The sequence below is a fragment of the Mesorhizobium sp. CA16 genome (genome assembly GCF_020165175.1).
Taxonomy (GTDB): Bacteria; Pseudomonadota; Alphaproteobacteria; order Rhizobiales; family Rhizobiaceae; genus Mesorhizobium.
In genome coordinates this window covers 114343-229685 of the sequence record NZ_JAIUHP010000007.1, presented here as the reverse complement: position 1 = coordinate 229685, position 115343 = coordinate 114343, and the positions used below count along the sequence as shown (strand labels likewise).

At 64.6% G+C, this 115343-nt stretch carries 99 protein-coding genes (2 of these 99 only partly in view); 53 read left to right on the top strand and 46 right to left on the bottom strand.

Going from position 1 to position 115343, the window contains the following annotated elements; all coding sequences use genetic code 11:
* The 7 genes from LB525_RS13175 to otsB form a co-directional block, all read left to right on the top strand.
* Nucleotides 1-173 carry the 3' portion of an ABC transporter substrate-binding protein gene (locus LB525_RS13175; RefSeq protein WP_224544942.1) on the top strand. The gene continues 880 nt to the left of window position 1, outside the view, so the window shows 173 of its 1053 coding nt (coding positions 881-1053); its start codon lies off the left edge, out of view; the stop codon is at nt 171-173.
* A 9-nt stretch (nt 174-182) separates the two neighbouring features.
* Nucleotides 183-1463, top strand: a complete 1281-nt coding sequence (locus LB525_RS13170; protein WP_224544941.1) for an ABC transporter permease — start codon at nt 183-185, stop codon at nt 1461-1463.
* 3 nt (nt 1464-1466) lie between these two features.
* The gene (locus LB525_RS13165) at nt 1467-2279 is read left to right on the top strand and encodes an ABC transporter permease (RefSeq protein WP_140838984.1); all 813 of its coding nucleotides are present in this window, start codon (nt 1467-1469) and stop codon (nt 2277-2279) included.
* A gap of 78 nt (nt 2280-2357) precedes the next feature.
* On the top strand, nt 2358-3416 hold the full coding sequence (locus tag LB525_RS13160) for a glycosyltransferase family 4 protein (protein ID WP_224544940.1): 1059 nt from the start codon (nt 2358-2360) through the stop codon (nt 3414-3416).
* 153 nt (nt 3417-3569) lie between these two features.
* Nucleotides 3570-5732, top strand: a complete 2163-nt coding sequence (locus tag LB525_RS13155; protein WP_095769803.1) for an amylo-alpha-1,6-glucosidase — start codon at nt 3570-3572, stop codon at nt 5730-5732.
* A gap of 148 nt (nt 5733-5880) precedes the next feature.
* Entirely contained in the window at nt 5881-7671 is a 1791-nt protein-coding gene (locus LB525_RS13150; protein WP_224544939.1) for a trehalose-6-phosphate synthase, read from the top strand.
* Nucleotides 7668-8450, top strand: a complete 783-nt coding sequence (gene otsB, locus LB525_RS13145) for a trehalose-phosphatase (RefSeq protein ID WP_224544938.1) — start codon at nt 7668-7670, stop codon at nt 8448-8450. The genes LB525_RS13150 and otsB overlap by 4 nt, the downstream gene beginning before the upstream one ends.
* Before the next feature lie 106 nt (nt 8451-8556).
* On the opposite strand, the gene LB525_RS13140 is transcribed toward otsB, so the two are convergent.
* The 8 genes from LB525_RS13140 to LB525_RS13105 form a co-directional block, all read right to left on the bottom strand.
* On the bottom strand, nt 8557-9663 hold the full coding sequence (locus LB525_RS13140; protein WP_224544937.1) for an ABC transporter ATP-binding protein: 1107 nt from the start codon (nt 9661-9663) through the stop codon (nt 8557-8559).
* Nucleotides 9660-10460 carry an ABC transporter permease gene (locus tag LB525_RS13135; RefSeq protein ID WP_224544936.1) on the bottom strand — a complete coding sequence of 267 codons (801 nt, stop codon included), beginning with the start codon at nt 10458-10460 and terminating at the stop codon, nt 9660-9662. The genes LB525_RS13140 and LB525_RS13135 overlap by 4 nt, the downstream gene beginning before the upstream one ends.
* Before the next feature lies 1 nt (nt 10461).
* Nucleotides 10462-11322, bottom strand: a complete 861-nt coding sequence (locus LB525_RS13130) for an ABC transporter permease (RefSeq protein WP_224544935.1) — start codon at nt 11320-11322, stop codon at nt 10462-10464.
* A 65-nt stretch (nt 11323-11387) separates the two neighbouring features.
* Entirely contained in the window at nt 11388-12392 is a 1005-nt protein-coding gene (locus tag LB525_RS13125; protein ID WP_224544934.1) for an ABC transporter substrate-binding protein, read from the bottom strand.
* Between the two features lie 61 nt (nt 12393-12453).
* A complete protein-coding gene (locus tag LB525_RS13120) occupies nt 12454-13929 on the bottom strand; it encodes an aldehyde dehydrogenase (RefSeq protein WP_224544933.1) in 1476 nt (491 codons plus the stop codon).
* A complete protein-coding gene (locus tag LB525_RS13115; RefSeq protein WP_224544932.1) occupies nt 13926-14978 on the bottom strand; it encodes an LLM class flavin-dependent oxidoreductase in 1053 nt (350 codons plus the stop codon). Before LB525_RS13115 ends, LB525_RS13120 begins: the two co-directional genes overlap by 4 nt.
* A gap of 5 nt (nt 14979-14983) precedes the next feature.
* Nucleotides 14984-16795, bottom strand: a complete 1812-nt coding sequence (locus LB525_RS13110; RefSeq protein WP_224544931.1) for an alpha/beta fold hydrolase — start codon at nt 16793-16795, stop codon at nt 14984-14986.
* A complete protein-coding gene (locus tag LB525_RS13105; RefSeq protein ID WP_224544930.1) occupies nt 16788-17375 on the bottom strand; it encodes an amino acid synthesis family protein in 588 nt (195 codons plus the stop codon). The genes LB525_RS13110 and LB525_RS13105 overlap by 8 nt, the downstream gene beginning before the upstream one ends.
* A 139-nt stretch (nt 17376-17514) precedes the next feature.
* On the opposite strand from LB525_RS13105, the gene LB525_RS13100 reads away from it, so the two are divergent.
* A complete protein-coding gene (locus tag LB525_RS13100) occupies nt 17515-18189 on the top strand; it encodes a GntR family transcriptional regulator (protein WP_140838959.1) in 675 nt (224 codons plus the stop codon).
* A 15-nt stretch (nt 18190-18204) separates the two neighbouring features.
* On the opposite strand, the gene LB525_RS13095 is transcribed toward LB525_RS13100, so the two are convergent.
* Nucleotides 18205-19236, bottom strand: coding sequence for a hydroxyacid dehydrogenase (locus LB525_RS13095; RefSeq protein WP_224544929.1), 1032 nt, complete (start codon nt 19234-19236; stop codon nt 18205-18207).
* A gap of 146 nt (nt 19237-19382) precedes the next feature.
* On the opposite strand from LB525_RS13095, the gene LB525_RS13090 reads away from it, so the two are divergent.
* The 5 genes from LB525_RS13090 to LB525_RS13070 all read left to right on the top strand — a co-directional run bounded on the left by LB525_RS13090 (nt 19383) and on the right by LB525_RS13070 (nt 24240).
* Complete coding sequence (locus LB525_RS13090) at nt 19383-20459, top strand: LacI family DNA-binding transcriptional regulator (protein WP_224544928.1); 1077 nt, start codon at nt 19383-19385, stop codon at nt 20457-20459.
* A 60-nt stretch (nt 20460-20519) separates the two neighbouring features.
* Nucleotides 20520-21509, top strand: coding sequence for a substrate-binding domain-containing protein (locus LB525_RS13085; protein WP_224544927.1), 990 nt, complete (start codon nt 20520-20522; stop codon nt 21507-21509).
* Between the two features lie 115 nt (nt 21510-21624).
* Nucleotides 21625-22611, top strand: coding sequence for an ABC transporter permease (locus LB525_RS13080; protein ID WP_095769797.1), 987 nt, complete (start codon nt 21625-21627; stop codon nt 22609-22611).
* Nucleotides 22608-23384 (top strand): ATP-binding cassette domain-containing protein, encoded by a 777-nt coding sequence (locus LB525_RS13075; protein WP_140546490.1) that lies wholly within the window; start codon nt 22608-22610, stop codon nt 23382-23384. Before LB525_RS13080 ends, LB525_RS13075 begins: the two co-directional genes overlap by 4 nt.
* 1 nt (nt 23385) lies before the next feature.
* The gene (locus LB525_RS13070) at nt 23386-24240 is read left to right on the top strand and encodes a sugar phosphate isomerase/epimerase family protein (protein ID WP_224544926.1); all 855 of its coding nucleotides are present in this window, start codon (nt 23386-23388) and stop codon (nt 24238-24240) included.
* Nucleotides 24241-24410: 170 nt separating this feature from the next.
* Here LB525_RS13070 and LB525_RS13065 read toward each other — a convergent pair whose 3' ends face one another.
* From LB525_RS13065 to pcaQ, 8 genes are all read right to left on the bottom strand, one after another.
* Nucleotides 24411-25856 carry an aldehyde dehydrogenase gene (locus LB525_RS13065; protein ID WP_224522930.1) on the bottom strand — a complete coding sequence of 482 codons (1446 nt, stop codon included), beginning with the start codon at nt 25854-25856 and terminating at the stop codon, nt 24411-24413.
* Nucleotides 25857-25892: 36 nt separating this feature from the next.
* The gene (locus LB525_RS13060; protein ID WP_224523338.1) at nt 25893-26678 is read right to left on the bottom strand and encodes a coniferyl-alcohol dehydrogenase; all 786 of its coding nucleotides are present in this window, start codon (nt 26676-26678) and stop codon (nt 25893-25895) included.
* A gap of 2 nt (nt 26679-26680) precedes the next feature.
* Nucleotides 26681-27742: a branched-chain amino acid ABC transporter permease gene (locus LB525_RS13055; protein WP_224544925.1), complete on the bottom strand. Its 1062-nt coding sequence runs from the start codon at nt 27740-27742 to the stop codon at nt 26681-26683.
* The gene (locus tag LB525_RS13050; RefSeq protein ID WP_224544924.1) at nt 27739-28635 is read right to left on the bottom strand and encodes a branched-chain amino acid ABC transporter permease; all 897 of its coding nucleotides are present in this window, start codon (nt 28633-28635) and stop codon (nt 27739-27741) included. Before LB525_RS13050 ends, LB525_RS13055 begins: the two co-directional genes overlap by 4 nt.
* Nucleotides 28632-29360 (bottom strand): ABC transporter ATP-binding protein, encoded by a 729-nt coding sequence (locus LB525_RS13045; RefSeq protein WP_224544923.1) that lies wholly within the window; start codon nt 29358-29360, stop codon nt 28632-28634. The genes LB525_RS13050 and LB525_RS13045 overlap by 4 nt, the downstream gene beginning before the upstream one ends.
* Nucleotides 29357-30031, bottom strand: a complete 675-nt coding sequence (locus tag LB525_RS13040) for an ABC transporter ATP-binding protein (RefSeq protein WP_224544960.1) — start codon at nt 30029-30031, stop codon at nt 29357-29359. The genes LB525_RS13045 and LB525_RS13040 overlap by 4 nt, the downstream gene beginning before the upstream one ends.
* Nucleotides 30032-30116: 85 nt before the next feature.
* The gene (locus LB525_RS13035; RefSeq protein ID WP_224522926.1) at nt 30117-31433 is read right to left on the bottom strand and encodes an ABC transporter substrate-binding protein; all 1317 of its coding nucleotides are present in this window, start codon (nt 31431-31433) and stop codon (nt 30117-30119) included.
* Nucleotides 31434-31614: 181 nt separating this feature from the next.
* On the bottom strand, nt 31615-32532 hold the full coding sequence (gene pcaQ, locus LB525_RS13030; protein ID WP_224522925.1) for a pca operon transcription factor PcaQ: 918 nt from the start codon (nt 32530-32532) through the stop codon (nt 31615-31617).
* A gap of 92 nt (nt 32533-32624) precedes the next feature.
* Between pcaQ and pcaD the strand changes: the two genes are divergently transcribed.
* The 6 genes from pcaD to pobA are packed head-to-tail and all read left to right on the top strand — an operon-like array spanning nt 32625 to nt 37423.
* Nucleotides 32625-33437: a 3-oxoadipate enol-lactonase gene (gene pcaD / locus LB525_RS13025; RefSeq protein WP_224544922.1), complete on the top strand. Its 813-nt coding sequence runs from the start codon at nt 32625-32627 to the stop codon at nt 33435-33437.
* Nucleotides 33430-33828, top strand: coding sequence for a 4-carboxymuconolactone decarboxylase (gene pcaC / locus LB525_RS13020; RefSeq protein WP_224544921.1), 399 nt, complete (start codon nt 33430-33432; stop codon nt 33826-33828). The genes pcaD and pcaC overlap by 8 nt, the downstream gene beginning before the upstream one ends.
* Complete coding sequence (gene pcaH, locus LB525_RS13015; protein ID WP_140838937.1) at nt 33821-34573, top strand: protocatechuate 3,4-dioxygenase subunit beta; 753 nt, start codon at nt 33821-33823, stop codon at nt 34571-34573. The genes pcaC and pcaH overlap by 8 nt, the downstream gene beginning before the upstream one ends.
* Nucleotides 34573-35187, top strand: a complete 615-nt coding sequence (pcaG, locus tag LB525_RS13010) for a protocatechuate 3,4-dioxygenase subunit alpha (RefSeq protein WP_140838935.1) — start codon at nt 34573-34575, stop codon at nt 35185-35187. Before pcaH ends, pcaG begins: the two co-directional genes overlap by 1 nt.
* Before the next feature lie 11 nt (nt 35188-35198).
* The gene (locus tag LB525_RS13005; RefSeq protein WP_224544920.1) at nt 35199-36251 is read left to right on the top strand and encodes a 3-carboxy-cis,cis-muconate cycloisomerase; all 1053 of its coding nucleotides are present in this window, start codon (nt 35199-35201) and stop codon (nt 36249-36251) included.
* Nucleotides 36251-37423, top strand: a complete 1173-nt coding sequence (pobA, locus tag LB525_RS13000; protein ID WP_224544919.1) for a 4-hydroxybenzoate 3-monooxygenase — start codon at nt 36251-36253, stop codon at nt 37421-37423. Before LB525_RS13005 ends, pobA begins: the two co-directional genes overlap by 1 nt.
* Nucleotides 37424-37436: 13 nt before the next feature.
* Here the strand turns inward: pobA and pcaF are convergent, their stop codons facing one another.
* Genes pcaF through LB525_RS12985 form a run of 3 tightly spaced genes read right to left on the bottom strand, consistent with a single transcriptional unit; the run spans nt 37437 to nt 40300 of the window.
* Entirely contained in the window at nt 37437-38642 is a 1206-nt protein-coding gene (gene pcaF / locus LB525_RS12995; RefSeq protein WP_224544918.1) for a 3-oxoadipyl-CoA thiolase, read from the bottom strand.
* Nucleotides 38643-39446, bottom strand: a complete 804-nt coding sequence (locus LB525_RS12990) for a CoA-transferase subunit beta (protein ID WP_224544917.1) — start codon at nt 39444-39446, stop codon at nt 38643-38645.
* Complete coding sequence (locus LB525_RS12985) at nt 39443-40300, bottom strand: CoA transferase subunit A (RefSeq protein WP_224544916.1); 858 nt, start codon at nt 40298-40300, stop codon at nt 39443-39445. Before LB525_RS12985 ends, LB525_RS12990 begins: the two co-directional genes overlap by 4 nt.
* A 102-nt stretch (nt 40301-40402) precedes the next feature.
* Here LB525_RS12985 and LB525_RS12980 point away from each other — a divergent pair, with 102 nt between their 5' ends.
* From LB525_RS12980 to LB525_RS12920, 13 genes are all read left to right on the top strand, one after another.
* Nucleotides 40403-41173: an IclR family transcriptional regulator C-terminal domain-containing protein gene (locus LB525_RS12980; RefSeq protein ID WP_140838925.1), complete on the top strand. Its 771-nt coding sequence runs from the start codon at nt 40403-40405 to the stop codon at nt 41171-41173.
* Between the two features lie 143 nt (nt 41174-41316).
* Entirely contained in the window at nt 41317-42042 is a 726-nt protein-coding gene (locus LB525_RS12975; protein WP_140838923.1) for a GntR family transcriptional regulator, read from the top strand.
* Between the two features lie 2 nt (nt 42043-42044).
* Complete coding sequence (locus tag LB525_RS12970) at nt 42045-43073, top strand: ADP-ribosylglycohydrolase family protein (RefSeq protein WP_224544915.1); 1029 nt, start codon at nt 42045-42047, stop codon at nt 43071-43073.
* A complete protein-coding gene (locus LB525_RS12965) occupies nt 43073-44047 on the top strand; it encodes a PfkB family carbohydrate kinase (RefSeq protein ID WP_224544914.1) in 975 nt (324 codons plus the stop codon). The genes LB525_RS12970 and LB525_RS12965 overlap by 1 nt, the downstream gene beginning before the upstream one ends.
* A gap of 39 nt (nt 44048-44086) precedes the next feature.
* The gene (locus LB525_RS12960; RefSeq protein WP_224544913.1) at nt 44087-45151 is read left to right on the top strand and encodes an ABC transporter substrate-binding protein; all 1065 of its coding nucleotides are present in this window, start codon (nt 44087-44089) and stop codon (nt 45149-45151) included.
* 26 nt (nt 45152-45177) lie between these two features.
* Entirely contained in the window at nt 45178-46047 is an 870-nt protein-coding gene (locus LB525_RS12955; protein WP_140838915.1) for an ABC transporter permease, read from the top strand.
* A complete protein-coding gene (locus tag LB525_RS12950; protein WP_224544912.1) occupies nt 46047-46835 on the top strand; it encodes an ABC transporter permease in 789 nt (262 codons plus the stop codon). Before LB525_RS12955 ends, LB525_RS12950 begins: the two co-directional genes overlap by 1 nt.
* A complete protein-coding gene (locus tag LB525_RS12945) occupies nt 46835-47899 on the top strand; it encodes an ABC transporter ATP-binding protein (RefSeq protein ID WP_224544911.1) in 1065 nt (354 codons plus the stop codon). Before LB525_RS12950 ends, LB525_RS12945 begins: the two co-directional genes overlap by 1 nt.
* Before the next feature lie 77 nt (nt 47900-47976).
* Nucleotides 47977-49065, top strand: coding sequence for a Gfo/Idh/MocA family protein (locus tag LB525_RS12940; protein WP_224522908.1), 1089 nt, complete (start codon nt 47977-47979; stop codon nt 49063-49065).
* 50 nt (nt 49066-49115) lie between these two features.
* Nucleotides 49116-50030: a sugar phosphate isomerase/epimerase family protein gene (locus LB525_RS12935; protein ID WP_224544910.1), complete on the top strand. Its 915-nt coding sequence runs from the start codon at nt 49116-49118 to the stop codon at nt 50028-50030.
* Nucleotides 50031-50054: 24 nt separating this feature from the next.
* Entirely contained in the window at nt 50055-51146 is a 1092-nt protein-coding gene (locus tag LB525_RS12930) for a fatty acid desaturase family protein (RefSeq protein WP_224544959.1), read from the top strand.
* A 29-nt stretch (nt 51147-51175) separates the two neighbouring features.
* Nucleotides 51176-51490, top strand: a complete 315-nt coding sequence (locus LB525_RS12925; RefSeq protein WP_224544909.1) for a MocE family 2Fe-2S type ferredoxin — start codon at nt 51176-51178, stop codon at nt 51488-51490.
* A 29-nt stretch (nt 51491-51519) separates the two neighbouring features.
* Nucleotides 51520-52323, top strand: coding sequence for a 3-methyl-2-oxobutanoate hydroxymethyltransferase (locus tag LB525_RS12920; RefSeq protein WP_224544908.1), 804 nt, complete (start codon nt 51520-51522; stop codon nt 52321-52323).
* 18 nt (nt 52324-52341) lie between these two features.
* Here LB525_RS12920 and hutH read toward each other — a convergent pair whose 3' ends face one another.
* On the bottom strand, nt 52342-53838 hold the full coding sequence (hutH, locus tag LB525_RS12915) for a histidine ammonia-lyase (protein WP_224544907.1): 1497 nt from the start codon (nt 53836-53838) through the stop codon (nt 52342-52344).
* Nucleotides 53835-54836: an ornithine cyclodeaminase family protein gene (locus tag LB525_RS12910; protein WP_224544906.1), complete on the bottom strand. Its 1002-nt coding sequence runs from the start codon at nt 54834-54836 to the stop codon at nt 53835-53837. Before LB525_RS12910 ends, hutH begins: the two co-directional genes overlap by 4 nt.
* Nucleotides 54837-55277: 441 nt before the next feature.
* On the opposite strand from LB525_RS12910, the gene LB525_RS12905 reads away from it, so the two are divergent.
* From LB525_RS12905 to LB525_RS12880, 6 genes are all read left to right on the top strand, one after another.
* Nucleotides 55278-56264: an ABC transporter permease gene (locus LB525_RS12905; RefSeq protein WP_224544905.1), complete on the top strand. Its 987-nt coding sequence runs from the start codon at nt 55278-55280 to the stop codon at nt 56262-56264.
* An 86-nt stretch (nt 56265-56350) separates the two neighbouring features.
* Nucleotides 56351-57376, top strand: coding sequence for a sugar ABC transporter substrate-binding protein (locus LB525_RS12900; protein WP_224544904.1), 1026 nt, complete (start codon nt 56351-56353; stop codon nt 57374-57376).
* A gap of 82 nt (nt 57377-57458) precedes the next feature.
* Nucleotides 57459-59582, top strand: a complete 2124-nt coding sequence (locus LB525_RS12895; RefSeq protein WP_224544903.1) for an ABC transporter permease — start codon at nt 57459-57461, stop codon at nt 59580-59582.
* The gene (locus tag LB525_RS12890) at nt 59579-60631 is read left to right on the top strand and encodes a hypothetical protein (RefSeq protein ID WP_224544902.1); all 1053 of its coding nucleotides are present in this window, start codon (nt 59579-59581) and stop codon (nt 60629-60631) included. Before LB525_RS12895 ends, LB525_RS12890 begins: the two co-directional genes overlap by 4 nt.
* The gene (locus LB525_RS12885) at nt 60631-62127 is read left to right on the top strand and encodes a sugar ABC transporter ATP-binding protein (protein ID WP_224544901.1); all 1497 of its coding nucleotides are present in this window, start codon (nt 60631-60633) and stop codon (nt 62125-62127) included. The genes LB525_RS12890 and LB525_RS12885 overlap by 1 nt, the downstream gene beginning before the upstream one ends.
* A 366-nt stretch (nt 62128-62493) precedes the next feature.
* Entirely contained in the window at nt 62494-62901 is a 408-nt protein-coding gene (locus LB525_RS12880; protein ID WP_224544900.1) for a carboxymuconolactone decarboxylase family protein, read from the top strand.
* 169 nt (nt 62902-63070) lie between these two features.
* Here the strand turns inward: LB525_RS12880 and LB525_RS12875 are convergent, their stop codons facing one another.
* From LB525_RS12875 to LB525_RS12825, 12 genes are all read right to left on the bottom strand, one after another.
* Nucleotides 63071-64387, bottom strand: a complete 1317-nt coding sequence (locus LB525_RS12875) for an IS5 family transposase (protein ID WP_224544899.1) — start codon at nt 64385-64387, stop codon at nt 63071-63073.
* Nucleotides 64270-65157, bottom strand: coding sequence for an amidohydrolase family protein (locus LB525_RS12870; RefSeq protein WP_224532774.1), 888 nt, complete (start codon nt 65155-65157; stop codon nt 64270-64272). The genes LB525_RS12875 and LB525_RS12870 overlap by 118 nt, the downstream gene beginning before the upstream one ends.
* The gene (locus tag LB525_RS12865) at nt 65157-66152 is read right to left on the bottom strand and encodes a vWA domain-containing protein (protein WP_224544958.1); all 996 of its coding nucleotides are present in this window, start codon (nt 66150-66152) and stop codon (nt 65157-65159) included. The genes LB525_RS12870 and LB525_RS12865 overlap by 1 nt, the downstream gene beginning before the upstream one ends.
* A gap of 272 nt (nt 66153-66424) precedes the next feature.
* A complete protein-coding gene (locus LB525_RS12860; RefSeq protein ID WP_224544898.1) occupies nt 66425-67306 on the bottom strand; it encodes an AAA family ATPase in 882 nt (293 codons plus the stop codon).
* A gap of 7 nt (nt 67307-67313) precedes the next feature.
* Nucleotides 67314-68318 (bottom strand): xanthine dehydrogenase family protein molybdopterin-binding subunit, encoded by a 1005-nt coding sequence (locus LB525_RS28550; RefSeq protein ID WP_263492771.1) that lies wholly within the window; start codon nt 68316-68318, stop codon nt 67314-67316.
* Nucleotide 68319: 1 nt separating this feature from the next.
* Nucleotides 68320-69687 carry a xanthine dehydrogenase family protein molybdopterin-binding subunit gene (locus LB525_RS28545; protein WP_263492770.1) on the bottom strand — a complete coding sequence of 456 codons (1368 nt, stop codon included), beginning with the start codon at nt 69685-69687 and terminating at the stop codon, nt 68320-68322.
* A gap of 11 nt (nt 69688-69698) precedes the next feature.
* Entirely contained in the window at nt 69699-70181 is a 483-nt protein-coding gene (locus tag LB525_RS12850; RefSeq protein ID WP_224544897.1) for a (2Fe-2S)-binding protein, read from the bottom strand.
* Nucleotides 70182-70238: 57 nt separating this feature from the next.
* Entirely contained in the window at nt 70239-71033 is a 795-nt protein-coding gene (locus LB525_RS12845; protein ID WP_224544896.1) for an FAD binding domain-containing protein, read from the bottom strand.
* Between the two features lie 12 nt (nt 71034-71045).
* A complete protein-coding gene (locus tag LB525_RS12840; RefSeq protein WP_224544895.1) occupies nt 71046-71489 on the bottom strand; it encodes an SRPBCC family protein in 444 nt (147 codons plus the stop codon).
* 125 nt (nt 71490-71614) lie between these two features.
* The gene (locus LB525_RS12835; RefSeq protein ID WP_224544894.1) at nt 71615-72442 is read right to left on the bottom strand and encodes an AraC family transcriptional regulator; all 828 of its coding nucleotides are present in this window, start codon (nt 72440-72442) and stop codon (nt 71615-71617) included.
* A 313-nt stretch (nt 72443-72755) separates the two neighbouring features.
* Nucleotides 72756-73754: an ABC transporter permease gene (locus LB525_RS12830; RefSeq protein ID WP_224531877.1), complete on the bottom strand. Its 999-nt coding sequence runs from the start codon at nt 73752-73754 to the stop codon at nt 72756-72758.
* A gap of 40 nt (nt 73755-73794) precedes the next feature.
* Nucleotides 73795-74538 carry an ATP-binding cassette domain-containing protein gene (locus tag LB525_RS12825; protein WP_095768909.1) on the bottom strand — a complete coding sequence of 248 codons (744 nt, stop codon included), beginning with the start codon at nt 74536-74538 and terminating at the stop codon, nt 73795-73797.
* A gap of 451 nt (nt 74539-74989) precedes the next feature.
* Here LB525_RS12825 and LB525_RS12820 point away from each other — a divergent pair, with 451 nt between their 5' ends.
* Entirely contained in the window at nt 74990-75979 is a 990-nt protein-coding gene (locus tag LB525_RS12820; RefSeq protein ID WP_140838867.1) for a sugar-binding protein, read from the top strand.
* A gap of 84 nt (nt 75980-76063) precedes the next feature.
* Here the strand turns inward: LB525_RS12820 and LB525_RS12815 are convergent, their stop codons facing one another.
* On the bottom strand, nt 76064-77125 hold the full coding sequence (locus LB525_RS12815; protein ID WP_263492769.1) for an NAD(P)-dependent oxidoreductase: 1062 nt from the start codon (nt 77123-77125) through the stop codon (nt 76064-76066).
* A 26-nt stretch (nt 77126-77151) separates the two neighbouring features.
* Between LB525_RS12815 and LB525_RS12810 the strand changes: the two genes are divergently transcribed.
* Together LB525_RS12810 and LB525_RS12805 are read left to right on the top strand one after the other, a co-directional pair.
* Complete coding sequence (locus tag LB525_RS12810) at nt 77152-78048, top strand: NAD-dependent epimerase/dehydratase family protein (RefSeq protein ID WP_224544892.1); 897 nt, start codon at nt 77152-77154, stop codon at nt 78046-78048.
* A 101-nt stretch (nt 78049-78149) separates the two neighbouring features.
* A complete protein-coding gene (locus LB525_RS12805) occupies nt 78150-78926 on the top strand; it encodes a FadR/GntR family transcriptional regulator (protein WP_224544891.1) in 777 nt (258 codons plus the stop codon).
* Between the two features lie 292 nt (nt 78927-79218).
* On the opposite strand, the gene LB525_RS12800 is transcribed toward LB525_RS12805, so the two are convergent.
* Nucleotides 79219-79506, bottom strand: coding sequence for a DUF3175 domain-containing protein (locus tag LB525_RS12800; protein ID WP_140544432.1), 288 nt, complete (start codon nt 79504-79506; stop codon nt 79219-79221).
* Nucleotides 79507-79661: 155 nt separating this feature from the next.
* Between LB525_RS12800 and LB525_RS12795 the strand changes: the two genes are divergently transcribed.
* From LB525_RS12795 to LB525_RS12765, 7 genes are all read left to right on the top strand, one after another.
* Nucleotides 79662-80891, top strand: coding sequence for an MFS transporter (locus tag LB525_RS12795; RefSeq protein ID WP_224544890.1), 1230 nt, complete (start codon nt 79662-79664; stop codon nt 80889-80891).
* Between the two features lie 165 nt (nt 80892-81056).
* Complete coding sequence (locus LB525_RS12790) at nt 81057-82085, top strand: LacI family DNA-binding transcriptional regulator (RefSeq protein ID WP_224544889.1); 1029 nt, start codon at nt 81057-81059, stop codon at nt 82083-82085.
* 294 nt (nt 82086-82379) lie between these two features.
* On the top strand, nt 82380-83504 hold the full coding sequence (locus LB525_RS12785) for a sugar ABC transporter substrate-binding protein (protein ID WP_224531863.1): 1125 nt from the start codon (nt 82380-82382) through the stop codon (nt 83502-83504).
* Nucleotides 83505-83573: 69 nt separating this feature from the next.
* Nucleotides 83574-85118, top strand: coding sequence for a sugar ABC transporter ATP-binding protein (locus tag LB525_RS12780; protein WP_224544888.1), 1545 nt, complete (start codon nt 83574-83576; stop codon nt 85116-85118).
* Entirely contained in the window at nt 85115-86095 is a 981-nt protein-coding gene (locus tag LB525_RS12775; protein WP_224544887.1) for an ABC transporter permease, read from the top strand. Before LB525_RS12780 ends, LB525_RS12775 begins: the two co-directional genes overlap by 4 nt.
* 23 nt (nt 86096-86118) lie before the next feature.
* Nucleotides 86119-87090, top strand: coding sequence for an ABC transporter permease (locus tag LB525_RS12770; RefSeq protein ID WP_263492781.1), 972 nt, complete (start codon nt 86119-86121; stop codon nt 87088-87090).
* A gap of 44 nt (nt 87091-87134) precedes the next feature.
* On the top strand, nt 87135-87638 hold the full coding sequence (locus LB525_RS12765; protein ID WP_224544885.1) for a gluconokinase: 504 nt from the start codon (nt 87135-87137) through the stop codon (nt 87636-87638).
* 12 nt (nt 87639-87650) lie between these two features.
* On the opposite strand, the gene LB525_RS12760 is transcribed toward LB525_RS12765, so the two are convergent.
* From LB525_RS12760 to LB525_RS12715, 10 genes are all read right to left on the bottom strand, one after another.
* Nucleotides 87651-88790: a hypothetical protein gene (locus LB525_RS12760; protein ID WP_224544884.1), complete on the bottom strand. Its 1140-nt coding sequence runs from the start codon at nt 88788-88790 to the stop codon at nt 87651-87653.
* Between the two features lie 89 nt (nt 88791-88879).
* On the bottom strand, nt 88880-89329 hold the full coding sequence (locus LB525_RS12755; RefSeq protein ID WP_040984137.1) for an RrF2 family transcriptional regulator: 450 nt from the start codon (nt 89327-89329) through the stop codon (nt 88880-88882).
* A gap of 248 nt (nt 89330-89577) precedes the next feature.
* Complete coding sequence (locus LB525_RS12750) at nt 89578-90564, bottom strand: sulfate ABC transporter substrate-binding protein (protein ID WP_224544883.1); 987 nt, start codon at nt 90562-90564, stop codon at nt 89578-89580.
* A 201-nt stretch (nt 90565-90765) separates the two neighbouring features.
* Complete coding sequence (locus tag LB525_RS12745) at nt 90766-91806, bottom strand: sulfate/molybdate ABC transporter ATP-binding protein (RefSeq protein WP_140839568.1); 1041 nt, start codon at nt 91804-91806, stop codon at nt 90766-90768.
* A 71-nt stretch (nt 91807-91877) separates the two neighbouring features.
* Nucleotides 91878-92762, bottom strand: coding sequence for a sulfate ABC transporter permease subunit CysW (gene cysW / locus LB525_RS12740; protein ID WP_224544882.1), 885 nt, complete (start codon nt 92760-92762; stop codon nt 91878-91880).
* A complete protein-coding gene (gene cysT, locus LB525_RS12735; RefSeq protein ID WP_224544881.1) occupies nt 92755-93606 on the bottom strand; it encodes a sulfate ABC transporter permease subunit CysT in 852 nt (283 codons plus the stop codon). The genes cysW and cysT overlap by 8 nt, the downstream gene beginning before the upstream one ends.
* 90 nt (nt 93607-93696) lie before the next feature.
* The gene (locus LB525_RS12730) at nt 93697-94725 is read right to left on the bottom strand and encodes a sulfate ABC transporter substrate-binding protein (RefSeq protein WP_224544880.1); all 1029 of its coding nucleotides are present in this window, start codon (nt 94723-94725) and stop codon (nt 93697-93699) included.
* A 200-nt stretch (nt 94726-94925) separates the two neighbouring features.
* A complete protein-coding gene (locus LB525_RS12725; protein ID WP_224544957.1) occupies nt 94926-95615 on the bottom strand; it encodes a M15 family metallopeptidase in 690 nt (229 codons plus the stop codon).
* A gap of 253 nt (nt 95616-95868) precedes the next feature.
* Nucleotides 95869-97974: a penicillin-binding protein 1C gene (gene pbpC, locus LB525_RS12720; protein ID WP_224544956.1), complete on the bottom strand. Its 2106-nt coding sequence runs from the start codon at nt 97972-97974 to the stop codon at nt 95869-95871.
* Nucleotides 97975-98170: 196 nt separating this feature from the next.
* Nucleotides 98171-103651 carry an alpha-2-macroglobulin family protein gene (locus tag LB525_RS12715; RefSeq protein ID WP_224544879.1) on the bottom strand — a complete coding sequence of 1827 codons (5481 nt, stop codon included), beginning with the start codon at nt 103649-103651 and terminating at the stop codon, nt 98171-98173.
* A gap of 277 nt (nt 103652-103928) precedes the next feature.
* Between LB525_RS12715 and LB525_RS12710 the strand changes: the two genes are divergently transcribed.
* From LB525_RS12710 to LB525_RS12690, 5 genes are all read left to right on the top strand, one after another.
* A complete protein-coding gene (locus LB525_RS12710; protein ID WP_224544878.1) occupies nt 103929-105857 on the top strand; it encodes an autotransporter assembly complex protein TamA in 1929 nt (642 codons plus the stop codon).
* A gap of 2 nt (nt 105858-105859) precedes the next feature.
* Nucleotides 105860-111913 carry a translocation/assembly module TamB domain-containing protein gene (locus LB525_RS12705; protein WP_224544877.1) on the top strand — a complete coding sequence of 2018 codons (6054 nt, stop codon included), beginning with the start codon at nt 105860-105862 and terminating at the stop codon, nt 111911-111913.
* A gap of 276 nt (nt 111914-112189) precedes the next feature.
* A complete protein-coding gene (locus LB525_RS12700) occupies nt 112190-113848 on the top strand; it encodes an ABC transporter substrate-binding protein (RefSeq protein WP_224544876.1) in 1659 nt (552 codons plus the stop codon).
* Between the two features lie 148 nt (nt 113849-113996).
* A complete protein-coding gene (locus LB525_RS12695; protein ID WP_140699362.1) occupies nt 113997-115031 on the top strand; it encodes an ABC transporter permease in 1035 nt (344 codons plus the stop codon).
* Between the two features lie 12 nt (nt 115032-115043).
* A protein-coding gene (locus LB525_RS12690; RefSeq protein WP_140839587.1) for an ABC transporter permease crosses the window boundary here: on the top strand, nt 115044-115343 show its 5' end (the start). 858 nt of this gene lie beyond the right edge of the window; 300 of the gene's 1158 nt are visible here — the first part of the coding sequence; it begins with the start codon at nt 115044-115046; its stop codon lies beyond the right edge, outside the window.

Here is a 115343-nt window from a genome sequence, read left to right as displayed (position 1 = left end):
CCTATGGGCCGGTGCGCACCGACGCGGCTTCCTTCGTCGCACCCGACGCGCTGCCGAAGCTACCCAATGCTCCCGATCATCTCGCCGGCGCCTATCTCGTCGCCGACACCGAGTTCTGGGGCGACTATGGCGAGGACCTTGTCAAGCGCTTCAACGCCTGGCTTGCTCAGTAGGAAGGCGGGATGTCGGCGTTCCAGCCCAGCGAAATCGACCGGCCGACGCTGGCCCGCGACCGGTCAGCCGCCGACGCGGATCTGAAATCCGTGTCGGCAGCGCTCCGCCGCGCCGAACTCGGCGACCGGATGCGCTCGTTGCTTCTGGCAGCGCCGCTGCTCGTCCTTCTGGCCTTAAGTTTCGGTATTCCGATCGTGCTGCTTTTGTCCCGCGCCGTCTATGACCCGACCATCGCGGACGCACTGCCCAAGACGACCGCGGCCCTGGCCGGCTGGAACGGCCAGGGCCTTCCCGGCGACGACGCCTTCGCCGCGTTGGCGGCGGACCTCAAGAAAAACCAGGCCAAGGGCACGGCCTATGAACTGGCCAAGAGCCTGAACGCGCGGCTGCCTGGGGCCCGTAGCCAGGTGTTGAAGACGGTGCGCAAGCTCGAAAGCGCCGATGGCCAGGCCGCGCTCGACGCCATGAAATCGGTGCCGTTCTGGTCGGCGCCATCGACCTGGCCGGCGATCCGGAGCGGCACAAGCAGCCTCACCTCGTTCTACCTGCTCAGCGCGCTCGACCTGCGCTGGAACGCCGATGGCGGCATCGAGCGGGAGCCGCCCGAGCAGGCGATCTTCATCCAGGTGTTCCTGCGCACCTTCTTCGTCGCGGCGTCGGTGACGTTAGCAACGTTGATCCTCGGCTTTCCGCTCGCCTATCTCATCGCCAACGTGCCGAAGGGGCTAGCCGCCATCCTGATCGTCGCGGTGCTGTTGCCGTTCTGGACATCGATCCTGGTGCGTACCGCGGCCTGGACGGTGCTTTTGCAGAAGTTCGGCCTGGTTAATGATTTCCTGCTCCTGATCGGCGTCACCAGCGACCGGCTAGACCTGATGTACAGCCGCGTCGGCCTGATCATCGCCATGACGCATATCCAGCTGCCGTTCACGTTGCTGCCGATCTACAGCGTCATGCGCACCATTCCGGCCTCGCAGATGAAGGCCGCCTACTCGCTGGGCGCCAGGCCTTTCACCGCCTTCCGTCGCGTCTATATCCCACAGGTGTTCCCTGGCGTAATGGCCGGTTGCATGCTCACCTTCATCCTGTGCCTGGGCTACTACATCACGCCGGCGCTGATAGGCGGGGCAAGCGACCAGTTGATCAGCAATTTCATTGCCAACTACGTCAATGTCGAACTGAACTGGGAGATGGCGGCGGCGCTGTCCTTCATCCTGCTCGTCTTCACCTTGGCGCTGTTCGGCATTTTTGCCCGCGTCCTCGGCCTCGACCGCCTGAAGCTGGTGTAGCCCATGCTGCTCTCTCCCTATCCCACAACAGGCGAACGCATCCGCATCACGCTGCTGTGGATTTGGTGCGGGCTGGTCATCCTGTTCCTGTTGGTGCCGATCCTCATCCCGGTGCCGCTCTCCTTCAACAGCGGCGCCTTCTTCATCTTCCCGCTGGAGGGCATCTCGACGCGCTGGTACGAGGTCGTGCTCGGCACCCAGCGCTGGCAGTCGGCGATCGGCAATAGCCTGATCATCGCCCTCGGGACGACGGTGATCGCGACGACGCTCGGGACACTGACGGCGATCGCACTTTCCGACGAGAAGTTTCCGGGTCGGCGCATTATCATGCCGCTGCTTCTTTCGCCGCTGATCGTGCCGGTGGTGATCACAGCCGTCGGTTCCTATCTATTCTACGCCCGCGTTGGGCTCGCCAGCACTTATGCCGGCATCATCCTGGCGCATACCGCCTTGGCCAGCCCCTTCGTGGTGGTGACGGTAGGCGCTAGCCTGACCGGCTTCGACCGCAACCTGATGCGAGCCGCGGCGATCTCCGGCGCCAAACCCCTGACGTCGTTCTTTCGCGTCATGCTGCCGCTGATTCTGCCCGGCGTGCTTTCGGGCGCGGCCTTCGCCTTCGTCACCTCCTTCGACGAAGTGGTCGTCGTGCAGTTCCTGGCCAGCGCCAGCCAGCGCACCATGCCGCTCGAAATGTTCATCGGCCTGCGCGAAAAACTCTCGCCCGCCATCACTGCCGCGGCGACCCTAATGATGGCGCTATCCATCCTGCTTTTGCTGGTGGCGAACATTTTGGCACGGCGCAGCCGTAAGTCCTGAGGCTAACCCGCGACCAATTGGGCAGGAACGATCTCGCGGCTGACGCATTTTGCCTCGCGTCAACAGCTGAGGGACCAGATGCGCATAGCCCATGTCGCGCCGCTTTATGAAGCCGTGCCGCCGAAACTTTACGGCGGCACGGAGCGGATCGTCTTCTACATCACCGAGGCACTCGTCGAGCTCGGGCATGACGTCACGCTGTTCGCGAGCGGTGACAGCGAGACATCGGCGCGACTGGTGCCAGGCCGCGACCAGGCGATACGCCTCGATCCGCGGCCGAAGAAATCGGAAATCGCCGCGCATCTGGCGATGCTCGCCGATGTGCGCGAACGCGCCGGCGAATTCGACGTCATTCATTTCCATCTCAGCCATTTCCTGCATTTTCCGTTCTTCGAGCAGATCGCGGGTCGCACGGTGACGACGCCGCATGGCAGGCTCGACTATGTCGACCTGGCGCCGGCCTACAAACGTTTCCCGCGTTTCCCGATGATCTCGATCTCGCACAGCCAGAAGCGCGGCTTGCCGGATGCGAACTGGCTGGCGACGATCCATCACGGACTGCCGCTCGATGCCTACCGGCCGACCTATGAACCACATGGGGAAGAGCCGTATCTCGCTTTCCTCGGCCGCCTGTCGCGCGACAAGCGACCGGACCGCGCCATCGAGATCGCGCGCCGGTCCGGGTTGAAGCTGAAGCTGGCGGCCAAGATCGGCGACGACGACCGCACCTATTTCCGCGACAACATCGAGGCGCTCATCGATGGCGACCACATCGACTATGTCGGCGAGATCACGGAAGACGAGAAGGCCGAATTCCTGGGCAACGCGGCAGGCCTGCTGTTCCCGATCGACTGGCCGGAACCGTTCGGTCTCGTCGCGATCGAGGCCATGGCCTGCGGCACACCGGTGATCGCCTGGAACAACGGCGCCCTGCCGGAGATCGTCGACAATGGCGTCACCGGCTTCGTCGTGGACAATGTCGACGATGCGGTCGCATCGATGCCCGCGCTTCTCGAACTCGACCGGCGGCAGGTGAGGGCAGTCTTCGAGAAAAGGTTCTCGGCGACAAGAATGGCGCGCGACTACCTTTCTGCCTATATGCGTCTGACCGGCATGCCGGAGGCCAGGGCCTCCTGACCTTGACTGCCTAGAGCCGGATGATTTCAGGTCTGTTCGACCTGAAATCTGAATCCGGCTCCAAATCAAAGAGATAGAGCATGATGTCGTCCGAAACCCGCCTCACACTTTTCGGCATCATGCTCTAGGGTGGGGCAACCGAAGAGGTGACGAATGACGGAGCTCGACGAGCGCAAGCTCGATCCTGCCGTGGCCCTTTCCTCGCTCGACGAGACGGCGCCGCGAGAACCGCACCGGCTTTTTGCCCTCAAGCAGGGCGACTGCTTCGCCGTCGCCGACGCCTATGGCGACATCAGGGGTTCGGGCGACGGGTTCTTCCGCGACGACACGCGCGTGCTGTCCGAATTCCGGCTGACCATCGGCGGCAGGCCGATGTCGCTGCTCGGTGCATCGCTCAGCCAGGACAATGTGCTGTTCACGTCCAACCTGACCAACCTGCCTATTCAAAGCGCTGCCGGCCGCGATATGCCGCAGGGCGCGATCCATATCGAGCGCGTCAGGCTGATCTGGCAGGACAGGCTGTTCGAGCGCATCACGCTTTCCAACTACAGCCGCGAGCATTCCACCATAACCGCGTCGCTGCATTTCGCCGCCGACTTTCGCGACATGTTCGAGGTGCGCGGCTCGACCCGGGTGAAGCGGGGCACCACGCATATCGCCAAGACCGACAAGACCACGGTCCTGCTCGGCTATGACGGCCTGGACGGCTTGCCGCGACTTTCGGCAATCTCCTTTTCGCAGGCGCCAGACCAGTTGAGCGACAATCGCGCCGATTTCCTCATCGCCGTAACCAAGCGCAGCCGAAAGGTGCTTTATGTCGAGGTCGGCCCCGCGATCGCCGACCCGCCCGATCGCGACCGCTTCCGCGCCGCGGCGGCGCGCGCGCGGTTCGGCATGCGCGCCAAGCGCAGGCACGGCGCCACGGTGCACAGCTCGGGGCGCGTGTTCAACGATTGGGTCGAGCGCGCCCGCGCCGACGTGGCGCTGCTTACCACCGAGCTTCCGACCGGCCCCTATCCCTATGCCGGCATCCCATGGTTTTCGACCGCATTCGGGCGCGACGGCGTGATCTCAAGCCTGCAGATGCTTTGGCTCAATCCCGGCCTGGCGCGCGGGGTGCTTGCTTTTCTGGCCGAGCACCAAGCGACCGAAACGTCGCCCTTTTCGGATTCGCAGCCCGGCAAGATCATGCATGAGACGCGCAAGGGCGAGATGGCGGCGCTGCGCGAGCTTCCTTTCGGCCGCTATTACGGAGGCGTCGACACCACGCCGCTTTATATCCATCTGGCTTCCGCCTATGCCGACCGCACCGGCGACATGGCCTTCATCGACAAGCTTTGGCCTTCGCTGAAAGCCGCTGCCGACTGGACGGAGGAGGCGAGCCGCGCCACCGGTTTCGTCACCTACCAGCGCGCCGCCGAGTCCGGCCTCGCCAACCAGGGGTGGAAGGACAGCTTCGATTCGGTCTTCCACGCCGATGGGCGCATCCCAAAGGGGCCGATCGCGCTGGTCGAGGTGCAGGGCTATGTCTTTGCCGCCTTCCGCGGCATGGCGGCGCTCGCACGCCGCCGCGGCGAATTCGCCGACGCCGAGCACTGGGAGGGCCGCGCCGAGGAAATGCGGATCGCCGTGGAACGCGATTTCTGGCTGGACGACCTGAATTTCTACGCCTTGGCCATCGATGGCGAGGGCCAGCCCTGCAAGGTTCGAACGACAAATGCCGGGCACCTGCTTTTTGTCGGGCTGCCGCAGCCCGACCGCGCCAAGCTGGTCGCCGAGCAGCTGCTGTCGGCTGCCTTCCATTCCGGCTGGGGGCTGCGGACGCTCGCCGACGATGCGGTGTTCTTCAACCCGATGTCCTACCACAACGGCTCGATTTGGCCGCACGACACTGCGCTTTGCGGCGTGGGCCTCGCCCGCTATGGCGAACGCGACAGCGTTGTGCGGCTGATGAGCGGCACTTTCGAATCGGCCGTTCATTTCAATATGCGGCTGCCCGAATTGTTCTGCGGTTTCGCCCGGGCGCCGGGCGAAGCGCCGATCGCCTATCCGGTGGCCTGCCTGCCGCAAGCCTGGTCGGCAGGCTCAACCTTCATGCTGATGCAGGCCTGTCTGGGCCTGGAAATCGATGGCTGGAAAGGCGAATTGCATGTCACGCGCCCGAGGCTGCCGATCGGTATCGACACCCTGATGCTCCGGCATCTGAGTGTCGGGGACAAGGTCGTCGATGTGACCTTCCAGCGGGTCGGCGACCGTGTCGCCGCCTTCCTTTCCGATCGTCATGAAGGCCAGGTGCCGCTTATCGTGCGGACTTAGAAGAAGGCGTCGCAAGCCCGCGTTCAACAATCGAAAAATGTCGGAACCCATGGCCGGCTTGTGCGTTGCACAGGTGGACCGGTCTGCCGTCCGCAGCCGGCAAGAACGAAAATAATGAGCGGACAGCCGGAGGCAGCCTGGCATTTCAATGACACAATACAGCGTTCTGTTACTGGTCCTTATTCTCGCAAGCCTTGGACTTTCCGCATTCGCCATTTTCATTTCGATATCCCGGTACCGTCGCAATCACCCGAGGATTTCGGCTGTGGCAGGCCCCGGCGACGACTTCGCCACAGAGGCCGCGCGCAAGGTGCTGCGCGAATTCGAAAAGAACGGGCAGTCGGTCGACGCGGCCCTGGTCACATGGTCGCCGGAGACGTTGCGCAAGATCCTCGCTGACGAGTTGCCGGATGCGCAGGTCATCATCGTCTCCAATCGCGAGCCCTATATCCACAACGAAACCAGGAACGGCGACGTCGAGCTTGTCGTGCCGGCGAGCGGACTGGTCTCGGCGCTGGAACCGATCACGCGCGCTTGCGCCGGCACCTGGATCGCCTATGGCGGCGGCACTGCCGACCGGACGGTGGTGGACAGGAACGACCGGGTGCAGGTGCCGCCCGGCAATCCTTCCTACACGCTGCGCCGCGTCTGGCTGAGCGACGACGAATATCAGGGCTACTATCTTGGCTTCGCCAATGAGGGCCTGTGGCCGCTCTGCCATATCGCGTTCACGCGCCCGATCTTCCGCGAATCCGACTGGGAGGCTTATGAGGCCGTCAACCGCAAATTCGCGGAGACGGTGGTTGCCGAGGCGCGCAACGAGCGGCCGATCGTGCTGGTCCAGGACTACCACTTCGCGCTTCTGCCGCGCATGATCCGCGAGCGCCTGCCGGAGGCGATCGTCATCACCTTCTGGCACATACCGTGGCCGAACTCGGAAGTGTTCAGCATCTGCCCGTGGCGCGAGCGTATCCTCGACGGCCTGCTCGGCAGCTCGATCGTGGGCTTCCACACCCAGTTCCACGCCAACAACTTCACCGAAAGCGTCGACCGTTTCATGGAAAGCCGGATCGAGCGAGCCGACGCGGCCATTTCCTATGGCGGCCAGGTGACGCTGGTGCATTCCTATCCGATCTCGATCGAGTGGCCGGTTGAGCTGCTGAAAACTCTTCCGAGCGTCGAGGAGTGCCGGGCGCGCGTGCGCAAGCGGTTCAGAATTCCAGCTGGCGCCAAGCTTTGCGTCGGCGTCGAACGCCTCGACTACACCAAAGGCATCCTCGATCGCTTCCATGCGCTTGAGGAACTGTTCATCCGTCATCCAGAAACGATCGGCAACGTCGTATTTCTGCAGATCGCTGCACCAAGCCGGGGCACGCTGCCTGCCTACAAGCAGCTGCACGATGAATGCCTGCGCTATGCCGACGAGCTCAACCAGCGCTACGGCAGCAAATCCTATCAGCCGGTCGTCATGGTGGCCGAGCACCATTCACAAGCCGCGGTCTATGAGCTTTATCGCGCCGCCGACATCTGCCTCGTCACCAGCCTGCATGACGGCATGAATCTCGTCGCCAAGGAGTTCGTGGCGTCGCGCGACGACGAGCAGGGCGTGCTGCTGCTCAGCACCTTCGCGGGCGCCTCGCGCGAATTGCTGGAGGCGCTGATCGTCAATCCGTACGACGCGGCGATGATGAGCGAGGCGATGCTGCAGGCGATGACCATGGGGCCGGACGAGCAGCACGAGCGCATGCGGCGCATGCGCGACATCGTGCGCGACAACAATGTCTATCGCTGGGCCGGCAGCATGCTGCTCGACGCGGCGCGGCTCAGGAAGCGCGGCGACCTCGACCGGGTCACGGCCCTATACGACCGGCCGGCAAGCCCCACCGGCGACAATGTCGTTTCCATGTTCGAACGCAAGCAGGCAGTCGGATTCCGATGAATAGTCAGGCAGACCTTACCCCGCCGCTTCCCGAAGGCCGGTGGGCGCTTTTCCTCGACATCGACGGCACCTTGCTGGAGCACGCGGCGCATCCCGACAGCGTGTCGGTCAGCGCCGAGTTGCGGCAATTGCTGCAGACGATCGAACGGCGGCTGGACGGAGCGCTCGCCTTCATCACCGGCCGCTCGATCGCGGCCGTGGACCATCTGTTCGATCCCTTGAAGCTCAGGATCGCCGGCCTCTACGGGCTGGAGCACAGGCTTGCGCCGGATGGCCGGATCGAGGCCGCCGACGAGCCGGCGGACATGGCGGCGCTCGCCGACGAGATCGAACTGGAGCTGGCAAGCAAGGCCGTCTATGTCGAGCGCAAGGGACCTGTGCTCGCCATCCATACGAGGGCAGCGCCCCAGCTTCTGGCACGGGCGACGGAACTGGTCGAGGCAGCGCTTGAGCGCCTGCCGAAAGGTTACCGTGTCATCGCCGGCAATGCCGGCGTCGAGCTGATGCCGCTCGAGGCCGCCAAGGGCGCCGCGATCCGGCGCTTCATGCAGACGGGTCCGTTCAGCGGCAGGCGTCCTGTGTTCCTTGGCGACGATACGTCCGACGAGAACGGCTTCGAAACGGTCAATGCCGCCGGGGGAATTTCGATCCGGGTCAAGCCGCAGGGCGAGACCACCGCGCGCTTCGCCATCGAGGATGTTGCGAGCGCCATTGCCTGGCTCGAGGCCAATTTCGGAGGGCCGGCCACGCAAACGCCAAGGAGTGATCTAGTCGCTTAGGCAGGCGCTGCAGGCCCGTGATCATGGCGATAATCTCGTTCTTATCCGCCTTCTTCGTCTCGCACACGCCGATCTGCTTGCCGAGCGCTCAAGCTTGGTCGGATCGTTAATACGTCAGCTCCTTACCGGTTTTACTCGAGGCGGGAAACAGGAAGGCACCGCCGGGATCGAAGAATATCTGCCGCCTACCCAGCGTGGCATCATGCTTTGCCGCTGCCGAAGATGTCGGCCGGATGTCGATTTCCTGTCCGGCGCTCGTGCGCGCCACAATACGCCGGCGCTCGCCGTAGAAGGCGACATCGACGATCTCGACCGCAAGCTCCGCATTGTTGGGCGAGCGCTCCAGGCGAAACGCTTCCGGCCTGATCATCAGCCTGGTTTTCTGTCCGGGCGCGAAGCTGCCATTGGAATTGATGCCGGAGACAAGCGCGCCGTCCGCGAGGCGGATGGTCGAGGCGCCGCCCACCGTTTCCAGATGCTCGGCTGCGAGGAAATTCGAGTTGCCGATGAACCCGGCAACAAAATCGGTTGCGGGCCTAAGGTAGAGGTCCTCGCCGGTCCCAATCTGTTCGATGCGGCCGTCCCTGAAGAGGGCGATGCGGTCCGACAGATGCAGCGCTTCTTCCTGATCGTGGGTGACGTAAAGGATGGTGACGCCGGTTTCGCGATGGATGCGGCGGATCTCGGCCTGGATCTCCTCGCGCAGCTTCTTGTCCAGCGCCGAGAGCGGCTCGTCCATCAGCAGGATGGGCGGATCGTAGGCCAGCGCGCGGGCGAGCGCGACGCGCTGCTGCTGGCCGCCCGAGAGCGCGGCGGGCAGACGCTCGGCGAAGCTTTCCAGCCGCACCAGGGAGAGCATGTCGGCGACCTTGCGCCTGACGTCGGCCTCGGGCCGGCGGCGGACGCGGAGCGGGAAGGCGACGTTTTCGGCGACGCTCAGATGCGGAAACAGCGTGTAGCGCTGAAAGACCATGCCAATGTTGCGCTTGTGCGAAGGCACCGACAGCAACGACTTGCCTTGCAGCAGCACGTTCCCGGCGGTCGGGTCCTGGAAGCCGGCGATGGCGTAGAGCGTGGTCGACTTGCCCGAGCCCGACGGCCCGAGGAAGGTCAGGAATTCGCCCTTCGGAATATCCAGCGTCACATCATGAACGGCGGTGAAGGCACCGAATGCCTTGCGCAATTTGCGGATCGAGAGAAAGGGTTGGGTCATGTCTGCAGCTTTCGGCGCAAGAGTGCCGTCACGATCATCAGGGCGAGCGTGAGCGCGACCAGCAGGCTCGATGCGGCGGCGATGACGGGGGTGAGGTCGGAGCGGAGACTGCCCCAGATCTTGACAGGCAAGGTTTGCAGGGTGGGGCTCGCCATGAAGATAGCGACCACGACCTCATCCCACGACGCCAGGAAGGAAAAGATCGCGGCGGAGAAGATGCCGATGCGGATCGAGGGCAGGGTGATCCTGAGCTTAGCCTGCAGCGGGCTGGCGCCGCAGACGATGGCCGCATCCTCGATCGACTTGTCGAAGCCTTCCAGAGCGGTCGCGATCGGGATGATGGCGAAGGGCAGCGCCAGCACGGTGTGGGCGACGACGAAGCCGATCGTGGTGCCGCCGAGACCCATGCGCAGCAAGAAGGCGTAGATGGCGATAGCGAAAACGACAACCGGCAGGACCATCGGCGTGAGCAGCAGCCCGCGCAGGACGTCGCGGCCGCGGAACTGGCCGCGAATCAGCGCGAAGGAGGCGAGCAGGCCGATGGCGACGGCGAGGATCGCCGTCATCGTGGCGATACGCGCGCTAGTGAGGGCCGCTTCGATCCAGGACGGGTCGGCGAACAGCTCCTGATACCATTTCAGCGTCCAGCCGGGGGGCGGAAAGGCCAGCCAGCGCGAGGAGCCGAAGGAGAGAAGCACGATGAAGACCACAGGCAGCAGCAGGAAGGCTGCGACCAATGCCGTGAAGGCAAGGAGCGCGACCTTCAACCAGCCGAGGCGGTCATAATCGAGCAGCATCTCAGGCGCCTCCCGCCGGGCGTTTTGACCCGACCAGGCGCAACTGCAACGCATAAAGCGCCATGGTGACGACGAGCAAGATGAAAGCGGCAGCACTCCCCAGGCCCCAGTTGAGCAGCGACTGGATCATCTGCGCGATCATTTCGGCGAGCATCATGTTCGACGTGCCGCCAAGCAGAGCCGGCGTGACGAAATAGCCGAGCGACATGACGAAGACCATCAGGCCGCCGGCGGCTATGCCGGGCAGTGACAGCGGCAACAGGATGCGCCTGAAGGCGGCGAGCGGGCTGGCACCACAAAGAGCGGCGGCGCGCAAAGTCATCGGATCGATGGCGCGCAAGGTGCCGACCAGCGGCAGGATCATGAAGGGCAGCATGATGTAGACCATGCCGATGGTGACGCCGGTGAGATTGTTGATCAGCGGCAGCGGCTGGTTGATGATGCCGGCGCCCATCAGCGCCCGGTTGATGACCCCGGTGCGCTGCAACAGCACCATCCAGGCATAGGTGCGGGTCAAGAGGTTCGTCCACATCGAAAGGATGATGATGCCGAACAGGATCGAGGCGAGCGCCGGCGGCATGATCGCCAGCATCCAGGCAACTGGGAAGGCGACGAGCACGGTGACCATGGTGACGACGAAGGCGACGAGGAAAGTGTTGAAGAAGACGCGCGCGTATGTGCCGTCGCCCAGCAGCGCCGCATAGTTCTGCAGGCCCGGAGCGGGGTCGGTGACGCTGCGGAGCAAAAGCGCCAGCACCGGCACGACGAAAAACAGTCCGATCAGGATCAACGCCGGAAGCAGGCCGCCAAGGCCTGCCGGTATTCGAAGGCTTGCGATCCCTTGCTGTGCTTCCACCGACATGGCGGTAATCCCGGATTGCTGGTCGGGACGGCCGGTGCCGCCCCGATCCTGTCAAAGGACGGTCCTTACTTCGCCTGCCAGGCGTACCAGCGCGTGGCGATCTCGTCGCGATGCTCGGCCCAGTAGTTCATGTCGAGGTTGATCTGTCCGTCGACATGGGCGTCCGGCAGGCCCTTGACCACGTCGGGGGGCATTTCCGCCTTGGCCCTGGTGTTGATCGGCGCGTAGCCGCTCGCCTCGGCGAATTTCGCCTGGCCGGTCGGGCTGGTCGCGGCGGCGAGGAATTTCATAGCGCCGTCCTTGTTCTTGGCGCCCTTCGGCACCACCAAGACGTCGGCGGCGGTGAGGTTCTGGTTCCAGGACACGCCGACATCGGCGCCGTCCTTCTCGAGCGCAAAGACGCGGCCGTTCCAGAGCTGGCCGAAGGCGGCCTCGCCAGAGGCGATCAGCTGCTGCGATTCGGCGCCGCCACCCCACCAGACGATGTCCGACTTGATGGTGTCGAGCTTCTTGAAGGCGCGGTCGAGGTCGAGCGGATAGAGCTTGTCGGCCGGCACGCCGTCGGCGAGCAGCGCGATCTCGATCACGCCCGGCGCCGACCATTTGTAGAAGGTTCGCTTGCCCGGAAACTTTTTGGTGTCGAACATGTCCGCCCAGCTTGCCGGCTCGCCGGAGACGGCGCCCTTGTTCCAGGCGAGCACGAAGGAATAGTAAAAGCTGCCGACGGCGTTCTCATTGCTGAAGCGCGGATCGAGATCGGCCTTCGGCACGACGGCGAAGTCGATTGGCTCGAGCAGGCCGTCCTTGGCCGCCTTGATGGCGAAATCCATCTCGACGTCGACGACGTCCCAGGTGACGTTCTTGGCGTCGACCATCGCCTTCAGCTTGCCGTAGTCGGTCGGTCCGTCCTGCAGCACCTTGATGCCCGAAGAGGCGGTAAAAGGCTCGGCCCAGGATTTGGTCTGGGCTTCCTGCGTCGTCCCGCCCCAGCTGGTAAACACCATTTCATCGGCCTTTGCGGCCGTGGTCGCTATCAACCCGGCAAAGACGCCGGCGAAAATCAGTTTCATGTCGTTCTCCTCTGATTGGTTGTTCCGTTCTTGTTCTTGTCGGCACCCTCGCCATGCCGTCTCAGCGCATGACGAAGGGATCGGGAATCGGGTCGTCGGAGGTGCGGATCCACACCGATTTCGAGCGCGTGTAGTCGCGGATGGCGTCGAGGCCGCCTTCGCGGCCGAGGCCGGAAAGGCCGTAGCCGCCGAAGGGGACCAGCGGCGAGACGGCGCGGTAGGTATTGACCCAGACGACGCCGGCATGGATGCCGCAGGCCATGCGATGCGCCTTGGCGAGATTTGAGGTGAAGACGCCGGAGGCGAGCCCGAATTGCGTGTCGTTGGCCAAAGCCAGCGCTTCAGCCTCGCTGTCGAAGGCAAGCACACTCAGCACCGGACCGAACAGCTCTTCGCGCACGCAGGCGAGAGCCTGGTCCTGCGCCTCTATGATGGTCGGCGCGTAGTAGTATCCGTCGGCCTTGCCCTTCGGCCGCGCGCCGCCGGTGACCAGTCGGCCGCCTGCAGCCACGCTCTCCGCCACGATTGCCTCGATCCTTTCGCGCTGGCGCGCGGTCGCCAGCGGACCCATCTCGGTTGCGGGATCCTGCGGGTCGCCGATGACGATGGCTTCCGCCTTGCGCTTCAACCGCGCGAGGAATTCGTCCTTGACCGAGCGCTCAACCAGCAGCCGCGAGCCCGCGACGCAGCTCTGGCCCGTGGCGGCGAAAATACCGGCCACTACTGCATTGGCGGCGCTGTCGAGATCGGCGTCGGCGAAGACGACGACCGGGCTTTTGCCACCGAGCTCGAGCGTGGTGTAAGCGAGATTCTCGGCGGTGTTGGCGACGATCCGCCGGGCGGTCGAAGGGCCGCCGGTGAAGGCGACACGGGCGACGAGCGGATGGCTGGTCAGGCGGTGCCCGCAATCATAGCCGAAGCCGGTGAGGATGTTGACCGCGCCGGCTGGAAAGCCGGCTTCGCTAACCAACTCGGCGAAAGCGAGCAGCGGCGCCGGCCCATCCTCGGAGGCCTTGAGCACGACGGTGCAGCCGGCGGCCAGCGCCGGGCCGAGCTTGACCGCCGACAAGAAGAGCTGCGAGTTCCACGGCACGACGGCGGCGACGACGCCGATCGGCTCCGGCCGCACCGTCACTTCCATGTCGGCCTTGTCGATCGGGATGAAGGCGCCTTCGTGCTTGTCGGCCAGCCCGCCATAATAGCGGTAGTAGTCACCGACATAGGCGATCTGGGCGCGGGTCTCGCGGATGATCTTGCCGGTGTCGCGCGTTTCCAGCTCGGCCAGGCGGCCGGCATTGGCGGCGACGAGATCGCCAAGCCTGACCAGCAGTTTTCCACGCGCGGTTGCGTTCATTGCCGCCCATGGGCCGGAGCGCAACGCCCGGTGGGCGGCTTCCACGGCGCAGTCGACATCGGCAACGGAAGCGGCGGGCATCGTCGCCCAGGGCAGGCCCGTCGACGGATCGATGCTGTCGAAAGTGGAGGACGCCTCGGCGAACTGGCCGTCTATGTAGTTCCTGAAGGCGGTGCTGCTCATCGCGACCCCATCTCCTGGAAGGCCGGCATCACCTTGTCGATGAACAGCCGCAGCGACTTCTTCTTGCGCTCATGCGAGAGGCCGCTGTCGATCCAGATCGAGTACTGGTCATAGCCTTGCGCCTCGTAGCTCTTCAGCCTCGCGATCACGTCGTCGGCCTCGCCGATGACGAGGTTCTGCCGGATCTTGTCGGGCGCGTATTGGGGCATCGCCGCGATCTCATCCTCGGTCAGCGGCTCGAGAACGCCCTGGCGGACGGGTTTCTTGTTCTGGAACCAGGCGCCGAACTGGCAGTAGAACTGCGAGAGGTCCTGGGTCAGGCGGTCGGCGTCGGCGGCGTCCTCGGCGACGAAAGTGTGCAACAGGAGCATGATCTGTGGCCGCGCTATGTCCGGATGCGCCTGGCAGGCGGCATTGAAGCGTTCCATCAGGCTTGCGACCTCGCCGTCGCCGGAGGCCAGCGGCGTCACCTGGACTTGGCATTGGTTGGCCACTGCGAAGTCGTGCGAGTTCGGATCGCGCGCGGCCACCCAGATCGGCGGGTAGGGTTTTTGCAAAGGCTTGGGCGAGGAGGTCGTCGGCGGGAACTGCCAGAACTCGCCGGAATGCTCGTAATCGCCGTCCCAGAGGCCGCGGATCGTCGGTATGATCTCGCGCATGCGCTGGCCGGCGCCCCAGGCATCCAGCCCCGGGAAGACGCGCTGATACTCGTAGCTGTAGGCGCCGCGGGCGATGCCCAGATCCAGCCGGCCGCGGGTGATGACATCGGCCATCGCCGCTTCGCCGGCGAGTTTGATCGGGTGCCAGAAGGGGGCGATGATCGTGCCAGTGCCGAGACGGATAGTATTCGTCTTTGCGGCGAGATAGGCGATGTTGATGAACGGGTTCGGCGAGATAGTAAATTCCATCCCGTGATGCTCGCCGATCCAGGCGGTCTCGAAGCCGGCCTGCTCCGCCAACAGAACCAGTTCTTCCAGTTCAGCCAGCAATTCGGAATGCGGCTTGGCGAGATCCGAGCGCTCCATATGGACGAAAAGCGAAAACTTCATCGATCTCACCGCTGGCCGGAATGGATTGGGCCGGAATGGATTGGCGCCGACGGCGCCGGCTTGGCAAGCGGCCGGACTTCGCCTTCGACCTCGTTTCCGACATAGACGCCGAAAGTGTCCTCGGCGCGCTCGCGCGCATAGCGGGCGAGCATCGAGCTGACAGCCGGGTCGGCGATCTTCAATTCGGAGATGCGTTCGATTTCGACAAACCGGATCTGGCCGTCGCCGTAGACGGGGGCGTCCACAGTCCCGCGATAATAGACGTGCGTGCGTGCGGCGTCCGCCGCGTCATCCCACACTGCGTAGAGGAAGCCGAGCTCGGCATCGATCGCCTTGGCGGCAAGTTTTCCCCTGAGGCTGCGAGCATCGTTCGCGGCACCGAGGCCGCGGCCGGCCGGCAATTGGTAGGATCCCTCGGCGGTCTCGAAAAAGAGGACGCGGCCTTCGTTCTCGAGGATCGCGCCGACCTCGGTTCCGGGCGGAGCGGCGGCAGCCAACGCCTCCTGACTCAGGCCCGGCGTGACATAGGCGCCGCGGCAATAGCCGAGCGGCTGGGCGCCATTGTGGCTGAAGTCATGGACGCGGCCGATGAGGATCGAATGGTCGCCGGCATCGACCAATTGCTCCATACCGCAATCGAACACCGCGACCGATCCCCCGATCAGCGGATTGCCGGTCTGTCCGGACTGCCATGCCACGGAGGCGAATTTATCCGCGGCCTTCGAGGCGAAGATGCCGGATGCGGATTTCTGGGCTTCCGACAGGATGTTGACGGCAAAGCCCCTGGAGGTCGAGAAGACCTGATGCCCCAGAGCCTTCTTGGCGATGCAGACCAGCACCAGCGGTGGCTCGAGCGAGACGGAGGTGAAGGAGTTGGCGGTGAAGCCGCGCGGATCGCCAGACTCGTCGATCGTGGTGACGATGGTGACGCCGGTCAGGAAGGAGCCAAGCGCGCGTCGGAACTCCATGGCGTCGAATGCGGTGCCGTCTTCCACCGCCGGTCCGCCAACAGCCGCGACCTGGTCGAGGAAACCTATGATGCGCTGATTCACTTTTTGCGGGGAAGCGATTGTCATCATGTGCTTTTCGTCGTTCAGCACCACACATCGCCCAGCTGGCGCCAGTCGTGCCATCGCGGCCGACATGGCGGCTGTCGAGTTGCGATCTTCCGAGCCGGTCATGAACAGCGCGGGTACTGTGAGATCGGGCAGACGATCGGCGTGCGCGGTATCGGCGCTGGCAAAGAGGCGGTAGGTGCGGGCATAGCCTTGCCGATCGACGCCTTCGAGCGCCGCGCGGGCCGTCGCGGCCGCGTCCGAAAGAGCCGGCGGGATCGGATCGCCGAACCAGCGGGCGATCGTGGCGGCGATGGCCGATGGGTCGCCGGGTCCGCCAAGCGCTGCCGCCCGTTCGCGCACCGCCTGCGCGAGCTCGGGCGGGCGCCGGAAAACGGCGTTGAGGCAGATGAGGGCGCTGATGCGCGACGGGGCGCGAAGCGCGATTTCCTGTGCGACAAGCGCGCCCATCGAGTGGCCGATGACAGCGACGCGGGCAAGGCCGAGATGATCCAACAGACGGATCGCCTGATCGGCGAAGTCCGACAGGCGGGCGTTCTCCGGCGGCAGGGGCGAAGAACCGTGGCCGAGCATGTCGATGGCGATCACGTCGAAGCGGTCCTGCATAGCGGCGATCTGGGGCTGCCAGATCGCGGCATCCATGCCGACGCCGTGGATGAGCAGGACCGGCGCGCCCGAACCGGCGCGGATGAAGCCGGTGCCGTCGGGCGCCTTGCTGCGGATCGTCGCGGCGTCAGCCATGCAGATCTCCGAGCTCCTTCAGATCCTGGTAGCGGTCGCCGATCCGGTGATGCGGGCGGCCGCCGATGGACGCGCCGAGCGCCACCACCAGCTCGTCCGGCGCGGGCGCGTCGCCGATCTGGAAATGCACGGTCAGGTAATGCGAGCGGCGGCCTTCGTCGTTCTTGTCCATCAGCGGGATCATGATCGGCGTGTTCGGACCGCCACGCAGATTGGTGAAGGCGAGATAGGTCTTGGCGCCGACGGCCCGGCGATAGTGATTGCCGAAATGCAGCGTGTGGATCAGCGCCGACGCATGCTCGACCTCACCCGACGTGCCGCAAATGGCGGCCTTGCCGTAGCCTTCGATGACCTCGCCCGAGCCTGCCGCGCCGATAATCTCATTGGTCAGCGTTTCGCCGAGCACCGGCGCGAAAGCGCGGATCTCGGGGGAGAGGTCCTCGATGAAGCCGCGGCCTGCCCATGGGTTGGTGAGCACCGCGGCGACGCCGATCAGACGCAGCGGCCGCCGGGCCGTCTTGCCGCCCTCGATCAGGGTGTTCTCGGTATAGGTGACGATCTTGCGGATGGCCGGCTGCATGAAATTCCTCAGGATGGGAGCCGCTCGGGGCCCATCGATTTCTGTATCGTCTTATGGTATACCATGCTATGGAGTGCCATGCGTCTTGTCAATCGGTCATGGAATCGGTTTTTGTGACGAGGCTAAGGATTCAGGAAAAATGGCTGACACGCTTCGCATAGACCGCTCCGCCAAAACGTTGAGGACGCTGGCGCTGGAGCGCATGCGCGAGGCGATCATGGATTTCCATTTCCAGCCCGGCGAAAGGCTGGTCGAGCGGCCGCTATGCGACCAGCTCGGGGTCAGCCGTTCGGTCGTGCGCGAGGTGCTGCGGCAGTTGGAGGCCGAAGGCCTGGTGCAGATGATACCTGGACATGGGCCGGCCGTGGCGAAGCCTGATCTTGGCCGGACCGACGAGATCTACGAGTTGCGCGCGCTGCTGGAGGGCATTGCGGCGAAGGCCTGCGCCACATCGGCCACCGACGGTCAGATCGCGCTGCTCGATGCGGCGCTGGCAAAGCTGCTCGAGGCGTGGGCGTCGGGCGTGCCGGCCGAGGTGATGCGGGCGACGGCGAGCTTCTATGAGGTGCTCTTTGAAGCCGCCGACAAGCGCATAGCTTGGGAGATCGTCACCGGTCTCAACGTCCGCATCAACCAGCTGCGTTCGATGACAATCCTGTCGCAGAACCGCCGCGAGCCGGCGATCGCCGAAATGCAGGCGATCATGGATGCGATCCGTTCGCGCAAGCCAGAAGCGGCGGAGGCGGCGGCGCGGCGGCATGTGGAGACGGCCTGGCAAATCGCGCGCGACGCGCTTCGGCTCGGGACGCTTTAGGCAGCCTGCTCGAAACTAATTCCTGTCGACCGGCTTGGAGCGCATGCGCGAAACCGTCTCGCGCTCGGCGCGCTTGGAACGCAGGGGCGGCAGGCCGCGGTCGATAAGGTCCATGTCCTCCAGCACCATGTCGCCCATGCGCTTAAAGGCGACGTCGAGCGCGCCGGCGCGATGCGCCGAACGCAGGAAGCCGGGGAGGGTGCGGACGGGATGGTCCTTGGCCAGCGGCTCCTCGGGGAAGACGTCGCTTGCAGCGACGATGTGGCCGCTCTTCACCGCTTGCATCAACGCCGGGAAATCGACGACGCCGGCGCGGCTGAGCAGGATGAAGGCCGCGCCCTTGCGCATCCTGGCAAAGGCGTCGGCGCCCAGGAAACCCTCATTCTCGCTGGTGACGGAAGCGACGACGAAGACGAAATCGCTTTGCGACAGCACCTCGTCCAGCGAGGCCGGCTCGACGCCGTTGTCGATCAGGATCGATGGCGGCAGCCATGGATCGAAAACTTTCGTGCGGGTGCGGAAGCCGGTCAGCAGGCGGTTGAGCGCGCGGCCGAGATCGCCGAAGCCGATGATGCCCACATCCGCGCCGGAGAGAAGCCGCGCAGTCTGGTTGCCGTCGCCGCCCCACAGTTCCTTGCCCTGCCGGAAGGCGAGGTCGGCGTCGACGATGTCGCGCGCGAGGTTCAGCGCCATGGCGAGGCCAAGCTCCGCCACCGGTTCGGCAAAAACCAGCCCGGTGGTGACGATATGGATGCCGCGCGCGAACAGCGTCTCATAGGGCATGTTGTTGAGGAGGTTGGTCTCGACGTTGAAGACGCAGCGCAGCGCCTTCAGCTTTTCCAGCGTTTCGGATGAAATCGGTGGCTGACCGATGATATAGCGCGCCTCGGCCAAAGTTTCGGCGGGTAGGGCGGAAACGTCTTCCGGCGTGGTCTCGACAATGCGATAGTGGCTGCGCAGGCGCGCCAGTTGCGGCGGCGTGAAGATCAGGTCGAGCGTGCGCGGTTCGGGTGCGCTGATCACCAGCGGCAAGGTGTTGTCTGACATGTTTTCCTCCCGGGACACGATTGGATCGCATCAATCACTTCTTTCCAGTCTTACTCCCGGTGAAACGATTTACAAGAACGAAAAATCGATTTATCGATTGGAATGGCGAGGTGGCTGATTGGCTGCCTGCCCTCGGGAGGAAGTCAATGGCGCAACAGGAAGCCCGGCAGCGGCGTCCGTCGATCCATGACGTGGCAAGCCATGCCGGCGTGTCCGCGGCCACCGTCTCCAAGGTGCTGGCCGGCGTCACCACGGTGAAGCCTGAAAACGCGCAGCGCGTCTTCGATGCCGTCGAACGCCTGGGCTACCGCGTCGATCCATTGGCGTCCGACATGCGCAGGGCCAAGCGCCGCATCATCGGCGCCATCATGCCGGAATTCGAAAGCGAGTTCTTCGGTTCGATGGTCACCGAGCTGGAAGGCCTTGCCGAGCAGCGGGGTTACACGCTGGTCGCGGCATCGAGCCGTGAATCGGAGGCGCGCGAGAAGGAGATCCTCGCCCGCATGCATGACTGGCGCGTTGCCGGCGTGGTGCTGGCGCCGGTGCGCAATGAGCACGGGCCGGCGGCTGCCTTCATGAAAGCCCACGGCATGACCGGCGTGCTGATCGACCGTGTCTTGTCCGACGACGCTTTCGACACGGTCTCGGCCGATAGTTTCGCCGCCAGCGCCGAAGTGGCGCGGATGCTGATCGGCAATGGGCACAGCCATATTCTGGTCATCGGCCTTGCCGAGCAGGCGGCGACGGTGCGGGCGCGCCTGGAAGGTTTTCGCAGCCAGGCGCTGGCGCTCAACCCGTCGGTGCGCATCGACGTCATCACCTCGGAAGTCAGCGTCGAGCCGCTGCGATCTTCGCTGCGCGACTATTTCGGGAGAGGCGAGAGGCCGACCGCCGTCTATTCGCTGCTTTTGAAGGGCACGCTTGTTGCGCTGTCCGAATTCCGCCGCCGCGGCTGGCATTGCCCGAACGATATCTCGCTGGTCGGCTTCGACGACGCCGAATGGATGCAGGTGACATGGCCGGCGATCGCGGCCGTGGTGCAGCCGGTGCACCGGATCGCCAGCGAGGCGATGAACCTTTTGTTTCGCAGGGTCGAGGGTGATGCGGGACCACCCGCGGCGCGGCTCGAGCCCTGCCAGGTGTTGATGCGGGAATCCGTTGGCTCGCCAGGCAACGGCCCGCATTCCGGGGGAGGAGACCGACAACAGCCCCCATTGTCGTGAGCGGAAGCATGCGCCGGCCCTGGCCGTGGCATCCGGCGCCAAGGATCAACGGAGGATAGAATGATATCGCATTTCCCAAGGATAAATCGATTTACCCTTGCCGTGGGCGTCGCGCTTGCGTTTTCCGCCGTCGGCGTTGCCAAGGCCGAGGACGGCGAATATGGCGTGCTGATGAAGACACTGGCCAACCCGTTCTGGGGCGCGATGGCGCAGGGCGTCGCGGACGGCGCCAAGGAAGCCGGGGTTAAGTACTTCCAGCAGGCGGCCGAGAGCGACCAGGCGGCCGAGCCGCAGTTGAACCTCTGCAACACCATGCTCGAGCGCAAGCCGGTGGCGATGATCACCGCGGCCATCAACTCGACCAACCTTTTGCCTTGCCTGAAGTCGGCGCAGGACGCCGGCATCAAGATCGTCGACCTCGACAACAATCTCGACCAGGCGGTGCTCGACAAGGAAGGCGTCAAGGTCACCTTCCATATCGGCTCCGACAACATCGCCGCCGGCGCGCAGGGCGCGGAGTATCTCGCCAACAAGCTCGGCAAGGACGCCAAGGGTCCGGTGCTGGTGATTGAAGGCCTGTCCGGCAACATCACCGGCGAGAAGCGTGCCAAGGGTTTTGCCGACAAGCTGAAGGAGCTGGCGCCCGGCCTCGAAATCGTCGCTTCGCTGCCGGGCGACTGGGACCGCGGCAAGGCCGCTTCGATCGCCACCGACACGCTGACCGCGCATCCTGATCTCGTCGCCATCTTCTGCGCCAATGACGGCATGGCGCTTGGTGCAGTCGAGTCTGTCTATGCGGCGGGCAAGGGTTCGCAGGTGACGCTCATCGGCGTCGACGGCAATGTCGATGCGGTGAAGTCGATCAAGGAGGGCCGCCTCAATGCCTCGGTGGCGCAGCTTCCCTATCTCGTGGGCAAGCAGGCGGTGGAGAACGTCAAGAAAGCACTCGGCGGCGAGAAGGTCCCGGAAAGCATTGCCGTGCCGACTTTGGTGCTGACCAAGGACGTGCTCGACGCCGGCAAGGAGCCGATGCTGCAATATGTGAAGTGAGGAAGGAAGGGAGTAGGGGAGTAAGGCAGTAGGGGAGCAGGGGAGCGCGGTTTGTGCTTCGCCCATCTTTCCCACTCCCCTACTAACCTACTCCCTTACCCGAAGGGTAGAAAAAATGGCTTCTGAACAGCCCGGCTTCTGGGCTCGGGTGCAGCGCGCATCCGTCGAAAGGCTCCACATCAGGCTGGAGTCCCTGGTGGTGCTTCTGGCGCTGAGCACGGCGATGGCGCTCTTGTCGCCCTATTTCCTGTCGCTCAGCAATTTCCTCAACATCCTGCTCGCGACCTCGACGATCGGCGTGCTGGCGATTGCCGCCACCTTCGTCATCGGTTCGGGCGGGCTCGACCTGTCGCTCGGCTCGGTCATGGGGCTTGCGGGCGTCGCAGGCGCTTTCGTGGCGGTCAATCTCGGCTGGCCGTCGGTCTTCGCAGTGATCGCCTGCATTCTGGCCGGCGGGATCGCCGGCTACATCAACGGCCAGCTGGTCACCCGCGCCTTCGTGCCGGCCTTCATCGTCACGCTCGGCATGCTAGGCCTGGCGCGCGGTTTGGCGCTGGTCATCTCGAAGGGCAGGGCGATCTACGGCCTGCCGCCCGAGATCGTCTATATCGGGCAGGGGCGGCCGTTCGGCGTCCCGATGCCGGTGATCATCCTGGTGCTGACGGCCATCGTCGCGCATGCGGTGCTTGCCTATACGCGTTTCGGCCGCCACACGCTGGCGCTGGGAGATAGCGAAGGTGCTGCGCGAGCCGCGGGCATCCGCGTCGAGCATCACCGCCGCATCATCTACACGCTGTCGGGCGCGCTCGCCGGGCTTGCCGGCTTGCTCTTCACCGCCCGCGTCAATGCCGGCGATCCGACCGCCGGCATCAATTACGAGCTCACCGCCATCACGGCGGCGATCATCGGCGGCACCAATCTGTTCGGCGGCCGAGCCTCGATCCTCGGCACGATGATCGGCGCGCTGATCATGGGCGTCTTGCAGAACGGGCTGACGCTGCTTGCGGTGCAATCCTATTACCAGCAGATGGCGATCGGCGCGGTGCTGATCCTCGCGGTCTTCATCGACCAATACCAGGTGCGGAAGGAGTCGCGCGTATGACCCTGCTTTCGCTGCGCGGCATCCGCAAAAGCTTCGGCGCGGTCGACGTGCTGCATGGCGTCGATCTTTCGGTCGCGGCCGGCGAGGTGGTCGGGCTGGTCGGCGACAATGGCGCCGGAAAGTCGACGCTGATGAAGACCATCACCGGCATCTACCGTGCCGACACCGGCTCGATCGAGTTCGACGGCAAGGATATCCTGGCGCTGGACCCCGGTCAGCGGCGGCGCCTCGGCATCGAAATGATCTACCAGGATCTCTCTTTGGCGAAGCAACAGGACGTGGCGTCGAACATCTTCCTCGGTCGTGAACCGACGAAAAAGTTGCTCGGCCTGTTCCCCGGCTTCGTCGACAAAAGCGAGATGGATCGCCAAGCGTCGAAAATGATCGAGCGGCTGGGCGCGCATTTGCCGTCGATAAACCGGTCGGTCGGTTCGTTCTCCGGCGGCCAGCAGCAGACGGTGGCGATCGCGCGCGCGCTCACCTTCAATCCGAAGCTCGTCATCATGGACGAACCGACTGCGGCGCTTGCCGTGCGCGAGGTGCAGAGCGTGCTCGATCTCATCCGGCGGCTGAAGTCCGAAGGCATCGCCGTCATCCTGATCTCGCACCGGCTGAACGACGTGCTGTCAGTCACCGACCGCATCGTCGTGCTGCGCCACGGCAGGGCGGACGCCGATCTCGTCACCGCCAGGACCAACATGAACGAAGTCGTCAGCCGCATCGTCGGCGGCGGCGATACGGCCGCAGCGGCGGCGCATGAGCAACGAGGCTGACATGAACACCTTCGGACTGCACACTTTCGCCATCGCACCGGTGTGGGACCTCGCCCGCATCGAGCCGCAGATGGACAGGCTCAAGGAATACGGCATCGGGCTGATGGAGATCCCTTTGCTTCGGCCTGAGGAGATCGACACCAAGCGGACGCGCAGCTTTGCCAATCACTATGGTGTTGAACTGGTCCCCTCGCTCGGCCTGCCGCGCGCGCTCGATGTGGTCGAACGGCCAGACGAGGCGCTGGATTTCCTCGAACCGGCTTTCCGGGTCTGCAATGAGGTCGGCGCCGAAGCGCTCGGCGGCGTCACCTACGGCACGATCGGCAAGACCACCGGCCGCGCGCCGACGCAAAGGGAAATCGACGGTATGTGCCGTTTCCTCGAACGCGCGGCGAAGGCGGCGAAGTCGCGCGGCCTGAAGCTCGGCATCGAGCCCTGCAACCGCTATGAGACGCACCTGATCAACCGCGGCATCGACGCGGCAAAGATCATCGAGCGCATCGGCGCGCCCAACATCTTCATTCATCTCGACACCTACCACATGCATATCGAGGAAGAGAGCTTTGCTTCCGGTTTCGAGGCGGCGGCGCCCTATCTCGGCTATGTGCATGTGTCGGAAGCCAATCGCGGCGTGCCAGGGCGCGGCATGCTGAATTGGGCGGCCTGCATGAAGGCGATCGCCGACATCGGCTATCAGGGCGCGATCACGCTCGAAAGCATGAACCATGTCGATGTCGACATCGCCGGCGGGCTCGCCGTCTGGCGTCCCGTGGCGGAAGATCCGCGCGACGTGATCGAGGTCGGCCTGCCGTTCCTGCGCGAGGAGGCGAAGAAGGCCGGGCTGACGCTGGGGTGAGGGCATTTCTTCCTTCCCCCTTGTGGGGGAGGGCGGCCTCGCGAAGCGAGGTCGGATGAGGGGTGCTCCAGGGAAAGCCAGCGTCTCACTCCGCTGGAACACCCCTCATCCATCTCGGCGCTGCGCGCCGATCTACCTTCTCCCACAGGGGAGAAGGAAGAAGCGGCCAATCAGAACGGGTAGTGCTGGCCTGGGTCCTCGATCGTCACCCAGCGCAGGTCGGTGAATTCGGCGATCGAGGCCTTGCCGCCGAAGCGGCCATAGCCCGAACCCTTGACGCCGCCGAAAGGCATCTGCGCCTCGTCGCCGACGGTCGGGCCATTGATGTGGCAGATGCCGGCGTGGATGCGCGCGGCTATCGCCATGGCGCGGCGGATGTCGCGGCTGAAGACGGCCGACGACAGGCCGTATTCGGTGTCGTTGGCGACGCGCACCGCTTCGTCCTCGCCTTTCACGCGAATGACCGGCTTCACCGGACCGAACGACTCTTCCGAATAGACGCGCATCGCGGGCGTCACGTGGTCGAGGAGCGTCGCTTCCACCACCGTTCCTGTCCGCTTGCCGCCGGCCGCGAGCGTTGCACCCTTCGCGGTCGCGTCGGCAATCAGCTCCTCCATCTTATCCGCCGACTGGCTGCTGATCAGCGAGCCGAGCACGACATGGCCGCGCGGGTCGCCGGCCGGCAGTTTGGAGGCACGCGCGGCAAGCTTGGCGACGAACTCGTCGGCGATCTTCTCGTCGACGATCAGGCGTTCGGTCGACATGCAGATCTGGCCCTGATGCATGAAGGCGCCGAAGGTCGCGGCATTCACGGCAGCGTCGATGTCGGCGTCGTCCAGCACGACCAGTGGCGCCTTGCCGCCGAGCTCGAGCAGCGCCGGCTTGAGGTGCCGCCCCGAGAGCTCGGCGATGATGCGGCCGACCTTGGTCGAGCCGGTGAAATTGACGCGCTTCACCGCCGGATGCGCGATCAGCGCCTCGACGATTGCCGCCGCGTCCTTCGGGTCGTTGGTGACGACATTGACGACGCCCTTGGGCAGGCCGGCCTCGACCAGCACCTGACCGATCAGGCGATGCGTGCCGGGGCATAGTTCGGAGGCCTTCAGCACCACCGTGTTGCCGCAGGCGAGCGGCATTGCGAGTGCGCGCGTGCCGAGGATGACCGGCGCGTTCCACGGCGCGATGCCGAGGCACACACCAGCCGGCTGGCGGATCGCCATGGCGAGCGTGCCCGGCTTGTCGGATGGAATAACCTCGCCGGAAATCTGCGTGGTCATCGCCGCCGCCTCGCGCAGCATGTTGGACGCCAGCATGACGTTGAAGCCCGCCCAGGGTCCGGTGGCGCCGGTCTCTTCCATCATCAGCTTGGTGAATTCCCCGACCTTCGAGGCCATGACGTCGGCCGCCTTCAGAAGCAGCATCCGGCGCTCGCCAGGTCCGGTCTTCGACCAGGCGTCGAAGGCTGCCGCCGCCGCATCTGCCGCGGCGTTGGCGTCGGCAATGCTTGCGGCGGCGGCGCGCGTCGCGAGCTTGCCGGTGAAGGGGTCCAGGCGCTCGTAAGAGGCTTTGCCGGTCGCCGCCCTTTCGTCGCCGTCAATCAGAAGTCCGATGTCCATGGGTTTCTCCCTCGCTTTCGCTGGAGCGTTGCAAAATTAGAAGCCAAGCACTTCCGCGTTGATCGACGCTTCGAGGCCGCCGTCGACCGGCACGTTGGCGCCGTTGATCCAGCGCGCGCCGTCGGAGCACAGGAACAGCACGACGGGCGCGATGTCGCCCGATGTGCCGGCGCGGCCGACGCGCGCGATATCGCTGTCGACCTTGGCGTCACCGAGGACCGAGCGGAACTGTTTCAGGATCGGCGTCTCGACCGGACCGGGGCTGACCGCGTTGACGCGAATGCCGCGGCTCTTGAACAGGTCCTGATGCGCCGCGCGGAAGGTCCACAGGAGCAAAAGCTCCTTCGAGACCGGATAGCCTTCCTCGTTCTTGACCGCGTGGTCGGCGATCACTCTGGCGACATCGGGAAAGCCCTCGACGCCAACCATCGAGGCGGCTCGGTTGAGATTGGCGCGCCAGCCGAAGCCGGCGATGGAGGCGACATTGACGATGGCGCCGCCTTCGCGAAGCCTTGGCGCCATCGCTTCCGAGAGCGCGCGCAGGCCGTAGAAATTGACGGCGAGCGTCGGCGCCGCGCCCATATTGCCGGAAAGGCCGGCGACGTTGCAGAGCGCGTCGATGCGCTGCGGCAACCGCGCCACGAGGTCGTCGACGCCGGCTTTGGACGAGATGTCGGACTTGACGAAGACGCCCTGATGTCCGGCCGGCTCGCGCAGGTCGACGCCGATGACGTCGGCGCCGAGTTGGCCCGCGAGTTCCGCCGTGCGGGCGCCGATGCCCGAGGCGACGCCGGTGATGAGGATCGTCTTGCCGAACAACATGCTCATGCCTTCTCGCTGTGTGCCGCAGTGGGTGCTGGTGAAATGGCCTCGCCGGTCGGATCCGCCACGCTGGCGGGAAGCCTGACGCGGTAGCCGACCGACAGCAGGCGCCAACCAAAACGCTCTTCGAGCGTGCCCCAGAGGCCGCGCGGCAAGAGCAGCGAGAAGACCAGTGCCGCGGCGCCGAGCCCGATCAAGTACCAGACGCCGGTGCCGCCGAACCAGGTCTCGATGAGGAAGAAGAGCAGCGCGCCGAGGATGGCGCCCTCGAAGGTGCCGATACCGCCGACCAGCACCATGAAGATCATGTAAGCGGTCCACTGCACGTTGAAATAGGTCTTCGGCTGGAAGGTGATCGCGGTGGCCAGCCACAGCGCGCCGGCGACGCCGATGCCGAAGGCGGCGAGCACGAAGAGCTGCCGCTTGGTACCGGTGACGCGCACGCCGACGGAGGCCGCCGCATCCTCATTGTCGCGGATGGCGCGAATGGCGGCGCCGGTGCTGCCGCGCAACAGGCCGAACAGGATCGCGAGCAGCGCCGTCATCGACGCCAGCGCCAGCCAATAGATGGTCAGCCGGCGTGTCGATGCATCGTAGACGTTGAGCGAGATCAGCGACGTGCCGGTCTCGCCCTGGATCAGCCGGTCGAGATTGACGAGCAGGTGGGTGAGCGCTGCGATCACCCACATGCCGATGGCGAACTCGCCGTTCCTCAAGCGTAGCATGAACAACGAGATCGGCCAGGACACGGCGCCGACGATGACCGCCGAAACGAAGAGCGAGACAAACGGATTGAGCCCGGCATTGGCGAGGCGGATGGCGAAGTAGGCGCCAAGGCCGAAGAACACCTGCTGACCGACCGAGACCAGCCCGCCGAAACCGGCCAGCGCATTCCACATGGCGGCGAGGATCACATAGATGAACAGCGCCGTTATGCGATCGACCGCGCCGGCCGACAGGAATTGCGGCGCGACGGCGAGCAGCAGAATGATGGTCAAAACGCCGATGCCGGCGCTGCGCGAAGCGGCCGTGCCACGCTCGATGACCGGGGAGGCGGCGCTCATGAGGCTTTCCGCGTGGAGAGGCGCAGCAAGCTGTGCAGGCCGAGGCCGGAAGTGTAGAGCCGGATGAACAGCACGATCAGGAAAGCGACGTGGCCGCCGATGAGGAAACCTTGCGGATGGATCCTGGCGCCGAGCGTCTGGGCGAGCGCCAGCACGATGCCGCCGATCAGCGTTCCCCAGAGCGAGCCGGCGCCGCCGATGACGGCGGCTTCGAAGGCGAACAGCAGTTGCGTTGCGCCGGCATAGGGATCGAAGGTGGCGCGCATGCCGAGGAAGGCGCCGGCGAGACCGACCGTGACCATGGCGATTGCCGCGGCTATTGCCATGGAGCGGCGCGCGTCGACACCGACGATGCCGGCGGTATCAGGGTCTTCCGAGGTCGCGCGGATCGAGCGGCCTAACCCGGTGCGGGTGAGGAACAGTTGTAGTCCACCAAGCAGGACGACGGCGGTGATGAAGATGATCACCGCGAGCTTGCCGACATAGAGGCTGCCCGGCCATTCCCAGGAATCGTAGGACAGGCTGCCGATGAAGGGCGCCAGCGAGCGCGTGTCGGCGCCGAACTGTTCGAACAGCACATTGTCGATGACGATGGCGAGGCCGAAGGTTGTGAGGATCGGCAGCAGCGCGCCGCCGCGCGCGCTGCGCTCGAGCAGGAAGTGCTGCAGGGCCCAGCCAATCGCGGCCATCAGCGGCAGCACGACGAGCAGGCCCAGAAATGGCGAGATGTGGAAGCGCGAGGCGAGCAGCCACAGCGCGAAGGCCGACAGCACGGCGAGGCTGCCATGCGCCAGGTTGATGATGCGCATCACCGAGAACATGAAGGAGAGCCCGCAGGCGATCAGCGCGTAATAGCCGCCGAGTAGGACGCCCTGGACGATCTGGTTCATCATGCCGGCACGCCTCCGGCGCCCTTCCGGTGCAGGCCGAAATAGGCCTTGGTCACCTCGTCGCGCGACACGCTCTTGCTGTCGCCGGCAAGGACGATCCGGCCCTCCAGCATGCAGATCACCTTGTCGGAGACGGAGAGCGCGCGGTTAAGGTCCTGCTCGACCAGGATGATCGTCGTGCCGGAGCCGATCAACCCCTGCAGGGAGGCATAGACGCGGTCGACGACCAGCGGCGACAGGCCGAGCGAGACCTCGTCGAGCAGGAGCAGATCGGGATTGCTCATCAGCGCACGGCCGATTGCGGTCGCCTGCTGCTCGCCGCCGGAAAGATGCCCGGCCTTGGCATGGCGGCGCGGCTTCAAGTTGGGGAAGGTGTCGAGCACGCGTTCGACGCTCCAGTCGCCGGGGCGGCCGGCAGTGCGGCCAAGCAGAAGGTTTTCCTCGACCGTCATCTGCACGAACAGCCGCCGGCCTTCGGGAACCAGGGCGATGCCCTTGCGGACGCGTTCATGCGAAGGCAGGCCGGAGAGATCGTCGCCGTCGAAGACCACACGGCCCGAGGCCGCCTGGTGCGCGCCGGCGATTGCGCGCAGCAGCGTCGTCTTGCCCGCGCCGTTCGCGCCGACCAGCGCCAGCGTCTCGCCGCGCTCGAGGCTGAAGCTGACGCCGCGCACCGCCTGCAGCAGGCCGTGGCGGACAACGAGATCCTTGGCCGACAGCAGGCTCATTTCGGGCCTCCGCCGAGATAGGCGCTGATCACCTGCGGGTCGGCCATCACCGCCTGCGGCTCGCCGTCGGCGATAATCTTGCCGGCGTCCATGCAGATCAGCCGTTCGGCCACTTGCAAAAGCACGTGGACGATGTGCTCGATCCAGACGATGCCTATCCTGCGGCGGCGCAATTCGCGGATGGTCTCGACGAGCTCGCCCGCCTCGCCGTCGGTCAGGCCGCCGCCGATCTCGTCGAGCAGAAGCAGCGTCGGTTTCGCGGCGAGCGCGCGGGCGAGCTCCAGCCGCTTGCGGTCGAGCAGGCCGAGCGTTTCGGCGCGGCGGTTGGCTATGCTGAGCATGCCGCAGAGCTTCAGCGAGCCGAGCGCTTCCTCATAAGCCTCGTCGCGGCCGAGTCCGGCGCCGTGCGAGGCGGCGACGAAGACATTCTCGAAGACGGTCATGCCGCCGAAGGGTTTCGGCACCTGATGGGTGCGCACCAGGCCCAACCGGCAGCGCTGCGTGGCCGGCAGCGTGGTCACGTCATCGCCCTTGAAGGCGATGGTTCCGGCGCTCGGCGGATAGGCGCCGGAAAGCACGCTGAGCAGCGTCGTCTTGCCGGCGCCGTTCGGGCCGACGATGCCGACCGCTTCCTCGGCGCCCATGGCGAAGTCGATGTCGTCGAGCACCACAAGCGCGCCGAAGCGCTTGTGGATGCCGGCGGCGCTGAGGACGGCACCGTTGGGCGTCGCGTTCACGATGCGGTCCCCGACTTAATCAGCCGTTGTAAGGCTGGAGCTTGGCCCCAACCGGCACGTTCGGGTCGGTGGCGTTCTCGGTCACGACATAGTCGAGCGGGAATTTCGAGCCTTCCTTGGCGGCGACCCATTGCGTGCCAATGATCGGGCCGGGGGACACGTTCGCGACGGGGCCGCTGGTGAAGTCGACCTTGCCGATCATGGTCTCGGTCTTCAGCACGCTCAGTGCCTTGGCGACCGCCGCCTTGTCCTTGGCGTTGGAACTCGCCTTCAGGGCTTCGAAGCCGGCGTCGAGCAGCGACATCGAGGCGCCGAGCTGCTGTGTCCACTGCTTGCCGCTCGCCGCCTCGTAACCGTCGGCAAGCTCGGTGCCGGAGACGCCGGTCAGCGGCGACTTGTAGGGGAAGGCCTTGTGCCAATAGGCGGCGCTCGAGATCTTCATGCCGAGATCGCCGAGCGCCTCGATGTCGGAGGGGAACAGGCCGGTCTTGGCGACCTGGGCGATCTTGATCTGCCGGGTCAGCCCCTGCTGCGCGGCCTGGCGCCAGAAGGCGGCGAAGTCCGGCGGGATCGGGAAGGAATTGAAGATCTCGACACCTTCTTGCTTGAACAGCGCGATCTGCGAGGAATAGTCGGTTGTGCCGGTCTCATAGGCGCCGGGATCGACGATCGTAAAACCCTGCTTGGCCAGGAGCGGCGCGAGGTTGGCGCGAATGGCGTTGCCGTCGGCGTCGTTCGGATACATGACGCCGACCTTCTTGTTGGTCTCGATCAGGTTCCACTGCGAAATATAGGTCTTGAAGAATTCGCCGACGCCGAAGCCGAAATGATAGGTCCATTTGAAAGGCGAGGGCGCGCCCGGCTTGGCGCCGCGGCCGAAATACCACGCCTCCCACGGCATGACGGTGGAGAGGCACGGCACGCCGGCCGCCTCGCAGGCATCGGCGACCGGGTTGATCACCTCGGGCGTGGAAACGGCCAGCATCAGGTCGATGGCCTGGTTGTTGATCAGGTCTTTTGCCAACTGGCCGGCGCGCGACGGATCCGACTGGGTGTCCTGGTCGAGGATCTCGACGCTGTATTTCTTGCCGCCGAGCTCGATGCCGTTGGCCAGGGCCTTGCGGGCGAGGTCAAGCACATAGCCGTCGGTTTCGCCGAAGCCGGCGAGCGGGCCGGTGCGCGGGCTGACGAAGCCGACCTTGAGCGTGTCGGCGGCCTGCGCGAAAGCCTTGCCGCGGCCGAACGCAAGTGCTGCGCCACCGGCCATCGATGTGGCGATGAACTGGCGTCGTGAAATGCCCGATATGGCGGGCTTGCTGCCGATATTATGAGACATCTGCTCCTCCCTCAGTCGCCGTTCGACACGACGGCAAACGGGTCTTCCGCTTGCGGCCGGACGGCACGGCTTTCGATCCTCCGGAGATCACATTGCACTAGCGGTTTGGTTCGGTAAAATGATATTTTACGGTGTTTTATTAACCGCTGGGTTAGCGAAATTCGAACTGCTAGCTCGATCGTCAGGCGTGGTGCCGCGCGGCTTCGCGGATCGTCTGCAGCAGGATGGTGAAGGCGGGCGAGGGCGCGGTGTCGGTGCGCATGGTCAAACCCACCGGCCCTTTGGTCTCCTCCGTATCCACCGGCAGCGCGACAAAAGCGCCGCTGGCGATCTCATTGGCAACGACGCCGGCCGAGATGATCCATACCGCATTGCTCTGGCGCATGAAGGAACGACCGAAGGAATCGGAAACGGTTTCGATCTCCGTGGCGGGTGCGGTCATGCCGTTGGTGATGAAGAGCCGGTCGACGAAGGGGCGTATGACGGATTCCCGCGTCGGCATCAGGACGGGGAAGTCGTCGAGCCGCGCGAAGATGTCTGCCCCGGGTTCCGACAGGGGATGCCCGGCCCGCACCACGAACAGCACCTGCTCGGAATAGAGATGTTCGAAGAAGAAGCCGGTCATGTGCTCCGGCGCCGCGAGCCGGCCGACGACGAGGTCGAGCGCGCCGACGCGCAACTGTTCGAGCAGCACGGCGTTCTCGCCGGTGACGATCTTGAGCGCGGCGCCGGTGTCTTCCTCGAGGAACAGGTTCATGGCGAACGGCATCACGCGCGCCGACACCGTCGGCAGCGCGCCGATGCGGATCGGGTCGCGATGGAGAGCGCCGTCCTGGCGCACGGAATCGACGCCGCGCTTCAGCGCCGAGATCGCCGAGCCGGCATGGCCGAGGAAGATCTCGCCGAGACGCGTGACCCGGATGCCGCGGCCGTCGCGCTCGACCACGGCGACGCCGAGCGCTTCTTCCAGCTCACGCAAGGTCTTGGTCACGGCCGGCGCACTGACATGCAGGAAGTCGGCCGCGCGCGCCACGCTGCCTTGCCGAGCGACTTCGAGAAAGGCCTGCAGATGGCGGAAGCGGATCCGGCTTTCGGCCATGGTTCGATAACCTCAGAGTTAATGAAACGCCGCAAAATATCATTTTACCGAACCAAACCGCTGGTGCAATGTGGCTTTGGAGGATCGAAATCGTGCCATTCGTCAGCATAGGCGGCGTGACGCTGCATCACCGCTACATCGAGGCGACGGGCACGTCGCGTCCGATCATCTTCATCAATTCGCTGGGCACCGATTTCCGGATCTGGGACGACGTCGTCGCGCGGCTTGCCGGCGAAATACCGATGCTCGTCTACGACAAGCGCGGGCATGGGTTGTCGGATATCGGCGGCGGCGTGCGCTCGATCGACGACCATGTCGACGACCTGCTGGGCCTCATCGATCATTTCGGCTTCGGGAAGGTCGTGCTGTGCGGCCTGTCGGTCGGCGGCCTGATCGCGCAGCGGCTCTATACCCGCCATCCCAAACGCGTGGAGGCGCTGATCCTCAGCGACACAGCGCACAAAATAGGCACCGCCGAAAGCTGGAACGTGCGTATCGCGACGGTGGAGCGCGACGGCATCGAGGTGATCGCCGACGGCATCATGAAAGTGTGGTTCACGCCGGGTTTCCGCGCCGCACGCGCTGCCGATCTGGCCGGCTGCCGCAACATGCTGACCAGGCAGGCGCTGCCTGGTTACATCGGCACATGCATGGCCGTGCGCGACGCCGACCTCACAGATGCGGCGCGGCGCATCGCGGTGCCGACGCTTTGCATCGTCGGCGACCAGGACGGCTCGACTCCGCCGGATCTGGTCCGCTCGCTGGCCGAGCTGATCCCCGGCGCCCGCTTCGAAGTCATCCGAAATGCCGCTCACATCCCGTGCATCGAGCAGCCCGAAGCGCTCGTCACCTTGATCCGCGATTTCGTCGCCTCGTTGCTTGAGGGGAAGGCTGCTCATGGATGATGTTACGAAGAACCGCTACCGGACCGGACTCGAGGTCCGTCGCGCCGTTCTCGGCGATCCGCATGTCGACCGCGCCGAGGATGCCGCGACCGATTTCGACCGGCCGTTCCAGCAATTGATCACCGAGGCTGCCTGGGGAACGGTATGGGCGCGGCCGGGCTGGTCGAAGCGCGAACGCTCGATCGTGACGCTGGCCCTGCTTGCCGCGCTCGGCCATGACGACGAGGTGGCCATGCATGTGCGCGCCACCGCCAATACAGGCGCCACGCGGGACGACATCTGCGAGGCCTTCCTGCACGTCGCCGTCTATGCCGGCGTGCCGGCAGCCAACCGCGCCTTCAAGATTGCCAAGGAGGTGTTCGCGCAGATGGACGGAGCCGCCCATGGCTGAGCGAGGCTCGAACCGTTCACCCGAGACCGGCGCCTTCTTCCAGCGCGACCGCCAGTGGCATCCGGCCGCCTTCACGCCGAACTACAAGAGCTCGGTGCTGCGCTCGCCGCAACGGGCATTGGTGGCATTCGACAACACGCTGTCGGAACTGACCGGACCGGTCTTCGGGCACGCGATGCTCGGCGAGCTCGACAACGACCTGATCCACAATTTCGCCAGGCCTGGCGAGAGCGCCCTCGGCGAGCGCATCATCGTCCATGGACGCGTGCTCGACGAGCGGGGCAAGGGCGTGCCTGGCGTGCTGCTCGAATTCTGGCAGGCCAATGCCGGCGGCCGCTACCGTCACAAGAAGGACGCCTATCTCGCCCCTCTCGATCCTAATTTCGGCGGCTGCGGCCGCACGATCACCGGCGAAGACGGCAGCTACGCCTTTCGCACGGTCAGGCCCGGGCCCTATCCGTGGCCGAATGGGCCGAACGACTGGCGGCCGGCGCATATCCATTTTTCCGTGTTCGGCCATGGCTTCGCGCAGCGGCTGATCACACAGATGTATTTCGAGGGCGATCCGCTGATCTGGCGTTGTCCGATCGTCGGCGGCATTTCCAACAGGGAAGCTATCGAGGCGCTGATCGCCGCGCTCGACATGCAGTCGACCATCCCGATGGATGCGCTCGCCTACAAGTTCGACATCGTGCTGCGCGGGCGCCGCTCGACATTGTTCGAGAACAGGCCGGAGGGCAATTGATGGCGCAGTCGCTCGACCGGTTGAAGGAAAGCCCTTCGCAGACCGCCGGCCCTTACGTGCATATCGGGCTGACGCCCAATTTCTGCGGCATCGGCGGCGTCTATGCGAACGACCTTGGCTCGACGATGCTCAACGGCGAGACCAAGGGCGAGCGCATCGAGCTGCGCATCCGCGTGTTCGACGGCACCGGCACGCCGCTCAAGGATGCGCTGATCGAGATCTGGCAGGCGGACGCCAACGGGCTCTACAATTCGCCGTCGGAATTGCGCGGCGCCGCCGATCCGAATTTCCCTGGATGGGGCCGGCAGCCGACCGACATGGAAACGGGCGTCTGCCTGTTCCGGACAATCAAGCCGGGCCGCGTGCCGTTTCGCGACGGCCGGCTGATGGCGCCGCACATCACGCTGTGGATCGTGGCGCGCGGCATCAATGTCGGCCTGCACACCAGGCTCTATTTTTCCGACGAGGAAAAGGCCAATGCCGAGGACCCGATCCTCGCCCGCATCGAGCATCGCCTGCGTGTGCCGACGCTGATCGCCGAGCGCCGGGGCGATACTTACGTCTTCGACATCCACCTGCAGGGCGAAAAGGAGACGGTCTTCTTCGACAGCTGACCGTGGCCGCCATGACCGTTTCGCCCTTTGATCACCCGCTGCTTTCTGGCCTGCTCGGCGACGAAGAGGCGGCCAGACATTTTTCCGTCGAAGCCGACATCGCCGCGATGCTCAGCTTCGAACGGGCGCTGGCCGAGGCGGAGGCCGAGTGCGGCGCGATTTCCCGCGATGCGGCGACGGCGATCTCGAAGGCGCTGGCGGCGTTCCGGCCGGATACGGCGAAGCTGCGCGCCGGCGTCGCCGCCGACGGCGTCGTGGTGCCGGAACTGGTGCGACAGATCAAGGCTGCTGTTGGCGTGCCGCACGATGCATTCGTTCATTTCGGCGCCACCAGCCAGGATGTGATCGATACATCGCTGGTGCTGCGCCTGAGCGGGGCGGTCGAGCATGTCGGCCTGTTGCTCAGCGAGAACGTCGTGCGGCTCGCCGGTCTCGAACCGGATTTCGAGGGCAGGGCGATGATGGCGGTGACGCGCATGCAGCCGGCCATACCGATCGTCGTGACCGACCGGATCGCTTCATGGCGAGCGCCGCTCCAGCGTCACCAGGAACGTTTGAAGGAGCTGTCCGGCCGGCTGCTGGCGGTGCAGTTCGGCGGCGCCGCCGGCACGCTGGAAAAGCTCGGCGACAAGGCCGCCGCAGTGCGCGCCGCGCTTGCCGCGAAGCTCGGCCTTGCCGACGCGCCGCAATGGCACAATCAGCGCGACGCGCTCGCCGAGTTCGCCGGCTGGCTGTCGCTGGTGACCGGCAGCCTCGGCAAGTTCGGGAAGGACGTTGCACTGATGGCGCAGGCGGGAACCGACATCAAGCTGTCCGGCGGCGGCGGTTCATCTACCATGCCGCACAAGCAGAATCCCGTGAAGGCGGAAGCCCTGGTGGCCCTCGCCCGCTTCAATGCCGTCCAGCTTTCCGGCATGCACCAGGCGCTGGTGCATGAGCAGGAGCGCTCGGGTTCGGCCTGGACGCTGGAATGGCTCATCCTGCCGCAAATGGTCGTGGCGACGGCGGCCGCGCTCAGGCTTGCAGCCGAGTTGGCCAGACAGATCGAGAGCCTCGGTCATTGATGCGCACGCAAGTCGCCATCATTGGCTCGGGGCCGTCCGGGCTGCTGCTCGGCCAATTGCTTGCCACGATTGGCGTCGAGACGATCATACTCGAGCGGTCGAGCCGCGAGCATGTGCTTGGCCGGGTACGCGCGGGCGTGCTCGAGCAGGGCACGGTGGACCTGCTCGGCGAAGCGGGCGCGGCGGAGAGGCTCTATGAACAGGGCCTGCCGCATGAAGGCATTTCGCTCGCCTTCGACGGCCGCGCGCACCGCATCGACATGACCGCGCTCACCGGCGGCAAGCATGTCACTGTCTATGGCCAGACCGAGGTGACGCTCGATCTGATGCGGAAGCGCGAGGCGGCGGACTTGGTGACTTTCTTCGAAACGTCGAATGTCGCGCTGCATGATTTCGGCGGCGCGTCACCCTTCGTCACCTACGACAAGGATGGCGCCACGCATCGCATCGACTGCGACTTCATCGCCGGTTGCGACGGCTATCACGGCGTCAGCCGCCGCTCGGTGCCGGAGGGCGCGCTGAAGACGTTCGAGCGCCACTATCCGTTCGGCTGGCTGGGCGTGCTGGCCGAGGTGCCGCCGGCCGACCATGAGCTGGTCTATGCCAATCACGAGCGCGGCTTCGCGCTCTGTTCGATGCGCTCGCCGCAGCGCAGCCGCTACTATGTGCAGGTTCCCGCCGACGAGCGCGTCGAGGCCTGGTCGGACGACCGCTTCTGGGACGAGTTGCGCCGCCGCCTGCCGCCGGCGACGGCTGCCGCAGTCACCACCGGCCCATCGTTCGAGAAGTCGATCGCGCCGCTGCGCTCCTTCGTCGCCGAGCCGATGCGCTTCGGCCGGCTGTTCCTGGTCGGTGACGCCGCCCATATCGTGCCGCCGACCGGCGCCAAGGGCCTCAACCTCGCGGCCAGCGACGTGCGCTATCTGTTTGCCGGGCTTCGTGAATTCTACCGCGAAAAGTCAGACGCCGGGCTCGACGCCTATTCGGCCAAGGCGCTGGCGCGGGTGTGGAAAGCGGTGCGCTTTTCCTGGTGGATGACGACGATGCTGCACCGTTTTCCGGAGACGGGAGAGTTCGGCCAACGCATCCAGGAAGCCGAGCTCGACTATCTCGTGCATTCGAGAGCCGCATCGACCGCGCTCGCCGAAAACTACGTCGGCTTGCCCTATTGATCTGCCTGACTGGTCAAACCCGCTCCAGCGCGAGGGCGCTGCCCTGGCCGACGCCGATGCACATGGTGGCCAAAGCCAGCTTGCCGCCGCGCTCGCGAAGCTCGAGCGCCGCCGTGCCGGTGATGCGCGCGCCCGACATGCCGAGCGGGTGACCGAGCGCGATCGCGCCGCCATTCGGATTGACGTGCGCGGCATCCTCGGCGATGCCAAGCTGGCGCAGCACGGCAATGCCTTGCGAGGCGAAAGCTTCGTTCAATTCGACGACATCGAATTGCTCGGGCGTCAGACCGAGGCGGGCGCAAAGCTTCTCGGTGGCCGGGGCCGGACCGATGCCCATGATGCGCGGCGCCACACCGGCGACGGCGCCGCCGAGGATGCGGGCGATCGGCGTCAGGCCATACTTCTTCGCCGCCGCTTCCGACGCGATGATGAGGGCCGCCGCACCGTCATTGACGCCGGAAGCGTTGCCGGCGGTGACGCTGCCGCCCTGGCGGAATGGCGCCGGCAGTTTGGCCAGGGTCTCGACGGTGGTGCCGGCGCGTGGATGCTCGTCCTTCGAGACGACGACCGGATCGCCTTTCTTCTGCGGGATCGTCACGGACGTGATCTCTTTCGCCAGCCGGCCGCTGCCTTGAGCGGCAACGGCCTTGTCCTGGCTGCGAACCGCGAAGGCGTCCTGGTCCGCGCGGGAAACGGAAAAATCCTCGGCGACGTTCTCCCCGGTCTCCGGCATGGACTCGACGCCATATTGCTTCTTCATCAGCGGGTTGACGAAGCGCCAGCCGATGGTGGTGTCGTAGATCTCGGCGTTGCGCGAAAAGGCGGCGTCGGCCTTCGGCATGACGAAAGGCGCGCGGCTCATCGATTCGACGCCGCCGGCAATCATCAGCTCGGCCTCGCCCGATTTGATGGCGCGTGCGGCGATGGTGACGGCATCCATGCCCGAGCCGCACAAGCGGTTGACTGTCGAACCGGGGATGTCCTGCGGCAGGCCGGCAAGCAGCAGCGCCATGCGCGCCACGTTGCGATTGTCCTCGCCGGCCTGGTTGGCGCAGCCATAGACGACATCATCGACGGCCGCCCAATCGACGCCGGCATTACGCTCGACCAAGGCCTTCAACGGGATGGCGGCGAGGTCGTCGGCGCGGACGGAGGACAATGAACCGCCGAAGCGGCCGATGGGCGTGCGGATGTAGTCGCAAATGAAGGCTTCAGTCATCTAGGCAGCTTTCCCCTCGGCGATCCCTTGATGCGCCGCCTTGGTGCGGACATGCAGGTCGCGCAATGTGTTCAGCTCGAGTTCCGTCGGCGCCGGCGTCTCGTCAAGAGCCTCCGCGAACTTGACCGTCCAGCCACAGGTCTCCTGTACCTGCTCGCGCGAGACGCCGGGATGCAGCGACACCACTGTGAATTCCTTGGTCACAGGGTCCGGCTTCCAGATGGCGAGGTCCGTGATCAAAAGCGTTGGCCCGGCGGTATCGATGCCGAGCCGCTTGCGATGATCGCCGCCATCGCCATGGCCGAAGGAGGTGAAGAAGTCGACCTTTTCGACCATGCCGCGCTTCGACTGAGCCATGGTGATGTAGACCTGCTTTGACGAAGTGGCGATCTCCGGCGCGCCGCCGCCGCCGGGCAGGCGGGTCTTGGGATGCGCATAGTCGCCGATGACGGTGGTGTTGATATTGCCGAATTTGTCGAGCTGGGCGGCGCCCAGAAAGCCGATCGAGATGCGGCCGCCCTGCAGCCAATAGCGGAACATCTCCGGCACGGAGACGGTGGTGACCGCCGTTTCGCACAATTCGCCGTCGCCGATCGACAGCGGCAGCACGTCGGGCGCCGTGCCGATGGTGCCGCTCTCATAGATCAAGGTGATATCCGGCGCATGCGTCAGCCGCGCGACGTTGCAGGCGGCCGACGGCGCGCCGATGCCGACGAAGCAGACATCGTCGCTCTTCAAGGCGCGGCTGGCGGCGATCGTCATCATCTCGTTCGGGGTGAAACCAATCTCCTTCGCGTCGCTCATGCGGCTTTCCTCAGATGTTCGATGCGGCCGGCAAAGTCATCCGGGCTGCTCTCGATGACGTTCTGCTGCATCCACGCCTGGAAGCGACCGCGGTCGGCGGCGATCTCGTCCCATTCGAGATAGGCGGCGTTGTCGCGCTCGTAATAGCCATGCGTGTAGGAGGGATGCGAGCCACCGGGCACGACCGAAATCGCCGCGATCGTCCAGCTGGGCAGCACGGTGAGATTGGGGTGGAAGTCGTCGAAGCTGTCGACCATTTCCTCGACCGTCACCACTGCGCGCTTTGCGGCAAGAACAGCCTCCTTCTGGATGCCGATGATGCCCTCGACCAGCACGTTGCCTTTGCGGTCGGCCTTCTGCGTGTGGATGAAGGTAACGTCCGGCCTTATCGCCGGGACGGCGGCCAGCACCTCGCCGGTGAAAGGGCAGGTGACGGATTTGATGTTGGGATTGACCGCGGCGAGACCGGCGCCGCGATAGCCGCGGAACACCGCACAAGGCAGGCCGGCGGCGCCCGCCTCATAGGCATTGGCCATGCCGGCGTGGCTGTGCTCCTCGATCTCGATGGCGCGGGGAAAGCCGTTCTCGATGGCGTCGCGGGCGCGTCTGAGCAGGCCGACGCCGGGATTGCCGACATAGGAGAAGACGATTTTCCTAGCCATGCCCATGCCGATCATCTGGTCATAGATCAGGTCGGGCGTCATGCGGATAAGCGTCAGGTCGCGAAAGCCCTGGCGGATCGCCTCATGCGCGGCGGCGGTCGGGATCAGATGAGTGAAGCCCTCGAAGGCGACTGTATCGCCGTCATGCAGGTTTTCCGCGACCGCCTCTTTCAGCGGCAGGAACTTGACCATCTCCAGACCCCACGAAAAAGTTCGTATTGCGAACATCTGTTTTGTATGGGATATTTCTAACTCCGAGCTCTGCATTGAGTCAACGCCGGCATGGAGGCGCTCGTGGGAGAGGAAGTAATTTCGCGCGACCACGTCGGCTCGCTGGAACGCGGCCTGGCAGTGATGGAAATCCTTGCGCGCCATCCGGCCGGCATGACGCTGACCGAGATGGCCGAAGAGGCCGACCTCACCCGCGCGGGCGCCCGCCGCTTTCTGCTGACATTGGTCGCCACGGGCTATGCGACGCAGTCCGGCCGGCTGTTCTCGCTGTCGCCGCGCCTTTTGACCGTCGCGCGGACCTGGCTCGGCGGCGCATCGCTTTGGACGTTCGCGGCGCCGATCATGCGCGAGGTGGCGGGCAAATTCGACGAGGCCTGCAACGCGGCGGTGCTATCGGGTGAGGACGTCGTCTATGTTGCGCGCATCCCCGGACGGCGGATCTTAAGCGTCGCGCTCGATGTAGGCACGCGGCTGCCGGCCTATTGCACCTCGATGGGGCGGGTGCTGCTTTCCGGTCTGGAGGCGGACGACTTGAAGACCTTCCTGGCGCAAGCGACCATCGAGCGGCGGACGCCGAAGACGATCACCGGCCGCAACGCGCTCGGCAAGGCCATCGACAAGGCGAGGGCGGAGGGCTTCGCCATCGTCGACGAGGAACTGGAACTCGGCCTGCGCTCGATCGCGGTGCCGATCGTCGATCGCGCCGGCCGCACCGTCGCCGCCATCAACGTCTCGACGCAGTCGGCGCGTTTCTCGGTCGAGGCGATGGAGCGCGATATCCTGCCGGTGCTGCGCCAGGCCAAGCAGCGCGTCGAGGAGTTCTTCTTCGCTTGAGCGGCGCGTCTCCGGTTGCCGCCGCACGCTCATTCTGCGCCCGGTCCTCCTTCCGTTCTTGAATGGTGATGAAGGTTCGTTGACGGGGGAATTCAAATCCGATATTGAACAGGATTATACAGGTTCACTGAACAGGTATCGATATGGCCCGTCGCGCGACGCAGATCACTCCCGGCACGGGCAAGCCCGAGCAGATCGCGACGGTTCTGGAGCATGAGATACGCTCCGGCCTGCTCGGCTTCGGCGACCGCCTGCAGAGCGAAAACGAGCTCGTTCAGCGCTTCTCCGTCAGCCGCAACACGGTCCGCAAAGGGCTCGAGGAACTGTCGAGCCGCGGGCTGATCACCACCAAGGTCGGCATCGGCTCATTCGTCACCTTCGACGGCATGCCGGTCGACGACGCGATCGGCTGGTCGCGCGCGCTTGCCAATGCGGGCGCCAATGCCGAGACACGCACGTTGCGGCTCGAGATCATCGAGGACGCCGAACTGGCGGCCAGGCTCGGCGTCGAGAGCTCGTCCTTCATCGCCGTCGATCGTGCCCGCACCAACGCCGACGACGGCCATGCCATCTCGATCGAGCGCAGCCGGCTGCCGCTGTCGCCGGAGTTGGAAGACATACCGCTGCGCGGCCTGCGCGAAGGCTCGCTGCACCAGACGCTGCGCGGGGCAGGGCTTGTTCCCGATCACGGCGAGGAATGGGTCGACATCGAGATGCTGAGCGCTTCCGACGCAGCCATCCTCGCCTGCGCGCCCGGCACGCCGTTCCTGCGCACACGCCGCCTGACACGCGCCGCCGATGGGCGCGCCATCGAATTCGTCACCAGCCTGCTCAACCCGGCGCATTTCGCGCTGCACCTGGAGTTCTGAGCATGGCGGCCGACGCGATGGACCGGGCTATGGGCGCGCTGATCGGCGGGGCGCTGGGCGATGCGCTGGGCATGCCGACGCAGCTTCTGTCGCCGGCCCGTATCGCCGAGCTCTACGGCCATGTCGAGGATTTCGTCGCGCCTGCCGCCGATCACCCGGTGTCGAAAGGGCTGCCCGCCGGCGCGATCACCGACGATACGGAACAAGCGCTGCTGCTTGGCCGCATCCTCGTCGAATCCGGCGAGCGTTTCGATCATGCGCGCTGGGTCAACGCGCTGCTCGACTGGGAGCGCGAGGTCAAGGCGCGCGGCAGCTACGACCTGCTTGGGCCGTCGACCAAGCGCGCTATCGATGCCATCAACAGCGGCGTGCCCGCGGAGGAGGCCGGCCGCGGCGGCGACACCAATGGCGCTGCGATGCGCATCGCGCCGGTCGGTATCATGATGCCGCCGGAGCCGCTCGACGTTCTGGTTTCCAAGGTGGCGGAAACCTGCCGGGCCACGCACAACACCTCGATCGCCATCGCATCGGCTGCGGCGGTCGCAGCCGCCATCAGCCTCGGTGTCTCGGGCGGCGACTGGCGTGGCGCTTCCGGCCATGCGGTCGCCGCCGCAAGGCTAGGTGCTGCGCTCGGCCATTGGGTCACCGGCGGCGACATCGCCGCGCGCATCGTCTGGGCGCAGGAGCTTGTCCGCGGCAAGGCGGAGAAGCAAGCCATCAAGCTGATCGTTGACCTGGTCGGCACCGGCGTCGCCAGCCAGGAATCGGTGCCGGCGGCCTTCGCCGTGCTGGAGGTCGCGCAAGGCGATCCGTGGCGGGCAGCCGTCATCGGCGCCAATCTCGGTGGCGACACCGACACGATCGGGGCGATTGCCGCCGGCATGGCGGGCGCCTGCGCCGGCCTGTCGAGGCTGCCGCAGGACCGCATCGCCCAACTGCATGGCATCGACATCGCGGACGTCCGTGCGCTGGCTGGCGACCTGGTCGCCGCACGCGGCTCCAAGGCCGGCCCAGGCAAGGAGGTTGCCTGATGAGCGGGCGCCTCGTTCATGTCGGCAGCGCCGTGGTCGACTATGTCTACCGCATCGACGCCCTGCCGGCGGCCGGCACGGAAAAGACCGCGTCAGCTTACGCGCGGGTCGCCGGTGGCGGCTTCAACATGATGGTGGCGGCGAGCCGCACCGGCATGAAGGTGGTGTTCGGCGGCCAGCTCGGCACCGGGCCGGACGGAGACTTCCTGCGCAAAGCCTTCGCGGCCGAAGGCATCGAGACGCTGACGCCGCCATCGCCTTCGATGGACAGCGGCAATTGCGTCGCGATGATCAGCGGCGACGCGGAGCGCACCTTCGTTTCGTGGCCGGGCGCCGAGAGCCGGCTCACGCCGGACATGATGAAGCTAGTGCAAGTCGTTGCGGGTGATTGGGTTTCTACTTCCGGCTATACGTTGAGCTATCCCGGCAGCCGCGACGCGCTTGCCGATTGGATCGAGGCGCTTCCGGCCGGCATTCCTTTCGTCTTCGATCCGACACCGGTGATCGCCGACATTCCACGGCCGATCCTGGACAGGGTTCTGGCGCGTACGACCTGGTTGAGCTGCAACACCAATGAGGCTGCCGAGATTGCCGGCGCCGGCGATGCCCAGACCGTCGCGATCCGATTGCTCGCCGAGCATTGCCCCAGGGCCGAAGGCGTCGTCATCCGCGCAGGTGCCCATGGCTGCTTGGTGCGCATGGCCGATGGCGGCACCCGCGCGGTGCCGGGTTTCAAGGTCGAAGCCGTCGACACCAACGGGGCCGGCGACACGCATATCGGCGCCTTCGTCAGCGGCCTTTCGCGCGGCATGGGCGCTTGCGAGGCGGCACGCTATGCCAATGCGGCGGCTGCGCTTTCGGTCACCCGCCATGGCGGGTCCTCAGCGCCGACCGACACGGAAATCCGGGAGTTCCTGACTGAGCGCGGCGAAGCGACGACCGCGCTCGGCCGGGCGGAAGCGACTGCAACTTAACAAGCCCGTCAATCGGGCAAACAATGAGAGGAAAAGAACATGCGCATGCCCAGACTGACCGCTTTTCTGGCGGCGACGGCCGTCTTCGTCTCCGCCTTCACGCCGGCCGCACGGGCCGCCGAGGAAGTGCATGTGCTCAACTGGAAAGGCTATGGCGCCGACGAGCCATGGGCGGTCGCCAATTTCGAGAAGGCGACCGGCTTCAAGGTGGTCAACGACTTCTTCAACTCCGAACAGGAGATGCTGACCAAGATCCGCACCAATCCCGGCCTCTACGACGTCGTCATGATCAACGCCGCCTTCAACGACCAGGCGATGGCCGGCAAGCTGATCCAGCCGATCGACGTCTCGAAGCTTTCCAACTATGCCGATATCGCCAAGGACAAGGCCAGCTCGCCGATGCTCAACCATGACGGCAAGGTCTATGGCGTGCCGTGGGTGTGGGGCCTGACGGCTCTGGCGATCAACGACAAGTCCTTCGACAAGCCGCCGACGAGCATCGCCGAGATGTGGAACCCGGCGCATAAGGGCCGCGTCATCATCCGCGACGACGCCGTCGAGGCGGTGCAGTTCGGCGCGATCGCGTCGGGGCAGAACATCAACGACATCAAGGATATGGACGCGGTCAAGGCGAAGCTCACCTCGCTGATGCCGCAGATCAAGACCTTCTGGAGCTCGGAGAACGACTGGAACCAGATGGTCGCCTCCAACCAGATCGACATCGGCACCTATTGGAGCGGCTCGGCCGACCGCGCCAAGACCCATTTCAAGCTGCCGGTCTCGCTGGTCATCCCGCAGGAAGGCGCCGTCGCCTGGCTCGACGCCTTTTCGATCCCGGTCGGCTCGAAGAATGTCGCGGGCGCCGAGGCCTTCATCAACTATATGATCGACCCGAAATTCTACGTCGAATGGGTCACCAAGGTTGGCGCGCCGGTTTCGGCCAACACCAAGGCTGTCGACGCGCTGCCCGAGGACGCCTTCAACCGCAAGGTCATGGGCAGCCCCGAGGTCGCAAAGCGCATCCAGTTCCAGGCGCCGATCACCGACGCGCAGCGCGAGAAATACCTGGCGCTGTGGCAGGAGCTGAAGGTCAACGTGAAGTAATCACGTCTTTCGGTGAGGAGAGGCAGATGGCTGACCAGCTTGCGATCGGTTCGCGCCGCGGACTGAGGCCGGCCTTGCCGCTTCTCCTTCCGGCCTATCTGTGGCTGACGGTGGCGATCTTCCTGCCGCTGTCGGCCATGGTGTTCTTCTCCTTCATGACCGACCTGCCGCTGGCCGGAAAGGAATGGTCGTTCACGCTCGGCAACTATGCAGCTTTCTTCTCGCAGAGCCTCTATTCGACGCTGTTGTTTTCATCGCTGCGGCTCGGGCTGGAGGTGACGCTGTGGTGCGTCGTCATCGGCTACCCGGCGGCCTATGTGCTTGCGAAGGTGCTGAAAGGGCGCAGCCGCGAGGCGATCTTCCTGCTCGTTATCCTGCCCTTCTGGTCGAACGGGCTGGTGCGCATCTTCTCCTGGGCGATGGTGCTGCGCGAAGGCGGCATCCTCGACACCGCGCTCAATGCGTTGCTGCCGTTCAAGATCAACATTGATCTCATGTATTCCTACCCAGCCGTCATCATCGGCCTGGTGCACTCCTATGTGCCCTATATGGTGCTGACCTGCTATCTCACGCTGCAGGCCATCGATGATTCGCTGATCGAGGCGGGCCGCTCGCTTGGCGCATCGCGGCGGCAGGTGCTGTGGCGGGTGATCATCCCGCTGTCGATGCCGGGCCTGATCGCGGGTGCCGCGCTGATCTTCGTACCGGTAGTCGGCTCCTTCATGGAGCCGCGCATCCTCGGCGGCCGCACCGGTACCTTCTACGGCACCATCATCGAGGACCAGTTCGTCGCCGTCTTCAACTGGCCGCTGGGCGCGGCACTCTCCTTTATCCTGCTCGCGGTCGTGCTGATCATCCTGGCGCTGGCCGCGCCTGTCCTGCGGAGGGCTGCGTGATGGCGACGACGCGCGTCCTCGAATGGCTCGGGCGCTTCTACATCGTGCTTTTGCTCGGCTTCCTCTACCTGCCGATCATCATCATGGCGGCGATGTCCTTCAACGCTTCGCCCTTCTACCAATTGCCGTTCGAATGGACGACGGACTGGTATTCATCGCTCTGGCAGAACGACCAGTTGATCGCGGCGACCTGGAACAGCATCGAGATCGCCGTCATCACCACTTTGATCTCGACGGTGCTGGGCTCGATGGCCTCGCTGGCGCTCTACCGTTACGACTTCCGCGGCAAGAAAGTCCTGCAGGCGCTGCTCTTCCCACCGATCGCCATCCCGTGGCTGATCACCGGCACGGCAATGCTGATCTTCTTCTTCGGCGTCGGCATCGGCCGCGGGCTGGTGGCAATCCTGCTCGGCCATGTCGCGCTGGCGCTGCCTTATGTGATCGTCGTCGTGTCGGCCCGGCTGCAGACCTTCGCGCCAGAGCTGGAGGAAGCGGCGCGCTCGCTCGGCGCCAACCAGTGGCAGGTGACCATGCGGGTTACTTTGCCGTGGATCATGCCTGGGGTGATCGCCGGCGGGCTGTTCGCCTTCGCCGTGTCGTTCGACCAGTTCGTGGTCTCGTATTTCCTGTCGACGCCCGGCCAGACGACATTGCCGGTCGAAATCTATGCCGCGATCCGCAAGGGTTTCACGCCCGAGATCAACGCGGTCTCGACGATCATCATTGTCGTGTCGATGGCGCTGATGCTGCTCACGGCGCGCTTCTTCAAGTTTGGTGGAGAGAAATAATGGCTGGCGTCCAGGTCGCGAACGTTTCGCGCAGCTTCGGCGCGCACAAGGCGCTGGACGATGTCTCGATCGACTTTGCCGATGGCGGCTTCTATGCGCTGCTCGGACCGTCCGGCAGCGGCAAGACCACGCTGCTCCGCCAGATCGCCGGCTTCGATTTTCCGGATTCCGGCCGCATTGCGATCGGCGGCGAGAGCGTCGAGCGCGTGCCGGTCGAAAAGCGGCGCATCGGCATGGTGTTCCAGAACTATGCGCTGTTTCCCAATATGAGCGTTGCCGACAATATCGCCTTCGGCCTGTCGGTGCGCGGCGAGCCGAAAGCGACAATCGCTGCGGAAGTGCAACGCGCGCTCGATCTCGTGCAGCTCGGCAAGCTCGGCGGGCGAAGGCCGCATCAGCTCTCCGGCGGCCAGCGCCAGCGCGTGGCGCTGGCGCGGGCCATCGTTACCAAGCCGCGCGTGCTCTTGCTCGACGAGCCGCTCGGCGCGCTCGACAAGGCATTGCGCGTCGACATGCAGATCGAGCTGAAGCGCATCCAGCGCGAGATCGGCATCACGACCATTTTCGTCACCCACGACCAGGAAGAAGCGCTGACGATGAGCGACCGCATCGGCATATTGCGCGACGGCAGGCTGGTGCAGGAAGGACCGCCGGAAGAGATCTACGACAGGCCGCAAAGCGAGTTCGCCGCGACTTTCCTCGGCGACGCCAATATCTTTCACGGCAACGCGACCGGCTCAGGGATCAGGCTGCCCGACGGCACGACGATCGCGGCTTCGACAGGCGCATCGGTGCCGGCCGGCGCCAAGGCGAGCTGCGCCGTTCGGCCCGAGCGCATCCGGATTTCGCCCGGCGCGGCAAAGCCCGATCCAGCCAATGTCAACACGCTCACGGGGCAGGTCTCGAAACGCATCTTTGCCGGCAACAACAGCACCTATTTCGTCGACCGCTTCGGCCAGACGCTGAAGGTGATCGTCCAGAACACCGGCGCCGAGCGCCTCGCAGAGGGTCAGCCCGTCGTGCTGAGCTGGTCGCCGGACAGCACGGTGCTGATCGCGGCCTGACTGATGGGAAATGATGGCGCGGGCCTTGGCTGAGGTCCGGACCATGGCGTTATATCCATCCTCCAAGGGAGGAATGGATGGCGAGTATAGGCTTCGAACCGGACGTGACAGTTCGGGTCAGGGAATATCGGATCGGCTGTATCGGCGCCGGCATGATCATGGCCGAATGCCATCTCGCCGCCTATCACGAAGCCGGTTTTCCGGCGGTCGCCATAGCATCGCGCACCAAAGCCAATGCGCAGAAGGTCGCCGATCGCTGGAATATTGCGACCGTCCACGAGACACCGGAGCAATTGATCGAGGACAGCCAGGTCGAGATCGTCGATCTGGCCTTTCCGCCCGATCAGCAACCGGCTTTGATCCGCCATGCGTTGAAGCAGCCGCACGTCAAAGCGATCTTGGCGCAGAAGCCGCTGGCGCTTTCGGTCGAGGAAGCTGTGAAGCTGCGCGACGAAACGGCTGCGTCCGGCAAGATCCTCTCGGTCAATCAGAACATGCGCTATGATCAGTCGATGCGCGTCTTGAAGCAGATCATAGACAGCGGCGCGCTTGGCGACATCGTCTTTGCCGAGATCGACATGCACGCGATCCCGCACTGGCAGACCTTCCTTGCCGATTACGACCGACTGACGCTCGCCAATATGAGCGTGCATCACCTCGACGTGCTGCGTTTCCTTTTTGGCGAACCGGAGGAGATAACCACGCTGACGCGCAAGGATCCGCGCACGGCGTTCGAGCACTCGGACGGCATCACCGTGTCGACGCTGCGCTTCCCCTCGGGCGTGCTTGCCGTTTTGCTGGAGGACGTCTGGTCCGGCCCGCGCCAGGAGGGTTACGAGGACGATCAGCACATCAATTGGCGGGTCGACGGCATCAAGGGCGTCGCCAAGGGCACGATTGGATGGCCGAAGGGCGTCGCGTCGACGTTGACCCATGCCTCGAGCGAAACGACGGGCGGCAAATGGGTCAGCCCAAGCTGGGAGACGATGTGGTTCCCGCATGCATTCATCGGCGTCATGGAGCAGTTGCAATACGCGCTGAAGACCGGCACGCCGCCGGCGCTGTCGGTCGCCGACAACGTCAAGACCATGGCGCTGGTCGAGGCCGGCTACCGATCGATGGCGGAAGGTCGCACGATCAGGCTGTCCGAAATCTCTGTCGACTAGGCGACTAAAAGGCAGGGCAACTGAATCGCTTACCCAGAGGACTTCACCTCATGATGCAGGCAGGTATCTTCACAGGCTATTTTCCCTACGAGCTGGAAGAGTCCGCCAGGCGCATCCGTGCGCTCGGCTTCAACACCGTGCAGCTCGACCTGCATTTCAAGGATATCGACCTGTCGGCCGGGCAGATCTCCACGGAAAAGGCGCGGAAAGTGCGCGACACATTTCGCGATCATAACCTGCCAGTCTGCTGCGTGTCCGGCTACACCAACATCATTCATCCGGACAAGACCGAGCGCGACAGGCGACTGGCGTATCTGAAGGAGATTATCCGCAACGCGCGCGAATTCGGCAGCCCTTACGTGATCTCGGAGACCGGCACCTACAACACCGAATCCGACTGGGTTCACCACCCGAAGAACAAGACCGAAGAGGGGTTCGAGGAATGCCGCAAAGTGATTTCCGACCTTGCCCGGACGGCTTACGACCACGGCGCAGTGTTTCTGCTTGAGACCTATGTCAACAACGTCGTCGGTTCGGTCGAGGAGACGGTCAGGATGTTCGCACAGGTCGACCACCCCGGCCTCGGCCTGTTGATGGATCCGACCAATTACTTCGAGGCACACAACATCGACCGCATGGACCAGGTGCTGAACCAGGTGTTCGACACGCTGAGCGACAAGATTAGGATCGCGCATGCCAAGGACGTCAAGCGCTCGGGCAGCGACAAAACCGAAAAGCATGCCGATATCGGTGACGCGGACGCGCATGAGGGGCTTACCTTCCGCGGCGTCGGCGAGATCGAGCTGCCGGCGCCGGGCCTCGGTGCGCTGAACTACGACCTCTATCTGAAGCGGCTCAGCGAGAAGCATCCGAACATCCCGGTGATCATCGAGCACCTGACCGAGGACGACGTGCCGCGCGCGAAAAAATTCCTCGATGAGAAATTCTGCGCCAACGGAGTTTGACGGCTGGGGAATATGACGATGGCGATGGCCGGCAGCAGCAAGCGCGACTACAGCCTTGTCGGCGAAAGCACTCGGCTTGCGATCGAGACCGGGCTCGCCTCGGCCGAGTGGTACCATACCGACGTGCCGCGCAAGACCATGAAGGAATTGATGCAGCGCTCCGACGGGCCGGCGATCCGCGACACCATCATCTGGATCGTTGCGATCCTGGGCTCGGCGGCCGGCATCGTCTGGTTCTGGGGCAGTTGGTGGGTCGTGCCGTTCCTGTTCGTCTATGGCGTGCTCTACGGCTCGTCGAGCGACTCGCGCTGGCACGAATGCGGCCACGGCACCGCCTTCCGCACGCGCTGGATGAACGACGTCGTCTACCACATCGCTTCCTTCATGCTGATGCGCAACCCGGTGCAGTGGCGCTGGAGCCATGCGCGCCACCACACCGACACCATCATCGTCGGCCGCGACGCCGAGATTGCGGTGATGCGGCCGCCGGACCTCATCAAGGCGGCGCTTGCTTTCACGGGCATCCTCGACTTCCGTTATGCGCTGCCGACGCTGGTGCGCCAGGCCTTCGGCACATTGTCGGACGACGAGAAGAGTTACATTCCGGAGATGGAGCAGCACAAGGCGGTGACCGCGGCGCGCTGGCACATGGTCGTGTATGCCGCGACGATTGCTGTCGCGATCGCGCTTGGATCATGGATACCGCTCGTATTGATCGGCCTGCCGCGGCTCTACGGCACTTGGCACATGGTGCTGACGGGGCTGTTGCAGCATATCGGGCTGGCCGACAACGTCACCGATCACCGGCTGAACACGCGCACCGTCTACATGAACCCGGTCAGCCGCTTCATCTACTGGAACATGAACTACCATGTGGAGCACCACATGTTCCCGATGGTTCCGTACCACGCGCTGCCGAAACTGCATGAATTGATCAAGCACGATCTGCCAGTGGCGAACCCGTCGATGTGGCATGCCTATCGCGAGGTCTGGCCGGTGCTGCTCAGGCAGCTGAAATACGAGGACTATTATCTCAAGCGCGAATTGCCGCTGACGGCCAAGCCGTATCGCGGCGAATTCCATGATCTCGACATAACGGCCGCGGCCGCCGAATAGGCGCAGCATAGGCAAACTGGAGACAGACGATGGCGGAGTGGGTCGAAGCATGCGAGGTCGACGACGTGGACGAGGAGGATGTGATCCGCTTCGACCATGGCGGCCGCACCTTCGCGATCTACCGCTCGCCGGAGGACGCGTTCTTCGCCACCGACGGTTTTTGCACGCATGAAAAGGCGCATTTGGCCGACGGGCTGGTGATGGACGACATCATCGAATGCCCCAAGCACAATGGCCGCTTCAACTACAAGACCGGCCAGGCCAAGGGCGCGCCGGTCTGCGTCAACCTCAAGACCTATCCGGTCAAGGTCGAGGCCGGTAAGGTGATGATCGATATCGGCTGAAAGCCGCCAGACAAAACAGGATGTAACCGATGAGCCGGAAGAGACCGACCGTTGCCGATCTGCGCGCCATGAAGGGCAAGCGGCAATTGACCATGCTGCGCGTGCTGACGCTGGAGGAAGCCGAGGCTGCCGAGCGGGCAGGGGTCGACATCGTCTCGGTGCCGCCGGAACTGGTTCTCAACCCGCAATATCGCGACGCCGCGCCCAGCCTCTTCACCATGCCGGGCGACAATTTCTTCGAGATCGGCACGGCCGACGATTTCGTGCGCTGGTCGTTCCGGCTCTACAAAGCCGGCGCCGACGCGGTCTATTGCAGCGCCGGCTACGCCACGATCAAGCGCATGGCCGACGACGCCATCCCGGTGATCGGCCATGTCGGCCTGATCCCGTCGCGCGCGACCTGGACCGGCGGCTTCAAGGCGGTCGGCAAGACAGCCGATACGGCCATGCAGGTGTTCGAGGCGGTCAAGCAGCTGGAAGCTGCCGGCGCGATCGGCGCCGAGATCGAGGTGGTGCCGGTGGAAGTGGCGAAGGCGATCTCGGAACGTACTTCGCTGATCATGCTGTCGATGGGCGCCGGCACCGGCTGCGACGCGCAATATCTGTTCGCCGAAGATATTCTCGGCACAAATCGCGGTCACATGCCGCGCCACTCGAAAGTCTATCGCAACTTCGCCGCCGAATATGACCGGCTGCAGCAGGAACGCATCGCGGCGTTTTCCGAATATGTCGCCGACGTCAACAGCGGCGCCTATCCGGAAGACAGGCATGTCGTGCCCATGGATCCGGACGAGCTCACCCACTTCATGAGGAAGGTGGACGCAAAGCCCTGAACCAAGAATCGAAAAGCGTCAGCCCGTGGCCGGAGGGCCTTGCCAGATTCCGCTGACGAGAGCGGCATAGAGCGCTTCAGCGTCGATGCCGAGCGGCCTGTCTTCCTTGAGCGTCGCCACATGCGAACGCACGGCCGCGTGGATCGCGCCGGTGGCCGGCGCGAGCGCCATGCCCTCGCGCAAGTCGATGGCCTGCGCCGCGGCCATCAGCTCGAAGGCGATCAGCCGCCGCCACAGCTCGATCATCTCGGCGCATTTGGCGACGGCGAGCGGCGTCTGCGTGGCGTGATCCTCGACGCCCTCGGACACGGGCAGGAAATCGAGCATCACCGGATTGGCCTTGTGGCGGATCGCGGCCAGGATCGCCGCCACCGTCTTCTGCAGCGGCACGAAGCCGGCAGAGGCGCCGCCGACCGGCGACAAATATTTCGGCAGGCCGTGGCGGGTTGAGCCGGTGAGCTGGACGAAGCGCGCGGCAGACGCTGCCGCGCATTGGGCGATCGCCAGGCCAAGCGTCTCGAAGGCGAGCGCCAGCGACGCTGTGTGGAAATTGCCGGTCGACATGACCAGTTCATCATCGGCCAGCACCAGCGGATTGTCGGCGGCGGCGTTGAGCTCGATCTCGACAGCCAGCCGTGCATGGTCGATCGCCTGGATCAGCGCGCCGTGGATCGAGGGCATGCAGCGGATCGACAGCGGGTCCTGGATGGTGGTCGGCGCCGGCGCCTCATCGCGCGCCAAGAGGTCGCGCAGCGCCTTGGCCGCAAGCTGCTGGCAGGCGCCCGGGCGTGCCTGATGCTGGCGCGGGTCGAGGATGGTGCGGTTGGCGTCGATGCTTTCCATCGTCAGCGCGCCGGCCTGCTGCTGTTGGTCGAGCGCCGACAGCGCATCGGTCAGCGCCAGCGCTCCGGTCCCGACGGAAACGGCCGAGGCGTTGATCAGGGAAAGACCGTCCTTCGGCGAGAGAGTGACCGGTGCAAGCCGCGCCATCATCAGCGCCTTGGCGGCAGGCATGCGGCGGCCCTGATATTCGGCTTCGCCATCGCCAATCAGCACGCGGGCGACCGCCGTCATCAGCAGAAGATCGCCGGCGCCGATCGAGCCGAGCGACGGCATCACGGGATGCACGCCGGCATTGAGCGCTTCGACCAGCGCGGTGAACACGCGCGGCGACAGGCCCGAGCCACCGGAAGCGAGCATCGCAAGGCGGGCGAACATCGACGCCCGCACCACCGGAACCGGCAGAGCATCGCCGACGGCGGCGCTGCGGCCTTCGATCAGCTGGCGCTGGAAGGCGCCGGCGTCGCCTACGACAGCCGTGACGAGATTGGCGCCGAGCCCGGTGTTCAGCCCGTAAATCTGCTGGCCGCCGGCCGCGGCTGCATCGAGGACCTGGCGAGCCTTGTCGAGCTTTTCAAGCACGGCAGGCGTGATCTCGACCTTGCAGGCGTTGCGCGCGGCGGCAACCACATCCTCGATGCTGATGCCCGCGCCGGTGAGAACGAGCGGGCTCATGCGAAGCGCAGCCTCTGGCCGATGCCTTTTTCCGCGGCCTTGGCGAGCATGGCCTTGCCCAGCGCGATGTCCGACAGCGAGAGGCCGCGATGCCAGAACAGGATCGTCTCGCCATCGCTTTGCCGGCCGGCTTTGAGGCCGGCCGCGATCTGGCCGAGCTCGGCATGCAGCGTCGCCTCGCTCAGCCGTCCCGTCTCGACATGGGCGCGCAGCGAGCCGAACTTGCCGCCCTTGCACTGGCCCCAGTCGTCGACGACGATCTTCTGCATGATATCGGTCAATGACAGCTCGACCGCGCTCATCGTGCCATAGGGCACGACCAGCGCGCCGCGCTTGATCCATTCGGTCTTGAGCAGCGGCTGCGGTTCCGGCAGCCGCGAGGCTTCGACGACGATGTCGGCGCCTTCGACGCAGCTTTTCCAGTCAGCCACGGCCATGACCGGCTTGCCGAGGTCGGCCGCCAGCCTCGCGACAAAGCTATCGCGGCTTTCGGGGCGGCGTGAGTGGACGCGGATCTCGTCGAAGTCGAAGAGATGGTCGAGCAGGCGCACGTTCCAATAGGCGGTGCCGCGCGCGCCGATATGGCCGAGCACCTTGGACGACCTCTTCGCCAAATGCTTGGCGCCGATGGCGGTGACCGCGCCGGTGCGCATGTCGGTGATGACGGTGGCGTCGAGGATGGCGCGCGGCGTGCCGGTGCGCGGATCGAAAAGATTGAGAATGCCGAATTCCGACGGCAGGCCATGCCTGTAGTTGTCGACATAGTCGCCGACGATCTTCACGCCGGCGGCATCGAGCGGCGCCACATAGCCGCGCAGCACGTTGAAGTGGCCGTGGAAGGAGGGATCCGGCTCGAGATGGACGCGCGGCTCGATAACAGTCTGGCCGTTCCCCTGCGCGACGAGCCCGGCTTCGACGGCGCCGATGATCTCGGCGTCGGTCATGGCAAGCGCTTCGATGTCGAGAGCATTGAGATAGTCGATATAGATCGGCTTCATGCGTTTTCCTCGGCCACCCCGGGCTCATCCATAACAGGCGAAACGGCGACACGGAAGTTTGTTGGATAAGCTCTGGACTGGGCCTGCGCCACGGCGATGTGTGCATGCTCCTGCCGGCCAATGCCGGCGCCGAGGTTCCAGGCCATTCAGCGAAGAATTGACGTCGCGCCGGGCGCATTTTGCGGACTTAAATTGCGTCGGTCCCGCGGGGTCCGAACAGGTTCTTCCGCGCGCCGCGCGATCGCGGCAACGAACCGCCAAAACCCCAAGAGTTTCCGCCTATTGCGCCAGTTGCAGCAATCGATGCGTCCACTCGGAAAATAGTCGGAGAGGCGCCGTTCTTGAACGCGGATTCATTTGACGAGCCGCTGTTGAGCCGATTAGCTTTCATGCGGGGTGCAGGCCGGCAAGGCCTTGCCCTCGGGGCGAAAGACACAAGCGATGAATGCGATCGGCTGGCCGAACTGGAGGCGCCTTAATCAGGAAGGCATCGTCTTTGCCATCGCCATCCTGTTGTTCGCCGCCGCTGCGCTGGGCCTGCCCGGTTTCCTGACCGCCGACAATCTGGTGGCCATCGTCCGCTCGGTCTCGGTGCTCGGCACTCTGGCGCTTGGCATGGCGGTCGTCATCATCGGCCGCGGCATCGACCTGTCGGCGGTGGCGATCATGGCGATGTCGGTCGCCTGGTACCTGCAACTGCTCAACACCGGAACTTCGGACGGACTCGCCTTCGTCTATGTGCTGGCGGGCGTTTTAGCCATCGGCCTGCTCAACGGCTTTCTCGTCGCCTATGCCGACGTGCCGGCGATCTTCGTGACCTTGGCCACCGGCTCCTTTGTGTTCGGCTATGTGCGCTCGCAACTGATCACGCAGGATGCCGTGCCGGTGCCCGGCGGACACTGGGTCGAGCTGCTCGGCGGCGTCCGCTTCCTCGATATTCCGGTCGAGGTGTTCGTCTTCGCCGGGCTGGCTTTCCTGGTGTTCCTGTTCCTGCGCTACACCAAATGGGGCCGCTTCATCTATTTCGCCGGCGACAGTCCGGTCGCTGCCCGCAACATCGGCGTTCCGGTGCGGCCCATGCTGGTGCTGCGCTATGTGCTCTCGGCCTTCGTGGCGCTGATCGCCGGGCTTTTGACGGCAGCCAGCCTGCATTCGATCAACACCCGCATCGTCAACTCGACGCTGCTCTACGACATCGTCCTGGTGGCGGTGATCGGCGGCATCGGACTTTCGGGCGGCAGGGGCGGGGTGCGCAACGTGCTGGTGGGGGCGGCGCTGATCGGCATCCTGCTCAACGCCATGACCATCATCGACATTCCGCTGCTCTACCAGAACCTGATCAAGGCGGCGATCCTGCTCGGGGCCATCATCGTCGACGGCATCATCAATCCGCGCGACGAGCAGACGGCGCAACAAGGCGACATTTAGAGCAGATGGCAAGGCCATCTTGCTCTCGGGTACCCGGCGCGATCGTGACGATCGGCCGGCAATGAAAACCGAACCAGAGGTGTGACATGAAACTAATCAGGACATTGATGGCCGCCGCCACGGCGCTCGCCGTTACCGCCTTCGCGGCGCCGAGTCTTGCCGCAGACGATCCCGGCCCGGCCGCCTATGCCAAGGCGCTCAACGGCAAGCGCGTCATGCTGGTGCCGCTGGCGATGGGCTTCGACCTGGCGCAGGGTTGGGCGCACTACCTGAAGAAGGAAGTCGAGGCCTGGGGCGGCACGTTCGAGACCCGCGACCCGAACTGGGTGGTCGATGCCGGCGCGCAGGCGATCACCGACGCCATCGCTTCGGACACGCGGCCGGACGTGCTGATCATTCATGCGCCCGACCTCAACTCCTACTCGAAGCTGATGAAGAAGGCGCAGGCCGCCGGCACCTATGTGCTGCTGGTCGACAATCCGGCGAACTTCCCGGCCGACGCCTTCGTCGGCAGCGACTGGGACAAGCTCGGCCAGCTCGAAGCCGAAGCGGCGATCAAAGGCTGCGGCGAGAATTCGTCCAAGAAGATCGGGTTGGTGCAGGGCGACCAGGCGAACTCGTCGAGCCTCTACCAGTATGCCGGCATCATGAAGGTGCTGGAGAAGCATCCCGACTTCCAGGTCGTGGCAAAGCCCGACTCGAACTGGGACGCGACCACGTCGCGCAACGTGACGACGACGATGCTGCAGCAGCACCCGGACATCTGCTCGATCATCGACTTCTGGGACGGCGACGCCACCGGCGCCTCGGCCGCGATCCGCGACGCCAAGCTCGACGGCAAGGTGTTCCTGGTCACCACCGGCGGCGGCGAGAAGGCGGCCGATTGCGACAAGCTGAACGACGGCACCTATGGCGCCGTGGTGATGACCGATCTTGCCCGCCAGTCGGGCGACATGAACGCCATCATCAAGTTCCTGCTGCAGAGCGGCCAGCCGGCCGGCACCTCGCACACCTACATCTACACGCTGGAGAAGGCGACGACCAAGGCCGACCTCAAGCCCGACAGCTGCTGGGACCTGAAGGCGCTGCAGGCCGAAGCGGCGGCGAAATAAGCCGCGCAGCCGTAAAAGCATCCACGGGGTGGCCGGATCGTTCCGGCCGCCTCTTTCCCGTTTTTAATGACAGCGGCAGCCGATGAATTTCCGTGAACGCCTCCAGGCCTGGCGCTACAATCTCGTGCCCGACCATCTGATCGGCGAGATCCTGACCAAGCGCTGGACCGACAACGCCATACCTTTCCTGGCGCTGGTGGCGACGCTCGGGGTGTTCGGCTCGATCATTCCGGGTTTCTTCAAGCTCACCTCGCTGCAGGAATCCACTCGACAGCTCGGCGAGTTCTCGCTGGTCGTCATCGGCATGACCGTGGTGATGCTGGGCGGCGGCATCGATCTTTCGGTGGGCTCAATCTTCGCGCTGTCCTGCTTCTCCGCCGTCTACGTCTTCTTCATTCTCGAACAGTCGATCTGGCTGGCCTTGGCCGCGGCACTTTGCACGGGGCTCGTCTTCGGCGCCGTCAACGGCTACCTCGTCGGCTATCTCAGGCTGCGTGCCTTCCTCACCACGCTGGTCACCTTCATCTTCGGGCGAGCGCTGTTCGACATCCTCGTCACCACCTATGCCGCCGACGTGCAGCTTTCCCAGGCAAGCTCCGATGTGCTCGACTTCATCGGCGACGGCACGTTCTGGGGCCTGTCGGTCTCGGTCTGGCTGGCCATCATCCTTGCCGTCATCACGCATATCGCGCTGACGCGCTCGCGCCCAGGCTGGCATGTGCTGGCGGTGGGCGGCTCCCGGCGCTCCGCGCATAATGCCGGCATCCGGGTGCGGCGCACCGTGTTCATGACCTACGTCTTTTCCGGCTTCTGTGCCTCGATCGGCGGCTTCCTGATCGCCTGCCGGTTGAGCGGGGCAGGGCCGGGCACCGGCCTCAATCTCGAGATCATGGCGCTGACCGCGGCCGTGGTCGGCGGCGTCAGCCTCGGAGGCGGGCGCGGCTCGGTGGTCAAGGGGCTGATGGGCGCCATCATCGTTCTGACCATGACCAACGGCCTGATCCGGCTTGGCTACGGCACAGGCACCAACCAGATGGTGCTCGGCATCCTCTTGGCGGTCGCCGTCACCATCGACATCCGCTGGCTGAAGAACCGCCACAAGGTGCTGAACGAGGTCTATGTCGCGCCTGTCTACCTCAAGATGGGCGAGACCCAATCGGCCGCGCCCGGTTCCGGCACGTCCTACGAACTCGACAACCGGCTCTCGGCCGCGGACCATATCGGGCTCGGCGAGCTGGAGGGGCCGGAGGACGTCATCCTCGACCGCGACGACCATCTGTATTGCGGCACGCGTCATGGCGAGATCGTCCGCTTCTTCGCACCGGACTATGTGAAGTCGGAAGTCTTTGCCCATATCGGCGGCTTTCCGCTGGGCTTGGCCTTCGACAGGGCCGGCAATCTGATCAGTTGCGTCGGCGCCATGGGGCTCTATTCGGTCTCGCCGGACCGGGAGGTGAAGCGCCTCTCGGCAGAGACGGCGCGCTCCTGGACCTCGATCGTCGACGATGCGCGTCTGCGCGACCCGAACGATTGCGACATCGCGCCGGACGGCCGCATCTATTTTACGGATTCGACCAAGCGCTATGACGCCCATGATTGGGCGCTGGACTCGATCGAGAATCGCGCCACGGGCCGTCTTTTGGTGTACGACCCGAAGGACGGTTCGACCAAGACGCTGCTCGACGGCTACCGCTACACCAACGGCGTGTGCATGGCGCATGACGGCAAGTCGCTGTTCTTCGCCGAAAGCTGGGGCTGTCGCGTGCATCGCTATTGGCTGGAAGGGCCGAAAGTGGGAACGGCCGAATGCGTCATCCGCGACATGCCGGGCTATCCCGACAACATCAACCGGGCTTCCGACGGCAATTACTGGATGGCCTGGCTCGGCATGCGCACGCCAAGCTTCGACCTGTCGCTGCGCCATCCCGACATGCGCAAGCGCATGACGCGCCGCCTGCCGCAGGACGAGTGGCTGTTTCCCAACATCAACACCGGCGGCGTGGTGAAGTTCAACGAGAAGGGCGGCATTGTCGAGACGCTCGGCGATCTTTCCGGCAACGCGCATCCGATGGTCACCTCGATGCGCGAGCACAAGGGCTACCTGTTCGTCGGCGGCATCCTCAACAACCGCATCGGGCGCTACAAGATCAGTGGTGCGGACCCGAACTGGACGAGCCCCGCTTCCTATTGGGGAGACAAGCCATGATCCTCGATCCGATCCTGGATGTCTTTCGCGGCAAGGCGGTCACCATACCGCCGCTCGACGGCGCCTTTCGCCCCAACACGCGGCTGGACGACGCGCCGGCCTTCGCCGAACTGAGCGAGCCGGACAATCTGCTGGTGTCTGACGGGCGGCTGCTTGTCTCCAGCGGCAACGCTCTCCTGGCGGTTGCGGCTGGTTCCGAGCCCGTCGCTGTCGAAACCTTTCAATCCCCCATCACCGCGCTGGCGCTGTCGCCATCGGGCGAACTGACCGTCGGGCTGGAGAGCGGCAGACTGCTGATTGCCGGCAAGGAGGTTTCGCTGCCGGCCGAAATAAGGTGCATCACAGCGCTTGCCTATGCCGATGACGGCACGCTGTGGCTGGCCAATGGCTCCAGCGAACATGCTCCGTCGCAATGGGCGACCGACCTGATGAAGAAGGGCGCATCCGGTTCGCTGTGGCGGTGCGGGGCGGGTGGCATCGGTTTTCAGAAGATCGCCGGCGACATCGCCTTTCCTTATGGGCTTCACCCGCTCGGCGGCGATGTGCTGGTGAGCGAAAGCTGGCGCCACCAGCTCGTGCGCTTTGACGGCGCGACTGGCAACCGCACCACGGTGCTGACGCATCTGCCCGGCTATCCGGCGCGGTTGGCGCCGGCCGGCGGCGGCGCATGGCTGACGCTGTTTGCGCCGCGCAACCGGCTGATCGAATTCGTGCTGCAGGAAACACATTATCGCCGCGACATGATCGGCCAGGTGCCGCCGGCCTACTGGATTGCGCCGGCGCTGGCCTCCAACCGCAGCTTCCTCGAGCCGCTGCAATGCGGCGGCATCCGCACCATGGGCATCCACAAGCCGTGGTCGCCCAGCCGCTCCTATGGGCTCGTCGTGAAACTCGACCGGGCCCTGCAGCCGCAGTTCAGCCTGCACAGCCGCGCCAACGGCACGCGGCACGGCATCTGCAGCGCGGCGGAAAAGGACGGTCGCCTGTTCGTCGCCTCGAAGGGCGGTGATTGCGTGCTGGCGCTCGACCTCGCTTCGGGTGGTTTCTGATGGAACCGATCGTCCGTCTGGAAAACGTCACCAAGACCTATCGCGGCGTGCCGGCGGTAAAGAACGTCACGTTCGATCTGAGGAAGGGCGAGATCCATGCGCTGCTTGGCGAGAACGGCGCCGGCAAGTCGACGCTGACCAAAATCATCGCCGGCGTCGTCGACGCGACTTCGGGCAAGATGTTCCACAAGGGCGTCGAGACGGCTTACGCCTCGCCGCACGCCGCGCTGGAAGCGGGCATCGCCATGGTGTTCCAGGAGACCAGCCTGGTGCCGTCGATGACGGTGGCGCAGAACCTTTATCTCGGCACCGAGAAATTCCTCAACCGGCTGCGCGGCACCTACATCTCGGCGCAGCAATTCCTGCAGTCGCTGAATTTTCCGGTCGATCCCAACGCGATGGTGGCGACGCTGGGCGCGGCCAAGCGGCAGATGGTCGAGATCGCGCGCGCCGTCCACCATAATGCCGAGATCATCATCTTCGACGAACCGACGGCGACGCTGACGCCGGAAGAGAAACGCCACTTCTTCGCGCTGATCCGGAGGCTTAAAGCGCGCGGCGTGTCGATCGTCTTCATCAGCCACGCGCTGGAAGAGGCGCTGATGATTGCCGACCGCATCACCATCCTGCGCGACGGCGAACTGGTGATCGCCGACCAGACATCGGCTTTCGACCGCGACAAGATCGTCGCGGCCATGGTGGGCCGCTCGCTGTCGGGGCAGATCTATCGCCAGCGCGACGAGACGAAATTGCGCAAGGCCGGCAAGAAAGTGCTCTCGGTGCAGGACATCTCGATGAGCAACATCGTGCGCAACAATTCCTTCTCGATTTTCGAAGGCCAGATCACCGGCGTGTTCGGGCTGATCGGATCGGGCCGCACCGAGACCTTCAAGATTGTCTCGGGTATCTACAAGCGCGACTTTTTGCGCGGCGGCGCGATTGAATTGGACGACAAGCCGGTGCGCTACCTCGTGCCGAGCGAGGCGGTGGCCGACGGCATCGTCTACGTCACCGAGGACCGCAAGAGCGAAGGCATCTTCGAGACAATGGGCATCGCCGAGAACCTGTTCGGCGGCCTGCTCGCCGCCGGCCGCGAGAAGGCCTGGATGATCAACCAGCAGGAGATGCGGCAGCTCTCGGCCGAATGGACCAAGACACTCAACATCAAGGCGATCAACGACAACGCCCGCGTGGTCGAGCTTTCCGGCGGCAACCAGCAGAAGGTGGTGATCGGCAAGGGGCTGGTGCAGCAGCCGCGCATCGTCATCTTCGACGAGCCGACACGCGGCGTCGATGTCGGCGCCATCGCCGAGATCCACCAGATCATCAACCGGCTGGCCGACGAGGGCCTCGCCGTCGTCGTCATCTCGTCCTACCTGCCGGAGATCATGAACCTGTCCGACCGCATCCTTGTCTGCCGCCAGGGCCGCATCGTCGAGGAGTTCTCGCCGGCGGAGGCGACGGAGGAGAAGATCATGTACGCGGCGGTGCATTAGGGTGTCGCTGGTGGCACCTTGACAATTGGCCGGAGCCTCCGCGACGTCGTCATCCACGGGCGGAGCAAGGAGCGCAGCGACGCGCGCAGACCCAAGGATCCATGCCGCGACTTTTAGGCGCGGCTACGGTCCAGAATTCTGCTCCGCTGCGCCCTTCGCGTGAGGGCACGGAATGGATTCCAGGGTCTGCGCGCGTCGCTTCGCTCCTTGCTCCGCCCTGGAATGACGATGCTGAGGTGCTTCGGCCAATGTCCGCGGCAGTGTGTTGCTTCGAGCTAAAAATTGAATCGGAGAAACACGTTAGCTGTCTATGCGCAACACTTGGTTCAACGACCTCGACCGGCGATTCAAACGAAAGGAAACACCATGGCCACCACAAAACTCCTCAGCGATGCCGAGGTCGAAAAGATCCCGGCGGTGAAGGCGGTGTTCGACGATATCCGGGCGACGCGAAAATCCGACTTCGTGAACAATTTCTGGCGCGGGCTGGCCAATGATCCGGCGGCGCTGAAACGGGTGTGGGAGCAGCTCAAGGCGGTGATGGTCACCGACGGCGCGATCGATCCGCTGACCAAGGAAATGATCTATATCGCGGTCTCGACCGCCAATGGCTGCTCCTATTGCGTCCACTCGCACACGGCCGCAGCGCGGGCCAAGGGCATGACGGAGGCGCAGCATGGCGAGCTGGTGTCGATCATCGGGCTTGCGGGACAGACCAACCATCTGGTGACGGCAATGCAAATCCCGCTCGACCCGCAGTTCGAGGTGAAGTGAGGCGCCGGCTTCCCCTTCTCCCCCTGTGAGGGCTTTGCACGGGAGAGTGAATTCTGTTTGTTGGGCTAATGAGGCGTTTTTTGAAGGCCATGGGAGCGGTTTTGGGCGGCTTTGCGGGGCATTTGCCGGGTTAGGCGGCCAATCCGCTTGGCTGCGGACGCACTCCTCCTCATGCTCGTCTCTCAGCAGGTGGAAAGAGGGCGCCGATCATGGTCCTTAGATTGTAGGCGCAGGCCGCCAGCATGCACTGCGTGCGGTTGGTGGCCAGGTTGAAGAAGCGCACGCGCCGCATGCCATAGTGCTCCTTGAATACGGCGAACGGCCGCTCGACCGCCGCGCGCACCTTGGCGATCAGCCGGTTGCGCAGCTTTTGGCGCGGCGGCAGCTCGGGGTGATGCTTGTTGGCCCGCCGCATCAGCCGATCCTTGATGTTGGCCTCGGCTAGCCGATCGTGCCTGGCGTGGGTGTAATAGGCCTGATCGCCATAGGCCGCCTTCTCGTCGCCGCAGATCAGCTGGTCGGCCGGCTCGGTGTCGGTGAGCGAGGCGTCGCTCACCTCGACGCGCCGGATGATGGTGTGCGCCTGGTCAGCGCCGATGTGCATCTTGTAGCCGAAGGTGCTCTTCTTGCCCTTCTTGCCCCAGCGCGCATCCTTGTCGGACGACGGCTTGATCGGACCATGATGGCCCTTCTTGGGCTGCTTGGGCGGGCGGCCGCGAGCCTGCAAGAATGTGGCATCGACCAAGGTACCGCGCTTGACGATCAGGCTCTTGGCCTCCAGTTGGCGATTGATCTCCTCAAAGATCTTGTCGATCAGACGCTCGCGCGTCAGTTCCTCGCGGCAACGCCACAGCGTCGAGTGATCAGGCGTGCGATCCGAAAGGCTGAAGCCGGCAAAGCGGCGGAACGACAGCCGGTCCCGGATTTGCGCTTCAAGCGCGGGATCGCTCAGCCCATGCCACACGCCCAGCAGCAAACAACGCACCAGCGGCTCGGCTGGATAGCTGGTGTTGCCAGAGCCAGGACCGCTGCGATGACCAAGCAAGGTTCGGATCGGCGCCCAGTCCAGTTCCTTCGCTATCAGGTCGAAGATCGTCTCATCCGACGCCGCAAAACCGTCCGCTAGGCTCAATTGGCCAAGCACTCGATCGACCATCGCGAATCCCTCCTCGCCGGATATCCGCATGGAATCACCGATCCGATTCTGTGCAAAGCCCTTCTTGTGGGAGAAGGTGGCCGAGCGAAGCTCGGACGGATGAGGGGTGTTCCAGGGAATGCCAACGTCACACTCCGATGGAGCACCCCTCATCCGTCTCGGCGCTTCGCGCCGATCCACCTTCTCCCACAAGGGGAGAAGGAAAAGCCGCGCTACACCGGCCGATACACCTTCGCGGCCGTATTCCAGAAGATATCCGCCTCGGCCTTGGTGCCATGCTTCGCCACCGCCGCGCGGTGCGCTTTGATCAGCTCGGCATGGCTGGTCCACAGCTTCTCGATCGGGAAGTTCGAGCCGAACATCAGCCGGTCGCTGCCGAGGATCTCGATCGCGTTGTCGACGATGTAGGCGATGAGCTCCGGGTCGTTGCGGTGGACGAAGGTGCCGAGCCCCGAGAGCTTGGCGTAGACATTGGGCGCTGCCGAAAGCGTGCGGAGGCCCGCCTTCCAGGCTTCGGTGGTTTCCGGCTCCATGCCGGTCAGCATGCCGGCATGGGTGAGGATGAAATTCGTCTGAGGGTTTTCGCCGACTAGTGTCAGCCCGTCCTTCATCTGCGCGGGAAAGAGCTGCAGGTCGAAGGAGAGGCCGTAATCCTTCAAACGCGCCACGTTCTTCCGCACTTTCGGATCGATCACCTGGTCGGCCGAAGCGGCGAAGCGGAAGGCGGGCGTTTCATGCCAGTGAAGCTGCATGCGCACGCCGCGCAGCAGCGGATACTTTTTCAATCGGTCGATCTGCGGGCGGACGTCGTCGACCGTCATGTCGGCATAGCCGACGATGGCGTGCGGCCAGCCGGTTTCATCCGCGGTCTTCTGCAGGAAGGCGACTTCCTTCTCGAAATCCTCCTTGGCCCAGTTGGTCTGGACATAGACGGCCTTCTCGACGCCTGAGCCTTTCTGGTCCTCGAGGAACTCGGTGATCGGATAGTCGCGGCGGATCGGCTCGTAGGGGCCGAAGATGCGCGGCACCATCGGCCCGACCAGCCAGGGCTGATCCTTCTGGCGCCAGATGTGGAAATGCGCGTCGATGGCTTTCTGCATCACGATATCCTTTTCCAGATGGAAGCGGCCGCAGGCGCAGGACGGGCGAGCGACAGGATGAAATCGGTCAGGCTCTTGGCCGACGAGCCGTCGACCAGATCGTCAAGCGCCGGCAGGATGGCGCGGAGCGCCGCAGTTTCCGGGCGGAAGCGCGGATCGCCGGCGAGCGGGCTCGCCAGCGACAGCCGGAAGGCGCGGGCGCTCAACCGCCGCATCGCGATCTCCAGCTCGGCATGGCTGCCGCGTTCCAGCCCGTCGGACAGCATGACGACGCAGGCGCCGCGCGCGAAGGCGGAGAAGCGCGGCACCGACAGGAAGGCCAGCAATGTCGGCCCCATGCGGGTGCCGCCATCCCAATCCTCGACGAGTGCTGCGGCGCGGGCGAGCGCCTGCTCGCGGTCGCGGATGCGTAACGCCGAGGTGACGCGGGTAAGCCGCGTGCCAAAGGTGAAGACTTCGGCGCGGTCCGCGCCTTGCACCGCCGCATGCGCCAGCTTGAGGTAGTCGGCCGTGTGCAGCTTCATCGATCCGGAGACATCGATGAGCAGGAGCAGCTTTCGCGGCACTGGCTGCCGGCGGCGTAGCAGCGGCGAGGGGATGTCGCCATCGGCGCTGACGATTTCGCTGAGCGAGCGCCTGAGGTCGAGCGTGCCGCGCGAACGCGTGCGCATGGTGCGGAAAGAACGGCGCGCGGGGAGGGCGGAGGCGAGCTTGCGGCGGAACTGGCCGAGACCATCGGGATCGCGCTGGAAATCGCGACTGCTCAATCGCTCGAGCACCGAGGAGAGCTCGCCGCCTTTCCCCTGGCGGGCGATCTGCTTCTCTTCCTCGCGCGTGCCGCGATCGTCCTTGACGCGGGTCTCGTCGTCCTTCTCGCCTTCGATCGAAGGCTTGGCGTCGCCGTAGAAATGGGCGCGGAAATGCGCCTCGAATTCGTCGCGGCGATCGGGCGAGGGCGCAAGCGTCGCGAGCGCTGCTTCGCGGATGTCGTTCATCGAGCGCGGGCCGAGCAGGGTCACGGCCTGCATGAAGCTGGTGATTTGTTCGGGCGCGATGGCGAAGGCGTGATGACGGAGCAAACGGGCGAAGCCGAGGAAGAGTGCGGCGGCGCGAGGTAAGCGCTCCTCTCCCCGTTTACGGGGAGAGGATGCCGGCAGGCAGGTGAGGGGCAGCGCTACCTTCTGCCCAGTGTGGCGCTGCCCCTCGTCCGCCCCTTCGGGGCACCTTCTCCCCGTAAACGGGGCGAAGGGGTTGTCGAGGTTGCGGCTCACCCCAGCGCCTCCTCGACAATCCTCCCCAGTTCCGGCGCAATGGCAGTCAAATCCTCCTCGTCCTTGATCAGCACGCCGATGGCCCGCCGAAAGGCCTCCGGCCACGGGCTGCCGCCTTTTTCGAGGATGGTCGCGGCATTCGCCCATTCGACCGCTTCGGCGATGCCGGGCGGCTTGGCCAGTGGCCGCGCCCGGATCTCCTGCACGGCGTTGGCCACGGCACGTGCGGTGGCTCCCGCGACGTCGCCTGAGCGCAGCATGATGATCTCGGCCTCGCGCTGGGCGTCGGGATAGCCAATCCAATGATAGACGCAGCGGCGGCGCAGCGCTTCGGCCAGCTCGCGCGTGCGGTTGGAGGTGAGGATGACGATCGGCTGCGTCGCGGCACGGATCGTGCCGCGCTCCGGGATGCTGATCTGGAAGTCTGAGAGGAATTCGAGCAGCAGCGCCTCGAATTCATGATCGGAACGATCGATCTCGTCGACCAGCAGCACGCGCTGCTCCGGCGCGCGAAGCACCTGCAGCAGCGGTCGGGCGATCAGGAATCGATCGTCGTAGATATCGATCTCGTGCTCGCCGGCATGGCGGATGGCGAGCAGCTGGCGCTGGTAGTTCCATTCGTAAAGCGCGTGCCCGGCATCGACGCCTTCGTAGCATTGCAGGCGCACCAGCTCACGGCCGAGCAGTTCGGCGACCGCCTTGGCGGCCTCGGTCTTGCCGACGCCCGGCGCGCCTTCGAGCAGCAACGGCTTGCCGAGCCGAATCGCCAGGAAGATCGCGGTGGCAAGGCTGTCGTCGGCCAGATAGCGCGAGGCGGCAAGACGCGCGGCTATCGCCTCTGGCGAAGCAGTGACCGCAACGGCGTCGGCGTTTGCCATCTTCCCCTCAGCCCGCGGCCTGCGCCTTCAGCGCGCGCAGGATGCGCTCGGGCGTGATCGGCAGCGTGTCGACGCGCACGCCAACGGCGTCGAAGACGGCGTTGGCGATGGCGGGGATCTGCGGGTTGGCGCACATCTCGCCCGGACCCTTGGCGCCGAACGGTCCATCGGCGGAAGGACGTTCGAGCACGATGATCTCGGTCTCGGCGAGATCGCCTGGACCCGGCATCAGATACTGGTTGAAGTCGGTGCCGCCGTGGTCGCGGTTCGGGTAATAGGGCTCGGTCGTCTCGTAGAGCGCGTGGCTGATGCCCATCCAGGAGCCGCCGACCAGTTGCTGCTCGACCATCTTCGGGTTCAGCGCGCGGCCGATCTCGAAGACGTTCTTGACGGTAAGCACCGTCACCTCGCCGGTCTCGTCGTCGACCTCGACCTCGGCCACCGTGCAGGCATGGGCATAGCAGGTGGAGGGCTTCATCGCGCCGGTCTCCTTCTCCGGATAGGAGCGCGGGATCAGAAACATGCCGCGGCCGGAGATCGAGCGGCCGCGCTTGAAATGCGCCGACAGCGCGACATCGAAGATCGAGATCGATTTCTGCGGCGCGCCCTTCACCTGGATGTTGCCCTGCCCGTCGGTCTCGAGATCGGAGGCGTTCACCTCCAGCTCTTCGGCCGCCACTTCCAGCATGACCTGGCGCGCCTCCTTGGCCGCCTGGATGACGGCGTTGCCGGCGCGGTGCGTGCCGCGCGAGGCAAAGGTGCCCATGCAGTGCGGGCCGGTGTCGGTGTCGGCGGTGTCGATGACGACGCGGTCGGTCGGCACGCCGATCGTCTCGGCGCAGATCTGCGCCATGATCTGCTTCATGCCCTGGCCCAGATCGACACTGGACAACGTCACCATGAAGTTGCCGGTCGGGGTCGAATGGACCAGTGCCTGGGTCGGGTCGCCGCCAAGATTCATGCCGGTCGGATAGTTGATCGCGGCGATGCCGCGTCCACGCCGGATCGCCATCTCAGGCTTCCTTCCTGTAGGAGGACATCGTCATGTATTTTTCCGCGACCGGCCAGTTGGCGACGCGCGAGGCTTCCTGCATGCATTCGATCAGCGCCGCACCCTCGGTCGGCTGGCGATGCGCCTTCATGTCGCCGTCGCGATAGGCGTTGACGAAGCGGAATTCGAGCGGATCCATGCCGATCAGCCGCGCCAGCTTGTCCATCTGCACCTCCAGCGCGAAGTCGCCGATGGTGACGCCGAAGCCGCGCATGGCCGACGAAGGGGTGCGGTTGGTGTAGACGCAATAGGTGTCGATCCAGACATTCGGGATCGTATAGGGGCCTGGATAGTGGGCCGCGCCCTTCTGCGCGCCATAGGGCGAGTGGCGCGAATAGGCGCCGGCGTCGGTATAGCCGGTCACCTTGCGCGCGACGATGCGGCCGTCCTTCATGACGCCGTCCTTGATGATCACCTTTTCGGCGGCGCGCGGCGAGGAGATCTGCATCTCCTCCTCACGGCTGTAGATAAAACAGACCGGGCGTCCGGTCAGCTTGGCCGCGAGGATGGCGATCGGCTCGACGACGACGTCGACCTTGCCGCCGAAGCCACCGCCAACGGTGCCGCCGACGAAATGCAGCTTCGAGCCGGGCATCTGCAGGATGATCGAGGCGTTGTCGAGGGTGAAGAACATCGCCTGCGTGTTGGTGTAGCAGGTGAAGCGGTCATTGCCTTCCGGCGCCACCACGCAGCCCGTGGTTTCGGTCGGGGCGTGCTCGATCGGCGAGGACTGGTAGGACTGTTCGAGGATGTGGTCGGCCTGGGCAAAGCCTGCCTCGACATCGCCGAAGCGCACCTTGCGGCATTCGCCGCTGTCATAGAGGTAGTAATTCTGGCCGTGATATTCGTTGACCAAAGGCGCGCCGGGCTTCAGCGCTTCTTCCATGTCGAAGACGGCCGGCAACACCTCATAGTCGACCTTGACCTTGGCGGCGGCTTCCTGCGCGGCGCGCTCGGTCTCGGCCAATACCGCCACCACGGCCTCACCCTTCCACCGCACCTTGCCGTCGGCAAGCACGGTTTCGTCCTCGGGACCGATCTGGATCAGGATCAGGATGGTGTAGACATTGTGCGGCACGTCCTTGGCGGTCAGCACGCGCACCACGCCCGGATGTTTCTCCGCTTCCGACGTATCGATCGAGCGGATGCGGGCATGGTGGTGCGGGCTGCGCACCATCTTCAGATGCAGCATGCCCGGGAAGTTTCGGTCGGCGAAATAAACGGTCTTGCCGGTGACATGTCCCGGCGAGTCGAGCCGCGGGCGACCCTGGCCGATCTCATGCAGGCCGTCCTTGCGGACATCGGCGAAATAATCCTTGCGCAGTTCCATGGCTCGTTCCCTCAGGCGGCGTTCTGCGAGTTGGCGAGCGCCGCAAGCAGCACCGCCTGGATGATCGGCTCGTAGCCGGTGCAGCGGCAGATGTTGCCGGACAGCGCCTCGACCACATCCTCGCGGCTCGGGTTGGGCGTGCGGTCGAGCAGAACCTTCGCGGCCATGATCATGCCCGGCGTGCAGAAGCCGCATTGCGTGGCGAAGGCATCGAGGAAGGCGCGCTGCAGCGGATGCAGCACACCGCCTTCGGCAAGGCCGGCGGTGGTCCTGACGTCGGCACCGCCGCAGGTTTCGGCCAGCGTCAGGCAGGAGAGCCTGAGTTCTCCGTCGATGATGACCGAGCAGGCGCCGCAGGTGCCTTGGTGGCAACCCCCCTTGGGTGAGGTGTCGCCGATCTTGTCGCGCAGCACATTGAGCAGCGTCGTGCCGCTTTCGACGAACTCGGCTTTCTCCGAGCCGTTGAGTGTGAATTGAACCGGGACCTTCGCCATTTTTCCTCCCTGCGCGCCTGCCCGGGTCGGCCGGACAGACGCGCGTCCCCACGGATATTAGTCAAGCAGCAGCCGGCCGAGATGGACCGGCAGAACCTCGGCGCGATACCAGGCGCTGGCGATCGGGTCGGTGATCGGCGCGATGCCTTCGCTCGCGGCGGTCAGGGCCGGCGCGATCTCCTGCGGGGTGAGCTTGCAGCCGAGCAGCGCCTTTTCGGCCGCTAAAGCGCGCATTGGACGATCGGCCATGCAGCCCAGCGCGATGCGCGCCGAGGTCACCGTGCCGTCCGATGCGAGCTCCAGAAGCGCGGCGATGCTCAGCACGGACACACCCTTGGGCTTGACCCGTGATACTTTCAGGAAGCGGAAGCTCTCGGCTTTAGGCAATGAAAAGCCGACAGCCGAGACGATGGCGCGGCTGGCATCACGGCCGACCAGGAAGGTCTTGATCGGCACTTCGCCGTCTTCGGTGAAGACGGTCGCGTCCAGCGCCAGCAGCGCCACCGCGAAATCGCCATAAGGGGCAGGGGCGAACAGATTGCCGCCGACGGTCGCCATGTTGCGGATCGCCGGCCCGCCGACGGCGCGCGCGGCCGGCGCAAGCGCGGCGAGCTCGGGATGGCGGGCAATCGCGGCCATGGTGACCGAAGCGCCGAGCCGGACCTTGCCGCCGGAAACCGCGATCTGCGAGAGGTTGGGATCGTTGACGCGGATCAGGTTGGAGACGGCAACGTCGCCTTCATTGGCCGCGCGGACGACAAGCGTGCCGCCGCCGAGATAGCGTGTCCCAGCGGCCTGCAAGGCGGCATTGGCGTCTTTCACGCTCGAAAAAGTCTGCAGCGCAAGCGACATGGCGCGCTCCCGTCAGCTCTGGCCGGCGAAATGGGCCTTCAGGGCGTTGAAACCGCCCTGGAAGACGTTGGCGCCCATGCCCTCGGCCAGCTTGTCGGCCTCTTCGGGCGCGGCGTCGAAGCTCGCTGTCCATTCGGCATAGGTGCGGTTGCCGTCGGTGACGCGCCGCAACTGCAGCGTCGCCTTGTGATTGGTGAGCGGCTGCGGCGTCTCGAGGATCGAATAGCTGACCAGGAAGTTCTCATCCGAGAAATCGAGCAGCTTCTCGCGTAGCCGCGCGCCGCTGACCAGTTGGAAGTTGCGCACGCAGCCGATCGTGGCGGCGTCCTTGCCGTCCTCGATATGGCTTTCCACCATGCGCGGATGCCAGCTGGGCAAACCATTGAAGTCGCGGATGCGCGCCCAGACCTGCTCGACCGGCGCGTCGATGACGCTGGAGATGGTGACTTTCGCCATAGACTGGTCCTCTTGCAAAGATCGGGAGCAGGCTAGAGCGGCCGACGGGCCGGCGCTTATCAATGCGTCTTGAGCGCGTATCAACCAGTCGGAAAATGCGGCGACGGATCAGCCTGCAAAGGCGCTCACGACATGGCCTGAGCGGCTTCGCGGTAGAGCGTCGGCGGCACGCCGACATGGTCGCGGAAAAAGCGCGAGAAATTGCCCTGGGTGGTAAATCCGAGATTGCAGGCAACGGAGATCAGCGGTTCCTGCGACCACTGCAGCTGGCGCACGGCTTCCTCCATGCGCAGCGTGTTCCAGTAGACGTTCGGCGTAAGGTTGGTCTGTTCCTTGAAGAGCGCGAAGAAATGCGGCCGTGAGAGCCCGACCGAACGAGCCACGTCGTCGAACGAGATGCGCTCGCAGACATTGGCCTTCATCAACTGGATCGCCTTGCGGACACGGAAGTCGAGCATAGTGTTGATGCGCGCGCGGACTACCTGTGGCGCCGAAGCATCCGCCGCGTCGAGAACGCTGTCGATGAAACGCTCGATCTCGTAGTTGGCCACGTCGTCGATGCTCTCATTGTCGGCCAGGTGATCGAGCAGGTTCGCCGCCGCCTGGTGCAGCCAAGGCTCCAGCGTGATCGCCGCTTGCGCGAACAGCGGCGCGGAGGAGGGCAGGTCGCGGCGCCGGCGCGCCCAGTCCGGGTCGATGTAGAAGGCGAGGAACAGGCCGGGCTTACCGTCGCGGGAAAGGGCGTGGCTGTGCGGCTGGAACGAGTTGATGCCGGCCGCGGTGCCAGGCCCAAGCCGCACCGTCTCGCGGCCGATGGTCATTTCGCCTGCCGTGCCTTCCAGCCAGATGATGAGATGGGCCTCGCCATGGGCATGGGTGACGAAGTCGTTGGCGACATTCAGCACGGAAACATGTCCGAACCGGCCCCAGTAGAGCCTGATCGCGTCCGTCATGGCTATCGTTCCTCCCGCAGGCGACTGGCCTCCCTTCGCCTGCCGGGGAATAGTGCGGCTGGGGTGAGGCTGCGTCAAGACAGGCAGGAATGGTGGCCATCTCGCATCGCCCGTCCGGACTCGATTTTCAGACTGGGCGATAGGCGCGGCTTTCCCTTCTCCCTTTGTGGGAGAAGGTGTCGCCGAAGGCGACGGATGAGGGGTGCTCCAGGGAAAGCCAGCGTCTCACTCCGCTGGAACACCCCTCATCCGTCTCGGCGCTATCGCGCCGATCCACCTTCTCCCACAAGGGGAGAAGGCGAGGCGGCGCGCTTCAGTCGCTACGCCTGAAATTGCGGATGCGGTCGAACAGAACCGCCAGGATGATCGCGCCGCCGATGAAGGTGCCTTGCCAGAAGGCGTTGATGCCAAGCAGGCCGAGGCTGTTGCGGATCACCTCGATGAGGGCGGCGCCGACGATGGCGCCGAGCGCGGTGCCGACGCCGCCGGCGAGATTGGCGCCGCCGATGACGGTGGCTGCAATCACCTGCAGCTCCATGCCGTTGCCGAGATTGGTGGTGACGGCGCCCAGCCATCCGGTCTGGATGATGCCGGCAAGCCCTGCCGACAGCGCCGAGATCATGTAGACGACGACCTTGATCTGCTTGACGGGAACGCCGGTCAGCGTCGCCGCATGCTCATTGCCGCCGATGGCGAAGATGTGCCGGCCGAATTTGGTCCAGCGCAGGATGAAGCCGGTGATCCCCGCCAGGAGGATCATGTAGAGCACCGGATTGGCAATGCCGAAAACCCAGGCGCCGCCGCCCAATGACAAAAGCTTCTGGTGGTCCGGCCCGAACTGGAACACCACGGTGTTGTTCGAGGCGACCATGGCAAGGCTGCGCGCCACCGACAGCATGCCGAGCGTGACCACGAAAGGCGGGAAGCCGAGATAGGCGATGAGCAGGCCGTTGAAGGCGCCGATCGCAAGCGCGGTGGCGATCGAGGCCAGGATGCCCACCTCGATCGAATAGCCGGCATGCATGGTGACGGCGAGCACCATCGAGGATAGGCAAAGCACCGAGCCGACCGAAAGGTCGATGCCGCCGGTAATGATGACGAAGGTCATGCCGAGCGCGACGATGGCGACGAAGGTGATATTGCGCGTGATGTTAAAGATGTTCTTCGACGTGGCGAAGGAATCGGTGGCGACGGACAGGAACAGGCAGGCGAGGATGACCGCGATCACCACCCAGAAAGTCTGGTTGGCAAAGAGCCGCGACAGGAAGGTGTGCTGCTTCTGCGCGATCGTCTGGTCAAGTGTGACTGCCATTATCGACCTTTCCTGAGGCGTGGACGCCCGATCCACGCGACTACGCAACCTGTTCGATGGCGCCGGTGATCAGCCCGGTGACTTCCTCGGGCGAGCTCGAGGCGATTTTCTTGTCGGCCACCTTGCGGCCGCGCCGCATGACGATAACACGGTCGGCGACGTCGAACACGTCGGGCATGCGGTGGCTGATCAGCACCACGGCGATGCCCTGATCACGCAGGTGGCGGATGAGATTGAGCACTTCGGCGACCTGCCTGACCGAAATCGCCGCCGTCGGCTCATCCATCAGCACGATCTTGGCCTGCGACAGCATGGTGCGGGCAATCGCCACCGCCTGGCGCTGGCCACCCGACATCTGCTTGACGAGGTCGCGCGGCCGCGTCTCGGATTTCAGCTCGGCAAAGAGCTGGCCGGCACGCTTGTACATAGCGCCATAGTCGAGAATGCGCAGCGGACCGAAGCCGCGGCGCAGCTCGCGGCCGAGATAGACGTTGGCCGCGGCGGTCAGGTTGTTGCAGAGCGCAAGGTCCTGGTGGACGATCTCGATGCCGTGCTGGCGCGCATCCGCCGGCTTGTGCATGACAAGGTCCTTGCCCTCCAGCCGCATGGTGCCGTGGCTCGGGTGGAAATTGCCAGCTATCATCTTCACCAGCGTCGACTTGCCGGCGCCGTTGTCGCCCATCAGGCCGACGACCTCACCAGCTTCCAGCGAAAACGATACATCGTTGACCGCCTGGATGGCGCCGAAATGCTTCGAGATGTTGGCGAGTTCCAGAACCGACACCAGCCTTAAGCCTCCCCGTTGTTGGCGCAACTGGCCACCGAACCCGGCGGCGCCGCTTGCGTCTTGCCCCGTCCATCTCCTCCCGAACGGTGCGTCCACGCATTTAGGCAAAAGCGGACGGGGGCGTCAATCAATTGTCTGACGATTAATTTCGAGACTCGACGAAAAATCGGTTTTGTAGGACAAATAGCGATTGACGCTGGCGAAAAGCCGATATTAGCTAAGCTTCGGAACAAGACTTTGCCAATCGTCCGTCTATCCGGCGGAGGCAGGCAGATGGTTTGAGGGTAAAGGATTCGGCTGCATCGGTATTCGGGCGGACGGATCGGCAAATGCTTATCAGCCCGGCGCGGGGCGCGAACATCATGAGATGCTCGTCGTGGTTCTTGTGTATCCGGGTTGATCAGTGTGGCGGGCACGCGGTGTCCGTCTGTTTCAAGGGAGGACTGACATGAGGAAAACACTTTTGCTTGCCGCCGTCGCCGCCATGGCGTTGGGCGCCGGGCCGGCTTTGGCCAAGAAACAGCTCGTCATCGTTGTGAAGGGTCTCGACAATCCGTTCTTCGAAGCCATCCATCAGGGCTGCGAGAAGTGGAACAAGGAAAACGCCAGCTCGGAATATGAATGCTTCTACACCGGCCCGGCATCGACTTCCGACGAGGCCGGCGAGGCGCAGATCGTGCAGGATATGCTGAGCAAGCCAGACACGGTGGCGATGGCGATCTCGCCGTCGAACGCACCGCTGATCGCGCAGACGATCAAGAGCGCCAATCCGTCGATCCCGATCATGACGGTCGACGCCGACCTTGCCAAGGAAGACGCCGCCCTTCGCAAGACCTATCTCGGCACCGACAACTACCTGATGGGCAAGAAGATCGGCGAGTACATCAAGAAGGCCAAGCCGAATGGTGGCACGATCTGCACGATCGAGGGCAATCCGGCGGCCGACAACATCCTGCGTCGCGCGCAAGGCATGCGCGATGCGCTGACCGGGAAGGAAGGTCTTGCAGCACTTGCCGGCGAAGGTGGCTGGACCGAAGCTCCCGGCTGCCCGGTGTTCACCAATGACGACGGCGCCAAAGGCGTGCAGGCGATGACCGACATCCTCGCCGCCAACCCGAAGCTCGACGCCTTCGGCATCATGGGTGGCTGGCCGCTGTTCGGCGCGCCGCAGCCTTATCGCGACCTGTTCAAGCCGATGGCCGACAAGATCGCCAAGAACGAGTTCGTCATCGGCGCCGCCGACACGATCGGCGACGAGGTGGCGATCGCCAAGGAAGGCTTGGTGACCGCGCTGGTCGGCCAGCGGCCTTTCGAGATGGGCTACAAGGCGCCGGCAGTGATGCTCGACCTCATCGGTGGCAAGAAGGTCGACGATCCGGTCTTCACCGGCCTCGACGAATGCACCAAGGAAACGGCCGACACCTGCATCCAGAAGTAGGCGCTGGTCGCATCCATAACCAATGCAACAGGGGCGCCGCGAGGCGCCTCTGACTTTTGTGCTCTTGATGAAGGCGCTTTCGTCTCAGATCTTCTGCTTCACGCCGTCCTTCGAAGGCATCAGGTCGACGCCGTTGAGCTTGCCGATATGTGTGGCGAGCATCGGCACATACTGTTCCGCGGGGCCGGTGGCGAAGGCGGTCGCAAAGGAATTCTTGGTCGCGTTGCCCAGAGGGTTGGCGATGCCGGCCGCGCCCGCCATCGATTCCAGATAGGTCAGATCCTTGAAGGCATTGGCGATGGTGAATTTGTGCGCGTCGCGGTCGCCCTCCAGCGTCCAGCGCATGAAGGTCTGGTAGAAGCCGCAATCCATGCGGCCGTTGCGAATGACGCTGTCGAAGCGGGGCGGCGAGATGCCGACCTTCTCGGCCAGCGCCAGCGCCTCGGAATAGATCGCGGCGTAGCCCAGCGAGATGAAGTTGTTGAGCAGCTTCATGCGGTGGCCGTCGCCGGTATCGCCGATATGAACGATGCGGCCGGCCCAGGTCTCGAGCACCGGCTTCAGCCTGGCGAACACGGCGTCCGGCGCGCCGACCATGGCGTCGAGCGTGCCTTCCCAGGCCTCCTTCGGCGTGCGGCTGAGCGGCGCATCGACATAGTCGACGCCGAGCGCCTTGAGTTCGGCGGCCAGGGCCACTGTCGAGACCGGATCGGAGGTCGAGCAATCGACGACGACCGAGCCTTGTTTCAGGCCCTCCTTCAGCCCGTCGGGGCCGCGGATGATCGCCTCCACCTCGCGCGAGCCGGTGACGCAGATGAAGACGATGTCGGAGGCCGCGGCCACCTCCTTGGACGTTGCAACTTCCTTGGCGCCGCGTCCGGCCAAGTCTTCCGCCGGCTTGCGGTTCTTGCGACCGAGGAAGGTCAGCGGATAGCCCTTGTCGACGATGTTCTTGGCGATGCCGTGCCCCATCAGGCCAAGGCCGATGAAGCCGATGTTGTCGCGGGCAGCGGTGGTGCTCATGTCGTCTCTTCCCTGTCTTTCATGGTGATGGGCGGCCCGCGCGGCGGGCGATTGTCGAGAAGGTTTCCGCGGATCGCGGGTGGCGGGCGATCGCGGAATGTCATATTGTCTGACAATACACATAATTACCTAGCATTGTGGAGAGCAAAATGACGAAGCGGATCATGTTCACCGGCGGCAGCGGCAAGGCTGGCCGGCATGTCGTGGAATATCTGGTCGAACATGGCTGCCAGGTGCTCAACATCGACACCAAGCCGCTCGACAATCCGAAGGTGCGCACTTTGATCGCCGACATCACCGACAGCGGCCAGGTTTTCAACGCGCTGTCGAGCTATATGGGCCTGCACGAGTTCGACCCGTCGCTGAGGGCGCAGCCGGTCGACGCCGTGGTGCATTTCGCGGCGATCCCGCGCATCATGATCACGCCGGACAACGAGGTGTTCCGCATCAACGCGATGGGCACCTACAATGTCATCGAGGCGGCGGTGAAGCTCGGCATCCGCAAGGTTATCATCGCTTCCAGCGAGACGACCTACGGTCTTGTCTTCGCCAACGAGCCTCGCAATCCGACGCATTTCCCGCTCGACGAGGATTATGACGTCGACCCGATGGACTCCTATGCGCTGTCGAAGATCGTCAACGAGAAGACCGCGCGGGCTTTCGCGTTGCGCAGCGGCTTCGACATCTATGCGCTGCGCATCGGCAATGTCATCGAGCCGCATGAATATTCGCTATTCCCGAAATGGTTCGCTGATCCCGGTTTCCGCAAGCGCATCGCCTGGAGCTATATCGATGCGCGCGATCTCGGCCAGATCACCTTGCGCGCCATCGAGAAGGACGGCCTGGGCTATCAGGTGTTCAACGCGGCCAACGACGACACCTCGTCGGACCTGCCGACGGCGGAGCTGTTGAAGCGCTTTTATCCGGGCGTGCCGGTCAAGGCCGAGCTTGGCGAATATGAGACGCTGCTTTCGAACCGCAAGGCGCGCGATGTGCTTGGCTTCCGGCCCGAGCACAGCTGGCGCAAATACGTCAAGACGGCGTGAGCCGGCGGCAAATGCCGGTTGATCTGTGCACATCCTCGCGCATTGCGGCAAAGCGGGCTTGCCCTGCTTGACAGCTTCTGAAAACGGGATTTTGTGGAACCATGCGGGACGCTAAGCCGAACAACGAAAAGAGGCCGAAAAAAATGGCAGTGGCGGAGCGTCCGTCCGGCGTTCGCCGGGCCAACGCGTCACGCGTCCCGGGTGCCAGCGTGCATGCTTCGCTTGCGAGCGAAATCGGCCTTCGGATCGTGCGCGGCGACTATCCGCCGGGCACCATCCTGCCCAATGAGGCCAAATGGTCGGAGACCTTCGACGTCAGCCGCTCGGCGGTGCGCGAGGCGATCAAGATGCTGATGGCAAAGAGCCTTCTGGCCTCGCGACCGAAGATCGGCAGCTGGGTCGAACCGAAGGAACGCTGGAATCTTCTCGACCGCGACGTGCTCGCCTGGTACGCGACCTCGCCGGACCGCGAGGTGTTCCTCAAGACCGTGCAGGAGTTCCGCCACATCATCGAGCCGGAGGCGACGGCCTTCGCGGCGATGCGGCGCACCCGCGAGCAGATGGCCGAGATCAGCCAGGCCTGTCGCGAGATGGGCGAGGCGACCAACCTGCAGGAGCGCACGCGGGCCGACACGCGCTTCCACCTTGCCATCCTCAGGGCTTCGGGCAACGACCTCCTGGTGCCGCTGGGCGTCTTGATCGAATCCGCCTTCGACCATCTCTTCACCTATACGACGCGAGAGCTCGACAATCTGCAGCACGCCCAGAAGCTGCATGAGGCGATCGAACGCAGTATCCGCCTGCAAAGGCCGGACGCGGCGCGCAATGCGGTGCGCAAGCTGCTGGCCAATACCGACGAAGTGATCCAGTCGCGTTAGGGTCTTGTACCGGACCAGTTCGCTAGCACAGAAACTTTGACCGCTGCCCGTGCGTGCGTTGGCAGATCCCATGCCTTGGCGATTGGCCAAGACGCCTATCGCGGTCGTCATCCTCGGGTCTGCGCTCCGCTTCGCGTAGCTCCGCCCTAGAATGACGAGGTTGGGGGGCTTCAGCTCATCGCCAGCGTTTGCGCTGAACACCCCAAACGGATGCTGATAGCCTTGCCCGACAAGCCTGCAATCTTTCCAGATCCCTGCGTTGAGGAACTGGTGCTAGCGCTCCCAGCAACCCTCAATCCTGTTTTTCGCGACCGAAGGCGACACGCAGCTCGTCCTTCGCTTTTTCCAGCACCTTCTTGCGCTCGTCAGGCAGATTCTTGCCGGCACGGTTGATGTAGAAATTCAACATCGACATGGCGGATTGGAACGGCTCTGCCTTCCGGCGGTGGCTGTGCTCGGCCGAGCGCTTGAGCGATGCGGCGATCTTCTTCGCGTCATCGGATTCGAAGACGTGCTCCTCGAGATCGAGGGCGTCGCTGTGTTCGGTCACGTCGGCCGACCATTTCTTCTTGGCGGTCATGACAAACTCCTTCCTTCAGAGAAACCCCATGAGGTGAGGCGGGTTCCCGGTTCTGGAGCCACGGATTTGCCGGTCGTGGCGCTGCTCGGCTCAGGAAATGGGCCGATAGTGCGCTCAAACGCGCGATCTCGAAGAAATCGCGAACAGGAGACGCCGTGACAACAATTCCAGGAAACGCGGCAAACAGCGCCGGCATAGACAGCTTCTACGCGTGGACGCGGCTCGGGATCTCCTTGCTGCTGGCGACGATCGGCGGTGTCGGCATGTGGGCCGTAGTCGTGGTCCTGCCCGCCGTGCAGGCCGAGTTCGGCGTCGATCGTGCCGCCGCCTCGATGCCTTACACCGCTACCATGGTCGGCTTCGCCGCCGGCAATGTGCTGGTCGGCCGCGCCATCGACCGTGTCGGTTACTGGATCCCGGCGCTGGGTTCCTCGATGGCCCTGGTTGCAGGCTTCGCACTGGCGTCGCTCTCCACTTCGATCCTGCAATTCACGCTCGCCCAAGGCTTGCTCATCGGGGTGGGGACATCGGCGATTTTCGGACCGCTGATCGCCGATATCTCGCACTGGTTCAACCGCCGGCGCGGCGTTGCCGTGGCTACGGCGGCGGCGGGCAGCTATCTCGCCGGAACGGTCTGGCCAGCAATCATACCGCCGCTGATGAAGGCGGAGGGTTGGCGCTTCACCTATGTGGCTATCGGCATCGCTTGCCTGGTGACTATGGCGCCGCTGGTCATAATGCTGCGACGTCGCGCCCCGGTGGTCGTCGCAGGCTCGCCAGGCGCACGCCCGGTCCAGCCGATCTCATTGTCGCCGGCCGCCCTTCAGGCGCTGCTCGTCATAGCCGGTCTTGGCTGTTGCGTGGCGATGTCGATGCCGCAGGTGCATATCGTCGCCTATTGCATGGACCTCGGCTATGGCGTCGCCCACGGCGCCGATATGCTGTCGATCATGATGGCCGCCGGAGTCGTCAGCCGCCTTGTTTCCGGCTTCGTCGCCGACCGTATCGGCGGGGTGAAGACCTTGCTGATCGGTTCGGTGCTGCAGTGCCTGTCGCTGTTCTTCTACATTCCCTTCGACGGTCTTGCCTCGCTCTATGTCGTCTCGCTGGTGTTCGGCCTGTCGCAAGGCGGCATCGTGCCCTGCTATGCGATCATCGTGCGCGAGTACATGCCCGCCAAGGAGGCCGGCCAGCGTGTTGGCATCGTCATCATGGCGACGATTTTCGGCATGGCTATCGGCGGCTGGATGTCGGGCTGGATCTACGATCTCACCGGATCTTACGCGGCCGCGTTCCTCAACGGAATTGGGTGGAACCTGCTCAACATCCTGATGATGGTCGTGGTGTTCTGGAGGGCAAGGCGCAGCGGCGTCGTCATGGCCTGACGGCTCGCGCCGGCGCTTCTCCTGAAATGCCCTCAGCTTGACAACAAATCGCGGCTGCGCGACGCCAAGGGCAGGGAATGTGGTACAGGCCTGCTAGATGGCGACACCAGGGTCAATGGCATTGCAAGCGCGCAGCAGGCGGGATTTGACGCACGAGGCTCGCCCTTGACCAAGCCGCGCTCCCGCCGTGGCGGCGGCCGTCCGACCATTGCCGACGTGGCGCGCAAGGCCGGTGTCGGCGCGATCACCGTGTCGCGGGCCTTGCGTGAGCCCGGGCGGGTGTCGGAAGACCTTCGACGGCAGATACAGGCCGCGGTCGACGAGCTCGGCTACGTTCCCGACCCGAACGCCCGCGCGCTTGCCTCGGCGCGCGCCGAGGTGTTCGGCGTGCTGGTGCCTTCGCTGACCAACAACGTCTTCGCCGAGGTGGTGCGCGGCATCTATGACAGTCTTTCCGACAGTCCGTTCCGCATCCAGATCGGCAACACCCATTATTCAGGCCTGGAGGAAGAGCGGCTGCTGCAGGTCTTCGGATCGCAACGCCCGGCGGCGCTGATCGTGGCCGGCATAGACCAGACGCCCAGCGCGCGACGACTGCTGGAGAATGCCGGCTGCCCGGTGGTGCAAGTGATGGAGACCGGGCCGGACCCGGTCGACATGATGGTCGGCTTCTCGCATTCCGACGGCGGCAGGACCGCCGCCGAACACCTGCTGCAAGCCGGATACCGCAAGATCGGCTTCATCGGCGCGCGGATGGATCCGCGTTCGCAGCGGCGCCTTGCCGGCTACCGCGCCGCGATGGAGGCCGCCGGCCTGTTCGATGCGCGGCTGGTCACCACAACGCCGGTGCCGTCAAGCGTGACGCTCGGGCGCGAGTTGTTCCGCGAGGCGCTGGCCAAGATGCCGACGCTGGACGGCGTGTTCTGCAACAATGACGATATCGCGCTTGGCGTTCTGTTCGAATGCCATCGCGCATCGATCGACGTGCCGAAGCAGATCGGCATTGTCGGTTTCAACGATCTCGACATGATGCAGGTGTCGTTTCCTTCAATCACAAGCGTTCGCACGCATCGCTATGAAATCGGCACCCGTGCCGTCGCCATGGCGCTGTCGGCGATCGCCGGAAACCGGCCGGAACAGCGGATCGTCGATCTCGGTTTCGAGCTGATGCGGCGCGAGAGCACCGGGCGCTGACGCGGTACTGTTGGTTCCTTAAGATGATCCTTTACAGCCTGAGATGGTAGCGCTACCATTTGCATGCCGGTAAAGGCTCGGCGAGGCGGGAAGGCTGTTTATTATACATAAGCAACAGCTCGTACTTGTTTATTATGTATAATATGATAGTTTTCTAAATTGCCAGAGAGCTGAGGGGGACGAGGAGGATCAGGGCGGCGCGGCCGTCCTGTGTGGGTGTCGGGTTGGCCGGAGGACGCCGACCGGTATCGCCAAGATTCATAACAAGCGGAACTGCAACTGGGAGGAATATCGATGATCAAGTCACTCGTTGGCGGCGTCATTGCCGCCACCGCATTCGTCATGCTGAGTTCGTCGGCGATCGCCGGACCCGAGGTCGTCAAGGGGCCCGCGGCCGAGCCGGACTGCTTCGCGCCGTGGTCGGCCGACACGCAGTTTTTCAAGTATCCGAAGAAGGACGGTCCCTACCGCATCGCGCTTGCCAACGGCTACATCGCCAACACCTGGCGCATCCAGATGATCCAGACGGCCAAGGCCTATGCGGCGCAGCCGGATGTCGCCAAGAAGCTCAAGGAATTCAAGGTCGTGTCGACCGGCGAGGATGTGCCGGCGCAGATCTCGGCGATCAACAACTTCATCGATTCCGGCTTTGACGCGATCGTCGTCAACGCGCAGAACCCGACCGCATTCGGGCCGGTCATCAAGCGCGCCAAGGAAGCCGGTGTCGTGCTTGTCGCCTTCGACAACATCCTCGACACCAAGGACGCGATCAACGTCAATGTCGATCAGAAGGGCCTCGGCGAGCTCTGGGGCAAGTGGCTGGTCGCGCATGTGCCGAACGGCGGCAAGGTGCTCGAGGTGCGCGGCGTTGCCGGCACTTCGGTCGACACCGACCGCCACAATGGCATCCATGAGGTGCTCGACGGTTCCGGCAAGAAGTGGGCCGTCACCGAGGTGGTCGGCAAGTGGGATGACGGCGTGGCGCAAAAGGCGACGGCCGACGCGATCGCCACCAGCGGCCCGTTCGACGGCATCACCGGGCAGGGCGGCGACACCGGCATCGTGCAGGCGATGATCGACGCCAAGCATCCGTTCGTGCCGTTCGGCGGCGAGACGGAAAACGGCTTCCGCAAATTCTGCGCCGCGCATGCGGCCGACGGGCTGAAATGCTCGTCCGCCGGTACCGGTCCGGCCCAGGTGGCGGTTGCCATCAAGACGGCGATTGCCGCGCTCGAAGGCAATGTCGTGCCGCAATCGGTCAAGCTGCCCTTGGCTATCGTCGAGGATCCGAACTTCAAGGCAGGTCAGGATTTCTTCCCCGACCAGTCCGACAATTTCTTCGTCGGCAATTCCTTCCCGACCTGCGGCATCAATTTCACCGCGCAGGAAATCATGGGCCAGACCAAGGAAAACAAATAGTCTGACTGGACAGTGCCGCGGCGAGCCCGCGGCACTGTCTCCCCAATCAAAACCGGCCGGGGAGGGCTGATGGACGGCACGGCTCCGCTCTTCCGCATGGAAGGCATATCCAAGCGCTATGGCGGCGTTCGGGCCTTGGAAAAGGCCGAGCTGACGGTCACCGCCGGCAGCATCCACGCCATCCTCGGCGAGAACGGCGCCGGCAAATCGACGCTGATCAAGGTCATGGCGGGCGTCGTGGCGCCGGATGAAGGGCGCATGACACTGGACGGAAGCGAGGTCACCTTCGCTTCGCCTGCCGCCGCCAACCACGCCGGCATCGTCTGCATCTTCCAGGAGCTGTCGCTGATTCCGGAACTCAGCGTCGCCGACAACATCGTCATTTCCAATCCACCCAAGCGTTTCGGCATGATCGACCGCAAGGCGCAGCGGAAGATCGCTGAGGAAGCGCTGGCACGCGCCGGCGCTTCCGACATTCATCCCCGCGCGCTGGTCAAGGACCTGCCGCTGTCGCGCCGGCAGATGGTGGAGATCGCCAAGGCGCTGGCTCGGAAGCCGCGCATCCTGATCCTCGACGAGGCGACCTCGGCGCTGACGGCGGCGGACGTCGCCAAGGTCTTCGAGGTGTTGAAACGGCTGCGCTCGGAAGGGTTGGCGCTGCTCTACATCTCGCATCGCATGAACGAGATCGCTGAACTCGCCGACCATTGCACGGTGTTCCGCAACGGCCGCAACGTCGCCAGCTACCCGGCCGGCTCGAAGAGCGACAATGAGGTGGTCGAGCTGATGATCGGCCGCGAATACAGCCATATCTTCCCACCGAAACCCGCTTCCGCCCCGGCCGCTGCGACGGTGGTCGAAGCGCGTAATCTCTCCTGGGCCGACCGGCTGGACAATATCTCGCTGAGCGTCAGGGCAGGGGAGGTTGTGGGCCTGGGCGGTCTCGACGGGCAGGGTCAGCGCGAATTGCTGCTTGCCTTCTTCGGCGTGCTGCGCGGCCTGCGCGGCGAGGTGCTGATCGACGGCAAGCCGGTTTCGATCGCCAGCCCGACCGCGGCCAGCCACGGCCGCATCGGCATGGCGCTGATCCCCGAGGATCGCAAGACTGAAGGACTGATGTTGCCGATGACGGTGCGCGAGAACCTGTCGTTTGCAGCACTCGACCGGTTGTCCAAGGCCGGCATCATCGACCGCGCCGCCGAACAGCGCCTGATCGACGACATGGTCGGGCTGCTGGCGATCAAGACGGCGGGCTTGGACATTCCGGTCGGCGCGCTTTCCGGCGGCAACCAGCAGAAGGTGGTGATCGCCAAATGGCTGATGCGGCAGCCGCGCATCATCCTGCTCAACGATCCGACGCGCGGCATCGATGTCGGCACCAAGCAGGAGCTCTACCAACTGATGCGCAAGCTCGCCGATGCGGGTGCTGCGATCCTGTTCTATTCGACGGACTATGACGAGCTGATCGGCTGCTGCGACCGCGTGCTCGTGCTCTATGACGGCGCGGTCAAGCGCGAGCTGGTCGGCGCGGGGCTCACCGAGCACGCGCTTATCGCCAGCGCGCTCAACATCCACGGCGATGACGTCCGCATCGGGCAGGGAGAGCGCGCGTGAAGGATTGGCGCTACCGGCTGGCCGAACAACGCGGAACGCTTTTGGCCTTCGGCATCTTCATCGTCATGTTCGCAATTTACAGCGCGAACCATCCGGCCGGCTTCACCGCCAATGTCGTGCAGACGGCCGCCAACAAGGGCGTGCTGCTCGCCTTCGTCGCGATGGCGCAGACATTGGTGGTGATCACCGCCGGCATCGATCTGTCGGTCGGCATGATCTTCACGCTGACCAACTGCATGGCTTCATGGCTGGTGGTCGGCACCGGCCTGGAAACGGCGTTCGGCGTGCTGGCGGTGCTGGGCACCGGGCTCATCTGCGGGGCGATCAACGGTGCCATCGTCATCTACGGGCGGCTGCAGCCGATCGTCGCCACCATCGCCACGGGCGCCGTCTATTTCGGCCTGGCCTTGCTTTTGCGCCCCGTTCCCGGTGGTTCGGTCAACGAGGACCTTGCCGATTTCCTGACCGGGCGTTTCTTCGGCATCGTGCCTGCGAGCCTCGCGGCGCTGCTCGTCATCGTGCTTGTCGTCTGGGTGCCGTTCAGTCGCTCCGAACTTGGGCGCGCCGCTTATGCCGCGGGCTCGTCGGAGACGGCGGCCTACATGTCCGGGGTGCCGATCCGCAGAGGCAAGTTGCTGGCTTATACGCTTGCCGGCCTGCTTGCGGCGATCGGCGGACTGTTCCTGACCTTCTTCACCTATACGGGCGAGGCGGCCTATGCCAGCGGCAATGCCTATACGCTGTTTTCGATCGCCGCCGTCGTGCTCGGCGGCGTGTCGCTGTTCGGCGGCAAGGGCAGCGCCATCGGCGCGATCTTCGGCGCGCTTGCCTTTCGCACCATCGGCGACCTCTTGTTCGTCTTCGATTTCGATCCGCTCTGGCAGCCGCTGTTCCAGGGCGTTATCCTGTTGATCGCGGTCAGCCTTGGCGCCTTCGCGCTGTTTCGGGTACGCAACCGGCTGGAGTGGTTCCTGTGAGCGAAACGACGCATGGCGGCATCATGGGCGGCATCGCCGGCCGCATGCCCAAATTCATCCGGCGCGCCGACCCGGCGGTGCTGACGGCCTTTGCCTGCATCGTGGTCCTGCTCCTGCTCGGCAGCCTCTATTCGCGCAACTTCCTATCGCCGGAATATCTCCTGCAGCAGTTGAAGGTCGCGTCTTTCCTCGGCGTCATCGCCACCGGCATGATGCTGGTCATCCTGCTTGGCCAGATCGACCTTTCCGTGCCATGGGCCGTGGCCGCCGGCGCCATGATGGCCTGCGCGGCCGCGGCCTACGGGCCAATCGGCGTTGCTCTCGCCATCCCCTTCGGCGTCCTGTGCGGCGTGGCGATAGGCATCGTCAACGGCATCGGTGTCGCCTATCTGCGCATCCCCTCGATGATCATTACTTTAGCCACCAATGCCGTGGCGCAAGGGCTGATGGTGGTCTACACAGGCGGCTTCTCGCCACAGGATTCGGCGACCGCGGCGATGCGCTACCTGGCAACCGGTTTCACCATCCCGGGCGTTCCCAATGCCGTCATCATCTGGGTGCTGATCGGCGCCGCGATGGTCTTCGCGCTGACCCGCACAAGCTTCGGCCGCGCCGTTTACGGCATCGGCAACCGTGAGCGCGCCGCCTACCTGTCCGGCATCGATACGCGTCGCATCGTCATGATCGCCTTCGCCGTCTCCGGCGGGCTGTCGGCCTTTGGCGGCGTGCTTCTGGCGGGCTATGCATCCAAGGCGGCGCAGTCCATGGGCGATGCCTATCTCCTGCCGTCGATCGCTGCGGTTGTCCTGGGCGGCACATCGATCCTGGGCGGGCGCGGCTCCTATCTGGGCACGGTGGCCGGCGTGATCCTGATCACGCTCCTGCAATCCATCCTCTCGGTCATGCAGATGCCCGAGGCCGGACGGCAGATCATCTATGGCGTCGTCATCGTCGCCATGCTCCTGCTCTACGGGCGCGCGCCGGCAAGCCGCTGACCGTGGACGGGGCGCACGCAAGACCGCAGATCCCGGAGCCTGGCATGAACGATCTTCGGACGGCGCCCGCCATCGTCGTCATGGGCGTTGCCGGCTGCGGCAAGACCGCCGTCGGCGAGGCGCTCGCCGAGGCGCTAGGCGCCGACTTCATCGAAGGAGACCTGCTGCATCCGCCGGAGAACGTGGCGCGCATGGCGCGCGGCGAGCCGCTGACCGATGCGTTGCGCGCGGGCTGGCTCGACGCCATAGGCGAGCGTATCGCGACCTCGGTTGCCCATGGGCGGAAACCAGTGGCGGCGTGCTCGGCGCTGAAGCGAAGCTATCGTGACCGGCTGAGCCGCTTCTGCCCCGGTATGGTCTTCCTCTATCTCAGGATCGATCGGGAGACCGCTTGGCGACGGGTCGCCGATCGCAAGGGCCATTTCATGCCCGCCAGCCTGGTCGACAGCCAGTTCGCCACGCTGGAGGAGCCCGCGGCGGACGAACGGGCCGTGACGGTCGACGGAACGCGAAGTGTTGCAGGGATCCTGCAGGAGATCGTCCGCTAGACCAGTTGGTAATCAGGCTTCGTCGTTGCCGATCGCGGCTTCGGCTGGCTGCTCTGTCAGCCGCACGGCGCTCGACCAGGCCATCATCTGCTCAGGACAGAGTTTGAGCGTCTCCAGCATCCGGTCGCGCTTCGACAGGATAAATCCCGCCTGAACGACGAGGTTCTTCCCTGTCATGTCCTTGGCAGGCGATGCTGGCGCCTCTGGCGTCGCTCTCAGTTCTTTGACGATCGCCCTATATTCGCGAAAGGGCGCCGTCTCGATGGTCGCCATATGAAACAGCGCAGCGCCGGCGCGCGCGGCGAAGTTTGCCGGGGCCGAGGCGAGGTGGGTCCAGCCGCGCTCGCCCATGGCGGCCTCGGTGAAGGCGGAGCCGGCATAGACGGTGTTGGTCATCAGCACCACGCCGTTTGCTTTCAGCACCTTCTGGATACGCGTGGTGACCTGATAGGCGTCGGTGCGCTCAAAGACGATCCGGCTTTTCAGGAACCGGTTCTCGAGCCTGACCAGCGGCGGGTTGATCACGCGCAGGCCGAACTTGCTCGGCGAGAAGCCGTGGTAGCGCGCGCTCACCTGATGGGCATCGACGCCGGCCTCATGCAGGGCGCGCTTGCCCATGATCGTCTGCGCCGTGAACTGGTCGCACCACACGATGGCGCCGCGCCCATTGCGCAGGGCTTGTTGCAGAGCCTCGAGGCCTTCGAGCCGGATCGCCGGCGACCAGCGCCAGCCGGCGACGAGATGCGCCGCAAGCGTCAGCCGCCGGCGGTGAACGGCGGCGAGTTGCGCCTCGAACATGCTTTTCGTGTCGACGGTATTGCCGAGCACGGCCTTCACCGCGACGTCGTAACGGGCAAACTCCTTGCGGAAGTGGCGCTTGCGCCTGAGCCTGGACACCCAGCCGCAGATCGAGCTCCACCAGGAGACCGGCAGCATCGCCGCGACGCCGAGATAGAAACAGGACAACAGGCTCTCGCGCGGATCCCGATTGGTGAAGCGACGCAATTTGCCGGGGCGCACCACCTTGCGGCTGAAGAAGCGAACGGACTCGCCGCGCACCGGCACATCGGCCGTGATCTCGGTATGATAGATGTCGTTCGACGATGATTGCCGGCTGGCCTTACGGGAATTGCCAAGCCAAGGCAGCCTCATGCGTCAGAGCCCCGTTTCATCCTCCAGCCGCTTTACTGCGTGGAAAGCAGACAAGCAACCGACGGGACTGCCGTCAGGGCCGGGTCGCTTCAAATCTGAGAGGTGAGCTCCGCCGGGAAATCGTCGTTGTCGGCGTCGCGCATAGCGGCGAGGCTGCGGTTGTCGAGCACCTCGGCGATCGCCTGGCGCACTTCCAGCATCATATGGCGGACCTGGCAGGTGGCCTCGTCGCAGTCCTCGCAGCGCTGGTATTGCGTGCGGCTGGCGCAAGGGATCGGCGCCAGCGGCCCGTCGAGCACGCGCACGACATGGCCGATCTTGATCTCGGAAGCGGGACGGGCAAGGCGGTAACCGCCTTCCTTGCCCTTGCGGCTCTGGACGAAACCGGCATTGCGCAATTCGCCCAGGATCGCATCCAGGAATTTCTTCGGGATGTTGTTGGCGACGGCGATGTCGTTGACGAATGCAAGCTGGCCAGCCGGCAGGCCGGAAAGATGCACGAGGGCCTTGAGGCCGTATTTGCCTTTTTTGGTCAGCATGCCCGATTCAGTTCATCAACCCCAATGCGCCTGCATCTGGCGGTTGTTTGTGTGCAAATCATGACAGTTTGACCGCCTGACGCCGCCTGGCCCAATAATTCGCACCACAGCTTAGGCACAAACGCGTTGATTCTTCGTAACGTTTTTCACATTGGGGGTTGGGATTTCCCCGCGAACTCATGCAGCCCCGCTTACATGAAGAAAGCCGGCAAAGCCGGCTTTCTTGCTCTTTCTGATTGCGGAGCTTTTCAACGGCTGCCGTAGGCCTGATCGAGCAGCCCGCCGGCGGCGAAATGCTCCTTCTGCACCTTGTCCCAGCCGCCAAAGACGTCCTCCACGGTCAGCAACCGGACATCCGGGAAATCCGCCTTGTGCTTGGCGGAGACCGTCGCGTCGCGGACCCGCAGGCCGTTCCCGGCGGCGATCTCCTGGCCCTCGGGCGTATAGAGGAAGTCGAGATAGGTCTTGGCGAGATCGCGGCTGCCATGCTCGTCGGCAACCTTGTCGACGACCGCTACGGGGAACTCGGCCAGCAGGCTGACCGAAGGCGTGACCTGCTCGAACTTGTCGTCGCCATACTCCTTGCGAATACCGCGCGTCTCCGACTCGAAAGTGATCAGCACGTCGCCGATTTCGCGCTGAACGAAAGTTGTGGTGGCGGCGCGGCCGCCGGTGTCGAAGATCGGCACGTTGCTGAAGAGCTTGGTGATGAACTCCTTCACCTTGGCGTCGTCGCCCTTGAAGGCTTCCTTGGCGTAGGCGGTGGCGGCGAGATAGGTGTAGCGCGCATTGCCTGATGTCTTCGGGTTCGGGAAGATCACCTGCACGTCGTCGCGCACCAGATCGTTCCAGTCCTTGATATGCTTGGGATTGCCGGCGCGCACCAGGAAGGACGGCAGCGAATAGAAGGGCGAGGCGTTGTCCGGGAAATCCTTCTGCCAGTCGGCCGAGACGAGGCCCTTCTTGACCAGGAAGTCGACATCGGTGACCTGGTTGAAGGTGACGACATCGGCGCCAAGGCCTTCGGCGATCGCGCGCGCCTGCGCCGAGGTGCCGGCGTGCGATTGGTCGATCGCGATGCCGGGGTGCTTGGCGATGAAGGCCTTGTTGATGTCGGCGAACAACTCGCGGCCGACATCATAGGATGCATTCAAAAGCTTGTCGGCCGACCAGGCTTGGGAGGATGCGAGGACGAGACCGGCAACAGCCGCGATGCCGAGCAACAGACGCTTCATGAAAACGGGCTCCTTGGAAATAAGATCGAAGCTAAGGCGCTACCCTAGTCGTGAAAGCCTGGTGCGAGGAGGCACGGGCTCCGGAAGGCGTGCGATGCTCTGGAAAATATATCGCCAAAACAATCCTTTTCTAGGATCTTCTTCCAAGCAAATTCGTAGATGGCGCCAGGCTCGGGCGCTGGCGTCGGGGTGAAAGTCAGCTCAGGAAGCCGGAAAAAGCTTCCAGCGTCGCGGCCTGAAAGCCACCCGGCTCTTCTGCGCCGCGGGATGGTCGACCGGCAGCTCGATCTCGACGCGCTGGCGCTCACCACCGATCTCGAGCTCGACGCGCCTGGTGCCGGCGACGCGGCGGCTGGCGGCAACCGTGCCGGCGATGCAGCCGCTGCAGCCGTCGACCAGGTCGACGTCATGCGGACGGAAGTGGAGGACTGCCTCGCCGGACGGCGCGTGCGGCGCCGAGAGCCCGATCGGCCGGTCGGCGATCCACACCTCGCCGTTCTCGACCTTGACCGGCAGCGAGCTCGACTCGCCGATGAAGGAGTAGACGAAGGGCGAGTTCGGTGTGTCGTAGATATCGTCGGCGGTGCCGACCTGCTCGATGCGGCCCTGGCTCATGACCACGACGCGGTCGGCGAGCTCCAGCGCTTCTTCCTGGTCATGCGTGACGAAGACGGTCGTGTGGCCGGTGCGGTCGTGGATCTCGCGCAGCCAGCGGCGCAGCTCGCGGCGAACCTGCGCGTCGAGCGCGCCGAACGGTTCGTCGAGCAGAAGCACCTTGGGCTCGATCGCCATGGCGCGGGCGAGCGCGACGCGCTGGCGCTGGCCGCCTGAAAGCTGAGCGGGGTAGCGTTTCTCCAGTCCCGACAGCTGGACGAGATCGAGCAGTTCCAGGGCCCGGCGGCGGATTTCCTGCCCCGACGGCCTTGCGGCGCCGTGCCGGACCTTCAGGCCGAAGCCGATGTTGTCGGCAACCGTCATGTGGCGGAACAGCGCGTAATGCTGGAAGACGAAGCCGACATTGCGCTCCTGGATCGACTTCTGCGAGGCGTCCTCGTCGCCGAAGAAGATCGCGCCCTTGGTCGGCCGTTCCAGGCCGGCGATGAGCCGAAGCAGAGTCGTCTTGCCGGAGCCGGACGGCCCGAGCAGCGCGATGAGCTCGCCAGACCTGATGTCGAGCGATACGTCGTGGAGCGCTGGAAACCGCTCGAACTCCTTGCGCACGTTGACGACGCGAACTTCCATGCAAATCCCTCGGTTCGTTGATGCTGTCGGTGTTCCCAAACTGCCAGGCACTCTCGGGCGACAGGTAGTGTTCAGTGTCCGCGTGTCGCGGCAAGCTCGGCGCCGTAGCGCATCTCCAAAAGCGTTTTCAAGACCAGCGTCACCAGCGCCAGGCCGGCCAGCAGCGAAGCGACGGCAAAGGCCCCGACGGCGTTGTATTCGTTATAAAGGATCTCGACATGCAGCGGCATGGTGTTGGTGAGGCCGCGTATGTGGCCCGAAACCACTGAGACCGCGCCGAACTCGCCCATAGCGCGCGCATTGCACAGAAGCACGCCATAGAGCAGTCCCCATTTGACGTTGGGCAGCGTCACATACCAGAAGGCCTGCCAGCCGCTGGCGCCCAGCGAAAGCGCCGCCTCCTCGTCGCCATTGCCCTGTTCCTGCATCAGCGGGATGAGCTCGCGGGCGACGAAGGGGAAGGTGACGAAGATGGTGGCCAGCACGATGCCGGGCACGGCGAAGAGGATGACGATGCCATGCGCCTTCAACCAGGCGCCGAGCAGCCCCTGCGCGCCGAAGAGCAGCACATAGACCAGGCCGGAGATGACCGGCGAGACCGAGAAGGGCAGGTCGATCAGCGTGGTCAGGAACGCCTTGCCCTTGAATTCGAACTTGGCGATGGCCCAGGCGGCAGAGATGCCGAAGACGACGTTGAGCGGCACCGAGATCGCCGCCACAAGCAATGTCAGACGGATGGCGGAGCGCGTATCGGGGCTGGAAAGGGCTTCCGTGTAGGCGCCGATGCCTTTGGCAAGCGCCTCATGAAAGACGACGATCAGCGGCAAAAGCAGGAAGACTGCAAGGAAGGCGAAGGCGATGGCCATCAGCACGGCCTTGACGGGCCGGCTTTCGGTCACCGCGGCCGACTGGCTCTCGTGATGCGGCTCGTAGGATTTGATCTCGGGATCAGCCATAGCGCTTGCGGCTCCATGTCTGGACGAGATTGACCACCAAAAGCATCACGAAGGACAGGGCCAGCATGATCGCGGCGATCGCGGTCGCCGCCTCGTAATTGTATTCCTCGAGCCTGATCACGATGAGAAGCGGCGCGATCTCGGACTTGAAGGGCAGGTTGCCGGCGATGAAGATGACCGAGCCGTATTCGCCGACGCCGCGCGCGAAGGCGAGCGAAAAGCCGGTGATGATCGCCGGCGCCAGGCCTGGGAAAAGCACCCGGGTGATGATCTGGAAACGGCTGGCGCCGAGCGTGGCGGCTGCTTCCTCGACCTCCTTGTCGATCTCTTCCATGATCGGCTGGACGGTGCGCACGACGAAGGGCAGGCCGATAAACACCAGCGCGACGACGATGCCGAGCGGCGTGTAGGCGACCTTGATGCCGAGCGGCATCAAAAGCTGGCCGATCCAGCCGTTCGGTGCATAGAGCGTGGTGAGCGCGATGCCGGCGACGGCCGTTGGCAGGGCGAAGGGCAGGTCGACCATCGCGTCGGCGATGCGGCGTCCAGGGAAGCGGTAGCGGACCAGCACCCAGGCGACGATGGTGCCGAACACGACGTTGACGACAGCCGCCAGGAAGGCGGTGCCGAAGCTTATCTTCAGCGCGTTGAGGGTGCGTCGGTCGACGGCGATCGCCCAGAAATCGGCCCAGCCGAGCGCTGCCGAGCGCCAGACCAGCCCCGAAAGCGGGATGAGGATGATGAGCGTGAGGTAGGCAAGCGAGAAGCCGAGCGTCAGTCCGAAACCCGGAATGACACTCGGCTGCTTGAATCGCCACCCCGCCTTGGCGGGTGCTGTGGTCATGCTGTCCTGGATCGTCCTTTTATTCAAACCGGAATGGCTCCGCGCAGTAGCATTCGGCCGGGACGCCCGTGAGGCTCCGGCCGTCTGTCCTCACTGCGCCGGTTTGTAGATCTGGTCGAATATACCACCGTCGCCGAAATGGTAAGGCTGCGCTTTCTTCCAACCGCCGAATTGCGGGTCGTCGATGGTGACCAGCTTGATTGCCGGCAGCTTGGCAAGGTCCTCGGCCGGCACCAGGTCGGGCTTGGCCGGGCGATAGTGGTTCTTGGCGATAACGGTCTGCGCTTCCTTGGAATAGAGCCAGCCCAGATAGGCCTCCGCGACCTTGCGCGTGCCCTTGGCGTCGACATTGGCGTCGACGACCGCGACCGGCGGCTCGGCCAGGATCGAGGTCGGCGGGTAGACGATGTCGAAATTGTCGGCGCCGAATTCGTCGAGCGCGAGATAGGCTTCATTCTCCCAGGCGATCAGCACGTCGCCCAGGCCCTTCTGCGCGAAGGTCACCGTCGAGCCACGCGCGCCGGTATCGAGGACCGGGACGTTCGCATAGAGCTTGCCGACGAACTCCTTGGTCTTGGCTTCATCGTTGCCGTCATTGGCGTTTGCGTAGGCCCAGGCGGCAAGATAGTTCCAGCGGGCGCCGCCGGACGTCTTCGGGTTCGGCGTGATCACCTGGACGCCGTCCTTCACCAGATCGCTCCAGTCGTGGATGCCCTTGGGATTGCCCTTGCGCACCAGGAAGATGATGGTCGAGGTGTAAGGTGCCGAGTTGTTCTCGAACTTCGTGCGCCAGTCCGGGTTGATCTTCTTCGTCTTCGAGGCGATGGCGTTGATGTCGCCTTCGAGCGCCAGCGTGACGACGTCGGCGTCGAGGCCGTCGATCACCGCCCGGGCCTGCGCGCCGGAACCGCCATGCGACTGCTGGATGGTGACGGTTTCGCCGGTCTCAGCCTTCCAGTGCGCGGCGAACGCCTCGTCATAGGCTTTATAGAGCTCACGTGTCGGGTCATAGGACACATTCAGAATGGTCGTGTCGGCAAACGCGAAACCGAGCGTGCCGAACTGGACAGACGCGGCGACCAGCGCGCCGAGCAGTTTCCTGAAATGAGGTTTGGTCATTCCGGCCTCCGTTGAACGCACGAACTCTACCGAGTTTATAGAATTTAGATGCATTAAATGTTGCCTTTTTCATCTCCTCGAAGCAATTTTTCGCCGAGCTTAGGCCGGTTGAGGAAATAACTTCCTCAGCCAGCGGCCGCAGGGCTTCATCCGCCGGCCCTAATTAGAAGCGGTCAGGGTGATGACAACCCCAGGGCGCCTCAATTGGCGTTAACCGGGAAATCGAAGCGCTGTTTTGGGAAAGGCTCTTTGGCCAGGGTGAAGTGCCACCATTCGCGCGCATAGTTGCGAAAGCCGGCGGCGCGCATTGCGATCAGCAGCGTCTTGCGGTTTGCGGTGGCTTCGGCGTCGATCAAGGCGCTGGCGGTTTCGCTCTTTGGGTCAAAGCAGTCGAAACCGGTGCCGAAGTCGAGCGTGTCGCCGTCCGGCGCACCGCAGGCCGGATGAACCGCGCTTTTATTGCCGGGCTCGGCGATGGCAAGGTCCACCGTCGAACCTCGAGAATGGCTGGAGAACTCGCCGATATAGCCTTTGGCGATGAGATCGCCACGCTCGGCGGTCGGATACCATTGCGGGTCAGGCCGGCCGCCTTCTCTTGTCCACCTGCCCATATCGGCAACCGCTCGCGCGGGGCGGTAGCAGTCGAAGACGACCAGCGTCAGGCCTCTGGCGGTCATGGCTTTCTGGACGCTGGAGAGCGCCTTCGCGGCCTGCGCGGTCAGGATGCAGACCGGCGCCTCATAGCCATCGGCTTTGCGGTGCAGGAAGTTTTCCAGGCCGGCGTAGCGGATTTCCTGGCGAATGGTCGGGTCGATGTCGGCCAGCCTGACGAAGCCGGCGGGGAGGGGATCGGCGGCAGCGGGGGAGGTTGCTGGAAGGAGAGCCAGCATTGCGAGGAATGCAGCCGCTGACTGCGAACGTCGGTGCGAGGCACCCCCCTCTGGCCTGCCGGCCATCTCCCCCGCAAGGGGGGAGATTATTGGCTTCGCTGCCTTCGCTATCCTCCGACGTTGGAAAGATGGGCGCAGCGCTGAAACTGCCAATCTCCCCCCTTGCGGGGGAGATGCCCGGTAGGGCAGAGGGGGGTGCCTCGCGCCGTACATTAGGCAAAAAAGCGCAATCCCCTGAATCGTTTGCCGCATCCTATTCAACGAAAACCTTCACGCTTGCCGCTCGGCCCACAGCGTCGATCACCGTCAGCGTCGAATAGCCGGTGCCGTCGGGTTGCCAGGTCGCGGTGCGGCGGCGGTCGATGCCGGCGAGTGGCTTGCCGTTGGCGAGCCAGCGGAACGGCGCCCGGCCGCCCTGTAGCTTCAGCACCAGCGGTGTGGCATCGGCCGAATTGGTGCCGAGGTCGACGCGGGCGCCGTTGGGCGGGAAGATGATGGTCGGCGCCGGCTCGGTGGCGGTGGCCTGCACCAGACCGTCGGCGCCGGCGCCGAAGCGGGCGAGCGTCACCGGCAATTCCTCGCGCTTGGGGTTGAAGACGCCCGGCGGCCGGCCGGGCAGCGGCACGCCGGCAAGGCCGGAACGGACGAAGCCTTCGAACAGGATGGGTGCTGCCGAGACATAGCCCGACAGGCCAGGGACAGGGCTGGCATCGGCGCGGCCGACCCACACACCCAGCACGTAGCGGCCGTCGAAGCCGACGGACCAGGCATCGCGATAGCCGTAAGAGGTGCCGGTCTTGTAGGCGATGCCGCGCTGCATGGCGCCTTCCGGCGGCTTCACGCCGGACAGGATGTCGTTGATCTGCCAGGCCGCCTGGTCTTCGAGGATGGTGGCGGTGGTGCGCTCGGCGTCGGCCGGCTCGGTGCCGTCACGCAGCGTATGCATCTTGCCGCCATTGGCCAGCCCCGTATAGAGCTGCACCAGGTCGCGCAAGGTCACGCCGACGCCGCCAAGTCCGATCGCCAGGCCCGGCGCTTCGTTGACCGGCAGGATCGGGTTGACGCCCGCCTGGCGGAAGCGCGCGGTGAGCCGCGCGGGGCCGACAGCGTCGAGCACGCGGATCGCCGGCACATTGAGCGACAATTGCAGCGCCTGGCGGATCGAGACGTCGCCCTGGTAGCCCATGTCGAAATTCTTCGGACGGTAGCCGCCGAAATCGGCCGGACTGTCCTCGATGATCATCTCCTGCGCCACCAGCCCCTGCTCGAAGGCCAGCCCATAGATGAAGGGCTTGAGCGTCGAGCCGGGGGAGCGCACCACCTTGGTCATGTCGATCCAGCCGGAGCGGCTGGCATCAAAGAAATCGGCCGAGCCGACCTCGCCCAGAATGTCGCCGGTGCGCGCATCGGCCATGACCATGGCGACGGAAAGCTTCGGCCCGAGCTTCCTGGCGGCATCTCGTGCCACCTGTTCCAGCCCCTGCTGCACGCTTTTGCGGATGGTGAGCTGCAGCGGCTTGCCTGGCACGGCCCTGGGCAGCATGGCATAGGAAGCATGCGCGGCCAGCGCCGGCAGTTTTCTGCGCAGGCCGGAGACGTCGTCCAGCGCGGCGCGCGCGGCTTCGCGTTCGCCGAGCAGGCCGGCCGAGACCATACGGGTGAGCACGCGGTCGCGCGCGGCATGAGCAATGCCGAGATTGCGGTCGGGCCGGCGCTTCTCCGGCAATTGCGGCAGCGCGACGAGCAGGGCGGCTTCCGAAACCGTAAGCCGCTTCGGCTCCTTGCCGAAATAGGCGAGCGATGCGGCGCGCACGCCTTCGAGATTGCCGCCATAAGGCGCCAGCGTCAGATAGCGCTCGAGGATTTCCTGCTTGGTGAGCCGCCGTTCGATCTGGATGGCGCGCAGCATCTGCTTGATCTTGGAGCCGAGGCTGCGGCTGTCGCGCGGCTCGATCAGCCTTGCAAGCTGCATCGACAAGGTCGAGCCGCCGGACACGATATGGCCGCTGGTGACGAGCTGGCCGGCGGCACGGCAAAGCGCTAGGACATCGACGCCGCGGTGATCCCAGAAGCGCTTGTCTTCGTAAGTCACCAGCATATCGACGAATTGCCTGTCGACCTGGTCGAGGCGGGTTTCGAGCCGCCAGTAGCCGTCGGGCGTGGCGAAGGCGCGCAGCAGCTGACCGTCGCGGTCCTGCACCTCCGTCGAGACGGTCAGCTTTGCCGGCAGCGGCGGCGGGAAAGCGCGGTCGAGCTCCCAGAACGCGGCGACGGAAAGCGCTGCCAAGCCGGCTAGAGAAATCCCGGCGATGGCTGTTCGACGCAGGAATTTCCTCGAGAGCATGGCGCTGCCCCTCATTGCCCTGCCGGGCATTTCTCCCCGTATAGTGACGGGGAGAAAGGGGCCTGCGCAGAGGCTTTCGCCAATTTCCAACGCTGCAGGAAAGTGGCCAACAATCGTGACGGTCCCCTTCTCCCCGTCACTGCAGGGGGAGAAGGTGCCGGCAGGCGGATGAGGGGCAGCGCCATCGTCCGGTCCATATTTCCTCGGCTCCTTACTCGGCCTTCACCTCCATCACGCCGGTGGCGGTGCGGGCCGAGTATTGCGGCCGGTACATGTCCTCCACCGTCGCCGCCGGATGGGCGTAGGTGCCCGGCGTCACGGCGCGCACGACATAGGCCAGCGTGATGTTGCGGTCGCCGTCACCTTCGTTCGGATTGAAAGCGGCGACGAAGCGGTCGTTGCGGAACTCCAGATGTGCGGCGTCGGTTTGCGCCAGCCAGGAGAAGTTCGACAATTGCGCGCTGGAAACCAGGCTCGGATTGTCGATCTCGAAGCCGGCCGGCAACAGGTCGGTGATCAGGAGCCGCGACGGCCATTTGTTCTGCTCATAGACCTTGAGCACGACCACGTAGCGTTCGTTCTGCTTGGCCTCGGTGACGTTGGCCTCGGTGCCGTCGAGCTTGTAATAAGTGCGCGCGATGGTGAAACCGTCGCCGCCGGACGGCAGCGGCTCGACCGGCGCGGCAACCGCGGTCACCACCGCCTGCAGCGGCGTCGCGCCGGTGTTGGCGATGGTGAGGGGGCTGTCGACAAGCTCGCTGCCGGCGACCTGGTCTGAATAGCCGCCCGAATGCGGCGCGCCGTTGACGGAAAGCGTGATGGAATCATTGCCTTCCTTCAGCGCCCGCGCGGCCAGCAGCATCCAGGATTCGTCCTGCGTGCTCGTCCAGCGGGCGTCCGCGCGTGCCACGCCCACCAGCTTGATCAGCTGCGGCATGATGCTCGGCACCGGCTTCGATTCCGCCGCCAACGCCAGCATCGCCGCGCCGTCACGCAGCCGCGAGCCGTAGTCCGAGCGGTAGTAGTCGTAGTCGGTTTCCGACTTCGCCAGCCTGAGCGCCGTCTGGAAGGTGGCTTCCGAACGCTGCGCATCGCCATAGAGCGCCAGGCTTGCCGCCAACTGGGCGACGGCCATCGGGCTGGAGAAGGCTTCGAGCTGCGTGTCGGCATAATAGCGCAGGTCGCCGATCGAGGCCTTCTTGTTGCGGGCGAGCACGTAGAGCGCATAGGCGATCTCGCTGCCCTTGTCCTGGACGTCCTGGTCGTAGCCGAGTGCGTTCTGCAGGTTGTTGAGCGCCTGGTTCATGGCCAGCGCCGGTACATCGTACTTCTGCTCACGCGCCCGGGTCAGGAACTCCGTGACATAGGCGTCGAGCCACAGATCGCCGGAGCCGGGGCCCCAGAGGCCGAAGCTGCCGCTTGCCGCCTGGTAGGACAGCACCTTGTAGATGGCGTCCTGGATGCGGCCATGCAGGTCCGGATCGCTCTCCATGCCGATGCTCTTGGCCATGTCGTTGACATAGAGCAGCGGCATGGCGCGGCTGGTGGTCTGCTCGGCGCAGCCATAGGGGTAGCGGTCGAGCGACATCAGAAGCGACGGCACATCGAGCGCGGACGACTGCGAGACGCCGACGCTGACCGAAGCGCCGTCGAGCACGCTTGCGGCAAGCAGTTCCTTGTCCACGCGCAGCGAGCCGCCATTGGGCTTGAGGTCGACAACCATGCGGTTGGTGACCGGAAGCTGCGCCGGGCGCACCGGCAGATAGAGCGTCTGCTCGACTTCCGTGCCATCGGCATGCGCGAGCTTGACTGTGACCGAGGCGTCGCCCGCGGTCTTGGCGACCAGCGGGAAGCTGAGCGACTGCCGCTTGCCCTGGGCGAGCGTCAACTTCTCGGGCAGTGGCTTGTCGCCGGTCGACAGGTCGCCGGTCGTGGTGACCGAAAGTGCATAGTCGCCGGCCGGGCCGTCGGTGTCGGCGATGTCGAGGCGCATGGTCGCCGCATCGCCCGGCGCCATGAAGCGCGGCAGGCCGGCGGTGATCACCACCGGATCGCGCACGATGACGTCGGTCTGGGCATGGCCGACCGCATCCTTGGTCCAGGCGACGGCCATGATGCGCACGGTTCCGTTGAACTGCGGGATGTCGAAATCGACCCGGGCCTTGCCATTGGCATCGAGTTCGACCGGGCCGGAGAAGAAGGCGACCAGCTTTTCCGTCGGCGGGCTGCCCTGCGCCTGCATGTTCGCCCCATCACCGCCGGTGCGTATCTTGCCCATGGCGCCGAGCGAGCCATCGATCAGGCGTCCGTAGAGATCGCGGATCTCCAGCCCCAGCATGCGCTGGCCGAAGAACCAGTCCTCCGGATCTGGCGCCTTGTAGTTGGTGAGGTTGAGGATGCCGACGTCGACGGCAGCCACCATCACATAGGCATTGCTGCCCGCCTGGGCGCCGCTGACGGCGACCGGGATCGACAGCTGCTGGCGTGGCACGGTTTTTTCCGGTGGCGTCAGGCTGACCGCGAGCTTCTTCGAGCCCGGATCGACCGACAGCCATTGGATGCCGATGGCGCGGGCCGGCATGCGCGATTCCTGCGCGTCGCCGGGCCGGAACAAGGTCGCCGTGACATAGGCGCCGGCGCCCCAGTCGTCGCCGACGGGGATGTCGACCGTGCTGCCGCCGGCCGGCACCGAAGCGGTGACGGTCTTCAGCAGCTTTTCGGCACCGATGGTGACGAGAAGCTCGCCGGCAAAATGCGGCGAGACCTTCAGCTTGGCGACTTCGCCGGCGGCGTAAGAATCCTTGTCCAGCGCGATCTCCAGGCCATCGGGCGTCTCGGTGGTGGTGGAGGCGACGTACCAGCCGGCATCGAACTCATAGCTGGTCGCCGGACCGTCGGGATCGGCCGTCTCGACCTCCAGCCGGTAACGGCCCCAGTCGACGGGCAGCGACACGGTCGCCTCGCCATTCGCCTTCAGGTCGACCGCGCCGTTGGCGACGGCCTTGGTGAGGCTGACCGCCTCGTAGTTCCAGGAATTGTTGGAACGGTACCATTGATAGTTGCGCTCGACCTTGACCAGCGACCACTGCGCGCCCTTCAGGTCTTCGCGCTTGCCGTTCGGGTCGACGGCAATGATGCTGAACTTGGCGGTGCCGCCCTGCGGCACCTCATCGCCCTCGAAATCCGGGCGGATGCCGATGACGTCGCGCTGCGGGCGAACGCCGATGTCGAGCGAGCGCTCGACGGCGCGGCCGCCGGCCTCGCGCATGCGCACGGTGACCTTGGCGTTGACCAGCTTGGTGGTCGACGGCAACTGGTCGATCGTCACCGGGAAAGTCGCCTTGCCGTCATCGCCGGCCACCGGAAGGTTGGCGAGAGGCGTCACTGTCGGCTCGCCCGACTGCTCGTCGGCCAGGCCGAAGGTGAAATCCTTGAAGCTGTCCCAGGTGCTTGTGGTCGACAGCGTCAGCTCGCCTTCAAGCGCAAGGCCCGCGGCCGGCGCGCCATAGAGAAAGCGGCCGTCGACGGTAGCGTTGGCGGTCTCGCCCTGGGCGATCTCCTTCTTGTCGGCGGTCAGGTCGAATTCGATGCGGTCCGGCACGAAATCCTCGACCAGGAACATCTGGCTGGCGACCGGCGACTGCTTGGGGTCGGTGTAGATAGACACCGTCCAGGTGCCGCGCATGGCGTTGGCCTCGAGCGGCAGGTCGACGGCGTGGCCGCCGGCGGACTCGCCATTGCTGATTATGCGGCGGTTCTCGACCCCGTCTGGACGTGTGAAGATGAAGGTCAGCGGCAGGTTCTCGACCGCTTTTGCCGCGCCGTCGCGGGCGAGGGCCGCGACGTGAACGTCCTCGCCGGCGCGGTATATGCCGCGCTCCGTCCAGGCATAAACGTCGAGGGCGCCTGGCGAGGCGCGCCCCTCGACGCCGCGATCCGACAGGTCGAAGCCGGCCTTGCCCATGTCGAGGAAGACGAAGTCGTTGTCGCCCTGCTTGGCCATCAGCACGGCCGGCACCATGCCGTTCTCGCCGCGGGTGAGGCCCGGATTGAAGACGGCGTGACCCTCGGCGTCGGTCGTCGCCGTGCCGAGAATCTCGTTGTTCCTGGCAAGCAGCGTCAATTCGGCGCCGGAGATCGGCTTGGCCGAGCCCAGCGAACGGGCAAAGACGTTGAGGCCGTCCTGGCCGGTATAGGTGGAAAGGCCGATATCGGAGACGACGAACCACTGCGTGGCGCGTGAGCCATAGTCGTCGCTCTTGTCGTCGACCGGCTGCGCGGTCAGCACATAGACGCCGGGTTTGCGCTGCGGGATCGCCTCATCCACAGGGAACGAAGTGGTAACCTCCTTATTGAGATCATTGGCGATTTCGAGCGTGCCCGACCAGACGGGCGAGCCCATTTGGTCGGAAATGGTGGAAATGTCATAGCCGTCGAGCTGATGCAGGAACTGATAACCGGACAGGAGCTGCGCCAGCGAACGATCGCCGATGCGGTGGAGCGTCATCTTGGCGGCGTTCATGTTGACAGTGACGACCGGGATGCCGCGGCGCGCCCCGGCCGGCAGCACGAAGCTGTCGCCGGTGAAGCGGGCGGAGGGAGCGCGGTCCTGGACGTAGATCGACAGCACGACGGGCGCGGCGATCGTCTCGCCGATCGCCGACGGCAGGCCGGCGCGGAAGGTCACGTCATAATGCTGGCCGTGTTCCAGGCCTTCGACGCAGATCTGCTTGTCCTTGGCCTCGACGGCCTTGGGCGCGGCGTTGTCGACCGTCACGAATTGCGAATAATCGACCCCGGTCTTGACCAGTTCCTCGGAAAACTGGGCGCAGATGCGCGGCGAGGAGGAATCGGCGTCGACGGTGTGCTCGACGACGCGAAAACCCTTGCGCGCCTTGAGATCGGCATAGTCGGCCTGGACGGCAGGCGAGCTCACCAGCGCAAGGCTCGCCTCATAGGCCTGCAGCGAGGGCCGGTAGAGGTCGCGCTTGTCGAGGCCGGCGCCAAGCAGCGCCAGCGCCTCGGCACGGGTCTTTGCCGTGCGCACCAGCTTGTAGGCGTTGAAGGCCGCCGAGGTGACATTCATCGGCAAAGTCGAAGGTTCAGTGGTGTTCGACGCCGGCTGCACGGCGAGCGTCTCGCGCGCCAGCGCCAGCCACAGCGCGCCGTCATCGGGCAGCACCGAGACCGCGGCCTGGTATTTCTGCATGGCAAGACGATGGTCGCCGGTAAGCGATGCCTGCTCGGCGGCGGCCTGCAGGGCGGCAAGCCCTTCGGTCGGCTTGTCATAGGCCGGATCGGTCAGCTTGTTGCGGAACTGCTGGGCCTGGTCGGCCATCCAGTTGGGGAAGAAGGCCAGTGCCGGCGGAGCGCCGATATCGGGATCGCCGTCGACATTGGCGACCTTGCCGGCGACTGCGCCGGTGAAGGATTTCAACTGGTTATAGTCGGATTTGAGAAAACACCATTTGGCCTTGGTGTTGTAGGTGAAGGCGCGGCAGGCCGGATCGCCGAGACATGCGGTCTTGCACTGGTCGAGGCTGACATTCTGCTCCGACCTCAGGTCGAAGCCGAAATAGTCGGAATTATCGGTCGTCACGATTCGCCGGGCTTCTGCCGCAAAGGCCGCTCCGCCCAGGGCGAAAAAGATGAGAAGAAGCAAAGAGAGACCACGAGCCGCGCGCATTGCCATACCACCCTCCAGACATCGCCAGCGTCCGGGCATGATCAAGCTTCGTGCAGGCTTGTCAACGCCGGAGCGCCGCAGGTTTATCACCCGCGAACGGTTTCCATGCCGGCCAAAGGCCGGTATTTCGACAGAACCTCTGTGAGACGGATCACACATTCTTGCGAAAATGCAAAAGGTGTGAATTCCAAGCCCGGTCTATTTCAGACAATTGGATTGTGGCCCCTTTACGAACGTTGCGGAACTTCATTCCAATTTTAGTTTTGTCGACTAGGTTGTCTTAATGCCGGCGCATGAAACGCAGATGTCAAAGGGGATCGCGCCAGGGCGCGGGCTCCCGCGCGCCCTGCTTTTCGCGCTCGTCTGCTCGGCCGTGCTGACCGCAGAGGTGCGGCAGGCGGCGGCTTTCGAGATTTTCGGCATCAAGCTTTGGGGCTCGTCCAAGGACGAAGATGCCGACATCGTCGATCCGCTGCGCTACTCGGTGACGATCAATGCGCCTGATGCCGACAAGGATCTGATCAAGAGGCTCGAAAACGCCTCGGCGCTGAAAAATGACCAGGATCATCCGGTGTCGGGGTCGCTCGGCCTGATGGCCAAGGCACGCGGCGACCGCGAACAGCTCGTCGCCGCCCTCTACGCCGATGCCCGCTACGAAGGCGTGGTCACCATCACGATCGAGGGCAAGTCGATCGACGAATTGCCGCCGGATGCCGAGTTCAAAGGGCCACAGCCCATCCCGGTGGTCATAACGGTTTCCCCCGGGGCGAAATTCACGCTTGGCAACATCCGGCTGAAGGGCGATGCGGCCGGGTTGGCGGCAGCCGATTTCGGCCTGATCGCCGGCGGCGATGCCGGTTCAGGCGCGGTGCTCAAGGCTGAACTGCTGATCGTGCGGGCGCTGAAGGAAGAGGGCAGGCCGCTTGCCAAGGTCACGAACCGCGAGATCGTCGCCGAGCACACCAGCTCGACGCTGGACGTGACGTTGACGGTGGCCGCCGGCCCGGTCGCCGGCTATGGCGCCACGACGGTCGAGGGCACGGAAAAGGTCGATCGCGACTTCACCGAATACATGACCGGGCTGAAACGGGGCCAGCAATATTCGCCGCAGGAGATCGACGATGCGCGCGACCGGCTGCTCGGGCTCGAGGTCTTCAACAGCGTGACGATCAAGGAAGGCGACAGGCTCGACGCCAACGGCAACATTCCGATCGGCGTCCAGGTGAGCGAGCGCAAGCCGCGCTATTTCGGCGTCGGCGGCAGCTTCTCGAATACCGAAGGCCTGGGGCTCGAAGGCTATTGGGGCCATCGCAACCTGTTCGGCCAGGCGGAGAAGCTGCGCATCGACGGGTCGATCAGCGGCATCGGCAGCAACAGCCTTTCCGCGCTCAACTACAATGCCGGCGTCATGTTCGAGAAGCCGGGGGTGCTCGGGCCGACGTCGAAGTTCTTCACCGGCATCAAGACGGTGTTCGAACACCCCGATGCCTATGACCATTTCTCGGTCAAGGGCGATGTTGGCGTCTCCTATGACCTCGACAAGAAGCAGCGGGTGTCGGCCGAGTTCGACCTCGATTATTCGAGGATCACCGACGCTTTCGGCAAGCATACCTATCTGATCGCCAGCGTGCCGCTGCAATATGTTTATGACAGCCGCGACAACAAGCTGAACCCGACCAGAGGCTTCCGCTTCTTAGCCTATGCCGAGCCAAGCTACGACATATTGAATGGCGCAACCTTCCTGAAGCTGAAGGGCGAGGGCTACACCTACCAGTCGCTCGACACGGCAAGCCGGTTCGTGCTCGCCGAGCGCGCGACGCTCGGCTCGATCGTCGGCACCGGGCTGCAGAACGTGCCGGCCGACAGGCGCTTCTATTCCGGCGGCGGCGGTTCGGTGCGCGGCTATGCATATCAGGGCATCGGCCCGAAAGACATTGACGGCCAGCCGATCGGCGGCCTCTCCTTCTTCGAGACCTCGGTCGAGATGCGCATCGGCATCACCGACACGATCGGCATCGTGCCCTTCGTCGATGCCGGCACGGTCTCGACCAAATCCTTCCCCGATTTCTCGAATGTGAAGGTCGGCGCCGGCGTGGGCCTGCGCTATATTACTCCCTTCGGGCCGTTGCGCATCGACGCTGCCGTGCCGCTCAACCGCGATCCGGGCGATCCGCATTTCGGCATTTATGCCGGCATCGGCCAGGCGTTCTGACGATGAAGATGGTCTGGCGCATCCTCCGTATCTGCCTCTACGCGCTGCTTGTGCTGCTCGTGGTGGCGATCGGCGCGCTTGTCGTTCTGACTGGCACCGAAGGCGGCCGGCAGAATCTTGCCGGCCTGATTTCGAAGGTGGCTTCGAACGAGGACCGCAAGGTGACGGTCAGCGGCATCGAAGGCATCTGGTCGGGCGCGCTCAGGGTCGACCACATCGTGCTGGAAGACCGCGCCGGCCCCTGGATGGTGGCGCGCAAGGTATCGCTCGACTGGTCGCCGGCGGCGCTGCTGTCCTGGAATTTCAATGCCGATCACTTAGCCGCCGAGCGCATCGAGCTGGCGCGGCTGCCGCAGCCGAGCCAGCAGCCATCGCAAGGTGGCTCGTCCAGCCTGCCGGTGTCGATCGACGTGAAGCAGATCGACCTGCCGGAGATCGCGCTTGGACAGGAGCTTGCCGGCAGCGGCATCGCCGAACTGGCCGCCAAGGGTTCGCTCAAGGCCGATCCGTCGCCGCTGGCGATCGAAAGCGTGCTCAACGTCAGCCGCCATGACGGCAAGCAAGGCAATGTCGACGCCAAGATCCACTTTGCGCCGGCCGACAACAAGCTCGACCTCGACCTCAAGGCGTCGGAGCCGGCCGGCGGCATCATCGCCAATTTGCTCAAGCTGCCGGATGCGCCGCCCGTCAGCATCGTCGTTTCCGGCGGCGGGCCTTTGGCCAACTGGAGCGGCGTCGGCACCTTCATGGTCGACGGCCGGATCGTCAGCCAGCTGACCGGTCGGCACCAGCTCACTGACAAGGGCCACCGCATCGAGGCCAAGGGCGACGGCCAGTTCGAAGAGTTCCTGCCGGAGAAGATAAAGGCTTTGTTTGCCGGTAAGACGAGCTTCGACCTCGCCGGAACGGCGACCGCGTCGGGTGGGATCGATATCGAGCAGGCCATCATAGAGAGCGATGCGGTGCACGGCACTGCCACCGGCAATGTCAATCCGAAGGGCGCCAGCGACCTGGCGGTCGAGCTCTCCGCCAAGGACAAGCCGGTCACCGTCGATGTCGGCAACAGCGCGGTTCCGATCCTGGTCGCGGTCGAAAAAGCCACGGTGCGCGCCTTCGGCGACGGCGAGGCGCCAATGGTCGATATCGGCACGTCGCTTACTTCGGTCGCCGTCGGCGGCACGCAGCTCAACAATATTACGGGCGAGATCCATTCCGACGGCTTCGACGTCGAGACCGTTAGCGGCCCGGTCGCCATCAAGCTCGCGGCCGCCGGCCTGAAGACCGATGTGGCGACGCTGGCGCCGCTGGTGACCGGCAAGCTCGCCGCGGATCTTTCCGGTACGATCAGCCGCGAGACCGTGACCATCGACAAAGGCACCTTGCGCAGCGATGCGCTCAATGCCGGGCTGACGGCAAATGTGGCGCTGGCCGATTTGTCGATGACGCTGAAGATGAATGCCGACGCCGTCTCGAAGGCATTGCCGCCGCAGATCAGCTCGCTGCTTGGCGAGCGGGTGAAATTCTCGGCCACCGCTACGCGCGATCCGCAAGGCGCGTTCGCCGCCAATTCGCTGGAGATCAGTTCCGGTTCGCTTAGCGCCAGCGGCACCGGCAGCATGCAAGGATCGGATATCCAGGCCAGCGTCAAAGGCACGTTGGGCGATGTCTCGCCACTGTCGTCGCTCGCCGGCACGCCGCTTGCCGGCGGGGTCAATTTCGCGCTGACCACGAGCGGCCCGCGCTGGGCGCCGGATTTCTCCGTTTCAGCAGACAGCGCCAGCCTGACGGCCGCCGGCCGCACGGTGAAGGACATCAAACTCTCGGCCAAGGGCAAGGCCGACATCGCCAACCCGTCCGCCGAAATCTCGCTGACGGGCAGCGCCGAGGGGCAGGCGCTGGACATCGCAGCCTCGCTGGTGACGGCCGACGGCAAGCGCTCGATCAGGGGCCTCAGCCTGGCGCTTGGCGACAACAAGGTGTCGGGCGATCTCGCGCTCGACGACAAGTTCCTGCCGCTCGGCACGCTGACGCTTGCCGTGCCCGACATCGGACCGCTTGCGGCGCTCGCAAATCAGAGCGCGACCGGCGATATCAACGGCACGATCGCCTTCGCCAAGGACGGCGAGGCGCCGACTGTCACCATCAATGCGGCCAGCAAGTCGATCGCGCGCGGCGATCTGGCGGCGAAAGCCATCACCGTCAACGCGCTGATCGCCAACTACCTGAAAGGGCCGGCGATCTCAGGCACGATCAAGGCCGATAGCGTGACCTCCGGCGGCACGGTCATCAGCGGCATCGGCATCGATTTGAAGCGCGACGGCGATTGGACGAACTTTACCGGCGGCGCCACGGCGTCCGGCATTCCGGCCACCGCCACCGGCCGGGTGAAGATCGCCAACGGCACGACAAGCGTGGAAATCGCTTCCGGCGAGGCGACGGTGCGCGGCATCAAGGCGGCCATAGCCGAGCCTTCCAGCCTCTCCATCACCAATGGCGTGACCGCCATCGAGAAGCTCGCGCTCAATCTCGGCGGCGGCTCGGCGACGGTTTCCGGCAGCGCCGGTCAGGCACTGGACCTGACGGCCAATCTCGCCAACCTCCCGCTGGCACTCGCCAATGATTTCGTGCCCGGCCTCGACGGGGCCGGAACGCTGGAAGGCACGGCACACGTCACGGGTCCATCGTCCAATCCCGACATTCAGTTCGACGCGAAGTTGGCGGGCGCCGAGACCAGCCAGACCCGGCAGGCGGGGCTCGGGCCGCTGGATCTGGACGCTGCCGGTACCTACACGCTGGCGGGCGGCGTCGCCCTGGACCACGCCACGCTTTCGGGCGAAGGGATTTCAGGCAAGGCCGCCGGCACTCTCAACCCGAACGGCGCCAGCGATTTCTCTCTCGATCTTACCTCATCCGGAGCCAGCCTGCCGTTGACCGTCGGCAGCGCCCAAAGCCCGGTCAAGATCGCCGTCCGGTCCTTGTCGGCAAAGATGGCGGGCGAAAGCACGCAGGCGCGGCTCGATGTGTCCGCGATCCTGCCTTCCATTGCCGCCAGCCAGGCGACGGTCGACGGCCTCATCCTGGCGCTGCATTCGGACGCCTTCGACCTCAGGGGGCGGGCTGGTCCGGTTTCCGGCACGGTGTCGGTGGACAGGATCGGCCTCGACAATCCGACGATCGCGCCGCTGATCGCCGGCAAGGTCACGGCCAAGGTCAATGGCCGCCTGACGACTGATGCCGTTGCCGTCGACAGCGGCTCCTTGAGAAGCGATGCACTCAACAGCCAGGTCGCCGGCCGGATATCGCTGGGCGACGGTTCGGTCGACCTCAATATGAACGCCAATGTCGCCTCTTCAGCCTTACCGGCGGCGGTGCGCGGCATGCTTGGCGAGAGCGCTGCGTTGAGCGCCTCGCTGAAGCGCGATGCCAATGGCAATGTCAATGTCGACAGGCTGAAGCTGAATTCCGGCGCGCTCAGCGCCGACGGGCAGGCGAGCCTTGCCGACGGCAGGTTGGCCGCCGGAATCAGAGGCGCCTTGAGCGATGTTTCGGGGCTGTCGAAAGACGCCAAGGGCGCCATCGCCTTTGTCTTGAACGCGCAAGGCCCGGTCACCACGCCGGACCTGTCGATGACGGTGAGCAGCGACCGGCTTTCCGTGGCGGCGCGCGAGATCACGGGACTGAAGCTTACGGCCAGCGGCAAGGCCGATGCCGCCAATCCGGCGGCCAATGTTGAACTCACCGGCAATGTCGCCGGGCAGAATCTGCAAGGCAGCGCGGTGCTCGCCACGACCAATGGCAGCCGCGCGATCAATGGGCTTTTGCTGTCGCTCGGTCCGAACAAGATTGCCGGCGATCTCACTCTCGACGATGCCTTCGTGCCGGTCGGCACCGTTTCGCTCGACTTGCCCAATATCGGGCCGCTAGCCGCGCTGGCGCTGGAAAAAGCCGAGGGCAATGTGCGCGGCACGATCGCTTTTACCAAGGCAGCCAACGGACCGAATGTCGCCGTCAAGGCGAACACCTCCGAGATCAAGCGCGGCGATCTCTCCGCCAGGAATGTCGCCATCGACGCGCAGATCGCGAATTACATGGCAGCACCGGTCATTGCCGGTACGGTGCGCGCCGAGAGCGTGACTTCCGGCGGCACGGCCGTCACCGGCATCTATGTCGATCTCAAGCGCGACGGCGACTGGACCGGTTTTTCCGGCGGCGCAACCGTCAAGAACATCCCGGCGAAGGCAGCCGGCCGGGTGAGGATCGCCAACGGCACGACGACCGTCGAGCTCGCGTCGGGCCAGGCGACGGTGCAGGGCATCAAGGCCGCGATCGCGCAGGCCTCGACCGTGACCATCGCCAACGGGGTGACGACGCTCGACCGGCTGGTGCTGAATCTCGGCGGCGGCACGGCGACGGTGACTGGCAAGGTCGCGCAGACGCTCGACATCAACGCCAATCTGGCTCGGGTGCCGGTCTCGCTCGCCAACAGTTTCTCGCCGGGTCTCGACGCAGCCGGCACGGTCTCGGGGACGGTCAAGGTCACCGGCGCGCCGGCGACCCCATCGGCCGCCTTCAACATCGATGCGTCCGGCGTGCAGACCTCGCAGACGCGCGGCGCTGGCCTCGGCGGCATGAATGTGTCGTCGTCGGGAACCTTCGCCGGCAACAAGCTCGCTTTCGATGCCGACATCAGCGATGGCGCCGGCCTCGGCCTCAAGGGTGGCGGCACGGTGGCGACGACAGGCACGCCCACCTTGGCGCTCGACTTCAAGGGCAAGGTGCCGTTTTCCTTCCTTGCCGCCAAGCTCGCCGCGCAAGGTCTGGCGCTCAACGGCACTGCCAATGTCGATGTGCAGGTGCGCGGTCCCGCATCCGCGCCGGTGATCAGCGGCAAAGTCACGACATCCGGCGCGCGCCTTATCGATGCGCGTTCCGGCCTGGCGGTCAACGATATCGACGCCGACGTTTCGATCGGCGGCGGCGTCGCCAGGATCAATCGCTTGACCGGAAAGCTGTCGACGCGCGGCAGCCTGTCGGCCAGCGGCACGGTGGGCATCACGCCGGCGCAAGGCTTCCCGGCCGACCTATCGATCAAGCTCAGCGATGGCCGCTACACCGACGGCCGGGTGGTGACCGCCAATCTCGGCGGCGACCTGACCGTCAAGGGGCCGCTGGTCTCGGCACCCGTGATCGCCGGCACCATCAATCTGGCGAGGACGGTCATCACCGTTCCGGACAAGCTGCCCGGGTCACTCTCGGAACTCAACGTCAAGCACAAGAACGCGCCACGCGCCGTGCGGGCACAGGACAAGGCGCTGCGCCCGCCAACGTCCAGCGGCAGCAGCAAGGGCGGCAGCGGCCTGATGCTTGACGTGACGGTCAACGCGCCGAACCAGATCTTCATCCAGGGCAGGGGCGTCGACGCCGAGCTCGGCGGCTCGCTCAAACTAACCGGCCCGGCGTCGTCACCGCAGGCCGTGGGCACTTTCACCTTGCAGCGCGGACGGTTAACGATCCTTGCAAAACGGCTGACATTCACGGAGGGCACGGTCGGGTTCCAGGGATCGCTGGTGCCTTACCTCAATCTCACCGCGACCACCACGACAAGCAGTGCCACCGTGACAATCGTGGTTTCCGGCGAGGCGACCGATCCGAAATTCAACTTCTCCTCGGTGCCGGCGCTGCCCCAGGACGAGGTCCTGGCGCAGCTCATCTTCGGTCAATCCATGTCCAGACTGTCACCGCTGCAGATCGCCCAGCTCGCCGACGCCGCCGCGCAATTGGCAGGCGCCGGCGGCACGACCTCGCTGCTCGACAGCCTGCGCAACGCAATCGGCGTCGACGATCTCGACGTGACGACGGACGAGAAGGGCGGCACCGCGGTTTCGGCCGGCAAATACCTCAACGACCGCACCTATGTGACCATACAGAAGGGCGACAAGCCGGGCTCCGGCAAAGCCACGATCGACCTCAATGTCGGTCGCGGCGTGAAGCTGCGCGGCGAGGCCAATGATGCCGGCGAAGCCAAGGGCGGCGTCTTCTACGAACGCGAATATTGAGGCCGCGCCGGCGCTTCTGTGTCTGCCCAGCAGGCTGACCGCCGCGGGGACGGGGCCGTTATCCGTATAAAATGTATTGATTTAATCGCCCGCAACGATTTTTTTGGAAATCCGCCTCGCGATAACAAATTTGCGTCAAGACTGTCGCTAACGCGCGAACCGGGTTGTAGCCAAAGATGCACATTCCCTGGCATGTTCCTACTCCACACCGTGTTTTGACATCACGGTCTGGATGCGGAATGTTAAAAGGCGGAAAGCCAACAATGGGAGTAAGTCATGGCAATCTATAAGAGCAATGGTGATCGTGTTCCCGATCACATCCTGAAAATGGCTGAAGAAGCCAAGTCGGGCGGCGTGGACCGCCGCGAATTCCTGGCTATGGCCAGCGTCTTCGGCGCATCGACGGCAATGGCCTATGGCATGCTCGGCCTCGCCGCGCCGACCCCGGCCCGGGCCGAGGACGTGCAGGGCAAGAAGGGCGGCGTGCTCAAGGTCGCGATGTCGATCAAGGATCCGAAGGATCCGCGCACCGCCGACTGGTCCGAAATCTCCAATGCCGAGCGCCAGGCGCTCGAGCCGCTGGTGAAATACACGAAGGAATATACTTTCGCGCCGTATCTGCTGGCGAGCTGGGACATCAACGACGACGCCACCGAATACACGCTGCATGTGCGGCCGGGCGTCGAATGGAACAACGGCGACAAGTTCACGGCCGACGACGTGATCTACAACTTCACGCGCTGGGCGGATAAGGGCGCGGAAGGCAACTCGATGCCTGGCCGCCTCGGCAGCCTCGTTGACGACAAGACCAAGAAGCTGCGCGAAGGCTCCGTCGTCAAGGTCGACGACATGACCGTCAAGCTCAAGCTGACCAAGCCCGACATCGCCATCATCCCGAACCTTTGCGACTATCCGGCGCTGGTCGTGCACAAGACCTTCGACGAGAAGGGCGCCAACTTCAAGAGCTGCCCGATCGGCACCGGTCCGTTCGAGCTCGTCTCCTACGACGTCGGCCAGAAGGTGGTCTACAAGCGCCGCGAGACCGGCAAGTGGTGGCAGGGCGAGGCCTTCCTCGATGGCGTCGAGTTCATCGATTACGGCACCGATCCGGCCGCGACCGTCTCGGCCTTCGAGTCGGGCGAAGTCCAGACCAACCACGAAACGACCGCCGACTACATCAAGATCATCGCCGACGTCGGCGCTCCGGTCTCGGAAGTCGTGACGGCTGCCACCGTGGTGTCGCGCTTCAACATCACCCACAAGCCCTATGACGACCAGAAGGTTCGTCAGGCGATGTTGCTTGCCGTCGACAACGCCACCGTGCTGCAGCTCGGCTACGGCAATGCCGGCACGCCGGCCGAAAACCACCACGTCGCGCCGATCCATCCGGAATACGTCAAGCTGCCGGAGGTCAAGCGCGACATCGCCAAGGCCAAGCAGATGCTGACGGAGGCCGGCGCGATCGATTTCGAGCACGAGCTGATCAGCAACGACGAGGACTACCACAAGAACACCACGGACGCGATCGCCGCCCAGCTGCGCGAAGCCGGCATCAAGGTGAAGCGCACCGTGCTGCCGAGCTCGACCTTCTGGAACGACTGGACGAAGTATCCGTTCTCGGAAACCAACTGGAACATGCGCCCGCTGGGCATCCAGGTGATCGCCATCGCTTACCGCACCGGTGAAGCTTGGAACGAGACGGCCTACGCCAATCCGGACTTCGACAAGAAGGTGAACGAGGCGCTCGGCATCGCCGATGCGGAGAAGCGCAAGGTTGTGATGAAGGATATCGAGCAGACCCTGCAAGATTCCGGCATCATCATCCAGCCTTACTGGCGCAAGCTCTACATCAACATCAAGCCCGAGGTGAAGAACCACTCGATGCACCCCACCTACGAGCACGACTTCGGCAAGGTCTGGCTCGAGCAGGCATGATCCATAGCGCGATGGATACGAGGGGCCGTGGCCCCTCGTATTTGCAGCTTCGTCGCCGTTGCATATCGTGCAGCGGCGGCGGGGCGTCATCCGCTTTTCGAAACAGGGTTGAACGTATCTGACCCCAACCCGGCCGGCAGGGGGGCACATGTTCTCATTCATCGCCAGACGCATCGGCACGATACTGCTCACGATGCTGTGCCTGACGCTGGTCGTCTTCTTTCTCGTCAATCTCGAGCCCAATCTGAAGAAACTGGCGATCAGCCAGACCGAGATGCACACGCCAGCCGACCAGCTCGAAAGCTGGCTGGTCAATCATGGCTACCGGCAGAACTTCTTCGTGCGCTACGGCCAGTGGCTGGGTGTCCTGCCGAAGCATCCGATCACCGATCCGGCGACCGGCAAGACGACGCAACGCTTCTCCTTCTGCAACGACCCGGCCGAGCCGACATTCTCGGGCGTCCTGCAAGGCGATTTCGGCTGCTCAACCAAGTTCAAGACGACTGTCGCGGCCAAGCTGTTCCCGGCCCTCGGCGCCACCGGATTGTTGATGTTCTGGGTGCTGGCGGTGATGGTGCCGATCTCGCTGCTGATCGGCATTCTCGCCGGCATGCGCGAGGGCTCGCGCACCGACCGCGTGCTGTCGGTGGCCTCGATCGCCTCGACGGCGACGCCCGAATATGTGTCGGGCGTCATCTTCACCGTCATCTTCGCATCCTGGCTCGGCTGGCTGAACGGCTCGGCGGCGTCCGCCAGCCAGGGCATCACCTTCTACAATTTCACGCTGCCGGTGATCACGCTGGCGATCTACGGCATCGGCTATATCGCGCGCATGACACGCGCCTCGATGGTCGAGGTGATGACGCAGCAATATATCCGCACCGCCCGGCTGAAGGGCCTGTCCTTCAGCAGCGTGGTCATCAAGCATGCGTTGCGCAACGCGCTGATTGCGCCCTTCACCGTCATCATGCTGCAGTTCCCGTGGCTGCTCACGGGCGTCGTCATCGTCGAGGTGATGTTCCGCTACCAGGGTTTCGGCTACACGCTGGTCGAGGCCGCCGGCAACAACGACATCGACCTGCTGCTCGGCTGCTCGCTGGTCTCGGTGTTCATCGTGCTGATCACGCAGCTGATTTCCGACGTCGGCTACGCGTTTCTCAATCCGCGTATCAGGGTTCAGTAGAGGCAGGGGCCGATGCAAACCGAATATATCAGCGCCTTCAACGTGGTTATCGGCGTGCTCTGGCGGTTCTGGCCGGTGTGGGTCGGGCTCATCCTGGTGATGGGCGCCAGCTTTACCTACAAGAAGCGGCTCGGGCTCTACGGCCAGCTCTTCGACAGCGGCGTCGGCATCGCCGGCGTCTTCATCTGCCTGTTCTGGCTGTTCACGGCGATCTTCGCCTCCACCATCTCGCCCTTCGATCCGCTGGCGCAGGTCTCGGTGATGAAGGACACGCTGCCCGGGGCGATCGAGCCGGCGTCGAAGCTCGTCTAT

Bases quoted from the DNA above. Each gene is read 5' to 3' on its own strand.
- LB525_RS13170 (WP_224544941.1), top strand. From the start codon at position 183: ATGTCGGCGTTCCAGCCCAGCGAAATCGACCGGCCGACGCTGGCCCGC.
- LB525_RS13165 (WP_140838984.1), top strand. From the start codon at position 1,467: ATGCTGCTCTCTCCCTATCCCACAACAGGCGAACGCATCCGCATCACG.
- LB525_RS13160 (WP_224544940.1), top strand. From the start codon at position 2,358: ATGCGCATAGCCCATGTCGCGCCGCTTTATGAAGCCGTGCCGCCGAAA.
- LB525_RS13155 (WP_095769803.1), top strand. From the start codon at position 3,570: ATGACGGAGCTCGACGAGCGCAAGCTCGATCCTGCCGTGGCCCTTTCC.
- LB525_RS13150 (WP_224544939.1), top strand. From the start codon at position 5,881: ATGACACAATACAGCGTTCTGTTACTGGTCCTTATTCTCGCAAGCCTT.
- otsB (WP_224544938.1), top strand. From the start codon at position 7,668: ATGAATAGTCAGGCAGACCTTACCCCGCCGCTTCCCGAAGGCCGGTGG.
- LB525_RS13140 (WP_224544937.1), bottom strand. From the start codon at position 9,663: ATGACCCAACCCTTTCTCTCGATCCGCAAATTGCGCAAGGCATTCGGT.
- LB525_RS13135 (WP_224544936.1), bottom strand. From the start codon at position 10,460: ATGCTGCTCGATTATGACCGCCTCGGCTGGTTGAAGGTCGCGCTCCTT.
- LB525_RS13130 (WP_224544935.1), bottom strand. From the start codon at position 11,322: ATGTCGGTGGAAGCACAGCAAGGGATCGCAAGCCTTCGAATACCGGCA.
- LB525_RS13125 (WP_224544934.1), bottom strand. From the start codon at position 12,392: ATGAAACTGATTTTCGCCGGCGTCTTTGCCGGGTTGATAGCGACCACG.
- LB525_RS13120 (WP_224544933.1), bottom strand. From the start codon at position 13,929: ATGAGCAGCACCGCCTTCAGGAACTACATAGACGGCCAGTTCGCCGAG.
- LB525_RS13115 (WP_224544932.1), bottom strand. From the start codon at position 14,978: ATGAAGTTTTCGCTTTTCGTCCATATGGAGCGCTCGGATCTCGCCAAG.
- LB525_RS13110 (WP_224544931.1), bottom strand. From the start codon at position 16,795: ATGGCTGACGCCGCGACGATCCGCAGCAAGGCGCCCGACGGCACCGGC.
- LB525_RS13105 (WP_224544930.1), bottom strand. From the start codon at position 17,375: ATGCAGCCGGCCATCCGCAAGATCGTCACCTATACCGAGAACACCCTG.
- LB525_RS13100 (WP_140838959.1), top strand. From the start codon at position 17,515: ATGGCTGACACGCTTCGCATAGACCGCTCCGCCAAAACGTTGAGGACG.
- LB525_RS13095 (WP_224544929.1), bottom strand. From the start codon at position 19,236: ATGTCAGACAACACCTTGCCGCTGGTGATCAGCGCACCCGAACCGCGC.
- LB525_RS13090 (WP_224544928.1), top strand. From the start codon at position 19,383: ATGGCGCAACAGGAAGCCCGGCAGCGGCGTCCGTCGATCCATGACGTG.
- LB525_RS13085 (WP_224544927.1), top strand. From the start codon at position 20,520: ATGATATCGCATTTCCCAAGGATAAATCGATTTACCCTTGCCGTGGGC.
- LB525_RS13080 (WP_095769797.1), top strand. From the start codon at position 21,625: ATGGCTTCTGAACAGCCCGGCTTCTGGGCTCGGGTGCAGCGCGCATCC.
- LB525_RS13075 (WP_140546490.1), top strand. From the start codon at position 22,608: ATGACCCTGCTTTCGCTGCGCGGCATCCGCAAAAGCTTCGGCGCGGTC.
- LB525_RS13070 (WP_224544926.1), top strand. From the start codon at position 23,386: ATGAACACCTTCGGACTGCACACTTTCGCCATCGCACCGGTGTGGGAC.
- LB525_RS13065 (WP_224522930.1), bottom strand. From the start codon at position 25,856: ATGGACATCGGACTTCTGATTGACGGCGACGAAAGGGCGGCGACCGGC.
- LB525_RS13060 (WP_224523338.1), bottom strand. From the start codon at position 26,678: ATGTTGTTCGGCAAGACGATCCTCATCACCGGCGTCGCCTCGGGCATC.
- LB525_RS13055 (WP_224544925.1), bottom strand. From the start codon at position 27,742: ATGAGCGCCGCCTCCCCGGTCATCGAGCGTGGCACGGCCGCTTCGCGC.
- LB525_RS13050 (WP_224544924.1), bottom strand. From the start codon at position 28,635: ATGATGAACCAGATCGTCCAGGGCGTCCTACTCGGCGGCTATTACGCG.
- LB525_RS13045 (WP_224544923.1), bottom strand. From the start codon at position 29,360: ATGAGCCTGCTGTCGGCCAAGGATCTCGTTGTCCGCCACGGCCTGCTG.
- LB525_RS13035 (WP_224522926.1), bottom strand. From the start codon at position 31,433: ATGTCTCATAATATCGGCAGCAAGCCCGCCATATCGGGCATTTCACGA.
- pcaQ (WP_224522925.1), bottom strand. From the start codon at position 32,532: ATGGCCGAAAGCCGGATCCGCTTCCGCCATCTGCAGGCCTTTCTCGAA.
- pcaC (WP_224544921.1), top strand. From the start codon at position 33,430: ATGGATGATGTTACGAAGAACCGCTACCGGACCGGACTCGAGGTCCGT.
- pcaH (WP_140838937.1), top strand. From the start codon at position 33,821: ATGGCTGAGCGAGGCTCGAACCGTTCACCCGAGACCGGCGCCTTCTTC.
- pcaG (WP_140838935.1), top strand. From the start codon at position 34,573: ATGGCGCAGTCGCTCGACCGGTTGAAGGAAAGCCCTTCGCAGACCGCC.
- LB525_RS13005 (WP_224544920.1), top strand. From the start codon at position 35,199: ATGACCGTTTCGCCCTTTGATCACCCGCTGCTTTCTGGCCTGCTCGGC.
- pobA (WP_224544919.1), top strand. From the start codon at position 36,251: ATGCGCACGCAAGTCGCCATCATTGGCTCGGGGCCGTCCGGGCTGCTG.
- pcaF (WP_224544918.1), bottom strand. From the start codon at position 38,642: ATGACTGAAGCCTTCATTTGCGACTACATCCGCACGCCCATCGGCCGC.
- LB525_RS12990 (WP_224544917.1), bottom strand. From the start codon at position 39,446: ATGAGCGACGCGAAGGAGATTGGTTTCACCCCGAACGAGATGATGACG.
- LB525_RS12985 (WP_224544916.1), bottom strand. From the start codon at position 40,300: ATGGTCAAGTTCCTGCCGCTGAAAGAGGCGGTCGCGGAAAACCTGCAT.
- LB525_RS12975 (WP_140838923.1), top strand. From the start codon at position 41,317: ATGGCCCGTCGCGCGACGCAGATCACTCCCGGCACGGGCAAGCCCGAG.
- LB525_RS12970 (WP_224544915.1), top strand. From the start codon at position 42,045: ATGGCGGCCGACGCGATGGACCGGGCTATGGGCGCGCTGATCGGCGGG.
- LB525_RS12965 (WP_224544914.1), top strand. From the start codon at position 43,073: ATGAGCGGGCGCCTCGTTCATGTCGGCAGCGCCGTGGTCGACTATGTC.
- LB525_RS12960 (WP_224544913.1), top strand. From the start codon at position 44,087: ATGCGCATGCCCAGACTGACCGCTTTTCTGGCGGCGACGGCCGTCTTC.
- LB525_RS12955 (WP_140838915.1), top strand. From the start codon at position 45,178: ATGGCTGACCAGCTTGCGATCGGTTCGCGCCGCGGACTGAGGCCGGCC.
- LB525_RS12950 (WP_224544912.1), top strand. From the start codon at position 46,047: ATGGCGACGACGCGCGTCCTCGAATGGCTCGGGCGCTTCTACATCGTG.
- LB525_RS12945 (WP_224544911.1), top strand. From the start codon at position 46,835: ATGGCTGGCGTCCAGGTCGCGAACGTTTCGCGCAGCTTCGGCGCGCAC.
- LB525_RS12940 (WP_224522908.1), top strand. From the start codon at position 47,977: ATGGCGAGTATAGGCTTCGAACCGGACGTGACAGTTCGGGTCAGGGAA.
- LB525_RS12935 (WP_224544910.1), top strand. From the start codon at position 49,116: ATGATGCAGGCAGGTATCTTCACAGGCTATTTTCCCTACGAGCTGGAA.
- LB525_RS12930 (WP_224544959.1), top strand. From the start codon at position 50,055: ATGGCCGGCAGCAGCAAGCGCGACTACAGCCTTGTCGGCGAAAGCACT.
- LB525_RS12925 (WP_224544909.1), top strand. From the start codon at position 51,176: ATGGCGGAGTGGGTCGAAGCATGCGAGGTCGACGACGTGGACGAGGAG.
- LB525_RS12920 (WP_224544908.1), top strand. From the start codon at position 51,520: ATGAGCCGGAAGAGACCGACCGTTGCCGATCTGCGCGCCATGAAGGGC.
- hutH (WP_224544907.1), bottom strand. From the start codon at position 53,838: ATGAGCCCGCTCGTTCTCACCGGCGCGGGCATCAGCATCGAGGATGTG.
- LB525_RS12910 (WP_224544906.1), bottom strand. From the start codon at position 54,836: ATGAAGCCGATCTATATCGACTATCTCAATGCTCTCGACATCGAAGCG.
- LB525_RS12905 (WP_224544905.1), top strand. From the start codon at position 55,278: ATGAATGCGATCGGCTGGCCGAACTGGAGGCGCCTTAATCAGGAAGGC.
- LB525_RS12900 (WP_224544904.1), top strand. From the start codon at position 56,351: ATGAAACTAATCAGGACATTGATGGCCGCCGCCACGGCGCTCGCCGTT.
- LB525_RS12895 (WP_224544903.1), top strand. From the start codon at position 57,459: ATGAATTTCCGTGAACGCCTCCAGGCCTGGCGCTACAATCTCGTGCCC.
- LB525_RS12890 (WP_224544902.1), top strand. From the start codon at position 59,579: ATGATCCTCGATCCGATCCTGGATGTCTTTCGCGGCAAGGCGGTCACC.
- LB525_RS12885 (WP_224544901.1), top strand. From the start codon at position 60,631: ATGGAACCGATCGTCCGTCTGGAAAACGTCACCAAGACCTATCGCGGC.
- LB525_RS12880 (WP_224544900.1), top strand. From the start codon at position 62,494: ATGGCCACCACAAAACTCCTCAGCGATGCCGAGGTCGAAAAGATCCCG.
- LB525_RS12870 (WP_224532774.1), bottom strand. From the start codon at position 65,157: ATGCAGAAAGCCATCGACGCGCATTTCCACATCTGGCGCCAGAAGGAT.
- LB525_RS12865 (WP_224544958.1), bottom strand. From the start codon at position 66,152: ATGAACGACATCCGCGAAGCAGCGCTCGCGACGCTTGCGCCCTCGCCC.
- LB525_RS12860 (WP_224544898.1), bottom strand. From the start codon at position 67,306: ATGGCAAACGCCGACGCCGTTGCGGTCACTGCTTCGCCAGAGGCGATA.
- LB525_RS28550 (WP_263492771.1), bottom strand. From the start codon at position 68,318: ATGGCGATCCGGCGTGGACGCGGCATCGCCGCGATCAACTATCCGACC.
- LB525_RS28545 (WP_263492770.1), bottom strand. From the start codon at position 69,687: ATGGAACTGCGCAAGGATTATTTCGCCGATGTCCGCAAGGACGGCCTG.
- LB525_RS12850 (WP_224544897.1), bottom strand. From the start codon at position 70,181: ATGGCGAAGGTCCCGGTTCAATTCACACTCAACGGCTCGGAGAAAGCC.
- LB525_RS12845 (WP_224544896.1), bottom strand. From the start codon at position 71,033: ATGTCGCTTGCGCTGCAGACTTTTTCGAGCGTGAAAGACGCCAATGCC.
- LB525_RS12840 (WP_224544895.1), bottom strand. From the start codon at position 71,489: ATGGCGAAAGTCACCATCTCCAGCGTCATCGACGCGCCGGTCGAGCAG.
- LB525_RS12835 (WP_224544894.1), bottom strand. From the start codon at position 72,442: ATGACGGACGCGATCAGGCTCTACTGGGGCCGGTTCGGACATGTTTCC.
- LB525_RS12830 (WP_224531877.1), bottom strand. From the start codon at position 73,754: ATGGCAGTCACACTTGACCAGACGATCGCGCAGAAGCAGCACACCTTC.
- LB525_RS12820 (WP_140838867.1), top strand. From the start codon at position 74,990: ATGAGGAAAACACTTTTGCTTGCCGCCGTCGCCGCCATGGCGTTGGGC.
- LB525_RS12815 (WP_263492769.1), bottom strand. From the start codon at position 77,125: ATGTGTATTGTCAGACAATATGACATTCCGCGATCGCCCGCCACCCGC.
- LB525_RS12810 (WP_224544892.1), top strand. From the start codon at position 77,152: ATGACGAAGCGGATCATGTTCACCGGCGGCAGCGGCAAGGCTGGCCGG.
- LB525_RS12805 (WP_224544891.1), top strand. From the start codon at position 78,150: ATGCGGGACGCTAAGCCGAACAACGAAAAGAGGCCGAAAAAAATGGCA.
- LB525_RS12800 (WP_140544432.1), bottom strand. From the start codon at position 79,506: ATGACCGCCAAGAAGAAATGGTCGGCCGACGTGACCGAACACAGCGAC.
- LB525_RS12785 (WP_224531863.1), top strand. From the start codon at position 82,380: ATGATCAAGTCACTCGTTGGCGGCGTCATTGCCGCCACCGCATTCGTC.
- LB525_RS12780 (WP_224544888.1), top strand. From the start codon at position 83,574: ATGGACGGCACGGCTCCGCTCTTCCGCATGGAAGGCATATCCAAGCGC.
- LB525_RS12770 (WP_263492781.1), top strand. From the start codon at position 86,119: ATGGGCGGCATCGCCGGCCGCATGCCCAAATTCATCCGGCGCGCCGAC.
- LB525_RS12765 (WP_224544885.1), top strand. From the start codon at position 87,135: ATGAACGATCTTCGGACGGCGCCCGCCATCGTCGTCATGGGCGTTGCC.
- LB525_RS12760 (WP_224544884.1), bottom strand. From the start codon at position 88,790: ATGAGGCTGCCTTGGCTTGGCAATTCCCGTAAGGCCAGCCGGCAATCA.
- LB525_RS12755 (WP_040984137.1), bottom strand. From the start codon at position 89,329: ATGCTGACCAAAAAAGGCAAATACGGCCTCAAGGCCCTCGTGCATCTT.
- LB525_RS12750 (WP_224544883.1), bottom strand. From the start codon at position 90,564: ATGAAGCGTCTGTTGCTCGGCATCGCGGCTGTTGCCGGTCTCGTCCTC.
- LB525_RS12745 (WP_140839568.1), bottom strand. From the start codon at position 91,806: ATGGAAGTTCGCGTCGTCAACGTGCGCAAGGAGTTCGAGCGGTTTCCA.
- cysW (WP_224544882.1), bottom strand. From the start codon at position 92,762: ATGGCTGATCCCGAGATCAAATCCTACGAGCCGCATCACGAGAGCCAG.
- cysT (WP_224544881.1), bottom strand. From the start codon at position 93,606: ATGACCACAGCACCCGCCAAGGCGGGGTGGCGATTCAAGCAGCCGAGT.
- LB525_RS12730 (WP_224544880.1), bottom strand. From the start codon at position 94,725: ATGACCAAACCTCATTTCAGGAAACTGCTCGGCGCGCTGGTCGCCGCG.
- LB525_RS12725 (WP_224544957.1), bottom strand. From the start codon at position 95,615: ATGCTGGCTCTCCTTCCAGCAACCTCCCCCGCTGCCGCCGATCCCCTC.
- pbpC (WP_224544956.1), bottom strand. From the start codon at position 97,974: ATGAGGGGCAGCGCCATGCTCTCGAGGAAATTCCTGCGTCGAACAGCC.
- LB525_RS12715 (WP_224544879.1), bottom strand. From the start codon at position 103,651: ATGGCAATGCGCGCGGCTCGTGGTCTCTCTTTGCTTCTTCTCATCTTT.
- LB525_RS12710 (WP_224544878.1), top strand. From the start codon at position 103,929: ATGCCGGCGCATGAAACGCAGATGTCAAAGGGGATCGCGCCAGGGCGC.
- LB525_RS12705 (WP_224544877.1), top strand. From the start codon at position 105,860: ATGAAGATGGTCTGGCGCATCCTCCGTATCTGCCTCTACGCGCTGCTT.
- LB525_RS12700 (WP_224544876.1), top strand. From the start codon at position 112,190: ATGGCAATCTATAAGAGCAATGGTGATCGTGTTCCCGATCACATCCTG.
- LB525_RS12695 (WP_140699362.1), top strand. From the start codon at position 113,997: ATGTTCTCATTCATCGCCAGACGCATCGGCACGATACTGCTCACGATG.